This is a genomic window from Flagellimonas iocasae (assembly GCF_042682725.1).
GTDB lineage: Bacteria > Bacteroidota > Bacteroidia > Flavobacteriales > Flavobacteriaceae > Flagellimonas > Flagellimonas iocasae.
Window position 1 is genome coordinate 1,383,157 of sequence record NZ_JBHUHU010000003.1, and the last position, 93,965, is coordinate 1,477,121.

General features: G+C 42.9%; 77 protein-coding genes and 1 tRNA gene (1 of these 78 running past the window's edge). 50 read left to right on the plus strand and 28 right to left on the minus strand.

Annotated features, from left to right (window positions below):
- The 3 genes from fahA to hppD form a co-directional block, all read right to left on the minus strand.
- Window positions 1–604, minus strand: the start of a protein-coding gene (gene fahA, locus ACFSJE_RS13375; protein WP_379831470.1) for a fumarylacetoacetase. The gene continues 617 nt to the left of window position 1, outside the view; the window shows 604 of its 1,221 coding nt (coding positions 1–604); its start codon is at window positions 602–604; its stop codon lies off the left edge, out of view.
- Between the two features lie 238 nt (window positions 605–842).
- Complete coding sequence (locus tag ACFSJE_RS13380; RefSeq protein ID WP_379831471.1) at window positions 843–2,000, minus strand: homogentisate 1,2-dioxygenase; 1,158 nt, start codon at window positions 1,998–2,000, stop codon at window positions 843–845.
- A 78-nt stretch (window positions 2,001–2,078) separates the two neighbouring features.
- Window positions 2,079–3,212, minus strand: a complete 1,134-nt coding sequence (hppD, locus tag ACFSJE_RS13385) for a 4-hydroxyphenylpyruvate dioxygenase (protein ID WP_379831472.1) — start codon at window positions 3,210–3,212, stop codon at window positions 2,079–2,081.
- A gap of 178 nt (window positions 3,213–3,390) precedes the next feature.
- Here hppD and ACFSJE_RS13390 point away from each other — a divergent pair, with 178 nt between their 5' ends.
- Complete coding sequence (locus ACFSJE_RS13390; protein WP_379831473.1) at window positions 3,391–3,840, plus strand: MarR family winged helix-turn-helix transcriptional regulator; 450 nt, start codon at window positions 3,391–3,393, stop codon at window positions 3,838–3,840.
- A gap of 55 nt (window positions 3,841–3,895) precedes the next feature.
- Here ACFSJE_RS13390 and ACFSJE_RS13395 read toward each other — a convergent pair whose 3' ends face one another.
- Entirely contained in the window at window positions 3,896–5,575 is a 1,680-nt protein-coding gene (locus ACFSJE_RS13395; protein ID WP_379831474.1) for a sulfatase family protein, read from the minus strand.
- A 177-nt stretch (window positions 5,576–5,752) separates the two neighbouring features.
- Window positions 5,753–6,499, minus strand: coding sequence for a sulfite exporter TauE/SafE family protein (locus tag ACFSJE_RS13400; protein ID WP_379831475.1), 747 nt, complete (start codon window positions 6,497–6,499; stop codon window positions 5,753–5,755).
- Between the two features lie 206 nt (window positions 6,500–6,705).
- On the opposite strand from ACFSJE_RS13400, the gene ACFSJE_RS13405 reads away from it, so the two are divergent.
- Window positions 6,706–7,269: a hypothetical protein gene (locus ACFSJE_RS13405; RefSeq protein WP_379831476.1), complete on the plus strand. Its 564-nt coding sequence runs from the start codon at window positions 6,706–6,708 to the stop codon at window positions 7,267–7,269.
- A gap of 28 nt (window positions 7,270–7,297) precedes the next feature.
- Here ACFSJE_RS13405 and ACFSJE_RS13410 read toward each other — a convergent pair whose 3' ends face one another.
- The 6 genes from ACFSJE_RS13410 to ACFSJE_RS13435 form a co-directional block, all read right to left on the minus strand.
- Complete coding sequence (locus tag ACFSJE_RS13410) at window positions 7,298–7,963, minus strand: hypothetical protein (RefSeq protein WP_379831477.1); 666 nt, start codon at window positions 7,961–7,963, stop codon at window positions 7,298–7,300.
- Window positions 7,964–8,082: 119 nt separating this feature from the next.
- On the minus strand, window positions 8,083–8,676 hold the full coding sequence (locus ACFSJE_RS13415) for an SET domain-containing protein (RefSeq protein WP_379831478.1): 594 nt from the start codon (window positions 8,674–8,676) through the stop codon (window positions 8,083–8,085).
- A 136-nt stretch (window positions 8,677–8,812) separates the two neighbouring features.
- Window positions 8,813–9,259, minus strand: coding sequence for a DinB family protein (locus ACFSJE_RS13420; protein WP_379831479.1), 447 nt, complete (start codon window positions 9,257–9,259; stop codon window positions 8,813–8,815).
- Window positions 9,260–9,275: 16 nt separating this feature from the next.
- Window positions 9,276–9,557 carry a thioredoxin family protein gene (locus ACFSJE_RS13425; RefSeq protein ID WP_379831480.1) on the minus strand — a complete coding sequence of 94 codons (282 nt, stop codon included), beginning with the start codon at window positions 9,555–9,557 and terminating at the stop codon, window positions 9,276–9,278.
- Window positions 9,558–9,582: 25 nt separating this feature from the next.
- A complete protein-coding gene (gene polA, locus ACFSJE_RS13430; protein ID WP_379831481.1) occupies window positions 9,583–12,417 on the minus strand; it encodes a DNA polymerase I in 2,835 nt (944 codons plus the stop codon).
- Between the two features lie 140 nt (window positions 12,418–12,557).
- A complete protein-coding gene (locus ACFSJE_RS13435) occupies window positions 12,558–13,556 on the minus strand; it encodes an isoaspartyl peptidase/L-asparaginase family protein (protein WP_379831482.1) in 999 nt (332 codons plus the stop codon).
- Window positions 13,557–13,597: 41 nt separating this feature from the next.
- Between ACFSJE_RS13435 and ACFSJE_RS13440 the strand changes: the two genes are divergently transcribed.
- The 3 genes from ACFSJE_RS13440 (at window position 13,598) to ACFSJE_RS13450 (ending at window position 15,989) form a co-directional block, all read left to right on the plus strand.
- The gene (locus tag ACFSJE_RS13440) at window positions 13,598–14,317 is read left to right on the plus strand and encodes a copper homeostasis protein CutC (protein ID WP_379831483.1); all 720 of its coding nucleotides are present in this window, start codon (window positions 13,598–13,600) and stop codon (window positions 14,315–14,317) included.
- A gap of 55 nt (window positions 14,318–14,372) precedes the next feature.
- Window positions 14,373–15,605 carry a metallophosphoesterase gene (locus ACFSJE_RS13445; RefSeq protein ID WP_379831484.1) on the plus strand — a complete coding sequence of 411 codons (1,233 nt, stop codon included), beginning with the start codon at window positions 14,373–14,375 and terminating at the stop codon, window positions 15,603–15,605.
- Window positions 15,606–15,692: 87 nt separating this feature from the next.
- Window positions 15,693–15,989, plus strand: a complete 297-nt coding sequence (locus ACFSJE_RS13450; protein ID WP_036382448.1) for a thioredoxin family protein — start codon at window positions 15,693–15,695, stop codon at window positions 15,987–15,989.
- Window positions 15,990–16,013: 24 nt separating this feature from the next.
- Here the strand turns inward: ACFSJE_RS13450 and ACFSJE_RS13455 are convergent, their stop codons facing one another.
- The gene (locus ACFSJE_RS13455) at window positions 16,014–19,355 is read right to left on the minus strand and encodes a glycosyltransferase family 117 protein (RefSeq protein WP_379831485.1); all 3,342 of its coding nucleotides are present in this window, start codon (window positions 19,353–19,355) and stop codon (window positions 16,014–16,016) included.
- 168 nt (window positions 19,356–19,523) lie between these two features.
- Here ACFSJE_RS13455 and ACFSJE_RS13460 point away from each other — a divergent pair.
- Window positions 19,524–19,595, plus strand: a tRNA-Gln gene (locus ACFSJE_RS13460).
- Window positions 19,596–19,662: 67 nt separating this feature from the next.
- Here the strand turns inward: ACFSJE_RS13460 and ACFSJE_RS13465 are convergent.
- The 8 genes from ACFSJE_RS13465 to ACFSJE_RS13500 form a co-directional block, all read right to left on the minus strand.
- Window positions 19,663–20,502, minus strand: a complete 840-nt coding sequence (locus ACFSJE_RS13465) for an SDR family oxidoreductase (protein ID WP_379831486.1) — start codon at window positions 20,500–20,502, stop codon at window positions 19,663–19,665.
- 54 nt (window positions 20,503–20,556) lie between these two features.
- Window positions 20,557–20,964 (minus strand): Rrf2 family transcriptional regulator, encoded by a 408-nt coding sequence (locus tag ACFSJE_RS13470; RefSeq protein WP_379831487.1) that lies wholly within the window; start codon window positions 20,962–20,964, stop codon window positions 20,557–20,559.
- Between the two features lie 123 nt (window positions 20,965–21,087).
- A complete protein-coding gene (locus tag ACFSJE_RS13475; protein WP_379831488.1) occupies window positions 21,088–21,942 on the minus strand; it encodes an HAEPLYID family protein in 855 nt (284 codons plus the stop codon).
- A 78-nt stretch (window positions 21,943–22,020) separates the two neighbouring features.
- The gene (locus tag ACFSJE_RS13480) at window positions 22,021–22,356 is read right to left on the minus strand and encodes a hypothetical protein (RefSeq protein WP_379831489.1); all 336 of its coding nucleotides are present in this window, start codon (window positions 22,354–22,356) and stop codon (window positions 22,021–22,023) included.
- A 156-nt stretch (window positions 22,357–22,512) separates the two neighbouring features.
- The gene (locus ACFSJE_RS13485) at window positions 22,513–22,890 is read right to left on the minus strand and encodes a nuclear transport factor 2 family protein (RefSeq protein WP_379831490.1); all 378 of its coding nucleotides are present in this window, start codon (window positions 22,888–22,890) and stop codon (window positions 22,513–22,515) included.
- Between the two features lie 73 nt (window positions 22,891–22,963).
- On the minus strand, window positions 22,964–23,677 hold the full coding sequence (locus ACFSJE_RS13490) for a D-alanyl-lipoteichoic acid biosynthesis protein DltD (RefSeq protein WP_379831491.1): 714 nt from the start codon (window positions 23,675–23,677) through the stop codon (window positions 22,964–22,966).
- Window positions 23,678–23,774: 97 nt separating this feature from the next.
- Window positions 23,775–25,328 (minus strand): TlpA family protein disulfide reductase, encoded by a 1,554-nt coding sequence (locus ACFSJE_RS13495; RefSeq protein ID WP_379831492.1) that lies wholly within the window; start codon window positions 25,326–25,328, stop codon window positions 23,775–23,777.
- Window positions 25,329–25,477: 149 nt separating this feature from the next.
- Window positions 25,478–28,897 carry a PA14 domain-containing protein gene (locus tag ACFSJE_RS13500; RefSeq protein WP_379831493.1) on the minus strand — a complete coding sequence of 1,140 codons (3,420 nt, stop codon included), beginning with the start codon at window positions 28,895–28,897 and terminating at the stop codon, window positions 25,478–25,480.
- A gap of 325 nt (window positions 28,898–29,222) precedes the next feature.
- Between ACFSJE_RS13500 and rimP the strand changes: the two genes are divergently transcribed.
- Genes rimP through infB form a run of 3 tightly spaced genes read left to right on the plus strand, consistent with a single transcriptional unit; the run spans window position 29,223 to window position 33,681 of the window.
- A complete protein-coding gene (rimP, locus tag ACFSJE_RS13505; RefSeq protein WP_379831494.1) occupies window positions 29,223–29,684 on the plus strand; it encodes a ribosome assembly cofactor RimP in 462 nt (153 codons plus the stop codon).
- 13 nt (window positions 29,685–29,697) lie between these two features.
- Window positions 29,698–30,930, plus strand: a complete 1,233-nt coding sequence (gene nusA, locus ACFSJE_RS13510; protein ID WP_379831495.1) for a transcription termination factor NusA — start codon at window positions 29,698–29,700, stop codon at window positions 30,928–30,930.
- A 42-nt stretch (window positions 30,931–30,972) separates the two neighbouring features.
- A complete protein-coding gene (infB, locus tag ACFSJE_RS13515) occupies window positions 30,973–33,681 on the plus strand; it encodes a translation initiation factor IF-2 (protein WP_379831496.1) in 2,709 nt (902 codons plus the stop codon).
- A gap of 57 nt (window positions 33,682–33,738) precedes the next feature.
- Here the strand turns inward: infB and ACFSJE_RS13520 are convergent, their stop codons facing one another.
- The gene (locus ACFSJE_RS13520; protein ID WP_379831497.1) at window positions 33,739–34,110 is read right to left on the minus strand and encodes an SPOR domain-containing protein; all 372 of its coding nucleotides are present in this window, start codon (window positions 34,108–34,110) and stop codon (window positions 33,739–33,741) included.
- 233 nt (window positions 34,111–34,343) lie between these two features.
- Here ACFSJE_RS13520 and ACFSJE_RS13525 point away from each other — a divergent pair, with 233 nt between their 5' ends.
- The 9 genes from ACFSJE_RS13525 (at window position 34,344) to ACFSJE_RS13565 (ending at window position 46,990) form a co-directional block, all read left to right on the plus strand.
- On the plus strand, window positions 34,344–35,720 hold the full coding sequence (locus ACFSJE_RS13525) for a c-type cytochrome (RefSeq protein ID WP_379831498.1): 1,377 nt from the start codon (window positions 34,344–34,346) through the stop codon (window positions 35,718–35,720).
- Window positions 35,721–35,752: 32 nt separating this feature from the next.
- Window positions 35,753–38,881 (plus strand): TAT-variant-translocated molybdopterin oxidoreductase, encoded by a 3,129-nt coding sequence (locus tag ACFSJE_RS13530; RefSeq protein WP_379831499.1) that lies wholly within the window; start codon window positions 35,753–35,755, stop codon window positions 38,879–38,881.
- A 31-nt stretch (window positions 38,882–38,912) separates the two neighbouring features.
- A complete protein-coding gene (gene nrfD, locus ACFSJE_RS13535) occupies window positions 38,913–40,634 on the plus strand; it encodes an NrfD/PsrC family molybdoenzyme membrane anchor subunit (RefSeq protein WP_379831500.1) in 1,722 nt (573 codons plus the stop codon).
- Window positions 40,635–40,636: 2 nt separating this feature from the next.
- Window positions 40,637–41,164, plus strand: a complete 528-nt coding sequence (locus ACFSJE_RS13540) for a DUF3341 domain-containing protein (protein WP_379831501.1) — start codon at window positions 40,637–40,639, stop codon at window positions 41,162–41,164.
- A gap of 4 nt (window positions 41,165–41,168) precedes the next feature.
- Entirely contained in the window at window positions 41,169–41,738 is a 570-nt protein-coding gene (locus ACFSJE_RS13545) for a c-type cytochrome (protein WP_379831502.1), read from the plus strand.
- A 17-nt stretch (window positions 41,739–41,755) separates the two neighbouring features.
- Window positions 41,756–43,114, plus strand: coding sequence for a quinol:cytochrome C oxidoreductase (locus tag ACFSJE_RS13550; protein WP_379831503.1), 1,359 nt, complete (start codon window positions 41,756–41,758; stop codon window positions 43,112–43,114).
- Between the two features lie 28 nt (window positions 43,115–43,142).
- A complete protein-coding gene (locus ACFSJE_RS13555; protein WP_379831504.1) occupies window positions 43,143–44,183 on the plus strand; it encodes a cytochrome c oxidase subunit II in 1,041 nt (346 codons plus the stop codon).
- A 43-nt stretch (window positions 44,184–44,226) separates the two neighbouring features.
- Complete coding sequence (locus tag ACFSJE_RS13560; protein ID WP_379831505.1) at window positions 44,227–46,041, plus strand: cytochrome c oxidase subunit I; 1,815 nt, start codon at window positions 44,227–44,229, stop codon at window positions 46,039–46,041.
- 124 nt (window positions 46,042–46,165) lie between these two features.
- The gene (locus ACFSJE_RS13565) at window positions 46,166–46,990 is read left to right on the plus strand and encodes a GIN domain-containing protein (RefSeq protein WP_379831506.1); all 825 of its coding nucleotides are present in this window, start codon (window positions 46,166–46,168) and stop codon (window positions 46,988–46,990) included.
- Between the two features lie 2 nt (window positions 46,991–46,992).
- Here ACFSJE_RS13565 and ACFSJE_RS13570 read toward each other — a convergent pair whose 3' ends face one another.
- A complete protein-coding gene (locus ACFSJE_RS13570; RefSeq protein WP_379831507.1) occupies window positions 46,993–49,257 on the minus strand; it encodes an acyl-CoA dehydrogenase family protein in 2,265 nt (754 codons plus the stop codon).
- A 110-nt stretch (window positions 49,258–49,367) separates the two neighbouring features.
- Between ACFSJE_RS13570 and ruvB the strand changes: the two genes are divergently transcribed.
- The 10 genes from ruvB to ACFSJE_RS13620 all read left to right on the plus strand — a co-directional run bounded on the left by ruvB (window position 49,368) and on the right by ACFSJE_RS13620 (window position 65,771).
- Complete coding sequence (ruvB, locus tag ACFSJE_RS13575; RefSeq protein ID WP_379831508.1) at window positions 49,368–50,390, plus strand: Holliday junction branch migration DNA helicase RuvB; 1,023 nt, start codon at window positions 49,368–49,370, stop codon at window positions 50,388–50,390.
- 97 nt (window positions 50,391–50,487) lie between these two features.
- A complete protein-coding gene (locus ACFSJE_RS13580) occupies window positions 50,488–51,078 on the plus strand; it encodes a c-type cytochrome (RefSeq protein WP_379831509.1) in 591 nt (196 codons plus the stop codon).
- Between the two features lie 138 nt (window positions 51,079–51,216).
- The gene (gene queG / locus ACFSJE_RS13585) at window positions 51,217–52,137 is read left to right on the plus strand and encodes a tRNA epoxyqueuosine(34) reductase QueG (protein ID WP_379831510.1); all 921 of its coding nucleotides are present in this window, start codon (window positions 51,217–51,219) and stop codon (window positions 52,135–52,137) included.
- Window positions 52,138–52,270: 133 nt separating this feature from the next.
- Window positions 52,271–53,944, plus strand: a complete 1,674-nt coding sequence (locus ACFSJE_RS13590) for an MFS transporter (protein WP_379831511.1) — start codon at window positions 52,271–52,273, stop codon at window positions 53,942–53,944.
- Window positions 53,945–54,071: 127 nt separating this feature from the next.
- A complete protein-coding gene (locus ACFSJE_RS13595) occupies window positions 54,072–56,369 on the plus strand; it encodes an NADP-dependent malic enzyme (RefSeq protein WP_379831512.1) in 2,298 nt (765 codons plus the stop codon).
- A 33-nt stretch (window positions 56,370–56,402) separates the two neighbouring features.
- Window positions 56,403–56,984, plus strand: a complete 582-nt coding sequence (gene ruvA, locus ACFSJE_RS13600; protein ID WP_379831513.1) for a Holliday junction branch migration protein RuvA — start codon at window positions 56,403–56,405, stop codon at window positions 56,982–56,984.
- Window positions 56,985–56,989: 5 nt separating this feature from the next.
- Window positions 56,990–64,129: a T9SS outer membrane translocon Sov/SprA gene (gene sov, locus ACFSJE_RS13605; RefSeq protein WP_379831514.1), complete on the plus strand. Its 7,140-nt coding sequence runs from the start codon at window positions 56,990–56,992 to the stop codon at window positions 64,127–64,129.
- 104 nt (window positions 64,130–64,233) lie between these two features.
- The gene (gene gcvH / locus ACFSJE_RS13610; RefSeq protein WP_379831515.1) at window positions 64,234–64,614 is read left to right on the plus strand and encodes a glycine cleavage system protein GcvH; all 381 of its coding nucleotides are present in this window, start codon (window positions 64,234–64,236) and stop codon (window positions 64,612–64,614) included.
- Window positions 64,607–65,014, plus strand: coding sequence for a VanZ family protein (locus ACFSJE_RS13615; protein ID WP_379831516.1), 408 nt, complete (start codon window positions 64,607–64,609; stop codon window positions 65,012–65,014). The genes gcvH and ACFSJE_RS13615 overlap by 8 nt, the downstream gene beginning before the upstream one ends.
- A gap of 52 nt (window positions 65,015–65,066) precedes the next feature.
- Complete coding sequence (locus tag ACFSJE_RS13620; RefSeq protein ID WP_379831517.1) at window positions 65,067–65,771, plus strand: energy transducer TonB; 705 nt, start codon at window positions 65,067–65,069, stop codon at window positions 65,769–65,771.
- Between the two features lie 75 nt (window positions 65,772–65,846).
- Here the strand turns inward: ACFSJE_RS13620 and ACFSJE_RS13625 are convergent, their stop codons facing one another.
- On the minus strand, window positions 65,847–66,740 hold the full coding sequence (locus ACFSJE_RS13625; protein ID WP_379831518.1) for an MBL fold metallo-hydrolase: 894 nt from the start codon (window positions 66,738–66,740) through the stop codon (window positions 65,847–65,849).
- 123 nt (window positions 66,741–66,863) lie between these two features.
- Between ACFSJE_RS13625 and cyoE the strand changes: the two genes are divergently transcribed.
- From cyoE to tsaB, 17 genes are all read left to right on the plus strand, one after another.
- A complete protein-coding gene (cyoE, locus tag ACFSJE_RS13630) occupies window positions 66,864–67,766 on the plus strand; it encodes a heme o synthase (protein ID WP_379831519.1) in 903 nt (300 codons plus the stop codon).
- A gap of 1 nt (window position 67,767) precedes the next feature.
- Window positions 67,768–68,349 carry a cytochrome c oxidase subunit 3 gene (locus ACFSJE_RS13635; RefSeq protein WP_379831520.1) on the plus strand — a complete coding sequence of 194 codons (582 nt, stop codon included), beginning with the start codon at window positions 67,768–67,770 and terminating at the stop codon, window positions 68,347–68,349.
- Between the two features lie 92 nt (window positions 68,350–68,441).
- Window positions 68,442–69,416 carry a cytochrome c oxidase subunit 3 gene (locus tag ACFSJE_RS13640; protein WP_379831521.1) on the plus strand — a complete coding sequence of 325 codons (975 nt, stop codon included), beginning with the start codon at window positions 68,442–68,444 and terminating at the stop codon, window positions 69,414–69,416.
- A gap of 15 nt (window positions 69,417–69,431) precedes the next feature.
- Window positions 69,432–69,815 carry a cytochrome C oxidase subunit IV family protein gene (locus tag ACFSJE_RS13645; RefSeq protein ID WP_379831522.1) on the plus strand — a complete coding sequence of 128 codons (384 nt, stop codon included), beginning with the start codon at window positions 69,432–69,434 and terminating at the stop codon, window positions 69,813–69,815.
- 69 nt (window positions 69,816–69,884) lie between these two features.
- Window positions 69,885–70,517, plus strand: coding sequence for a hypothetical protein (locus tag ACFSJE_RS13650; protein ID WP_379831523.1), 633 nt, complete (start codon window positions 69,885–69,887; stop codon window positions 70,515–70,517).
- Window positions 70,498–71,241: an SCO family protein gene (locus ACFSJE_RS13655; RefSeq protein ID WP_379831524.1), complete on the plus strand. Its 744-nt coding sequence runs from the start codon at window positions 70,498–70,500 to the stop codon at window positions 71,239–71,241. The genes ACFSJE_RS13650 and ACFSJE_RS13655 overlap by 20 nt, the downstream gene beginning before the upstream one ends.
- Entirely contained in the window at window positions 71,241–71,768 is a 528-nt protein-coding gene (locus ACFSJE_RS13660; protein ID WP_379831525.1) for a DUF420 domain-containing protein, read from the plus strand. The genes ACFSJE_RS13655 and ACFSJE_RS13660 overlap by 1 nt, the downstream gene beginning before the upstream one ends.
- 11 nt (window positions 71,769–71,779) lie before the next feature.
- The gene (locus tag ACFSJE_RS13665) at window positions 71,780–71,992 is read left to right on the plus strand and encodes a hypothetical protein (RefSeq protein WP_379831526.1); all 213 of its coding nucleotides are present in this window, start codon (window positions 71,780–71,782) and stop codon (window positions 71,990–71,992) included.
- A gap of 102 nt (window positions 71,993–72,094) precedes the next feature.
- The gene (locus ACFSJE_RS13670; RefSeq protein WP_379831527.1) at window positions 72,095–73,339 is read left to right on the plus strand and encodes an ABC transporter permease; all 1,245 of its coding nucleotides are present in this window, start codon (window positions 72,095–72,097) and stop codon (window positions 73,337–73,339) included.
- A 14-nt stretch (window positions 73,340–73,353) separates the two neighbouring features.
- The gene (locus ACFSJE_RS13675; protein WP_379831528.1) at window positions 73,354–74,610 is read left to right on the plus strand and encodes an ABC transporter permease; all 1,257 of its coding nucleotides are present in this window, start codon (window positions 73,354–73,356) and stop codon (window positions 74,608–74,610) included.
- 28 nt (window positions 74,611–74,638) lie between these two features.
- Window positions 74,639–75,751, plus strand: coding sequence for an efflux RND transporter periplasmic adaptor subunit (locus ACFSJE_RS13680; RefSeq protein ID WP_379831529.1), 1,113 nt, complete (start codon window positions 74,639–74,641; stop codon window positions 75,749–75,751).
- 98 nt (window positions 75,752–75,849) lie between these two features.
- Window positions 75,850–76,551: an ABC transporter ATP-binding protein gene (locus tag ACFSJE_RS13685; RefSeq protein ID WP_379831530.1), complete on the plus strand. Its 702-nt coding sequence runs from the start codon at window positions 75,850–75,852 to the stop codon at window positions 76,549–76,551.
- On the plus strand, window positions 76,544–77,776 hold the full coding sequence (locus ACFSJE_RS13690) for an ABC transporter permease (RefSeq protein ID WP_379831531.1): 1,233 nt from the start codon (window positions 76,544–76,546) through the stop codon (window positions 77,774–77,776). The genes ACFSJE_RS13685 and ACFSJE_RS13690 overlap by 8 nt, the downstream gene beginning before the upstream one ends.
- A gap of 1 nt (window position 77,777) precedes the next feature.
- The gene (locus ACFSJE_RS13695; RefSeq protein ID WP_379831532.1) at window positions 77,778–79,040 is read left to right on the plus strand and encodes an ABC transporter permease; all 1,263 of its coding nucleotides are present in this window, start codon (window positions 77,778–77,780) and stop codon (window positions 79,038–79,040) included.
- A gap of 35 nt (window positions 79,041–79,075) precedes the next feature.
- Entirely contained in the window at window positions 79,076–80,197 is a 1,122-nt protein-coding gene (locus tag ACFSJE_RS13700) for an efflux RND transporter periplasmic adaptor subunit (protein WP_379831533.1), read from the plus strand.
- Window positions 80,198–80,247: 50 nt separating this feature from the next.
- Complete coding sequence (locus ACFSJE_RS13705; RefSeq protein WP_379831534.1) at window positions 80,248–81,594, plus strand: TolC family protein; 1,347 nt, start codon at window positions 80,248–80,250, stop codon at window positions 81,592–81,594.
- A gap of 16 nt (window positions 81,595–81,610) precedes the next feature.
- Window positions 81,611–82,288, plus strand: coding sequence for a tRNA (adenosine(37)-N6)-threonylcarbamoyltransferase complex dimerization subunit type 1 TsaB (tsaB, locus tag ACFSJE_RS13710; protein ID WP_379831535.1), 678 nt, complete (start codon window positions 81,611–81,613; stop codon window positions 82,286–82,288).
- Here tsaB and ACFSJE_RS13715 read toward each other — a convergent pair.
- From ACFSJE_RS13715 to ACFSJE_RS13730, 4 genes are all read right to left on the minus strand, one after another.
- On the minus strand, window positions 82,285–83,112 hold the full coding sequence (locus tag ACFSJE_RS13715) for a mechanosensitive ion channel family protein (protein WP_379831536.1): 828 nt from the start codon (window positions 83,110–83,112) through the stop codon (window positions 82,285–82,287). The two genes, tsaB and ACFSJE_RS13715, sit on opposite strands and share 4 nt — an antisense overlap.
- 80 nt (window positions 83,113–83,192) lie before the next feature.
- A complete protein-coding gene (locus ACFSJE_RS13720) occupies window positions 83,193–85,307 on the minus strand; it encodes a thioredoxin domain-containing protein (protein ID WP_379831537.1) in 2,115 nt (704 codons plus the stop codon).
- Between the two features lie 63 nt (window positions 85,308–85,370).
- Window positions 85,371–85,571: a dodecin family protein gene (locus tag ACFSJE_RS13725; RefSeq protein WP_379831538.1), complete on the minus strand. Its 201-nt coding sequence runs from the start codon at window positions 85,569–85,571 to the stop codon at window positions 85,371–85,373.
- Window positions 85,572–85,641: 70 nt separating this feature from the next.
- Window positions 85,642–86,538: a NifU family protein gene (locus tag ACFSJE_RS13730; protein ID WP_379831573.1), complete on the minus strand. Its 897-nt coding sequence runs from the start codon at window positions 86,536–86,538 to the stop codon at window positions 85,642–85,644.
- Window positions 86,539–86,666: 128 nt separating this feature from the next.
- Here ACFSJE_RS13730 and ACFSJE_RS13735 point away from each other — a divergent pair, with 128 nt between their 5' ends.
- A complete protein-coding gene (locus ACFSJE_RS13735; protein WP_379831539.1) occupies window positions 86,667–87,662 on the plus strand; it encodes a PorP/SprF family type IX secretion system membrane protein in 996 nt (331 codons plus the stop codon).
- A gap of 98 nt (window positions 87,663–87,760) precedes the next feature.
- On the opposite strand, the gene ACFSJE_RS13740 is transcribed toward ACFSJE_RS13735, so the two are convergent.
- Complete coding sequence (locus ACFSJE_RS13740; RefSeq protein ID WP_379831540.1) at window positions 87,761–88,939, minus strand: VWA domain-containing protein; 1,179 nt, start codon at window positions 88,937–88,939, stop codon at window positions 87,761–87,763.
- 209 nt (window positions 88,940–89,148) lie between these two features.
- On the opposite strand from ACFSJE_RS13740, the gene ACFSJE_RS13745 reads away from it, so the two are divergent.
- From ACFSJE_RS13745 to fabD, 4 genes are all read left to right on the plus strand, one after another.
- The gene (locus tag ACFSJE_RS13745) at window positions 89,149–91,365 is read left to right on the plus strand and encodes a tetratricopeptide repeat-containing sensor histidine kinase (protein ID WP_379831541.1); all 2,217 of its coding nucleotides are present in this window, start codon (window positions 89,149–89,151) and stop codon (window positions 91,363–91,365) included.
- Window positions 91,365–92,096 carry a LytR/AlgR family response regulator transcription factor gene (locus ACFSJE_RS13750; RefSeq protein ID WP_379831542.1) on the plus strand — a complete coding sequence of 244 codons (732 nt, stop codon included), beginning with the start codon at window positions 91,365–91,367 and terminating at the stop codon, window positions 92,094–92,096. The genes ACFSJE_RS13745 and ACFSJE_RS13750 overlap by 1 nt, the downstream gene beginning before the upstream one ends.
- A gap of 88 nt (window positions 92,097–92,184) precedes the next feature.
- A complete protein-coding gene (locus ACFSJE_RS13755; protein ID WP_379831543.1) occupies window positions 92,185–92,700 on the plus strand; it encodes a gamma carbonic anhydrase family protein in 516 nt (171 codons plus the stop codon).
- 49 nt (window positions 92,701–92,749) lie between these two features.
- Complete coding sequence (fabD, locus tag ACFSJE_RS13760) at window positions 92,750–93,634, plus strand: ACP S-malonyltransferase (RefSeq protein WP_379831544.1); 885 nt, start codon at window positions 92,750–92,752, stop codon at window positions 93,632–93,634.
- Window positions 93,635–93,965: the final 331 nt, after the last annotated feature.

A 93,965-nucleotide genomic window follows, 5' to 3' on the forward strand; every position in this document is an offset into this window, starting at 1 on the left:
TAGTATCCTTTCCGCAGATAAAACCTATTTCAAGTTCAAAATCCAAACGCTTGGTAGGACCAAAAATGGGAGAATCAGCACCCTTCGGCATGGTTTGACCTTCGGGTCGGTGAATGGGTTGTCCGCTCACGATGATGGAACTTGCCCTGCCATGATACCCGACGGGAATATGCTTCCAGTTGGGCAAAAGAGCATTTTCGGGGTCGCGGAACATTTTCCCAACATTGGTGGCATGCTCCAAGCTGGAATAAAAATCGGTATAATCGCCAATGGAGACCGGCATGTGCATTTGGGCTTCACTCTGCTTTACAAGAAGTTCGGGTTTGCCTGCCAAGACGGAATTGTCATCCTTTAACCAAAACTGAATCTTTTTGCGAACCCGTGAGGTGATTTCCTTGCCCAACGAAATAAAATCGTTCAAGGTGTCTTTCTCCAATAAGGCGGTGTTGAAATCAAACACATCCAATTCGGCCACAGCTGCCAAATCGAGGATATGTTCTCCCACTGCAACGCCCACTCTGGGACTTCTGTCTTTGGTGGAAAAAATCCCAAAGGGAATATTGTGAATCGAAAAATCTGAGTTTTCGGGGATATCTATGATCATCTACTTGCTAATATGACATTCCCTTGAAAAAGGGAATCTATCTGTACTTTTATATTGTATAATACTTCGACTCCGCTCAGCATACGCTTGAAATCCTTTACCTTTAGTCATTTCGAAATGAGCAAAGCGATTGAGAAATCTAAGATCGAGATTTCTCACTTTGATTTCGACTGCGCCTGTCTGCCGACAGAGGCAGGCTCAATCTGACAGTTCGAAATGACATTTAAATCCATAAATTCTACTCCAACCACGATTTGTAATACTTGCCATCATCAATTTTGAGGGCGTTTTCGGTGACCTTTAATGGCTTGAAGGTGTCAATCATCACGGCCAATTCCTCGGTCTCTTTTTTGCCGATACTGCCCTCGTAGGTGCCTGGATGCGGTCCATGGGGAATTCCCGCGGGATGTAATGAAATATACCCGGGTCCAATTCCTGTTCGACTCATAAAATCCCCATCCACGTAGTACAGCACTTCATCCGAATCTATGTTGGAATGGTTATAGGGTGCTGGAATCGCTTTCGGATGATAATCGTAGAGTCGGGGGCAGAATGAACATACCACAAATGCACCTGTCTCAAAAGTTTGGTGTACTGGTGGCGGTTGATGAACACGTCCGGTAATCGGTTCAAAATTATGGATGGAGAATCCGTAAGGGAAATTGTAACCATCCCAACCAATTACATCAAAAGGATGCGTAGCATAAACCAATTGGTGTAACATGCCCTGCTTTTTGATTTTCATCAAAAATTCCCCCTTTTCATCAAAAGTTTGAAGGTCCTGCGGCAATTTGTAATCCCGTTCGCAGAAAGGGGAGTGCTCCAAAAGCTGTCCAAACCAATTGCGATAGCGTTTTGGGGTATAAATCGGATGAAAAGATTCGGCATACAAAATCCGGTTGTCCTCCGTATCAAATTCAATTTGATAAATCATTCCACGCGGAATGATAAGATAATCCCCATATTCAAATGGAATATTACCCAGAAAGGTTTTTAAGGTTCCTGAGCCTTTGTGGATAAAAAGCATTTCATCCGCATCGGCATTTTTATAGAAATAATTGGTGAGGGATTTTCTGGGAGCAGCCAATCCTACATGAACGTCATTGTTCACCAAAAGGGGCTCGCGTGCTTCCAAAAAATCATCCTTTGGAGCCACATCAAAACCGATGAACTTTCGACTGGTGATGTTCTTTTCCACCGCAATTTTTGGGCTCACATCCAAAGCCTTCCCTATTTCCTTGACCTGCGTGGGCCGATGGACATGATAGGAAAGCGAAGACATCCCATCAAATCCGATGGTTCCGAAAAGTTGCTCGTAGTAGAGCCCGCCGTTCGGTTTTTCGAATTGGGTATGCCGTTTTTGCGGAATTTTCCCGAGTTTATGATAGATAGGCATCTTTTTAAATTTTAAGTTATCAGTTTTAAATTTTAAATGAATAAAACTTAAAACTCCACCTTTAACACTTACAATTGATTAATGCAATGTGCCTCGAAGCTCTTGCTCGCGCTCAATGGCTTCGAACAGTGCCTTAAAGTTACCTTTTCCAAATGATTGTGCACCCTTTCGTTGAATGATTTCGAAGAACATGGTAGGTCTGGGTTCCACAGGTTTAGTGAAAATTTGTAACAAATAGCCTTCATCATCGCGGTCTACGAGAATGCCAAGTTCTTTAAGGGGAGCAATATCCTCGTCAATTTCCCCAACGCGGTCCGAAACGGCATCATAATAGGTTTCGGGAACGCGTAAAAATTCAATTCCTCGACTTCTTAAATCACGAACGGTTTTGATGATGTCATCTGTGGCTACTGCGATGTGTTGAACGCCTTCTCCTTCATAAAAATCGAGGTATTCTTCGACTTGGGATTTTTTCTTGCCTTCGGCCGGTTCATTTATAGGGAATTTAATGCGTCCGTTGCCGTTGCTCATCACTTTGCTCATCAAAGCCGTGTATTCCGTTGAAATATCATTGTCGTCAAAGGACAAGATATTTTTGAAGCCCAATACGTCCTCATAAAAATTTACCCAGTGGTTCATTTTATTCCAACCCACATTACCCACCATGTGGTCGACATACCGCAGTCCGGTAGAAGAGGGGTTGAATTCTGGAGTTTCCCATTTTATAAAGCCTGGAAGGAATACGCCTTCATAGTTTTTACGTTCCACAAAGATATGGACGGTCTCACCGTAGGTGTAGATGCCAGAACGGACAATTTTTCCGTGGGCATCCTCCTCTGTTTTGGGTTTCATATAGGATTTGGCTCCTCTTTCAATAGCAGCGTTATAGGCGTAAGTGGCATCATCTACCCAAAGGGCCACCACTTTTACACCATCCCCATGCTTATCGATATGTTCCCCTATCTCAGTACCGCTTTTAAGGGGTGAGGTAAGCACCAATCGAATCTTATCCTGCACCACCACATAGCTTTCACGGTCTTTTAAACCCGTCTGCAATCCGGCGTAGGCCAGTGACTGAAATCCAAATGCGGTCTTGTAAAAGTGGGCCGCTTGTTTGGAATTACCGACGTACAATTCAATATAGTCCGTGCCATTGATAGGCATGAAGTCTTCCGTTTTGCTGGATGATTTTGGCATTAGTGCAGTGTCCATTTCAGTATATTTTTATGTGTTGTTCGAAATAATTGTTGTTTATGCAACAAAAATAGTTTTTTTTGGATCACGACCATGATTTTTGCACCTAATTTTGGGTTAAAATTGACATAGTTGATTGGTATGCAACCGAATGTCTTCCAAAATGAATCGCTATTTTTGCGGGAACCATTTGCACATGCTCAACCACATAGATGAAATACAGGGGATAGGACTGCACCTTGATTTGGTGCTCCGCAAAATCCAAAATGCCTATCTGCGGGCCTTTGAAGAATTGAACGTGGAAATGACCATTGAGCAGTGGGTTATTCTACATCGCATTTATGAGTTGGGGGACGAGGCCAGCCAGCGGGATATTGTTCAGAGCAATTTTCGTAACCGGGCCACCACTTCACGGGTAATCGGTGGATTGGAACGTAAGGGCTGGGTGAGTAAGACCCGTTTTGAAGGTGACCAAAAACGGTTTAAACTGGAATTGACCCAACAAGGTCAGGATGTAATTGATTTGGTGATGCCCAAGGCGCTTCAGTTGAGAAAACTGGCTGTTAAAAACCTTCAACCTTCGGAGTTCGCTACCTTCTTGTCCGTCTTGGACCAGGTGGGAGAAAATTATACCCTAGAAGACTGATTTTGTGTTCTGGAAAATATCCAAAAGCTAGCTTATCATATAATTGGGATACTTTTCAGGGTTTAAAGTTGATGGTATCACTTCGCTCATAACCAATGCGATGGGCAACGATTTCAATTTCTTGTCCAGAGAAGAGCTGAATTGGTTCCTTATATATTTTCCATGGTCCTTCCGAAGTGAACCGATATCCCATTGATGCTCCTTTTGTGCTGCATGATATACTTAACACCCCATTTGTAAACTCTGTTTCAGGGGCGGCAGTCAAAGGTTGTTCTTGATTGGGCCAAAAACTTTCAATGAGTTCTTTCTCTGGTCGTAATCCGGTATCCCCAATTTTTTCGGTCCATTCCTTGCACGCCTGTCTCATTTTTTTCAATTGCTCTTGGTATGCTGGATTTTTGGCTAGATTGTTTAGCTCGTGGGGATCATTCTCCAAGTCGTAGAGTTCTTCCTCCGGTTTTGGATAAGCGAACCACAAGGCTTGTTCGGGGGTCAATTGATTTTGGTCTTTCAATCGAAGCAACTCCTGCATAATGGGCATCTGTTTCCGATAGGCTACGTCTGAATAAACTGGTTTGTCCAATTCATAATTCTTTATGTACTTGAATCTCTTGTCCCTAACGGAACGCATATGATCGGTAAGCTCATCGAAACGGTCCGCGGCACCAAAGGCATATTCAGGTTCTTCGGTTCGCATAAACGGACCCAAAAACGCCTTTCCCTCCATATAATTTGGAGGTTCAATTCCTGCCAATGAAAGTACGGTAGGGGCCAAATCGATAAAACTAATGATTCGGTCATCCCTAAGGCCGTAGAATTCCCCATTTGGAAAGCGGATGATCATGGGGACTTTTAATCCACTATCGTACAACAACCTTTTTTGTCTGGGCAATGGACCTCCATGGTCGGTATACCACACTACAATGGTACTGTCCATGAGGCCATCCGATTTTAACTCCTCAAGAATTTGACCTGTTTTGTGGTCCATTTCCAAAATGTTGGAGTACATACGCCTTATGTCTTTTTTGCCAATTTCTGTATCCGGAAGATAAGGGGGCACGTCGACCTCCAGATCTTCATCGACCCAAAGTGAATCTTTTGCTTTTGACCAAATTCTGGATTCATGGGTGACCTCAATATTAAAAACAGAAAAGAATGGCGTGTTGCCTGGTCTATTTCTCCAATGTGCGTTATCGCTGCTTTCATCCCAAGCAGTCATTGTTTTTCTGAACTGATAATCTTCTTTTTTGTTATTGGTGCAATAGTATCCGGCATTACGAAGGTATTCTGTGAACATTTTCACTTCTGCGGGTGGAACGGCCTCATAATTTATATTTTCGACCGGTTTGTATACGTAATTCTTGATTACTTCATCAGAAACAGTGTCGCTGAACCAAGGCCCTGTCCGCATATGGCTGGCCCCAATGCTGTTGGCGTACATACCTGTAATGATGGATGCGCGAGCAGGAGAACACACAGGATGGGCGGTGAAAAAGTTATCGTAGCAAACTCCTTCAGCGGCCAATTCGCTTAGAGCAGGGGTAACAATGGTGCTATCACCAAAAGCAGGAATGTATGGACTCAGGTCTTCGGCGACAATCCATACGATATTGGGTTTAAAATCTAAATGGGGATTAATACGTTTTTGGGGCTTATTTTGACTTGCTTGTTTTTCGGAATTTTTACAACCCAGAAATAAGGCAATAAGTGCAAAACAGTATAAAATTCTTTTCATGGGTATAATTTAATGAGCTTTTTTCTGCAAATGATAATCCTTAAACCTGTATAAAGAAGGAGGGTTTAAAACTACAAATGATACCGAAGCGCCCTTCTTGCCAGTATCAAAGCAAGAGAATATGATGGATTCGCTTAACACTTTAGGGTGAATGAAGATGAAATACTATTCATAGCACTAACTAATTTTATCCCAATGCTTTATGGTAAGTTGAATGATAGTGGCCAGTCCAATCAGTAGCACAAAAAGCAGACTCAATTTTCGGAATCGCTCTTGTGGAATATAGTTCAGAATCCTTTTGCCCAAATAGGTGCCTATCAGTCCAATCGCAAACAGAAAGGGAAGATAGGTTAGTTCCTGCTTTCCGATATACCCATTTTCATAGTAGACGAAGGTTCGAGAGAAATCAATCAAAAAATCGATAAAGGCCGAAGTGGCGATAAAGGCATTCTTCTCCAGATTGAAGGCGGCCATCGTCAAACCCCGAATAGCGCCACCTGTGCCCAACAATCCCGCTGAAAAACCCGAAAGCGTACCTCCAATAATGGCATTCTTTTTATTGGGAAGGACCACAACTTCACTTTTGATCAAGAAAAACAGACTGAAAATCACCAAGAACACCCCTAAAACGATGGTCAGCAGAAGCCCGTCCACAATTTTTGATAAAAATCCGCCAATGATCACAAACAGAACCGAAGGTGCTCCAATGTACAGCAGCAATTTTTTGTCCAACCCCTTTTTAAACAGAAATATCTTGCTCACGTTGCTGGACAAGTGAAAAATGGCTGTCATACCGAGTACGGAGTAAAAATCAAAATAAAAATTGCCGATAGGCACAAAAAAAACCGAAGACCCAAAACCGCCAATGGTACCAATGATTTCTGCCAACAGGGCCAGCAGCAAAAAGATATAGTTGATTTTCATAAACGCATTAAGAAAAGGAAAAGGTACTGTTTTTACCGGATTCTCTATTCATGTGGGAATGTCGAATCTTTATTTGTGACATTTTAACCTAAAATTACCATAAAACGGATATCTATGATAAAATAGCATAGAAACTGGTGAATTTTATAGAAGCACAGGTAGGAAATCAGCCCCAATTTTGCAGTGTATAATTAAATATACGTGTTATGGAAAAAAAGAAAATATATCCGAATATGTGGCAAACCGTTCCTTTTTCATTTGATCTTCTGAATCAGATTGAAAATAAGGAAAAAGCTGTCCAAGAATTGATTTTGAAAAACGAAGCAGCAACCGAGCTCAATGTCTCAGACATGGTGCTGAGCATCACCAAGTTTTCTGCGTTCGATGTTGAGGGCAATGAACATATTGTTGCCAATTTCCCTGGGCAAACCGCGGTTACCCTGAAAGGGATTTCATCCGGCCAGTTTTTGCGCTCCAAAGATGTGGTTTCCCTTCCTGAAGGAAAATACAGCACCCTTCGCTTTTATTTAGCGAAACAAGGGAACCAATTTAAATATTGGGATGGTGTGCAAGAGTCGGCCGACCACTTTGGCAGTCTTGACTTTACCATTGAAAATGGACTTCAGATTGAAGGAAATGAGGCGCCAGAGGTAAAATTGTGGTTTGATTTTGTTCCTTACCAGTGGAGCAGCCACTTTAAACCCTTTTTGGACCTATTTAAAGGAAATAAGAACCCAAGACCCCGATTGGCGAACAGTTTCGGGAATTAATATAGCTATGAAAAGAAAGGAAAGGCACCTATTTAGGTGCCTTTTTTTTATTGGTTTTGGGCCTAAGTTTTACGTTCCAATAGGTAATGTATAGGGTTCCCAATAGGGTGGGTGCAATCCATACCACTACTGACCCAATATTGATGGCTGTGACCAAAAAAGCGGTTACGGAAGCAATCAGAGCTCCTACCATTCGACCCAAATGGCTGGTAAGCCAAGCATTTTTATTTTGTGAAAATGTTTTGAATGTCTTGAAATCTCCCAATGTTAGGAACAATCCAAATCCGCCAAAAAAGGCATATAGTATAGCATTTGGGAGCTCTTTAAAAAATCCTTGTGCCCCAATGGAAATCATGATAATCGAAGCGGCCAGCATTAAACCCGAAATGGACTTATCCAATAAGGTGGCTTTTGTCTTGTATCTGCTATTAAAGGTAAGTGCTCGGTTTCCGGCCAATACCAAATAAGTGGTGAAAAGTCCAATAAGCAGTAAAAACTGATTTTTGTGGTTGGGCATTTGTGATATCACCAAGGCAATGGATGAACTGGTTAGCATGGAATAGGTGAAAATCCTGCCCATTTTTTTGTGCAGTTCGCTTCCTTTTTTGACGCTGATGCTCCCAATACCCGAGAGTAAACCTACCCCACCAAAGAAGGCATGGATATAGATCAAAATCTTAATGGTTGGTTCCATTTTTGATTGGTTGTGGTTCTAAACCAAAACTAGTATTTCAACCTGAGATTGATATGTACAAATAGCCGAACCGTTATTTTATTGCGATGGACTGTTCAAAAGAGCTCTGATTTGCAAGTTTATACATTGTTTTCGTCGTAAAAATTGGAGAGAATGGATTCCAATTCCTCTTTTCCTGCAATAATGCCCTCAACCCTATTCCATAACCATTCTGTGAGCAAAGGTCGTAGCGGTTGCTGCAATTTGGTAATGTTTCCAAAGACCTTTTCAATTTTTTTGTCCCAAACCTTATAATATTTCTGGAGGTCATCTGGATATACAATTTTTCTTCGGGTGCCCTCATCAGCTGCCCTAAAGGGCAGCGGAATATTGAGGTAACCGTAATCATCCGTCAACTGTTCCCCTGGCTGGATGTCACGAATGGCAATTTCAAAATCGTAGGCAGTGGTAAGGCAATTGGAGTTGAAACTGTGGTTCACATACCGGCCATTGTCCCAACAAAGGATGTAATTTCCCTTATTGTTCCGAAAGGTGTAGGTGTCCAAAATGTTTTGGTAGGTGGGGTCCATTTGTTGCAGTTCCAAAGGGGTGAACTCACGGTCCAACTGGTCCAGTACCCAGGTAATGGTGCCTGCGGGAATAAACTTGGTAGCGACTACACCGTAGCCAATTTCATTGCTGATAAAACGTAATTCTGTATCGGGATGAATCATTCTATACCTATTGAATTTTTAATTGAAGGTATAAAATAGTTCAATCCGTTGATGGAAATTTTAGAGGTACACAATAGTGCTGATGCAACGATTAAAGTTGTTGTATATCAGTTAGTTGAAATAAGGAATATCTGAATTAGCTATCAAGCAATCTTCTGTGGTAGTTCACTTGCCCAAGATGATAATTGAGATGGGTAACCAAATGAATCAAAGTGTATCCCATTTCCGTGGGTTTGTCCCAAATTTGGATGGGGAAATCATCAGCCAATTGTTCCTCAGTTAAATTGGTAAGTCCCTTCTCAACGGTTAAAATAGTCTCTTCAAGTTGGTTTATGAGTGTTTGCCTGGGAATGTTTGTCGCAGAAAACTCCAAATCCCGTTGTCTCACATAGTCGGTCTTTGCCAGTCCAACACCAATAAAGGCGTTGAGGTTCCCTATGATATGCAAGCATAAATTACCAGCTGAATTGGTAATGGATTTCTCGGTTCGCCAAAGATTTTCTTCCGAAGTATACAGTTGCACTTCATTTTTCAGCTTTTCCAAATCTCTTTTAAAGAGTGATTGTAATGCGGTAATGGTCATTGTACATATCTTTAAGTTATAATTGACTCAGTCGCTTAAGTTTTTCTAAAATTTCATAAACTGAAAAACTTCGGGCAAAGCGGTACATTTCCTTATCGCCTTGCTTTATTATGACTACCGGAAGGGTGAAAACCATGGATTGTCCTGTAAATTCCACTTCCTCCTCCACATACACCACCCGAATGTTGACTTTTGAAAAATTTTCCTGAACAGCCTCAAGTAACTTTGGTTTGAGCACCTTGCAGACCCCGCAGGTTTTACTGGTAAAAAACAGGAGTTCAATGTCTTGTGTTTCCATTTTTGGAAGTATGCCGTGAATATTACTAATGCGCCTCCAACCAATTTTCGCCAATACCCACTTCCACATCCAAGGGGACGGAAAGTTTGTAGGCGTTTTCCATTTCAGATTTAATGAGTTTTTTCATTTCCTCCAACTCGGGTTTGTAGCAATCGAACACCAATTCATCATGTACCTGCAAGAGCATCTTGGTCTTGTATTTTCCTTCGGAAAGCTTTTTGTGGATGTTGATCATCGCAATCTTGATGATGTCCGCAGCACTTCCCTGGATGGGGGCGTTCACGGCGTTTCGCTCTGCAGCTCCACGCACCACCTGGTTCCCTGCATTGATATCCTTTAAATAGCGACGACGTCCCAAAATGGTCTGTACATAGCCATGGTCTCGGGCAAAATCGATTTGCTCACTGATGTAATTCCGCAGTTTGGGATAGGTTTTGTAATAGGTGTCGATAAGGTCCTTTGCCTCGGTACGACTCAAATCTGTTTGGTTGCTCAATCCAAAGGCTGATACCCCATAAATAATCCCAAAATTCACCGTTTTGGCATTGCTACGTTGTTCACGTGTCACCTCCTCAATCGGTACATTGAATACCTTGGAGGCTGTGGAAGCGTGAATGTCCTCCCCATGTTTAAAAGCGGAAATCATGGTATCTTCCTCACTCAAAGCCGCAATAATGCGCAATTCTATCTGGGAGTAATCCGCAGCGAGCAACACGTAGTTTTCATCCCGAGGAATAAAGGCCTTTCGCACTTGCCGACCGCGCTCGGTTCGGATGGGAATGTTCTGAAGGTTGGGATTGTTACTGCTCAATCGGCCAGTGGCGGCTACGGTTTGCATGTAATCCGTATGCACCCGACCGCTGTGTTTTTGTACCTCGTTCGGCAAGGCATCCACATAAGTGCTCTTCAATTTGGAAAGTCCGCGGTAATCCAACACATTTTGAATGATCTCGTGGTCCTTGGCCAAATAAGAAAGCACGTCTTCTGCCGTAGAATATTGACCTGTTTTTGTTTTTTTTGGCTTGTCCACCAATTTCAATTTTTCAAAAAGGATATCGCCCAATTGTTTGGGTGAGGCAATGTTGAATTCTTCCCCAGCCTGCTCGTAAATTTTTTGTTCCAAGTCTTTGATGTCCTTATCCAGAGCGGTGGAGAGGTCCTTTAGGAAATCCTCATCCAAATTGATGCCCTCCCGTTCCATATCGGCGAGTACCCGGAGTAGGGGAACCTCAATTTCCTCAAACAGTTTGTCGGTATGGGTTTCTTTGAGTTCCGGAGCAAAATGCTGCGCCAACTGAAAGGTGACATCAGCATCCTCCACGGCATATTCCGTTTGTTTTTCTACAGGAACCTGCCGCATGTTCAATTGGTTCTTTCCTTTTTTGCCGATAAGTTCCGTAATGGAAACCGGGGTGTAATTGAGGTAGATTTCCGAAAGCACGTCCATATTGTGGCGCATATCGGGATTGATGAGGTAATGGGCCAGCATGGTGTCAAATAGCTTGCCTTTGACCTCTACGCCGTAATTGGCCATCACTTTGATGTCATACTTGAGATTTTGCCCAATTTTTTCGATGTTTTCCGCCTCAAAGAAGGGGCGTAGCTTTTCAATAAGGGGCATGGCATCGTTTTTTGTTTCGGGGAAGGGCACGTAAAATCCCTTTCCTGCTTCCCAACTGAACGCAATACCGACCAATTCGGCTTCCAATGGGTTGATGGAGGTGGTCTCCGTATCAAAACAAACTGAGGTCTGCTTCATCAAATTTTCCAAAAAGAGCTCCATGGCAAAGCCAGCTTGCACTGTTTGATAAAAATGCTGGACATCGGCAATCGTTTTTCGGCCACTCATATCTTTTATCGTCGCGGCAGCTTCGGTAGGGTCGCCCCCAAAAAGGGTAAACTGCCCACTTCCGGCAACTTTGGCCTCTTGCTTGGCGGTTTCAGTACTCGTCACTGGGGTGCTGGGTTCCGCTTCACCGGAAAACAACTTAATGAACTGTTCCTTCAACCTTCGAAATTCGAGTTCCTCAAAGATTTCTTGGACTTTCTCGGCATCGGGTGGGCACATTTCATAGTCTTCGGCATGGAATTGTACATCACAGTCAATTTTGATCTCGGCCAATTGACGTGAAAGTCGACCCAACTCGGCATTTTCTTCCACTTTTTCCTTCATTTTGCCTTTCAGCTTGTCCGTATTGCTCAGCAATCCTTCCAATGAACCAAAATCCTCCAGAAACTTTTTAGCGGTTTTATCTCCTACACCAGGTAAACCGGGAATATTATCACTAGCATCGCCCATCATTCCCAGATAGTCTATGACCTGCTCTGGACGTTCCACTCCAAAGCGTTTTTGCACTTCGGGAATGCCCCAAATCTCGATACCGTTGCCCAATCGAGCGGGACGGTACATGAAAATATTTTCTGAAACCAATTGCCCGAAATCCTTGTCAGGGGTCACCATGAACACTTTGTAGTTTTCTTTTTCGGCCTGTTTGGCCAAGGTACCGATAAGGTCATCGGCCTCATAACCGGCCAGCTCCACTACGGGAATTTTCATGGCTTTGAGAATATCTTGAATATACGGAACGGCAATGCGGATGGCATCTGGTGTTTCATCCCGATTGGCTTTATAGTCTTCAAAAAGTTCAGTACGCTCCACACTACCCCCTTTGTCAAATGCTACGGCTAAATGGTCGGGCTGTTCCCGCTTGATGACATCAAAAAGGGAATTCATGAACCCCATGATGGCGGAAGTGTCCATTCCTTTGGAATTGATTCGTGGATTCTTGATGAGGGCATAGTACCCGCGGAAAATCAAAGCGTAAGCATCAAGGAGAAAAAGGCGTTTTTGTTCAGACATGTTGTTCAGTTAGCAATTAACAATTATCAATTAACAGTTTTCAATGGGCAGGATTTAAAAGTACGAATTGCAGGGCAAAAAGAATCAAGTTCAGGTTCAAGAATCAAGAGTCAAGGGTCAAGACATTCTTGTTCTTGGTTCTAACTGTAAAAACTTTTCACTTGTCGGTTTTCATGGCCTTTTTCGCTGTATTCGCGGTAGGTAAATCCGGGATGTACACAGTACCCGCCGGTTTCCCCATTCTTATTGATGGCCAAAAAACCGATTTGGAAATCTTCCCGACCTTCATTTTTCTTCATGATGCGTTTTACGCCTTCTTCACAGGCTTCTTGTGGACTTTTTCCTTGTCGCATTAATTCCACAATCAGAAAACTTCCCACGGTACGGATGACCTCTTCGCCCACCCCGGTGGCGGTTGCTCCACCCACTTCATTATCCACATACAACCCCGCTCCAATAATTGGGGAGTCCCCAACACGACCCACGACTTTGTAGGCCATACCACTGGTAGTGCAAGCTCCAGAAATATCGCCATTGGCATCTATGGCCAACATTCCGATGGTATCGTGGTTTTCTATATTGATGGTAGTCTCGTACTTTGAGGTTTTCAACCACTCTTGGTATTGTTTTCGAGTGCTCTCCGTTAAGAGGTCTTCTTTTTCAAAACCTTGTTCGTACGCAAATTTTTCAGCTCCCTTACCAGCCAAAATAATGTGTGGGGTTTCTTCCATCACCTTGCGTGCTACGGAAACGGGATGCACAATATTTTGAAGGTAGACCACGGAACCGCAATTGCCATCTTTGTCCATGATGCAGGCATCCAAGGTGACATTTCCGTCACGGTCTGGCCGACCGCCCTTGCCTACGGTTTCGTTGGTTTCGTCCGCTTCTTCCACCATAACGCCTTGTTCCACGGCATCCAATGCATTACCCCCTTTACTCAATACTTCCCATGCCTTGCTGGTGGCATTATGGAAATTCCAGGTACAGACCACAATGGGTTTAATGGTTTCTGAAGAAGTTGGGGCCAACGTATTTTCTTCTGTTTTGTTTTCTGTCTTGCAAGAGGCTAGGGCAGAGGCTGATACAATTCCAACGGTGGTTAGGCTGGAATTTTTAAGGAATTTGCGTCGCTTCATGGAAAGGGATGTTTACTTTTAAGGGTGATAAATATAGCAATATGCTTGTAGAAGTTTGTGCCAATTCCTTGGAATCGGCATTGAATGCCCAAAGTGCGGGTGCAGACCGGATAGAACTTTGTTCCGAGTTGGGAGTAGGGGGCATAACACCTTCCATGGGGTTGATACAATTGGTGAAAGAGCGATTGAATATTCCAGTTCATGTGCTTATTCGTCCACGTAGTGGACATTTTCATTATTCCATTTCAGAGTTTGAAGTGATGAAGGCCGATATTTTGGCGTGTAAACAGATGGGGGTAGATGGGATAGTTTCAGGAATGTTGCACAATGATTTTTCTGTGGATGTGGAAGGAACCCGTGAGTTGGTAGAATTGTCAAAGCCGATGCATTTTACGTTTCATCGCGCTTTTGATTGGGTGGAGGACCCAATTACAAGTTTTGAAGTGCTTGAAACACTGGGTGTAGCAACTATTTTAACTTCGGGAGGAAATCCATCAGCGGCGGATGCCATTGAAAGACTGAAAAAATGGCAAGAGCAGACTTCCATAACGCTAATGGCTGGGGGCGGTATCAATCTCGATAATGCCAGGATCTTTAAAGAAGCTGGACTCAAGGCGCTGCATTTATCGGGAACTACCTTTGGAAATCCGGTTGACATCAAGGGGAAAATCAGCATGAATTCTACCAAACATTTGGTGGAACATCAGGTGGGAATCACCAATACGTTGTTGGTTCAAAGTGTGGTGCAGGCCGTTAAATAAATCCAAAAACCCTACTTTTTAGAAGATTAGCGATAATTTTGCAAAAAGAAATTGCATGTCTCGTCTTATCATTTTAGGAATCTTGTATTCGGTTTTGGCCATCTATGGGTTCCAAGCTTTTAGAACCTTATTCCGAAGTCCATGGATGCATTGGGCCTATGGTATCCTCTTTTTAGGCGCACTTGTTTTTCTGGTTGTCAAAGTAATGACCTTGCAGGCCAATGATGGTTTTAGGGGGACTGTGGCCGTTGCTGGTGGAATTTTCGCAGCATTTTTTATGTTGGCTTTAGTATTGGGTTTCTTTCTGTTATTGGAAGATTTGATTCGCCTTTTGGGGTTTGGCTATAACAAGATAGCTACCTGGTCCAGCGAAGAAGCTACACACTTTCCTTCTCGTAGAAAATTCATCAGTGCATTGGCACTTGGATTGGCTAGTTTGCCATTTGGGGCCATGTTGTATGGCATGTACCGTGGTAAATACAATTATCAGGTGCTGAAGTATGAGTTGGAGTTTGATGACCTACCCGATGCTTTTCACAACTATCAGATTACCCAGATTTCCGATGTACACAGTGGAAGCTTTGACGACTATAATAAGGTATCGTACGGGGTTGACCTGATCAACGAACAACAAAGTGATGTAATTTTCTTTACTGGGGATTTGGTCAATAACAAATCGGATGAGATGCACCCTTGGAAAGATGTTTTTTCCCGTTTGGAGGCCAAAGACGGAAAATTTTCAATCTTGGGTAACCACGATTATGGAGATTATGCTTCATGGCCAACTGAAGAGGCTAAGGCCCAGAACTTGGAAGACCTGAAGAACCTTCAACGCGATATGGGCTTCGACCTCATGTTGAACACCAATCGCTATTTGGAAAAAGATGGTCAAAAAATAGCTTTGCTTGGGGTAGAGAACTGGGGACGTGGCGGATTTAAAAAGGCGGGAGACCTCGGAAAAGCCAAGGAAGGGATACATAAAGACGACTTTAAAATTTTGTTGAGCCATGACCCTTCACATTGGGAAGATGTGGTGCTGCAGGATGATTACCATTTTCACCTGACTTTGAGTGGACATACCCATGGAATGCAGTTTGGCGTAGAGATTCCCGGATGGGTAAAATGGAGCCCGGCCAAATGGCGCTACAAATACTGGGCTGGAATTTATAAGGAATTAGATCAGTTCATCAATGTGAACCGTGGGTTTGGATTTATCGGTTACCCGGGTCGTTTTGGAATCTGGCCCGAAATCTCCGTGATTACATTAAAGAAGAAAGGTTTAACGTGAATTTAACGAGACTCAATATCGTAAAGCGTTGGCTTGATGTAAAACTTTAACAATTTTTCTTACTTTTGGCTGTAAACCAGAGAATACATGTCTAAGTTTGGTGAACTTATAGATTTAAAAGTCCCTGTTTTGTTGGACTTTTATGCAGAGTGGAACGAACAGTCCACCTCAATGCACCCTGTTTTGCGTGACGTTGCTGCGGCTCTCGGCGATAAGGGAAAAGTGATAAAAATAGATGTGGATAAGAACAAAGAGCTTTCCCAAGCACTTCGTATTAAAGGATTGCCCACACTAATGATTTATAAGAAAGGTGAAATGGTCTGGCGACAGAGCGGCGAACAAGACGCCAATACGCTGATCGGCATCTTAAACGAATATATTTAAAGCGAGGTTTTCACCTCGCTTTTTTTATGGCTCTGTTTCTATTTGGGCATTGTCCTGAGCAGCTTCGGTCGTGTCCAAAGGAATGGAGTCTTCCAAATCTGGATTAGGTTCTGGAATATCATCCAAACCGTCCTCCTCTTCTCCAACAAATTGTGAGAATTTATCAATATACTCATTGAAAATCAAGGTCTCGGATTCTGCCAAGTCCCTGTCTTTGTTTTCTATGAGGATGTCAATATTTCTGCGGTAGGCTTGCATGTCGGCTAAGATATCGTCTATCTTTTCATATTGTTCATCCAATGGGGCACTGGAATAATACTCCAAATGCTCTTGGTAGACTTTCTTAAGTTTTTCATACAAAGCATGGGCCTTTTCGGTTTCTCCCACTTTGTAATAGCCATCTACAAAAGGTTCCACGAAAGCGTAGAATCCGTAGTAGTCCACAGGCATATTGGTCATGGCAATATCAATGACATCCTTGGCCTTGTCAATCTTGTTTTCATTGATCAATTGCTCCATCAATCGTGCTAGATTGCTACGGAACGAAAGACCTTGCGAGCGGGTCTGGGGATCGTGGTAAATGTCCTCACTTCCAGAATTGCCCCAATCCCATCCTTTTACGATGTCGTACATCAAATCAGTGTCAATACGACCCATTTCAAAGGAATTTCGGTTCTCTGTGCGGATAGGGACCAATTTATAGGCCAATCCATCCAGTTGGAGATAATCCTTCATCCAAATGTATTCGGCGCTGTCAAAACTTCCTCCGGAAAAATAGATGGGACGTTTCCAATCATTATTGGCAATCATGTCCAACATTAAAATCCTGTTCTTCGGCAAAACGCTCTTGGGAAGATCTATGTCGATATAATCCACAATCAAAGCGGAATCTTTTTCCTTTACCAATCCGCTTTCCAGTACATTCTTTTTATTGACAGGAATACGGATTTTGTTGGTGGGATAATAAATGATGTCCAAGGTACTTTGTGGATATTCACTGATATCGGCTCCTTGATTTTCCAAGATATGCCCAAACTTGGTCTGAGGTTTATCGCTCCCTACCCAATTGACAAAATCTTGAATGGTCCAACGACTATCAGTAATACCTCCTCTGTAGTAAATGGCGTCCCGAGTACCATAACGGTATTTGTCATGGGTGAGTTGGGAAGGGATGGCATCACTTTCGTAAGCCTTTCGCTTCATTTGGTCTATGTACCAATCCGTGGCGAACAGACTGGTGTTAATGATTCGGATATCGGTGCGGTATTGCTCAATTTCCTGCGCATACCATAAGGGGAAGGTGTCATTGTCCCCAATGGTGAACAAAATGGCGCCAACGTCTTCCTGACACGAATCCAAGTAAGCTTTTGCTGTGGATGGTGCCGTGTACCGGTTAGAACGATCATGGTCGTCCCAGTTTTGAAAGCCCATCAGAAAAGGAACGGCCAAGAGGCAGATTACCGAAATCACCGGAGCTGCAATTTTTGAGGCAACAATTTTTCGGAATTCATCGAAAAGTCCATAGACCCCAATTCCTATCCAAATACAGAAAACGTAGAACGATCCCACCAGCGAATAATCCCTTTCCCTCGGTTGAAAGATGTAGGGGTTGGTGTAAAACTGAATCGCGAGTCCGGTAAACAGAAAAAATACCAACAGTACCCAAAAGTGCTTGGGGTTTTTGGAAATCTGAAAGACTATCCCAATGATTCCCAAAAGCAATGGCAGGAAGAAATAGGTGTTCCGGCCTTTATTGTTCTCCCAATCGCTGGGAAGATTTTTTTGGCTGCCCAATCTAAGGCTATCCATAAAACCAATTCCGCTGAGCCAATGTCCGTTTTCATCGTACCTTCCTTGAACATCGTTTTGACGGCCAACAAAGTTCCACATGAAGTATCGCATGTACATATACCCAAATTGAAATTCAAACAGGTACTTTACATTTTGCCAAAGTGTTGGTGGCTCCACTTCAATATATTCATCAAATTTTCGAAGAAAATTTATGTATTGGTCCGTGTCCACCTCGCCTTGGGAATAGGCGGTTTTAAACTGTGCAACGGCTTCCCGAAGCTCATTGTTGGAGATGTATTCGGACTTTATCCGAAAATCAAGAGCTCCAAAATAGCGCATGTAATTCTCGGAATGTTGTTCGCTCCACATTCTGGGTAGCAACCCTACGTGCTTTGCATTGGCTCCCGGTACCGCATTTTCGTAGTGGTTCACAATGACATATTTGCCCAAAGCCAAGTCTTTTTCATATTTAGGGCTATCATCCTTGTCCTCACCGGCAGGGGCAAAGGTGTTTGAGTAGTAAGCACCGTATACCGGACTTTCCACTCCAGGATATTGCTCACGATTGTAATAGGCCAAAAGAGCCCGCGCATCAGCAGGGTTGTTTTCATTTACGACGGTTTTCGCATTGGCTCGGATAGGGAGCATCAACCATGAAGAGAAACCGAGAAAAACGAACATCATACAAAGTACAATGGTGTTTCCTGAATAGTAATTGTTTTTTCGGGTGTACCGAAGTCCAAAATAAAAGGCCGCAATAAAGAGTAGGCCCATGATGATGGTTCCCGAGTTGAAGGGCAACCCAATTTCATTGATGAAAAATACCTCAGCCCAACCAAAAAGTTCCAGTACGTAGGTAAGAGAAAATTTATAGACCAACATTAAAATGGCCACTACAATGATGTTGGCCAAAAGGAAATTCTTTACTGATGTTTCCTTGTATTTTTTGAAATAGTACAGCAATCCGATGGATGGGATGGCCAAAAAGCCCATAAACTGAATTCCGAAGGTGAGTCCTACCAAAAAGCAGATCAATAATAGCCAACGGTGTCCCCTGGGGTCGTCCAGATTGTCCGTCCATTTTAAGCCCAGCCAGAGCAATAGGGCCATGATTAAACTGGCCATGGCATACACTTCGGTCTCCACAGCATTGAACCAAAAACTATCCGAAAAAGTGAAGGCCAGTGCACCGACCATACCACTTCCAAAAATAGCGATGGCCTTGCTATTAGTGATAGGTTTGTCTTTGGCAATCATTTTTTGAACCAAATTGGTGATGGTCCAAAACGTGAACAGAACGGCAAAAGCACTGGAGACCACGGAAACGGCATTGACCATGAGCGCTATTTTGGATGGGTCGCCAAAGGCGAACATGGCAAAAAAGGCGCCGATCATTTGTAAAAGAGGGGCTCCTGGTGGGTGTCCAACCTGCAACTTTGCCGAGGTGGAAATGTATTCTCCCGCATCCCAAAAACTTCCTGTGGGTTCAACGGTTATGGCATAAACAATAAAGGCTATGGCGAAGGAAATCCACCCTAGGATGGTATCCCATTTTTTGAAGTCTTTTGCAAACATAGAGATGGTGGTTAACCAAGTTGTGGCGAATTTAGTAAATATAAGAGAGAAGGTTACCCCTTTTTGAAAAAGCTTTAACAGTATGGGATATAAAATTAGCGTGTAATCTTGCTAAAATATTTGTTGAAACCAAAGTTTGTTATAAATTTGCACGCTCAAATGTGGTACTGGCCTATGGTGTAATTGGTAACACAGCTGATTTTGGTTCAGTCGTTCAAGGTTCGAGTCCTTGTAGGCCAACAGAAAACCCCTTAGATCATTGATCTAAGGGGTTTGTTTTTTATTTAATGACTTACTTTTTCTTCGGTTACCCCAAGGCTCCTTTTACCGATTCGGAAAGTGTGGTGGTGGAGCGACCAATCAGCTTTGATAGGGTTTTGCCTTCATCGTACAAGTCACCTCTGGATGCACTTACATCCCAGCTGGCAATTCCTTCTGCAAAAACATCGGGTAAGCCAAGCCCTTTCAAAATTTTGGAATATTGCTCCTCCGGTAGATTTTGATAAGGAATGGTTTTACCAGTTTGTTTTGATATTTCTTCGGCCAATGTCTCCAACGTATAAGATTCATCTCCTGAAAGCTCATAAACCTTGTTTTCATGACCCTCTTTGGTCAAAACAACAGCTGCAGCTTCGGCATAGTCGTTTCTGGCGGCAGAAGAGATTTTGCCATTTCCGGCACTACCCACAAAAGCTCCTGCACCCACTGCGCCGGGGATTGAACCTGTGTAGTTTTCTGTGTACCAGCCATTGCGTAGAATGGTATAGGTGATGCCTGAGTCTTTCAATAATTTTTCTGTAGCAAGATGCTCCCCAGCTAAGTTTAGGGTTGAAGTATCCGCTTTCAGCAAGCTGGTGTAAACAATACGTTGTACGCCGGCTTCTTTGGCGGCATTGATGACGTTTTCATGCTGAGTGGCCCGTTTTCCAATTTCATTTCCTGAAATCAATAAAAGGGTGTCGATGCCTTTTAAGGCTTCGGCTAAACCTTCCCGTTTTTCATAATCGAACGCTCTAGCTTCAAAGCCTTCCACTTTTTGGGGTGAGCGAACCAGGGCCACTACGTTGCTTGCAGCTGCTCTTTTTGATAGTTGCTCCAAAACCAAATTTCCCAATTGTCCGGTTGCACCGGTAATTCCTATTTTCATGATGGTATAAATTAAATTGTAATAAAAATTGTTACATAATTGAATAAAAAAATATTAGTGAAACTCCGCTACAAAACCTTCCAATGTTTTTCCTTTTAGTTCATCAACTACAGACTGGTCAATTTTGGTGAACAAGCCATCCAGTTTTAGATTGATGTCCTTACCAATAGGGCATTTTGGGTTTGTTTTGTTTCGTTTGCCAAGCACATCTGAATTTTTAACGGCCAGATAAATCATATCCAACGTAATATCCCTACTGCTTTTGGCGAGGGTTGTACCCCCGGTTTTTCCTTTTCGGCTGATTACAAGTCCAGCTTCATTCAATACGCTGAGTTCCTTTCGAACAACAACGGGGTTAATGTTAATGCTTCCAGCAATCCATTCCGAGCTCAACCACTCATCCTTGCTATCCGCAAGAAGGGTTAAGATGTGAAGCGCTGTTGCAAAACGTGTGTTGTTCATAATCAGGGCAAAACTACGACACGTATTATAATGTAACAAAAAATGTTACATTAAAATGTTGTTAAATTATTTTTGATTAGGGTAGGGCGGGAACCGCATTCCCGCCCATTAATTTTGCAATTGTTATTTGTGCTTGGGTTCCCAAATAAGTCGAATAAAGGAACTTAAACGCTGGTTTTCCCTGCTCACAGGAATTCCACCCACAATACCGATCATGAGGTTGTCCACAATTCCCAATCGCATCTGCGGACGAACAGTCATGTCAAAGTCTCCGCTATCGAAAGTTTTGTTGAACTCAATCCCGATGAAATTCCGAGTTCCCGTGATCATGTAATGGAAACTTGTATTGATATCATACGTAGTATGAAATTTATGGGTGCTGAAATTCTGTTCAATCATTGGTCCTGTATAAATCAGGGAATGAAAGTTGTTTCCCCAGCGTTTGGCCACGACCAAGAATGGATTGTATACATTTCCTCGTATGAATGGATCACCAAAATTCCTGAAATCGGACAATTCAAATTCATTTATGTATCCAACGGCCATGGAAGTGGCCATGGGTTCACTCACAAAAAAGGACCATTGCGCAGCAACTTTTATGCTATTCAATTGGTTGGAGGGAATGGAATCCCGTTCCGTTCCATTGACGGGTGAGTAGAATGTGAACGGCAGCTCCACTTCAAGTCCCAATCGGTCCGCTGGGGCCCATTCGTACTCAATCAAGGCTTCATAGGAATCAAAGCGGAGGTTGTCCGTGAGCCCCAGACCCAAGTTCCATTCTCGTTCGCCTTTTCTGGCTCCAAGATCTCGAATCAAATCGATATAAAGGGGTTCGGCATGCAAAACCTTGGCGGGTTCTTTGTAGTCTTCCACCTGTTGAATGTAAAGGCTGTCTTTTTGTGATTTTGTGATTTGGGCATAGGTATATGTTGATGATGCCAATAGCAAGATTGGCATCGCTAATTTTTTGATATTCATTTTGATTTGTTTTTAAAACATTAATAAGCTCCCCTATGTTCAAAAGGTCATAGGAGTCGGTAGTACGGAAAAAACAAATCAAATTTTGGGAGGGGGACTGTCTATTTCTCCAAAACCGCTAGTTAAACAGGCACCATGATCTGGAAAATGTCTTGAATTTTGCAGTGCCAGAAGATGAGGAGCTTTGTAGTTGGTGTAAAATAGGACCAACAAATTGACTTTTACATTGTTCTTTTTGTTGTGGTCTTCACTGTCGGGGTCATCGTATTCCTCAAACGCATTCTCGAAGCCCAAGATTTTTTCAACTACAATTTCAATGATGCTTTCCTGGTCGTTGAACGATAGGTCCTCGGGAATGTAATCAGGGTTGGGGTCCACAGAATCCACACTGATGTTCAGCAGGAATAGCCCCATAAGGCCCCAAAAGTATTTGGTGAAGTTGCTATTTCTTATTTTGCCAATCACGGTTCAAAACTAAGGCTCTTTTCAGGTTTTTCCTATGCTGTTAACGTTTTACATTCTTCCAAGCGGGATTTACACTAAAGTGAGCATGTGGTATGAAACTGATTTTCACTTTTTCTGAACAACATAAGAAGTAATCGCTTTGACTTTGGAACCTTTGGCACTGGTAAACTCATAGAAATCAGAAAATCCGAAGACTGTCCCATCGGTCATTTTCATCTCGCCGTTGATGGCCGCCTCCTTTCCATGGGTGATAATGCCATGTATTGTAAGTTCAGTGGCTTTGTTTTCTCTCATTTTTTCCAACTCGGCTTTAAATTCCTTCTTGCCCATAATGGGTTTGTCTCCAACCAGGGTCCAAATAACGGCATCATCCATGTATTCCATGGCTTTCTCCAATTCATAGGAAGCAAAAAGGATGGTCAGGTTTTTCACGAATTCCCTTTTAGGGGAGTTTCCACAATCTGGTTTGATGTTGAGTTTCATATGATGAAAGCTTTATAGTTTAACCAAGCTGGCCCAATTGGAAGTATAACTCTTGAATTTTTTGTAATCATTGCTATTCTATTTCTCGTTCAATTATGGGTAAAATCGCATCTCGCCACTTGCTGTATCCAAGTCCAGTTAGGTGTATTCCATCAAATGAATACTCTGTTTTTAGCATTTCATTCTCAGAAAGTGACCGATTCAGGTCGACAAATTCAATGTTATGGTCAGCACACATTTTTTTTATGGCTTCATTTGTCTGCTTAACTTTTTTATTAAACTCAGCATAGTCCTGGTAGGTATCAGAAACATGAAGAATTGAAAAAATTACTGGCTTCACTTCATTTTGCTTCAGAACAGCTGCTATTTTTTCCAGATTGGACACAATGGTGTCGATGGGTCCTCCAGCATTTAAATCATTTACTCCCCCCATAACGAAACACAACTGTGGAGACGTGTTTATTACGTGTGGTAGTCTTTCCAACATTCCTTTTGTTATATCGCTTCCAACTCCCCTGTTGATCACATCGGACCTGTTTAGCAACTCATTCCAGTCCACGCGATAGGTAATTGAATTCCCCAGCATTACAATAGTACCCTTCTTTTTGTAATAGGGGTAAAGAGACATTTCTTGTTTATATCTCCAATTATTGGAATAGGGTATATCTTTAACTTCCTCAGTCTTGAACTTTCTTAAAATCCTAGAAGGATAATTTTCTTTGATAGAGATTAGAATCAACCCGATCAAAAGGATAATATTAAGTACTACTAATCTTTTCTTTGTCATGGGTCAGTGGTTGATTGCGATGATGGCTTATGGTTTTGAATTCCTCAATCGCAGAATTAAAGTTACATGATTGGAAATTATGATCATGTTTCAGTCATTATAAATCGGAGATTAATTTTTGCAGTTGTTCTTTGGCTCCTTTTCCGGGTCTGTTCGCATATCCATTTACCAACTCTCCATTGGGATTATAAATAAGATAATGTGGGATGGTTTTAATGTGCAAATCTTCAATCACTTTTGAGACATTACTGTTTTCAATAAAATAATTCTGATTTTCAGGGATTTGATAGGTTTGCACCGCTTTTTTCCAATTCACTTTGGTGTCGTTCAATGCCAAATAAATAAAAGCGATATTTTCTGTATCCAATTCTTTTCTAAGTTGATTTGAAGCCGGCATGGTCCGTAAACACGGAGCGCACCAACTGGCCCAAAAATCAACATAGAGCCATTTTCCTTGGTTGCGTTTAAGGACACTTGCAAAGGTGGTGGTGTCGTTTTGTATATTGGTTAAAATAAGCTGGTCTGATGTGTCAAAATCCAATTTATATTCTTCTACTACCTCATTCAGTTTGGCTCTATTGGTGGTGGATTCTTGTAACTTTTTAAAGTACAATTCTTTGTCTTTCACTTTAAAATTATCCCCAATTCCCTGGTATGAGTTGAATAAAAGATAGTTTTTGGCAGTTTGGTTAAAACGTTTGTCTTGAATTATGGAATCAAAACGAATTCTAAAATCAATATAGGCGCTTCCTGAAGAAGTATTGGTTTCATTGATCAGTTCCAGATCATATTGAGAAATATTGTTGAGGTATTCCCTGAAGAATGAAAATTTCAGTAGAGAGTCCGTTTGGGACAAATCGAACACAATAGGGGGCTCAATGGTTTCATTGTTCTGTAAAGATTGATGTTGTGCCAGCCACGCCTTAATATTCTTTAATTTTTTATGACTTTCCATCAATATGTCCAATGCATCTTTTCTATAGCTATAGTTAACCTCCGAGATTGAGTTGGTTGAATGCAAAGAATCCAAAAGCGCCATTTCTCTTTCATAATCTTTTTGGGCTTGGTCATAATAGTCCAATGATTTTTGCGGATATTCTGAAATATTTGCATTGAGGAACATGTTGCCAAAAACCAAGTAATGGCTAGAGTATTTGTTTTGAAAAAGCTTTTGGTGCCTGAAGTTATTATAGTTGATTTCAATGTCGTTGACATTCCTGTTCGTGATGTTTGCTTTTGGGACATTATCCTTAAAATTAAAAACCACCGTGTCCCCATTTTTGACCAAAAATGTCTGTTTTATGGCTGTGAAAAAGTTATTGGTTGATAGTTCAAGGTTTTCTGAATAACATTCTATGGTAATGGTGTCGCTGACATTTGGTTTTGGAATCCAAGTTTGGACATTGTTCATGTAGTCCAAATAGGTAAACCCATTGCTTTTTAAAGTAGCATATGGACCCGAGCTATCCACTGGCGTTTTTCCGAGACTATCCTGTTCCATGTAATGAACATATTTTGCAGGTGCATTGATTGAAATCAAAACAATCGTATTCGGCTTTGTGTTTATAGGCTCACTGCTCTCACTCTTTTCTTTGCACGAAGAAATGAGAACAACCAACAGACTCAAAGAGATGATTCGAATAAAATTCATTTGAATAGCAAACAATCAAAGGAAATCAAGATGGAACAACATTCCCTTCCTTTCAAATTTAACATAAAACAACATGAAAGAAGAAAGCCCCGCAAATTCAAATTGCAGGGCTTCTTATTGGTATAGGTTTGGTTGTTTATCTAAAGCGGTCAGTTTTTATTGACTCTATAGGTAATTCTTCGGTTGGTGATCACGGTTCCAATAGTGGTTGTTAAGGTGGCTTCACTGGAGGTTAAATCTCCACAGGTTGAACCTGAATAAGACACTTGTACCCGATAGATGTACCCGTTTTTATCGGTATCTGGCCCAATCACCGTGAGCGTCGCAGTTTGCGTGCCAGAGTATTCGCCTCCGTCTGCAATTGGTGAAAATGAGCTTCCGCCATTAGTACTCACTTCCCATTGATAGGTATCTGCGCCATTGGTGGTCACGGAGAAAGTGCCATTGTTGCCAATAATCACATTTTGGTCGGTTGGTTGTGCCGATATGGTAAACGGTGTTACGGTAATGGTCTGGTATACATCCAAAGAGTTTCCAGAAGCATCGGTTACTCGGTATGTACGTGTAATGATTTCAGGATTGCTGCCTCCATCACTAACATCACTTACAAAGGAGACGGTGGGACTTGGGTCACAATTGTCTGCCTCATCGGTAATGAGTGAAACATCAGCTGCCGGAATATCCGCAGTACAGTACACGGTTACTGGCGATGGCGCCGTAGCCGTTGGGTCGGTGTAGTCCACAGTTATGGTTGTGGTGGCCGCAAGGTTGGGATAAGAAGGGTCTCCGGGCATGCCCCCGTATTCTACCAAATATCCTTTAGGTTGATAATCTCCACTGGCCGCCCCGGTGTTGGAGAGGTCGTTCCATGATCCTGGTAGACCTACGCCTGGTGCGGTAATGTGTGCATAATCCTCATCACCACTGTTGTTGGGCTCTCCTCCGTTCCAGAATTCATAGCCAAAAGCTGTTCCTCCAGCATTTCCCTGCCAGAAAAAGGTTCCGGCTTCAGGACCCGTTACCCAGTACCAATCGCCTTCTGTTGCGGCATCACTGGCACCAATCCATCCAGCTCCGGGAGCCTGTGAACCCAAAAGGTCGGACTCATCTTGAATAGCAATGGTGGCCAAATACCCTTGCAGTCCATAAAAGGTTCGTAGGGCGGCGGCATCACGGGCACTGGTCCAAGTAATGCCCAGTGAGGGAACATATTCGTAATAGTGACCTGTTGAGGCCAAATAGTTTGCTTCATCGAGAACAATCGAAAAAGTTCGAGTGTCTCCAGAGGTAATCACCCCAGTCGTTTGAAAGACCACATCACTCACAGCTGCTTCAAATTCGACCAAAGTGGTAGGACCGGTCAAGGTCAATCTTCCTTCGGAAACGTCCCAGCTTGAAGTGATGTTGGAGTGGGTTCCCGTTAAAGTCAAAAGGTCCCCGGCATTGTTATAGTTTGAGGTAATCTGAATGTAAACTGCATCCAAAGTGGTGTCATCTGGGTCGGTAATGGAAACGCTTTCCACAATGTTAATGGTGCCGCCAGGGCAAAACTGTTGGTCACCGGTCGTCGTAATGGAAGGAGGTTGGTTTCCGTCATTGGTATCATCCCTAAAGTCAAGGTCACCACCAGAGGCAACGTCTCCATCAGAATCGGGTAACATGCGAGAGCCACCTGTGGTGTTCAGTGGGTTGTCAATATCACCTCCTGGGTCATCATAACCGGTTGTGGTGTCGATGCTATTGTCCAAACCGTCTCCATCGCTATCCGTTCCGGAAAGGGTGAGGGCTGCTTCGGTGGTGTCATTGGTACCGTCATTGTCGCTATCCGTATCCAGAAAATCGGGAGTGCCATCTCCGTCTGAGTCCACAGCTGAGATTCCTCCGGTTTCATAAGCATTATCCAGACCATCGTTGTCAGAATCGGTTCCAGATGGTGCGGTGTATCCCAACGAAGTTTGGGCTTCTACGTTGTCGGGAATACCATCCCCATCACTATCCAAATCTTGATAATTGGGAATGCCGTCCCCATCTGTATCCACGGTGGTGCAATCTATGCCCCCGCCATAACTGGCGCCGTACACTCTTGCACCCACTTGCCAAGCTATGATTTTAATGTATTGAAGACTACTTCCGCTCACGGTAAAAGTTACTTCGCGGATTGAGCCCGGAGTTGTACCATTGGCACCGGCCAACCAACCATCGCTGCCTCCGGCGGCAGAAGAGCGTTGTATTTGCATATCGGTGCTGGACACTGCGGGATCTGCCCCTAAAAATACACTCACTGAAGTGCCTACGGTTATCGGTTGGGCAAATTGCAATAGTATTTCGGATTGTCCTTCGTAGGTAGATGTGGAATTGTAGGCATATGTGGTTCCAGGGAATCCTTGTGCATTCGCTGGACTTCTGAAATAGGCAAGATTGGTCGCAGTCTGCACATAGTTTCCTCCAGTGCTTCCGCATTCATCCACATCCAAGATGCCGTCATTGTCATCGTCAACATCCACACTGTCCTCAATACCGTCTCCATCCAAATCCGCGATTGTAGCACCGCAATTGGAATAGAGCACTGAAAAAGGAATATTTTGTTTTGAAATGGAAGGGCCTTGATATTGAACCGTTAGGTTTTGACCTCCTCCATTTTCATAAAAGAGTACTGTAATATCGTGAAGACCAGCGGTTAAAGTAACTGAACCGGACCGCTCTTGGGTTCCATGGTTTCCGTCATTATTTACAATCTGACTCCCATCGATATAAAGTTTGGAACCATCATCGGAAGAGGTGTAAAAGGTGTATGATCCAGCCGCATCGATTTGGATGTATCCGGAATATCTGATACCGAAGCTATCGGTATCGCCAGGATCCTGTATGTTTTGAAGGGCGTTCACATCAAAACTAGTGTATGTCCCAGAGCCCAATGCTCCTGTAGTAGGGATATTATCTACTGTGTTTCCTGAGGGTACCCCATCATAGAATTCAAAATCTACCTCACCATTACATATTCCCGAAACTCCTGAAACCGTAACGTTATCGATAAAATATTGTTCCGCACCATCATTATTGTACATCTGAACCCTAATTTCTAGTGTGGTGTTTCCTGAAGTCGATAAATTAACGGTATAAGAAGAGTTCAAAGGATTTGAAGTTGATCCCGATACATTTACGAATTGTTGCCAAGACCCTCCATCAATGCGATACTCTCCCCTAAAATAATCCTGTCCATTATCCATTTCACTTGGCGTATTTGCCCAAGTATCCATATAAAAACTGATAAAGGAATATCCTGTGATATCAATGGAATTGACCTGCCATGTCCCTACACCTCCTAGGTTTCTGCCTCGCAGAGCATTGTTTCGAACAGACAAACTATTTCCCCGGTCAGTTGTCCAGTTGGAAGCAGAAGGTCCTGTTGCAGTACCACTTTGTGTATTATTGGCATAGGTGAAATTTTCACTCCAAAGCGTGGTCTGTGAGAAAGAAAAGAAACTTCCCCATAAAAAAAATACCAAAAGTGCCATATGGCCCTTGGAAATTTTGGGTTGTATTTCCTTCGTGAACAAAGTTGAGGTCATGTTCCGTGTTGATTTGTATACAAAGCTAGCCTGAGTATACTGTATAGAAAATATTTGTTGTGAAATGGGGGAATAGGGATGTTTAGCCTTTAATTCCCACGGTTTCCTACAAGTAGGAGTGCATAAATAATGGCTTAAAGACTAATTTATAGGATTTTGCATGAACACCTCTTGTCAGTTTTACGTTAAAATGGTGAGGCAAAATACGTTTTGTTGAACATGGGTTGCAGATACTGTATATATTATCGTATATTTGCACCACTGAACGGATATAAAAAGTATTCATGAGGGGACCTTGAGTCCCCTCTTTTATTACTGAATTCTTATGTTTAAGGAGAAAGTGAAGTCGCTGTTAGACAAGGCTTTGGAGGAGCATCCATCTTTGTTTCTGATAGATTTTACGGTTGGTGGTGATAACAACATCAGAGTGATTTTGGACGGTGATTCCGGGGTCAATCTTCAGGATTGTATGGACATCAGCCGTGCCATTGAGCACAATCTGGACCGGGAAGAAGAGGATTTTTCATTGGAAGTAACATCGGCAGGGGCCACTTCGCCATTGGTTTTACCGCGTCAGTACAACAAGAATATTGGAAGAAAATTAAAGGTCAGGACAGTGTCCGAAGAGTTGGAAGGGACTCTGGTCAAGACCTCGGAAAATAGTATTACCTTGGAGTGGAAGGCCCGTGAGCCCAAACCAGTGGGTAAAGGAAAAGTTAGCGTACAGAAAAAGCAGGAAATTGCATTTTCTGACATTCAGCAAGCAAAAGTGATATTAAAATTTTAATTGTAGATCAAAAATGGAAAACCTAGCGCTCATCGAATCCTTTTCGGAGTTTAAGGACGATAAGTTTATTGACAGGGTTACCCTTATGGCCATTTTGGAGGATGTGTTCCGAAATGCACTCAAGAAAAAATTTGGTTCTGATGATAACTTTGATATCATCATTAACCCAGATAAAGGGGATTTGGAGATTTGGAGGAACCGTGTGGTGGTTGAAGATGGTGAGGTAGAGGATCCGAACGAGGAAATTTCCCTTACCGAGGCTAGAAAAATCGAGCCCGATTTTGAAGTTGGGGAAGATGTTTCCGAAGAGGTAAAATTGATAGATTTGGGAAGAAGGGCGATTTTGGCACTACGTCAAAACCTTATTTCCAAGATTCATGAGCACGATAACACCACCATCTACAAGCAATTTAAGGACTTGGAAGGTGAGATTTATACCGCTGAGGTGCATCATATCCGCCACAAGGCCATCATTTTGTTGGATGATGAAGGAAATGAGATCATCCTTCCAAAAGAAAAGCAGATTCCATCTGACTTTTTCCGAAAGGGAGACAATGTTAGAGGGATTATTGAAAGCGTGGAATTGAAAGGAAACAAACCTACCATCATCATGTCCAGAACGTCACCTGTGTTCTTGGAGCAATTGTTCTTCCAAGAAATCCCAGAGGTGTTCGATGGTTTGATCACCATCAAAAAAGCCGTTCGTATCCCTGGAGAAAAAGCCAAAGTGGCTGTTGACTCTTATGATGATAGGATTGACCCAGTAGGAGCTTGTGTAGGTATGAAAGGTTCCCGTATCCACGGAATTGTCCGTGAATTGGGGAATGAAAACATTGATGTCATCAACTGGACCAACAATCCACAATTGATGGTGACACGGGCATTGAGCCCTGCAAGGGTATCATCCGTGAAACTGAACGACGAGAAAAAAACAGCTCAAGTATACCTAAAGCCAGAGGAAGTTTCCAAGGCTATTGGTAGAGGTGGGCATAACATTCGATTGGCCGGTCAATTGACTGGTTACGAAATAGATGTGTTCCGTGAAGGCGTTGAGGAAGATGTGGAATTGACCGAGTTTTCAGATGAAATAGAAAGCTGGGTTATCGATGAATTCAAGAAAATTGGATTGGATACCGCACGCAGCGTTTTGGAACAAGATGTAAGTGACTTGGTGAAGCGAACTGATTTGGAAGAGGAAACTGTTCAAGATGTCGTTCGCATCCTCAGGGAAGAATTTGAAGATTAAGCTATATATTAGCAGCGAATTTTAGGGCAAGTAAAACAATTTATGGCAGGAAACCCAACAATACGACTTAACAAAGTTCTCAGGGAATTGAACATTTCATTGGATCGGGCAGTGGACTATCTTACCTCCGAAGGGCATGATATAGAGGCACGGCCTACCACAAAGATCACGGATGAAGTGTATCAAGTCCTGTTGGATGAGTTTCAAACGGATAAGAGTAAAAAGGTAGCTTCCAAAGAAGTTGGCGAAGAAAAGCGCAAGGAGAAGGAAGCCATCAGAATCCAGATGGAACAGGAGCAGGAAGAACGCAGGTTGGCCAGGGAAAAAAAGAATGCCGAACAACAGGTAATTAAGGCCAAAGCTGAGCTTTCGGGTCCAAAAACGGTGGGTAAAATCGATTTGGACAAAAAGCCCGAAGCTCCCAAAGCAGAGGAACCGGAAGAGAAAGTAGAGGAGCCTAAGGCCAAAGAGGTGGAAACTCCAAAAGTGGAGGCTGAGCCCAAAAAGGCCGAGGAGCCCAAGAAGGAACCAAAGCAAGAGGCAAAACCTGAGGAAAAGGAAGCAACTCCAGAATCTGGCACCATCAAGACCCAATACCAAAAGTTGAGTGGTCCTAAGATTACGGGAGATAAAATTGACCTTTCCCAATTCAACAAGCCCAAGAAAAAGAAAGAAGAGCAACAAAAATCCAATGGAGCTTCTTCGGATAGCAATGCAGATAGGAAGAAACGCAGAAAGCGTATAGTAAAGAATGGTCCTCAATCTGGAAATGGACGCCCCAACAAAGGAGGCGGTGGAACCGGACCAGGAAGAAGAGGACAGCGAACTTCAGCTCCTAAGGTGGAGCCTACCGAGGAAGAAGTACAAAAGCAGGTGCGTGAGACCTTGGAGAAACTTCAAGGGAAATCCAGCAAAGGGAAAGGAGCCAAATATAGAAGAGAGAAGAGGGACCAGCACCGTCAACAAACGGAAAAAGACCTCGAACAACAGGAGCTTGAAAGCAAAATCCTAAAGGTTACCGAGTTTGTTACAGTCAACGAACTCGCGACCATGATGGATGTTTCCTCAACCCAGATTATTTCGGCCTGTATGTCGTTGGGAATCATGGTGACCATGAACCAGCGTTTGGATGCCGAAACACTTTCCATCGTTGCTGATGAATTTGGATACGAGGTTGAGTTTGTTACTGCTGAGATCGAGGAATCCATTGAAGAAATAGAAGATGCTCCGGAAGATTTGAAGCCAAGAGCGCCCATTGTTACCGTTATGGGTCACGTTGACCACGGTAAAACATCGCTATTGGATTACATCCGGGAAGAAAACGTAATTGCAGGTGAAAGCGGGGGTATTACCCAGCACATCGGCGCTTACGGAGTTTCACTGGAAGACGGACAAAAAATAACATTCTTGGATACACCGGGTCACGAGGCCTTTACGGCGATGCGTGCACGTGGTGCCCAAGTTACCGATATCGCTATTGTGGTGATTGCGGCGGATGATGACATCATGCCTCAGACCAAAGAAGCAATCAGTCACGCTCAAGCGGCAGGAGTGCCAATCGTGTTTGCCATCAACAAAGTGGATAAACCAACGGCAAATCCGGATAAAATTAAAGAAGGTCTTGCCCAAATGAACCTTTTGGTGGAAGATTGGGGTGGAAAAATCCAATCCCATGATATTTCGGCCAAAACAGGTCAGGGAGTAAAAGAGCTTTTGGAAAAGGTATTGTTGGAGGCTGAATTGCTCGAATTACAGGCAAATCCAGATAGATTGGCCTCGGGTACCGTAGTGGAAGCCTTCTTGGACAAAGGACGAGGGTATGTTTCCACCATATTGGTACAAAGCGGTACTTTAAAAATCGGAGATTACGTATTGGCCGGAACCTGCAGTGGTAAGGTCAAAGCTATGCATGATGAACGTGGAAAAACCATCAAGGCGGCTGGTCCTTCCACTCCAATTTCCATATTGGGATTGGATGGAGCCCCACAGGCGGGAGATAGATTCAATGTGTTGGAAGATGAGCGTGAAGCAAAACAGATTGCCGCAAAACGTTCGCAATTGCAGCGTGAGCAATCCGTACGTACACAACGACACATTACTCTGGATGAGATTGGCCGAAGAATTGCTTTGGGCGATTTCCAAGAGTTGAACATTATTCTTAAAGGTGACGTGGATGGTTCTGTGGAAGCATTGACGGATTCCTTCCAAAAATTGTCCACTGATGAGATTCAGGTGAACATCATTCACAAAGGTGTGGGTGCTATCACAGAATCTGATGTCTTGTTGGCCAGTGCCTCTGATGCGATCATCATCGGATTTAACGTTAGGCCAATGGGCAATGCCCGCACCGTGGCGGACAAGGAGGAAATCGATATTAGAATGTACTCCATTATTTACGATGCCATCAATGACTTGAAAGATGCGATGGAAGGTATGCTTTCTCCTGAAATAAAAGAGGAGATTACCGGTACCGCAGAAATCAGGGAGACCTTCAAGATTTCCAAAATTGGAACCATTGCAGGTTGTATGGTGACCAATGGCAAAGTCTTTAGAAACTCACAAATACGATTGATTCGGGATGGCGTTGTCATCTACACCGGAGAGCTCGCTTCCTTAAAACGATTTAAGGATGATGTGAAGGAAGTATCCAAAGGATATGACTGTGGTCTTCAGATAAAGAATTACAATGATATCAGGGAAGGGGATATTGTAGAAGCCTTCCAAGAAGTTGCAGTTAAGAAAAAGCTGTAATTGAAATAAAGAAGTATAGATTGAAACTAAAAAATCCCGCAAAAGCGGGATTTTTTATTATTGGGAATTGCCTTCAGGCTTCAGGAGCATGGCGTCGGGATATTTTTTCCGAACCTCCAAGTACTTCCGTTCTGCTTCCAATTTTGTTCGGAATCTACCCAATCTTACTCTATAGGTAGGGGATTCAAATTCAATTTTGGAATACCATCCTGGGAAATCAATATCCACTTGGTTCTTCAGGTTCTGTGCTTTTTGGTAATTGCCAAAACCGACCTGTATTTGGTAAAATTCCGCTTTGGAATTGACTTCGGTGTATAATTTTACCAGCTGATCTATTCGTGGGTCCTGTTGTATGGACACGGTGCCTTCCTGCGCTGAAAGTTGAAAGGTCAACCCTGTCAGGAATACAACAAATACGGCGGTTTTCATGAGATTCTGCTGTTTTTTAATCTTATTTTTCACAAATGTAATTCTTTAAGTTCTAAACCAGTGAATTGGGTTTTATTTAGAATGTTTATAAATTAGATGTTATCAATACCTTAACATTTCAAAAAATGAGTCTATGTCGTACTTTTGTCACCAATTTTGGTGGATGAAAAGCTATTGCTCTCAATATCAATAGAAATAATCATACCAAAGATTTCGACAGAAATTTCGATAATATGAAAAAGGTTTTATACCGCCATCTATTTTCTAAAGTTTTAGGTTTTTCTCTCCTACTTTTTTCCACTTCATTTTATGCTCAGGAGGCAGCTGCTGATGCTCCTGCGGAAGCTGCGACCGAACAGGCTGCTGCTGATGCTGGTGGAGGTGACCCTGCAAAAGGGAAACAGCTCTTCAATCAAAACTGTGCTGCTTGCCACGCCTTGGATCGTAAAATGACCGGACCTGCGTTGGCCAATGTGGAACAACGTTTATCAGAGGATGAGGGATTGGATCGTGAATGGATTCATGCTTGGGTGAAAAACAGTCCAGGGGTAATTGCTTCTGGTGATTCCTATGCAAATAAGATTTATGCAGAGTACAACCAGGCGGCCATGACGCCTTTTCCAACATTGTCTGATCAAGACATTGACGATATTTTGGCGTACACTGCGGCTCCGCCACCCGCTGCTGCCCAACCAACCACTGCTGCGGCTGCTGGGGATGCAACCGGTACTGCTTCGAGCGGTATTTCCAATGAAATGATTTTAGGTGCATTGGCATTGGTGTTCGGTCTGTTGGTCATCATGTTGATTTTGGTGAACAAGACCTTGCGTAGAATTGCCGAGGCCAATGGAGTTGTCTTGGAGAAAGAAAAGGCCGAAAAACGTTTGCCATTGTGGAAAGCTTTTGCCCAAAACCAGTTCTTGGTGTTGGTTGCTGTGATTTTCCTATTGTTATCTGGTGCGTATTTTGCTTACGGCTATTTAATGCAGGTTGGCGTTGATCAAGGATATGCTCCCGTTCAACCGATTCACTTCTCGCACAAGATTCACGCAGGAGATAACAGGATTGAATGTAAATATTGCCACTCTTCGGCACGAGTTTCAAAGACTTCAGGGATTCCTTCTTTGAATGTTTGTATGAACTGTCACAAGTCCATTTACGAATATGCTGGAAATCCAGAAGGACCATCAGCAGAAGATATTGCGGCTGGACATACCAACGAGTTCTATACCGGCGAAATCAAGAAATTGTACAAAGCCGTTGGATGGGACGAAGAAAACCAAAAATATACGGGCGAATCAAAACCTGTGGAATGGGTTAGGATTCACAACCTTCCCGATTTTGCCTATTTCAACCACTCACAGCACGTTTCCGTAGCAGGAATTGAATGTCAAACCTGTCACGGACCCATTGAGGAAATGGAAGTTGTTGAGCAGTTTGCTCCACTGACCATGGGATGGTGTGTAAATTGCCACCGTACCACCAATGTTAAGGTTGAGGGTAACGAATACTATACTGCTATTCACGAAGAACTGTCCAAAAAGTATGGGGTTGAGGAGTTGACCGCGGCCATGATGGGTGGAATTGAATGTGGTAAGTGTCACTATTAAGAATTAAAGGAAGATAATCTCAGATATATCGTATGGCATCAAACAAAAAATATTGGAAGAGCGAAGCGGAGTTAAATCCGAACGATTCCATTGTTGAGGCGCTAAGAAATAACGAATTTACAGAACAGATTCCAGTGGATGAGTTCTTGGGCGACAAGGAGAACTTGTCAGCCTCCAACACCAACAGAAGGGATTTCCTAAAGTTTGTTGGATTCAGTACAGCGGCAGCAACGATTGCAGCTTGTGAAGGTCCAGTGCATAAATCCATTCCTTATGTGGTTCAACCAGACCGCATTGTGCCCGGTGTTGCCAACTACTATGCAACTACCATTGCAGATGGATTTGATTTTGCGAGCATTTTGGTAAAGACCCGCGAAGGAAGACCCATCAAAATAGAAAACAATACCGATGCAAAAGTGAACGGTGGAGCCAATGCCCGTGTTCAAGCATCTGTATTGACATTGTATGATAGCAAAAGGGTTCAAGGGCCTTCGGCCAACGGTGAGCCTATTGAATGGAAAGTATTGGATGCGACGGTACGAGCCAAATTGGGAAGTTTAAAAGGTGGCAACAAGCAAGTTGTGCTTTTGACCCAGACCTTTGCCAGTCCATCAACCAATAAATTGATTGCCGAGTTCAAAGCGGAATATGGTGAGAATGTAAATCACGTGGTTTATGATGCCATTTCCGAAGATGCTGCCTTAAGTGCTTACAATGCTGCTTATGGTGAGCGTGCTTTGGCTGATTACGATTTTGAAAAAGCAGATTTGATTGTTTCCTTCGGAGCTGATTTCTTAGGAGATTGGCAAGGTGGTGGATACGATAGTGGCTATGCCAAAGGACGTGTTCCAAAACATGGAAAAATGTCCAAGCACATCCAATTGGAATCCAATATGTCTTTGACCGGGGCAAATGCTGACAAGCGTTACCCAATGACCCCAACCCAGCAAAAAATTGCTTTGGCCAAATTGTATGGCAAGTTGAACGGAAGCAATGTGGGTGGCGGAACTTCTGATGTTGATGAGGCTGTGGATTATGTTGCGGCCCAAATCAAGAAAGCGGGAAGCAAAGCGGTTGTGGTTTCTGGATTGAATGATGTTCATGCACAAACCGTGGTATTGGCCATCAACAAATTGTTGGCCAGTGAAGCATTTGATGCTGAAAGCCCAAAATATGTGCGTCAAGGTGATATTGCTAAAGTAACCAAGTTGGTTGCTGATATGAATGCAGGTCGCGTTGGAGCCTTGATCATGGCTGGTGTAAATCCAGTGTATACCCTTCCAAATTCAGAAGAGTTTGTGTCAGGACTTGAAAAAGTAGATCTTTCTGTTGCTTTTGCTTTCAATAATGATGAAACAGCACAAGCATCACAATATGTCGCTGCGGCATCCCACTACCTGGAGTCTTGGGGTGATGCAGAATTCAAAAAAGGACGATACAGTTTAATGCAGCCCGCCATTCGCGAGTTGTTTGATACCAAACAATTCCAGTCAGCACTATTGACATGGATGGGCAGTGAACAAACCTATTACGATTACATCAAAGAAACATGGAGTGCCGATATTCTTCAAGGAGGTTCTTGGAACCAAGCACTTCAGGATGGTGTGTTTAGGGCAGCTCCTCCTGCGCCTACTGCGGAACAACCTGCTGTTGCTTCCACAGAGACCAGTGAAGAAGAAGTTGAGCCAAGCATCGTTCCAATAGCTTCTGCTATCCGTTCTTTGGTGAACGCCACAAGTACCGGTACTGAAATGGTATTGTACTCCAAAGTGGGTATGGGGGATGGTCGTCAGGCCAACAACCCATGGTTGCAGGAATTCCCTGATCCTATTTCCAGGGTTTCTTGGGACAACTACGTTACTGTTTCCAAAGCGGATGCTGAGCAATGGGGCGTGGAAAACTTTACCGTTGCAAACGGTGGTGTGAATGGTAGTTACGTTAACTTGACCGTTGATGGAAAAGTATTGGAAAACGTTCCAGTAATCGTTCAGCCTGGACAGGCCGTTGGTACTGTTGGACTTTCTTTCGGATATGGAAAGAAAGCCGGAATGCAAGATGAAATGGCCACAGGGGTCAATGCATATACGTTGTACAAAGATTTCTCCGATGTTCAATCCGTAACCGTTGAAAAAGCGGGTGGAGAACACGAGTTCGCCTGTGTGCAACAACAAAAAACATTAATGGGTCGTGGAGATATCATCAAGGAAACTACCTTGGAAATCTTCAATACAAAAGACCATGCTGAGTGGAACCACATGCCACATGTTTCATTGAATCACAATGAAATTCCAGTGACATCTCCAGATGCTGACCTTTGGGACAGCTTTGATCGTTCCATTGGGCACCACTTCAATCTATCCATCGATTTGAATGCTTGTACCGGTTGCGGGGCTTGTGTGATTGCATGTCATGCCGAGAACAACGTTCCTGTGGTTGGAAAAGAGGAAATTCGTCGCTCACGTGATATGCACTGGTTGCGCATTGATAGGTATTATTCTTCCGAAGATACCTTTGAGGAGGATAATGAGAAGAAAGAAAGTATGGATGGTCTTTGGGGTGAAAAAGGCTCTTTGGGAGGCTTCCGTCAAATGGAAGACCCATCAGCCAATCCTCAGGTGGCTTTCCAACCTGTAATGTGTCAGCACTGTAACCATGCGCCTTGTGAAACTGTTTGTCCGGTTGCGGCAACATCACACAGTAGACAAGGTCAAAACCATATGGCTTACAACCGTTGTGTAGGTACAAGATATTGTGCCAACAACTGTCCTTATAAAGTACGTCGATTCAACTGGTTCTTGTACAGTAACAATGACGAGTTCAATTTCAACATGAACAACGATTTGGGTAAAATGGTATTGAACCCAGATGTGAACGTACGATCCAGAGGGGTAATGGAAAAATGCTCCATGTGTATCCAAATGACCCAAAAGACCATCTTGGATGCCAAGAGAGACGGAAGGGTCATCAAGGATGGTGAGTTCCAAACCGCTTGTTCAGCTGCATGTAGCAGTGGAGCCATGGTATTTGGAGACATCAACGATAAGGAAAGCAAGGTGGCCAAATTGAAGGAAGATGATAGAATGTACCACTTGTTGGAGCACGTAGGCACTAAACCCAATGTGTTCTATCATGTTAAGGTAAGAAACACTGACGAGGCTTAATCAATAATAAGAAGTAACTAGAAGATAAATTATGGCGTCGCATTACGAAGCACCTATTCGAAAGCCCTTAGTAGTCGGAGACAAAGGATACCACGATGTATCCGTTGATATTGCAGCTCCGGTAGAGGGAAAGGCCAACAAACAATGGTGGATTGTATTCTCCATTGCTTTGGTAGCATTCCTTTGGGGTTTAGGATGTATTATTTATACCATTTCCACAGGTATTGGGGTTTGGGGTCTTAACCGAACCGTAAACTGGGCCTGGGATATCACCAACTTCGTTTGGTGGGTAGGTATTGGTCACGCAGGTACCCTGATTTCGGCCGTATTGTTGCTCTTCAGACAAAAATGGAGAATGGCGATCAACCGTTCTGCTGAAGCGATGACCATCTTTTCCGTTATCCAGGCAGGTTTGTTCCCTGTTATCCACATGGGTCGTCCATGGTTGGGCTATTGGGTACTTCCCATCCCTAACCAATTTGGTTCGTTGTGGGTAAACTTTAACTCACCACTGCTTTGGGACGTATTTGCGATTTCAACCTACCTTTCTGTTTCGTTGGTATTCTGGTGGACAGGACTTTTGCCTGACTTCGCCATGATTCGCGACAGAGCGGTAAAACCATTCCAAAAGAAAATATACAGTCTGTTGAGCTTCGGTTGGACAGGTAGAGCCAAAGACTGGCAACGTTTTGAGGAAGTTTCCTTGGTATTGGCCGGTTTGGCGACACCTTTGGTACTTTCTGTACACACCATCGTATCCTTTGACTTTGCTACATCGGTGATTCCAGGATGGCACACGACCATCTTCCCACCGTACTTTGTTGCAGGTGCGATTTTCTCCGGATTTGCCATGGTGAACACGCTTTTGATCATCATGCGTAAAGTGTGTAATCTTGAAGCCTATATCACACTACAACATATTGAGTTGATGAACATCGTAATCATGATTACAGGTTCCATCGTAGGATGTGCCTATATCACGGAGTTGTTCATTGCTTGGTATTCCGGTGTGGAGTACGAACAATATGCCTTCTTGAACAGGGCTACAGGACCTTACTGGTGGGCGTATTGGTCCATGATGACCTGTAACGTGTTCTCACCTCAGTTCATGTGGTTCAAAAAATTGCGTACCAGCATTATGTTCTCGTTCTTCATCTCTATCGTCGTAAACATAGGAATGTGGTTTGAGCGTTTTGTGATCATCGTTACCTCATTGCACAGGGATTACTTGCCATCATCTTGGACCATGTTCTCCCCAACCTTTGTTGATATCGGAATCTTTATCGGAACCATAGGATTCTTCTTTGTGTTGTTCCTATTGTATTCAAGAACCTTCCCTGTAATCGCGCAGGCGGAAGTAAAATCCATCTTGAAGGCATCTGGTGAGAAATACAAAAAACTTCGCGAAGCAGGTAAACCGTTATATGAAATGCCTGCAAAAGGAGGAGCCCAAAAAGTGGATGAAGCTCCAAAAGTGGAAAAAATGGATGAAAAACAAGTGGCTTCACTGTTGGATTCCATCGGAACTTTTGATGCATCAAAAGAAACTCCGGACGATTTGAAAAAAGTTAAAGGTATCGGCCCACAAATGGAGCAGACCTTGAACCAGATAGGCATCTTTACATTCGCTCAGGTGAGTAAAATGACCGAAAAAGAATACGACTTGTTGGATTCCATCACCGGTTCCTTCCCTGGAAGGGCACAACGTGATGATTGGGCAGGTCAGGCAAAAAAATTAAACGATAAGAAATAGTTATGGCATCAAAAGTTATTCAGGCGCTTTACAATGATGACGATGTGTTGATGCATGCCGTAAAGAAAGTGAGGGCAGAGCACCATCATATTGAGGAAGTGTACACTCCATTCCCCGTTCACGGTCTAGACAAGGCCATGGGATTGGCGGATACCCGTATCGCTATCACCTCCTTTATGTATGGATGTTTGGGATTGACCGTTGCCATTGTTATGATGAACTACATCATGATTGAGGACTGGCCCCAAGACATTGGTGGTAAACCCAGCTTTAGTTATTTAGAAAACATGCCCGCCTTTGTGCCGATTATGTTTGAGTTAACGGTTTTCTTTGCAGCCCACTTAATGGTGATTACCTTTTACCTAAGAAGTAAAATGTGGCCCTTTAAACAGGCGGAGAACCCAGATGTACGTACAACCGATGACCACTTTTTAATGGAAATTGGGGTACACGATAATGAAAAGGAACTAACCGATTTGTTGTGGGAAACAGGTGCGGTGGAAATAAATGTTACAGAAAAGGAGTCTTAAAACTATGAAGCATTTAGGTAAAATAAGTGTTGTCTTGGTCTTGGTACTGTTAGTTGCGGCCTGCGCCGATAAAAACAGCCCCAATTACCAATATTTTCCAAACATGTACGAACCTGTAGGATATGAAGCCTACCAAGGTGTGGACAATGGGTTGTTCCCCGATGGTACAGAAGCCATGCTTCCGGTTGAAGGGACCATCTCCAGAGGATATATGCCCTACGAGTTTGAGAACACTCCAGAAGGTAAAGAATTGGCGCGATTGAACACAAGCCCATTGGATTCCTTGGAGGCCGAAGAAAACTTGGTGAAAGGAGCCGAATTGTATGCCATTTACTGTGCTATTTGCCATGGACCAAAAGGAGATGGACAAGGCAACTTGGTAAAACGTGAGAAAATATTAGGTGTTCCCAGCTATGATGATGTAGCTCGAAACATTACCGTGGGGACCACGTACCATACTATTTATTACGGATTGAATTCCATGGGATCTTACGCCTCTCAGTTCGCCAACGAAAAAGAGATGTGGCAGGTATCCGAATACGTAATGAAATTAAAGGAAGACCTAACAAAATAATTGGATAAGAGTTGATTATGTATACCTTTTCAAACAGACTAAAAATAGGATCTTTCATTGCCATGGGTCTTGGACTTATTTTATTGGCAATAGGTTTCGTATCCTCACCCTCAACCGTGGAAGAGGCTAAAGCTATTGTAGCAACCGCCCACGGAGATGGACATGGTGGAGGTCATGGAGAAGCTGCCGTTGAAGAACATGGTGGGTCTCAAGGCCACGGAGAAGCTACAGCGCATGGCGAAGAAGCTTCCCATGATGAAGGTCATGATGCCTCTCACGATGAGCATTTGTTGCACCAATTACAGAACAGACCTTGGTCTGCCCTGTATGTTGCCGCGTTCTTTTTCTTTATGATTTCATTGGGCGTACTTGCTTTTTACGCTATCCAACGCGCAGCGCAAGCAGGTTGGTCGCCATTGTTGTTTAGAGTGATGGAGGGGATTACCTCGTACATTGTTCCCGGAGGGATTATTGTATTTGTAATATTGTTGCTTTCCGTATTGCACATGAACCACATGTTTGTTTGGATGGATTCTGAAGTTGTGGCACATGACGAATTGCTACAAGGAAAATCAGGATACCTTAACCCAACCTTCTTTTTGATTCGTGCCGCAATCTTTTTGGGTGGTTGGATTTTCTACCGTGAATACTCTAGAAAATTGTCTTTGGCTCAAGATGAGTCTGATGATAACTCAAACTTTGTAAAGAATTTTAGATTTTCAGCCGGTTTCTTGGTATTCTACTTGGTTACCGAGTCCATGATGTCTTGGGATTGGATCATGAGTTTAGACCCTCACTGGTTCAGTACACTTTTTGGATGGTATGTATTTGCCAGTATGTTCGTTTCTGGTATCACTGTGATTGCCATGGTGAGCATATACCTAAAATCCAGAGGATATTTGGAAGTGGTGAACGATAGCCACATCCACGATTTGGCCAAATTCATGTTCGGTATCAGCATCTTCTGGACCTATTTGTGGTTCTCACAATTCATGTTGATTTGGTACGCTGATATCCCTGAAGAGGTTACCTATTATATTGCCCGTTTCCAAGACTATAAACTACCATTCTTTGGTATGTTGGTCATGAACTTTGTTTTCCCATTGTTGGTATTGATGAACAGCGATTACAAGAGGGTGAACTGGTTTGTGGTAATGGCCGGCATTGTGGTTTTGTTTGGCCACTATTTGGATATATTCAATATGGTGATGCCTGCTACCGTAGGAGACCAATGGTATATAGGATTACCTGAAATAGGTGGAATTTTGTTCTTTGGAGGACTCTTTGTTTACTGGGTGTTCAATACCCTGACCAAGGCTCCGTTGTTGCCAAAACGCAACCCATTTATTGAGGAAAGTAGACATTTTCATTATTAATACGATTTAAGTCTTAGATAGATACACGATGACTGCATTATTAACTTTGACTGTTTTAGTACTGGTGGCGATTGCAATTTGGCAAATGACCAAAATCTTTGAATTGTCCCAGCTAAGAACAGAACACGCTGAGATAGCAAATGACAATGACAATAAGAACAATGGCTATCTTATGTTTGCATTCCTGGTTTTCATCTATGGAATCACCATATTTAGTTTTGCAAAGTATTCAAAAGTTCTCTTGCCCGAAGCAGCATCAGCACACGGTGGGGAGTACGATCAATTGATGTGGGTATCCTTTGCCATCATTTTCTTTGTACAGTTCATTACACAAGCCTTGTTGCACTACTTTGCCTACAAGTACCGTGGTGAAAAAGGGAAAAAGGCACTTTTCTTTGCGGATAATGACCGTTTGGAATTTATCTGGACCATTATTCCCGTAATCGTATTGGCCGGTTTGATCCTTTGGGGATTGTACACGTGGTCCAACATTATGGATGTAAACGATGAAGATGACCCAATCGTAATCGAACTATATGCACAACAATTTAACTGGACGGCCCGCTATGCTGGTTCAGACAATGTTTTGGGTGATGCCAATGTGCGTTTGATTGATATTGATCGTGCCAACGTATTGGGATTGGATGAATCTGACCCTAACGGCGAGGATGATGTCATCGTTAAAGAATTGCACTTGCCAGTTGGTCGAAAAGTAAACTTTAAAATGCGTTCGCAGGATGTATTGCACTCTGCGTACATGCCACACTTTAGAGCACAGATGAACTGTGTTCCCGGTATGATCACGCAGTTTTCATTTACGCCTACCATCACCACGGAAGAAATGAGATTGAATCCTGATATTGTGGACAAAGTCAAAAGAACCAATGCCATTCGCGCTGAAAACGGAGCGGAGCCTTGGGAATTTGATTATGTGCTACTTTGTAACAAGATTTGTGGAAAATCCCACTACAACATGCAAATGAGGATTGTTGTGGAGACCGAAGAGGAATTCAACACTTGGATGGCAGAGCAAAAGACCTTTAAGGCAAGCATGGCACCCGCAGAATAATATTAGGCTAGGAAAAGAACCAAAATAAAATTTAAAAGAGATTATGTCAGCTACTGGACACGAACACGGACACGACGATCACGGGCATCATCATAAGGAGACTTTTGTAACAAAGTATATCTTTAGTCAGGATCATAAGATGATATCCAAGCAGTACCTTATTACGGGTCTTATTATGGGATTCATCGGTATTGCTATGTCATTGCTGTTTAGAATGCAATTGGCTTGGCCAGGGGAATCATTCCCAATTTTCGAAGCTGTGCTTGGAAAGTGGGCTCCTGATGGCGTTATGGATGCCGATATTTATTTGGCATTGGTAACCATCCACGGTACCATCATGGTCTTCTTTGTATTGACAGCCGGTTTAAGTGGTACCTTCAGTAACCTTTTGATTCCATTGCAGATTGGAGCTCGTGATATGGCATCTGGCTTTTTGAACATGGTATCGTACTGGTTGTTCTTCTTGTCCTCTGTCATTATGGTTACCTCTTTATTTGTAGAAGCAGGACCTGCCGCAGCTGGTTGGACCATCTATCCTCCATTGAGTGCTTTGCCAATGGCACAGTCTGGTTCTGGAGCTGGTATGACCCTTTGGTTGGTTTCTATGGCCATATTCATTGCTTCATCATTATTAGGTTCTTTGAATTATATCGTAACGGTGATTAACCTAAGAACAAAAGGAATGTCAATGACGCGTTTGCCATTGACCATCTGGGCTTTCTTTGTAACGGCTGTAATCGGTGTTATTTCATTCCCTGTACTACTTTCAGCAGCCTTATTGTTGATTATGGACAGAAGCTTTGGAACCTCTTTCTTCCTATCGGATATCTTTATCCAAGGTGAAGTATTGCACTATCAAGGTGGTTCACCCGTATTGTATGAGCACTTGTTCTGGTTCTTGGGCCACCCTGAAGTATATATTGTATTGTTGCCAGCGTTGGGTATTACTTCCGAAGTAATGTCAACCAATGCACGTAAGCCTATCTTTGGTTATCGGGCGATGGTGGCCTCCATTTTGGCCATTGCCTTCCTTTCAACCATTGTATGGGGTCACCACATGTTTATCTCTGGTATGAACCCATTCTTAGGCTCTGTATTTACTTTTACAACCCTTTTGATTGCGATTCCATCCGCGGTAAAAGCATTTAACTATATCACTACCTTATGGAAAGGTAATCTACAATTGAATCCTGGAATGTTGTTTTCGATAGGATTGGTTTCCACATTCATCTCGGGAGGTCTTACTGGTATTATTTTGGGTGACAGTACGTTGGATATCAACGTTCACGATACGTATTTCGTAGTAGCTCACTTCCACTTGGTAATGGGTATTTCTGCCTTGTACGGACTATTTGCAGGGGTGTACCACTGGTTCCCTAAAATGTTCCAAGGTAGAATGATGAACAAGAATCTGGGGTATGTCCACTTCTGGATTACCGCAGTGTGTGCCTACGGGGTATTCTTCCCAATGCACTTTGTTGGAATGGCTGGTGTACCAAGACGTTACTACCAAAACACCGCTTTCCCCATGTTTGATGAATTGACAAACGTTCAGGTGTTAATGACCGTATTTGCCATCATTGCTGGATTGGCGCAGTTGGTGTTTATCTACAACTTTATCTCTAGCATTTTCTATGGTAAAAGAGGTCCTGCCAACCCATGGAGCTCCAATACCTTGGAATGGACAGCACCACAAGAGCATATTCACGGGAACTGGCCAGGTGAAATTCCTCATGTATATCGTTGGGCTTACGATTATAGTAAGACTTATGAAAATGGAGAATATATCATTGCCGGTCAGGATTTTGTTCCGCAGAACGTTCCATTACAAGAAAACGAAGAAGAACTCAACCATTAATGAGTTTCTTTTAAAAATATACGGCCCATCCAAAAGGATGGGCTTTTTTTTGGTATATGATTGAATCACAATAGTTAGCGGTAATTGTAATATCTTTAGGCTACAATACCCCAAAAAAAGAACCGTGAAAAAAATACTTGTCGTACTACTGCTCATAGTTCCCATGATTATATCGGCACAGCGAAAGCCTAGGATAAAGGGAAGTCGAATTGTAACCGAAGTGAATGAGGAACTTCCACCCTTCAATGCTGTTGTCCTTAATGACAATTTGGATATTGTTTTGAAAAAATCCTTCGGGCCAGGCTATGAACTCGTTGCTGATGACAACCTTATTGACATCCTAAAATTTGAAGTACAGGATGGCACGTTGGTCATCAGTTCCTATTATGATGTCACTGCGAAGAAACAACTGGATATCACCGTGACCTATACCGAACTCAGGGCGATAACTGTAAAGGATGGAAGCATTCGGTCTGAAGATGTCATTCAAAGTGATGAGCTTTTTGTAGATGGATTCAACAACACCCGATTGGATATTAAGGCTAGTGCCTCGGTGATGGATATCAATTTAGAGAACACAAGCCATGGTGATTTTAATGTGGATGTCGATTCGTTGAACATCACCATTGGAAATAGGGCAGATGCTTACGTCTATGCTGTAAATGAAACCAGTTTGGTGGATTTGGAGAATGATGCCTCTCTGACTTTGGAGGGAACCTCGAGTACCATTCAAGCACGCTTGGTCGGTAATTCAAAATATAGAGGGGAAACTATGGAAGCTGGAATGGTTAAGGTGACCATGGAAGACGACCCATCTGCCAATGTCTACGCCCATAGTAATTTTGAGCTTAGTGCCAAAGGAAGGTCCAGAGTCTATCTGTACGGCACACCAAAAGTTACCATCTTGGAGTTTTTGGATACCGCACAGCTCATTAAAAAGGAGGAGTAACTTTATTTCACGATAGGAGCCGTCAAACAATGCGCCGGAATGCCAAACCCATCTACCAAAACCTCAACATGAGGTCGTAGTTCCGTGGATAATCGTTCCACACGTTGACGGATGGCCTTGGATTTGGTACTTCCAATATAGCCCTGTTCCAAATACCATCTCGCATCAGAATGAATTTCATCAAGGGCGTACAACGTCCCCAATTTTTCCAATAGACTTTTGTATTCCTCATCCTGAATCTTGGAACAAAAATCCGTAAATACCGAATACGCCAGTTCAACACTGTACGCCTTTCCCAACGCCAACAAATGGGTCTGTACCTTTAAAAAAGCTTGGTAGGATGGAATCCCTTTTTTGATATAGCTTCGGATACGCATGGCCAGCGTATACGTCAATCGACGGGTTCGGTAATTAAAGGCGTGTTTATGGAACTTTGGATTGTACAAATGTTCCGCGTCCACTTTATTCGAATACAGCGGATTGATGGCGGTCAATTTATCCGAAAGTTGACTTTGCAATAATTTAAGCACGGATGCAAACCCGGCACTATTAAACTCCGCCTTAAAATCGGATAGGACGCCTTTGGCAGCCAATTGCAACAGCACGGTATTGTCCCCTTCAAACGTTGTGAATATATCCACATCACCTTTAAGGTCAGCAATTCTATTCTCCAATAAATACCCTTTTCCGCCACACGCTTCACGGCATTCTTGGATGGTTTCGTTCGCGAACCACGTAATCACCGATTTTAAACCAGCCACTTGGGTTTCAATTTCCCGTTTGTCTGGTTGGGATTCATCGCTGTATCGTTGCATCATTTCTTCCAAAGTGATGTGGTAGACATAAGCACTGGCCACGGCAGGGGTCAACCGCAATTGGTGGGTAGGGTAGTCCATGATCAAATCCTCTTGAACCTTGACACTATCATTGAACTGTCTGCGATTTAACGCATACTTTACCGCAATGGTCAAGGCCATTTTGGCACCCCCAAGTGCCCCTCGTGCCACACAAATCCGTCCGCCGACCAATGTGCCCAACATGGTAAAGAAGCGTTTGCTGGGGTTTTTTATCGACGAAAAGTAAGTGCCATCAGGTTTGATTTCTCCATACTGGTTCAAGAGGTTTTCCCGCGGAACGGATACACTGTTGAACCAAATCTTACCATTATCCACGCCGTTAAGACCAAGCTTATAGCCATTGTCCTCAATAGTGATGCCTTCAAGCAATTCATGGTTTTCGTTTCGAAGCGGAACCAAAACGGCATGCACCCCTTCATTTTTTCCATTCACGATGAGTTGGGCAAAAACCGTCGCTATTTTGGAATGTAACGCGTTGCCGATGTATTCCTTGTTATCATTTTTTCCTGGAGTATCGATTACGATGGAATCCGTTGATGGATCGTAAGTAGCCGTGGTTTTGATACCACGGACGTTGGAGCCGTGACCGGTTTCCGTCATGGCGAAGCAGCCCAATAAATTGGTAGTTCCCGCATCGGAGAGGTATTGGTCATGGTGTTTTTTGGTGCCCAATTTTTGAATACTGCCTCCAAAAAGGCCAAACTGCACCCCGAACTTTACAGCGAGACTACCTTCAACAAACATTAAATGTTCAAAAATGGCCGCATAGGCGGGCATGTTTCCAGTCCCACCATATTCAGGTGGATACGCCATGGCGCCATAGCCTTTTTGGCCCAAAACCTGAACTTGCTGCAACACTTTTGCCCGAAAGTCTTCCTTATCTCTTTGAATATCCCATCTAAAGATGGGTTGGTCCAAGAAGCTCCGAAATTCATCAACCACTAAGGCATGGGGACCTTTTAAAAGGGTGTCCAACACATGGGCATCATACTGGTCCGAAGTTTTCTCATGAACCACTTCCACTTCAAATAAATGGTTGTAATGGTTGGGCTGAATCCCCAAATTAATTTCAATATGCTTTAAATGGTCATTAAATCCAAAACCATCAGCATGGGAATTTGCCAAACGTTGACTGAGCGAGGATAGGGGGTATGTATCACTTTCAATAAGTTTAACGCCAGAGTTGGTAATGGTTTGTTTCCACGTTTTGATCTCATCATCAGTGGGTGGATTTTCCCGATTTAGCCAAATCCGGAGCTGTTTTTTTTCATTGGGATCCAAGGATGCATCTTCATCAATGGTATTCTCAACAACGGAAATTTCAGAGGCGGACAACAGGTCATCCGACCAAATGACATAAAAAAAAGGGATGTACTGTAAAATCCCCAGCGAATAATCTGTGGTAACCATAAACTTTGGGTTGAGGCACGGCCTTCTATTTTCAGAATAACTAAGGTAAGGCTTAGATTTTTAAGATGTGCATTCAGGCTCATGTCGTTTTCAACTATATTTGTTAAGCGATGAATGAAAATTTAGACCCGACCGCAGAGAATTTTTCCCAAGAAGAGCTGGATATCGAAAGAGCGCTCAGGCCCATCACGTTTGATGATTTTACAGGTCAAGCACAGGTGTTGGAAAACTTGAAGGTTTTTGTGAAGGCAGCCAATTTGCGTGGAGAAGCCTTGGACCATACACTGTTTCATGGCCCTCCTGGATTGGGAAAGACCACTTTGGCCCATATTTTGGCCAATGAATTGGGGGTGGGAATCAAAGTCACTTCCGGTCCCGTTTTGGACAAACCAGGGGATTTGGCTGGACTGCTCACCAATCTTGACGAACGTGATGTTTTGTTCATTGATGAAATCCATCGATTAAGTCCCATTGTGGAAGAATACCTATATTCCGCGATGGAGGATTACAAAATTGATATTATGATTGAAACGGGTCCCAATGCCCGAACCGTTCAAATCAATCTAAGTCCATTCACATTGATAGGTGCCACTACACGCTCTGGCTTGCTCACGGCTCCTATGCGAGCACGATTTGGTATTCAAAGTCGATTGGAGTATTACAATACGGAATTACTGTCAACCATTGTGGAACGAAGTGCCGAAATCCTAAAAGTGCCCATCACCCAAGAGGCAGCTATAGAAATTGCTGGGCGGAGTAGAGGTACGCCAAGAATTTGCAACGCTTTGTTGCGAAGAGTCCGGGATTTTGCCCAAATTAAGGGTAATGGAAGTATTGATATGGATATTTCAAGATTTGGTCTAAAAGCCTTAAATGTGGATGCCCATGGGTTGGATGAAATGGACAATAAAATCCTAACCACCATAATTGATAAGTTCAAAGGTGGGCCCGTAGGAATCACTACACTAGCAACTGCAGTATCGGAAAGTGCGGAGACCATTGAGGAAGTATACGAGCCTTTTTTGATTCAGCAGGGATTTATTATGCGTACTCCACGAGGGCGTGAGGTTACGGAGCTTGCCTATAAACATTTGGGTAAGCTAAAAGATAATAATCAGAATAAATTATTCTAAAATTTAGCGTTCTACACAATAGGTCAAGCGAATTGTACAATTGTGAATTCCCGTGTTTTTCTTGTTTGTAACATTGCCGCGATTTAATCAAAAAACAATGAGAACACACAGAAACCTTGCAATTTTTTTGGGCTTAATCGGCCTATTGACCCTTCTTGATTCATGTCAACAGAAAAAGGAAAAACCCCTTGAGGAAGTAGCGGAAAACCAAATTCCTACAGAAGATTTGGTTACACATGGAAAATATATGGTGGACGTTTTGGGCTGCGCAGATTGCCATACTCCAAAGAAAATGACCGATAAAGGCCCGGTCTTTGACATGGAGAAATATTTAATGGGTTACGATTCCTCCCAAGAGATGCCCCCAGTTCCTGAAAATGTACCTATTGGACCTTGGGTGCTTTTTAAGGGAGATCTAACAGCGGCTGTGGGACCATGGGGAACCTCTTTTTCAGGCAACTTAACACCACATGGAACAGGAATTGGCAACTGGACATTGGAGCAATTTACAAAGGCTTTGCGTGAGGCCAAGTATAAAGGAATGGACAATACCCGACCATTAATGCCACCAATGCCTACCAACTATGCTAACCTAAAGGATGCGGATATTGAGGCGATTTTTGTCTATCTGAAGTCCATCAAACCTATTGAAAATGTGGTTCCGGGATACCAACCGCCAACATCATAACTGTAATTTTTCACATAATTCATCAATCAAGAAGCAAACGGGGCCAAGTGCTCCGTTTGTTGTTTTTGTACAATTTGTTTTCGCTGAACATAATCAATAATGGCACATCCCTATTTTAAAAAATAGGTATTTTTGGGCGTGTCTAAGATAACAAATACACAATTGATCAAGACCGAAGCCAAGCGCCTCGGTTTTTTGTCTTGTGGTATTTCCAAAGCACAATTTTTGGAGGAAGAGGCACCCCGATTGGAGAAATGGCTCAATGAGAATAGGCATGGGGAGATGCAATACATGGAGAACCATTTTGATAAACGCTTGGACCCGACCAAGTTGGTGGATGATGCCAAATCCGTAATTTCCTTGCTGCTGAACTATTTCCCTTCCGAAGAACAAAATCCGGAATCCTATAAGATTTCCAAATATGCCTACGGAATGGATTATCACTTTGTGATAAAGGACAAGCTCAAAAGTCTATTGCAGTTCATTCAGGAGGAAATAGGGGATGTGTATGGTAGGGCCTTTGTGGATTCTGCCCCAGTTTTGGACAAAGCATGGGCGGCCAAGAGTGGTCTCGGCTGGATAGGGAAGCACAGTAATCTCCTCACCCAACAAGTAGGTTCTTTTTACTTTATTGCGGAACTTATTGTGGATTTGGAACTGGAATATGACACACCTGTCATGGACCATTGCGGTACCTGCACAGCCTGCATTGATACCTGCCCCACGGGAGCTATTGTGGAGCCGTATGTAGTGGATGGCAGCAAATGCATTTCCTATTTTACCATTGAGTTGAAGAATGAGATACCATCAGAATTTCATGGAAAGTTGGATGAATGGATGTTTGGCTGCGATGTGTGCCAGGATGTGTGTCCTTGGAACCGATTTTCCAAACCGCATCAGGAACCTTTGTTCAATCCAAACCCAGAATTACTGTCCTTTACTAAAAAAGATTGGGAAGAAATCACGGAAGACGTCTTCAAAAAAGTATTTCAGAAATCAGCCGTAAAACGGACCAAACTCTCCGGTCTAAAGCGTAATATTGATTTTATCAAAGAATAAATGTGGCTTAGTTAAAGCTTTATCTAATAATTTCGAGTGTCGATGCGAAAAAATACTATCTTATTGCGGTATTTTTTGAAGAATTCGTACTTTTTCTAAGCTCAAATTAAAAACTAACTAAACTCACACAACGATGAAGATTACCAAACCAAGGTTAAACTTCTGGCAAATCTGGAACATGAATGTTGGGTTCTTCGGGATTCAATTCAGTTTTGGACTACAACAAACAGCCGTTAGCCCAATATTTTCATTTTTGGGTGCGGAACATAACGAGCTACCCTTATTGAATCTGGCCGGTCCGGTCACCGGATTGTTGATTCAGCCTATCATTGGGGCCATATCGGATAAAACCTGGTCACCCAAATGGGGCGGTCGCCGAAAACCCTTCTTTTTAATTGGAGCCATTCTCGCTAGTTTATGTTTGTTTGCTTTTCCCTATAGTCCAGAGTTATGGTTTGCCGTAGGATTGTTATGGATATTGGATGTGGGTAATAATACGGCCATGGAACCCTATAGGGCTTTTGTGGGTGATAAGCTTCCAGACAGCCAATTGACGTTTGGGTACCAGATGCAGAGTTTGTTTGTTGGAGCTGGGATTACTTTGGCCAATTTATCGCTGTTTGCCTTTCAGCACTGGTTTAGTACATCGGCCGAAACCGGAGGTCTTTTTGATACTACCGCTGAGACGGCTTCCGCCATACCAACTTGGGTGTATTATTCTTTCTTTTTAGGAGCTTTGGCCTCCATTGGAACCGTAATGTGGTCGGTATGGAAAACACCAGAGATTCCCCCATCGGCTGAAGAGTTGGAAGAAATAAAACAACATAATGAAGGTACGCCTGCGCCAATCATCCAGATATTGAGCGTACTCTTCGTTATTTTTTCTGTGCCCTTATTGCTTGGGTATTTGGTAGCCGAATTGTACCCCTATTTATGGTCCAACATCAATCTTTGGGTCATTGTTGTATTGGTGTTTGCCTTTTTGTGGTTGTACATGTTGTATCGAATCATCAAAAGAAATCCCGATAATAAATCCATAAAAAAGTTGGGGGACACGCTGAGCCCTTTACTTGAAGCCGCCGAAGCTATCGGCATCATGCCCAATTTTCTTTGGAAATTGGCGGCGGTTTACTTTTTTCAATGGTATGCCCTGTTTGTGTACTGGCAATTTATGCCCCCTATGTTGCGAAGCAGTTTGTACGGAATAACCAATGAGGACCATGAAAAATTTGAGTCGATAATGAGTTCGTTTCGTGGTGGAGCCCAAATTAGTGCGGAAGATATGTCCTTTGCGGAACATATTCAATCCTTGGCGGAACAAGCCCTCGGACATGCCGGGCTAATGAACGGCACCTACAATTTTGTGACCATGTTAGTAGCATTGGCCTTGGTGCCCATTGCCTCAAAGATTGGGTCCAAACTGGTCTATGTACTTTGTTTGTTCCTTACAGGTATAGCCATGTTGACCATGCCTTTTATTACAAATCAATGGATGCTATTGGCTCCGATGGTTTTATTCGGAATTGGTTGGGCCGCAATGATGGGGATTCCCTATGCCATGGTTTCCAAGGTCATTCCAGAAGAACGTAGAGGGGTGTATATGGGAATCGTAAATATGATGATTGTAATTCCCATGTTGATTCAGACCGTAAGTTTTGGTCCCATCATCAAGAATTTGATGAGCAACAGTGCCATCAATGCCATTTTGTTCGGAGGGGTATTCTTTGTTATTGCAGGGTTATTGGCCATGCGCCTCAATCTCCCAAAAGACAAACAGGATTCGGAACTTGATACCGAAATCCCATAATGAAAAACGGAAAGGGGTATTGACCTTAAATATTGTTTCAGGTTTAACTTTAATATCAAAATTGGTGTCTATGGTATTACCTTAAAACCATGGAATGCCATACCTTTACCCTTTCATTAGCCACTATATGAGTAAGGAAAAACAAAGAAGAGAGGCGTTACTTTATCACGCCAAACCGCAACCAGGAAAGATAAAGATAGTACCAACCAAACCGTATTCAACACAAAGAGACTTGGCATTGGCCTACTCTCCCGGGGTGGCAGAACCCTGTCTGGAGATTGAAAAGAACAAGGACGATGTCTACAAATACACGGCCAAAGGAAACATTGTGGCCGTTATTTCAAATGGTACAGCTGTTTTGGGTCTAGGTAATATTGGACCAGAAGCTTCAAAACCCGTAATGGAAGGAAAAAGTCTGCTCTTCAAGATTTTTGCAGATATTGATGGGATTGATATTGAATTGGACACCGAGGACGTGGAAAAATTCATTGAAACTGTCAAAACCATTGCACCTACGTTTGGGGGAATCAATTTGGAAGATATCAAAGCTCCGGAAGCATTTGAAATTGAACGCCGTCTAAAGGAAGAATTGGATATTCCCGTAATGCACGATGACCAGCACGGAACCGCCATTATTTCGGCAGCAGCTTTGCTGAACGCTTTGGAATTGACCGATCAAAAGATTGATGAGGTCAAAATAGTGGTAAGTGGAGCCGGAGCCGCCGCGGTTTCCTGTACAAAACTCTACAAGGCCTTTGGTGCCAAAGCGGAGAACATTGTAATGTTGGACAGTAAGGGTGTCATCCGCAGTGATCGGGAGAATTTGAGTGAGGAGAAAAAGGAGTTTGCAACGGATCGGAAAATAGATACGCTGGAAGAAGCCATGAAAGATGCCGATGTGTTCATCGGGCTTTCCATTGCTGATGTGGTAACCCCAGAAATGCTCAATTCCATGGCAGAGGATCCCATTGTATTCGCAATGGCCAATCCGAACCCAGAAATAGCCTATGATTTGGCCTTGGCCACCCGTAAGGATGTGATTATGGCCACCGGACGTTCCGACCATCCGAACCAAGTGAACAACGTACTTGGTTTTCCCTTCATTTTTAGGGGAGCATTGGATGTTAGGGCGACCAAAATCAATGAGGAAATGAAGATGGCCGCGGTGCGCGCGTTGGCCGATTTGACCCGGGAATCCGTTCCGGAACAGGTGAACATCGCTTATGATACCACGCGACTGACTTTTGGAAAAGAATACATCATCCCCAAACCATTTGACCCACGCTTGATTACTACCATTCCACCTGCTGTAGCCAAAGCGGCTATGGACAGTGGTGTGGCCAAATATCCAATTCAGGATTGGGACAAATACGAAGAAGAATTGTACCAGAGGTCTGGCAATGACAATAAGGTGGTCCGATTGATGCACAACAGAGCCAAGTTAAATCCAAAACGAATTGTTTTTGCTGAAGCTGAATTGTTGGATGTGCTCAAAGCGGCCCAAATTGCCCATGATGAAGGTATTGCCATACCCATCCTTTTGGGACACAAGGAAACCATTGAAAATTTGAAGCAGGAACTTGACTTTGATGCTGAGGTGCCGATTATTGATCCTAGGTCGGATGAGGCCAGCGCCATGCGGACAAAGTATGCTTTAAAATTGTGGGAGAATAGAAAGCGAAAAGGGGAGACCAAATACAGTGCGCGTGTCAACATGGGCAAGCGAAACTATTTTGGTGCCATGATGCTTCAAGAAGGTGATGCCGATGGAATGATTTCTGGATATTCAAGGTCGTATCCAAGGGTTTTAAAACCTGTTTTTGAAGTATTGGGCCGGGCAAAGGGTGTAAAGAATGCATCTACTGTAAACATCATGATTACGGAAAGAGGACCGCTCTTTTTGGCTGATACCTCAATCAATATTGATCCCAACGCAGAGGATTTGGCAGAAATAGCCAAAATGACCGCCAATGTGGCCAAAACTTTTGGTTTTGACCCGGTTATGGCCATGTTGTCCTATGCTAATTTTGGGTCGTCAAGTCACCCGCATGCCAGCAAAGTAAGGGAGGCCGTTCGTATTTTGCATGAAACCAATCCTGATTTGGTAGTGGACGGGGAGATTCAGACTGATTTTGCCCTAAGTCAGGAATTGTGCAACAACAATTTTCCGTTTTCTAAGATTTCGGGTAAAAAAGTCAATACATTGATTTTCCCAAATTTGGAATCCGCGAACATTACCTATAAATTGCTGAAAGGATTGAACAAGGCCGACTCCATTGGTCCAATCATGGTAGGTTTACCAAGGGCTGCACACATTATCCAATTGGGTGCCAGTGTAGATGAAATGGTGAATATGACCGCAGTGGCCGTAATTGATGCCCAAGAAAGGGAAAAGCGGAGAAAGGCCAGAATGGAGGAATCCTAATACCAATACAAAAAGTAACCTTAGGTTCGAGTAATGATCAACCATTTAAGAGGAAAATTAGTAGAAAAGAATCCCACCTATGTCATTGTGGAATGCAATGGGGTGGGATACTTTTTGAATATTTCCTTGCATACCTTTTCCTTGCTCAGGGATGAAGAAAATATTCATTTGTACACCCATCTTTTGGTCAAGGAAGACTCCCACACCCTTTTTGGTTTTGCAGAGCGATCAGAACGGGAAATCTTTCGATTATTGATATCCGTTTCAGGGGTTGGTTCCAGCACTGCAAGGACCATGTTATCCTCACTTTCGCCCACCGAAGTTAGGGATGCCATTGCCAATGAAAATGTACCTTCCATTCAGGCAATCAAGGGGATAGGGGCCAAGACGGCCCAACGTGTAATCTTGGATCTGAAAGACAAGATTTTGAAAGTCTACGATATGGGAGAAGTTTCCCTTCAATCAAACAATACAAGTAAAGAAGAAGCGTTATCTGCTTTAGAGGTTCTTGGTTTCACAAGAAGACAATCTGAAAAGGTGGTTGACAAAGTGCTTTCCCAAGACCCTTCACTTAGCGTTGAGAATACTATTAAACAGGCGCTGAAAAATTTGTAACTAGTTTGAAAAGAGGGGCAAAACCAATGCTTAAACCATCGAGTTTTAAGTACATTTTCTTGTTTACTTGTTTTTTGACCGTGACCACAATGATGGGTCAGGATACCAATGAGCGGGCACAAGATTCTGTACAGACGGGCGCATCGCTTGGACGCTTGATATTGGAGAACCCTGATACCATCATTGCCAAGTATACCTACGACCCCGAGACAAATCAATATATCTACACAGAGAGTGTTGGGGATTTTAATGTAAGTTACCCCCTCATCCTTACGCCAGAACAATATTATGATTTGGTGCAAAAGGAGGAGATGAAATCCTACTTCAAGCAGAAAATTGATGCCTTCACAGGTCGAAAAGAAGGAAGTGAGGAAGCCCGAAAAAATCTATTGCCCAATTTTTATGTGAACAGTAACTTTTTTGAATCCATTTTTGGTGGAAATACTATTGAAGTGATTCCCCAAGGTTCTGTTGCCATGGATTTGGGGGTGTTGTGGCAGAAAAATGATAACCCTGCCCTGTCACCAAGAAACCGGACCAATCTTTCTTTCGATTTTGACCAGCGTATCAGTTTAAGCTTGTTGGGTAAAGTGGGGGAACGACTTCAAGTGACCGCAAACTACGATACAGAAGCCACTTTTGATTTCCAAAACTTGGTCAAACTGGAATATACCCCAACAGAGGACGATATTCTCCGTAAAATTGAGATTGGTAACGTCAACATGCCTTTGAACAGCTCTTTGATTACAGGGGCTCAAAGTCTTTTTGGGGTAAAAACACAACTGCAATTCGGGAAGACGACCGTTACCGCGGTTTTTTCAGAGCAACGTTCCCAAAACAATACGGTTGTGGCCCAAGGAGGAGGAACGTTGAACGAATTTGCACTTACCGCTTTGGAGTATGATGAGGACAAACACTTTTTCTTGGCGCAATATTTTAGGGACCATTATGATGAAGCGTTACAAAACTATCCCTTTATCAGGAGTCAAATTCAAATTACCCGTTTAGAGGTTTGGGTGACCAACCGAAACCAACAGACCTTGAATGTTCGGAACGTGGTGGCCATCCAGGATTTGGGTGAAGCCTTATCAGAGAAAACTCGAATCGGAAGAAATAATGGAGACCCAGCGGGGTTTTTTAACCCTGCCGCAATTACTACAGGACTTCCCCAAAACGCTGCGAACGATTATAACCCCAATGAAATTGGCTCTGGCGCATTGACCCAATCCATACGTGATATTGCCACCGTAGAAGCTGGATTCAACATTCCAGGATATCAGGTGAACCAAGGTTTCGACTATGCCATCTTGGAAAACGCCCGAAAACTGGAACCGACCCGTGACTACCAATTTGATTCCCAATTGGGTTACATTTCCTTGAACCAACGATTGAGCAACGACGAAGTTTTAGGGGTTGCCTTTCAGTATACCTACAACGGACAAGTGTACCAAGTGGGTGAATTTGCCAACGGGGGTGTCGATGCCACGACGGTTTCAGGCGGTGTAAATCCCATCATTGAGAACAATACCCTCATCCTTAAATTATTGAAGAGTAACATCACCAATGTGGAAGACCCCATCTGGGATTTGATGATGAAAAACATCTACGCCACAGGAGCTTTTCAGTTGAGTGAGGAAGATTTTAAATTGAACATTCTCTATTCAGACCCCACACCGCGAAATTATATTACCCCGGTAGACCCCAATGCGGGATGGCCGGATGGATTGGAAGACCGCATTTTGATCAATGTGTTCAATCTGGACCGTCTTAATGTGTACAATGATATTCAGCCTGGCGGGGATGGATTTTTTGATTATGTGCCGGGAATTACCGTGGACCCAACATCGGGCCGAATCATCTTTACCAAGGTGGAACCTTTTGGGGAGTACTTGTTCAACCAATTGGGTGGCGGTGTTTATGATGTGGAGAACGACCAAGGTTATAACGCAAACCAGCAGCGATATGTGTTCCGTAACATGTATGCTAAAACCAAGGCTGCTTCGCTACAGGATGCTGAGAAGAACCGTTTTCAAATAAAAGGTCGTTATAAATCGCAGGGGAACAACGGAATTCCTATCGGAGCCTTTAATGTGCCGCGAGGTTCGGTTCGGGTAACGGCCGGAGGGCGACAGCTTCAAGAAGGAATTGACTATACGGTGAACTATCAGGCGGGGACCGTTCAGATTTTGGACCCAAGTTTGGCAGCTTCCAATACGCCCATCAATATTTCGGTGGAAAATAATGCGGTTTTCGGTCAACAGACTCGAAGGTTTACCGGAATCAATGTGGAGCATCAATTCAATAAAAACTTTGTGTTGGGTGGAACTCTCCTCAATTTGAATGAACGCCCACTGACCCAAAAATCGAACTACGGAATTGAGCCTGTCAACAATACTATTTTTGGTTTGAATGGAAACTTCAGTACGGAGCTTCCATTTTTGACCCGTTTGGCCAATAAATTACCGAATATTGATACCGATGTGCCTTCCAACCTATCACTTCGGGGAGAAGTGGCGGTTTTGAAGCCTAATTCTCCCAAAAATGCAGATTTCCAAGGGGAGACCACAACTTATTTGGATGATTTTGAAGGAGCTCAAGCCTTGATTGATATTCGATCATCATTGGGTTGGACCTTGGCAAGTCCACCAGTTGAATTCTTGCAGGACCGCACTGGTATCGATGTGGGGCATGAAAGGGCAAAAATGGCATGGTATACCATCGACCCTATTTTTTACACCAATCAGAGACCCTCCGGGATGTCCGATAGTGATATTTCATTGAATACGACCCGAAGGGTATTTATTGATGAGGTGTTTACCGAGACTGATATTGCCCAGGGGCAGACACAGGTGCAGAGTACCTTGGATATTGTGTACTATCCTAACCAAAAAGGACCCTACAACGCCAACCCTAGTTTTGAGACTGAAACTCCTGAAGCAAAATGGGCGGGGATTATGCGTCCGTTGAGCAGTACCAACTTTGAACAATCCAATGTGGAGTTTGTTCAATTTTGGGTATTGGACCCTTATGTTGACGGTCAGACAACTGATGCCAATGCAGGGGAACTGGTGCTGAATTTGGGGAACATTTCCGAAGATATTCTAAGGGATGGTCGCAAACAATACGAAAATGGATTGCCGGCAAGTACTAATAATGAAGTGCCAAGACCTACAATTTGGGGGCAGGTACCTTCCACTCAATCCTTGGTCTATGCTTTTGATGCCGACGAGACCAACCGAGTATTACAGGATGTTGGTTTGGATGGATTGGATGATGCCGCCGAGCAGGCCATTTATAATGGACCTTCGGAAGACCCTGCTTTGGATAACTATCGTTACTACCTGAACAGAGAGGGTAGTATTTTGGAGCGATACCTGGATTTCAACAACACACAGGGGAACTCGCCCGTAGCAGTGACCAACACAAACCGGGGGTCGACCACCTTGCCCGATGTGGAAGATATTGACCGTGATCTAACCATGAACACGGTGAACAGTTATTATGAATATCGCATTCAGATTAAGCCAAACACCACCATCAACGATCAATATGTAACGGATATCCGCGAGGGATTGACTCCATCACTTCCCAACGGTACCCAACTGAACCGAAGATGGATTCAGTATAAAATTCCATTGAGTGATTTTACGGATGCTGTGGGTGGAATAGCGGATTTTAGGTCCATTAGCTTTATGCGGATGTACCTCACCGGATTCTCGGATGATGTGGTGCTTCGTTTTGCCACCTTGGATTTGGTTCGTGGCGATTGGCGTACCTACGCAAGGTCATTACAGCCCGATGTGGACAATGATCCTTCGGATGATGGCACTGTGACCGATGTGAACACCGTCAATATTGAAGAGAACTTTGGCCGCCAACCTATACCTTATGTATTGCCTCCAGGAGTTGTTCGGGAGCAGTTGAACAATAACAACACCATTATCCGCCAAAATGAGCAGTCGTTGTCTTTTGTGGTGGAGAATTTGGAGTCGGAAGATTCACGAGGTGTTTTTAAAAATGTAAATATTGATGTGCGGCAGTATGAACGGATAAAAATGTTCATGCATGCCGAAAAAATATTGAATGGAGATTATGCAGACGATGATACGCCATTGGTTGGTTTCCTTAGAATTGGTACTGACTTTTCGGAAAACTTTTACCAGATAGAACTACCGCTTCAGTTTACACCTTTCAATGTTACCTCTGCGGACCAGATATGGCCAGATGTCAACCAAATTGATATCGCTTTGGATGATTTAAATAAAGTGAAATCAAGAGGTATTGCCGAACAGACCCTGAACCAAGTCAATTATTATGAAGTGGTGGATGGCGAAGTTATTCCCGTGGATGAATTTGCGCCAAGAGCCTTGGGACGGGTACGTATTGGGATTCGAGGTAATCCATCTTTGGGAAGTATTCGGGGGATGATGGTTGGTATCAAAAACATAGATGATTTGCCCGCCCGTGGTGAGGTTTGGTTCAATGAACTTCGTTTAGCCGGATTGGATAACAATGGGGGATGGGCTGCAATTGCTGCCATGGACGCCAACATGGCTGATTTTGCCAATGTATCGGCTACTGGAAGCAAGAGTACTTCTGGATTTGGTTCCATAGACCAGATGCCCAATGAACGTTCTAGGGAAGACGCCATTTCGTATGATGTAGTCACCAATGTGAACGTAGGCCAATTGTTTCCGAAGAAATGGAATCTTCAGTTACCGTTCAACTACGGAATTTCAGAAACCTTGATCACTCCAGAGTTCGACCCTGTGTACGATGACCTTAAATTGGAAGATCGTATTTCTGCAGCTGAAACTCCTGAAGATGCCGAGGCCATTCAAAAGCAGGCCGAAGATTATACCAAGCGTACCAGCATCAACCTAATCGGGGTTCGAAAAAATAGAGGGGAAGAGGCTGAGGCCAACTTCTTTGATGTAGAAAATTTCACCTTCAATTATTCCTATAATGAAACCAACCATAGGGATTTTGAAATTGCTGACCTTCGGGATCAAAATGTGAACACCGGTTTTGTGTACAACCACAACTTTAAACCTGCACCCGTGGCCCCTTTCGCCAAGAAAGATTCATTGTTTACAAGCAGATACTGGCAGTGGTTGAAGGATTTGAATTTTAATGCACTGCCCACAAGTCTGTCTGTGAATGCAAATTATCTCCGTTCCTTCAATCAACAACGGTTTAGGGATGTGTTGGAACCTGGGGTGGATGCTTTGCAATTACCACTTTTGCAGCAGCGTAATTATTTGTTCAATTGGCAGTACACCTTAAATTATAGCCTCAGTAAATCCTTGCGATTGAACCTGACGGGCTCCAATAATAATATTGTTCGGAATTATTTCAATATGGATGATGACCCTGATTCGGGGATTGACCAAACCTTGGATTTGTGGGATGGTTTCTTTGACGTTGGTGAGCCGAACCGGCATGCTCAACAAATGCAGTTGAACTACGAATTGCCGTTCAGTAAGTTTCCATTTTTGAATTTTATCAACGCGCAATATACCTACACCAGTAACTTTGATTGGCAACGGGGAGGTGATGCCTTGGCCGAGGTGGTGCAAGAGGCATTGAATGATCCAAATGCGCAAATCAATACCGTTCAGAATGCCAGTACCCATAACATTACGGCCAATTTGAGCATGCAACGTCTTTACGATTATTTGGGATTGAAGAAAAAAGATGGTAAAGTTCTGGCAAACCAAGCTCCGGTGCGCAGGGACAAAGCTGGGAATCCGGCTTCGGATGCCGATTCCAATGTGCCCAAAAAGACTAGCAAAGGTTTTAATACCTTGGTGGATATGCTGACCATGGTAAAAAGGGTCAATGTGAATTACAGCGAGAACCGAGGTAAGGTGTTGCCAGGTTACACCCAATCCATCGGATTTATCGGCACAACGCGTCCAACCTTGGGATTTGTATTCGGTAGTCAGGCTGATGTGCGTTTTGAGGCGGCTCGAAATGGGTGGTTGACGACATTTCCTGAGTTCAACTCGCAATACATGGAGAACTCAACCAAGCAATTGAACATCACTGCCACTGCACAACCCACTCAGGATATTACCATTGACTTGACGGCAGACCGCCAAATGACCAATAGCTATCAAGAAAACTTTAGGGTTAATGAAGTAGGTGGCGGACAGTTGGAATACGAAACCTTGCTGGGCAATATGTTCGGAAACTTCAGTATTTCCACCATTATGATCGGTACCATTTTCAGCAAGAGCGATGAATTCAATTCCGAAACTTTTGAAACCTTCAAGCAAAATAGGATAACTGTGGCCAACCGATTGGTTTCAGACCGAGGTGAAAATCCTGGTACTTTGGATGAGGATGGATTTCCAGAGCGCTACGGAAAAACGCAACAAGAAGTATTGCTTCCGGCTTTCTTTGCAGCCTACACCGGTCAAGATGTGAATCGGGTGAATTTGGATGCCTTTAGGCAAATCCCCATTCCAAACTGGAACATCAAGTACACCGGTTTGATGAAGAACAAATGGTTCCGAAAGAAATTCAAGCGTTTTTCATTGAGTCATGGCTATCGTGCCGCATATAGCATAAATTCCTTTCAGACCAACCTGGAGCGTCAGAATACGGCCTTCGACCAAGAAAATGGAGACCGTCTTCCAGAGAACATTATTAATAATGTGGTGTTGACGGACCAATTCAATCCATTGATGCGGGTCGATTTTGAGATGACCAACTCCTTCAGTTTCTTGGCTGAGGTGCGAACAGACAGAACCCTTTCATTGAGTTTTGATAACAACTTGCTTACAGAAATCAATGGAAAGGAGTATACGCTTGGATTGGGATATCGTTTCAAGGATGTAAAGTTTGTGACCAATATTGGGGGTGAAAAAACACGCTTAAAAGGAGACTTGAACCTTAAGGCGGATTTATCCCTACGGGATAATATCACCATCATCCGTAACTTGGATATCGACAACAACCAGATTACTTCAGGCCAAAAATTGATGTCCGTGAAATTCACGGCAGATTACGCGTTGAGCAAAAGTTTGAACGCACTTTTCTTCTACGATCATTCCTTCTCTAAATTTGCGGTCTCCACAGCATTTCCACAAACCACAATCAACACTGGTTTTACCCTTCGGTACAACTTCGGGAATTAATAAGAAGTGATTTGGTTTTTCTCCCAATTTAATTGGAAAGTTTGTTTGAAAACCAAACCGCAATCCGTTACATTTGTCCATCGACTAATTTCAAACTTTGACAAATGAACATACCATCTGAACTAAAGTACACCAAGGACCACGAATGGGTCAAAATAGACGGTGACATTGCAACCGTAGGAATCACAGATTTTGCCCAAGGAGAGTTGGGTGATATTGTTTATGTGGAAGTGGAAACCTTGGATGAGACCTTGGACAGGGAAGAGGTTTTTGGAACTGTGGAAGCGGTGAAGACCGTTTCTGACCTTTTTTTGCCACTCAGTGGAGAAATTATCGAGTTCAACGAAAGCTTGGAGGATGAACCAGAGAAAGTAAATACCGATCCTTATGGAGAAGGTTGGATGATCAAGATAAAATTCAGTGATGCTTCAGAGGTGGATGATTTAATGAGCGACGCAGATTACAAAGCATTGATAGGTGCGTAAACGGTATCTCTATACCTTATTATTTATAAGCTGGGTGATGTTCATAACAACACTCAGCTTATTTTCTTTGTCCGATTTGGACTTGGATACCGGTACTTTGAACATACCCTTTGCGGACAAAATCACCCATTTCGTGTTTTATACGGTCTTTGCATTTTTAGGATGCATGTTTGTTCGGGAACGTACCCAGGGCCATTGGACATTGAGAAAAACAACAAAATATATTTTGCTGGCGGCCATTGGCTATGGCATACTTATTGAGGCTTTACAATACACACTTACGGTGGATCGAATGGCCGAATTTGGCGATGTTTTGGCAAATTCATTAGGGGCATTTGTAGGAATTGGCCTAGTTAGATGGCTTTTTTCTAAGGGAAGGCCGTTAAAATGGAAATTTTAATTGCTTATTTAACTAATTAATAATTAAATTAGCGAACACTAAATTCAAAAAGATGGAACCAAAGAAGAATCCAAAAGCTGATGTAGGAAGAAACAGTTCGCTCTATTTTGTGGTAGGGCTTGCTGCTGTTTTGGCATTGGTGTATGGAGCCATGGAATGGAAAAAATATGATAAGGCGAATGATTACGACATTGCCTTGAACGTTGAGGATCAATTGGACGAGGAAGTTCCAATGACTGAACAAATTAAAACACCACCACCACCACCACCGCCAGCTGCGCCTGAGGTAATTGAGGTTGTTGAAGATGAAGAGGAGGTTGAAGAAACTGTAATCGAATCTACCGAGACCAGCCAAGAAGAAGAGGTTGTTGAAATCGAAGAGGTAGTGGTAGAAGAAGTTGAAGAAGATATCTCAGTTCCATTTGCTGTTATTGAAGACGTGCCTGTTTTCCCTGGCTGCGAAGGAGCCAGCGATAAAAAAGCTTGTTTTCAAGAAATGATGCAGAAGCATATTCGTAAAAACTTCCAATATCCTGAAATCGCTCAAGAAATGGGGGTTCAAGGTAGGGTGAACGTGATTTTCGTTATCCAAAAGGACGGAAGTATCGGAAACATTAGAATGCGTGGACCAGATAAGAACTTGGAAGCTGAGGCATTACGTATTATTCAAAAATTGCCTAAAATGACTCCAGGAAAGCAGAGAGGTAGAGCTGTAAAAGTACCTTTCAGTATTCCAATTACATTTAAGCTTCAGTAAAATATAAATTGTTCCTGTTGAGGCGGGAATGGAAAAAGCCCTGATGGAAATGTCAGGGCTTTTTTTGTTACTCCACTATGGTTTTGAGGTCAGACTATTATAAACCGTTTCCCGCATGCGCTCTGGATTTATATAGCCCGTTCCGTAATCCGCATCATATTTGGAGGTAAGGGATGAATTACTTTTAACCTCTTCCAAGGATTTTCCAGCCGTCACTTCTTTTTGAATGGTCTCCTTGATGTCTTCCAAGACTTTTACATAAGTTTCCAGTTCAACTTTGTTGGATGGTCTCCCGTGTCCGGGGATTATTTTGGTGTCCCCATCAATAACCATCAAGGCTTTTTTGTGCGCCGCAATGTAACCATCAATGCTTCCACCACTGTTTAAATCGATATAAGGATAGCGTCCGGCAAAATAGGTGTCGCCCATGTGCAACACATTTTCATTTACAAAATAGATCATGGTGTCGCCATCCGTATGGGCGTTGTGCATATGAAAGGCCATTACAGTTTCGTCACCATCATGGAAAGTAAGGTCTTCCGAAAAAGTGATTTCCGGTAAGGTATTTTCATATTCTTCTTGGGTGATTTCATTCGCTTTTAGCTTCTCTTCACCGCTCAATTTAAGACGCTTCCGAACATTGTCTTGCGCCACCAAAACGGTTTCATTGGTATTAAAATTGACATTTCCACCTGTATGATCACCATGCATGTGGGTGTTCACCAAATAAGTGATGGGTTTGCTGGTCAATGTGGAGATGGCCGCTTTTATTTTCTCACTGATCGGGGCAAATTGGTCATCGACCATAAAAACCTGGTTTTGGCCAAGGTAAATTCCAATATTTCCCCCATTTCCGGTCAACATAAAGGTTTTTCTGGAAAGGGTATCAATAGTGATGGTGACTTCTTCATTTTGGGCATGTGCCGTTAAAACTGGCCATAAGAGCAGAAAACTTAGGATGTAGCGCATAATTTTTAACTGTTGTGGTTGATGTAATTAAGGTATGGATATTTCAAAAATAACACAAAGACCATCAATAGGTTGGAAAAGAAATTAAGTGACATTATCTTTGCCAGCCAATTATGTTTGTGGATGAAATCTGCTGTAGGTTCCGTTAAAAATACTTCCCTTTCCTTATTATTTTCCGATTTCAAGGAGATTACAAAGGCCAAGTTGGCTGTAAGCGTGGTTTTTTCATCCATTGCCGGATACTTTTTGGGTGCCTATCAGATTAGTGTGGTTTCTTTATTGCTCCTTACATTTGGTGGGTATTGTATGGTGGGAGCCTCCAATGCGTTCAATCAGGTTATCGAAAAGGACTTAGATGCCTTGATGAATCGCACCAAAAATCGACCTATACCTTCAGGACGAATGTCAGTAAGAACTGCGCTGACCGTCGCCATAGTATTAACCGTTCTTGGAGTGGTGTCCCTGTTTGCATTGAGTCCAAAGACAGCCATGTTCGGGGCCATTTCCATATTTCTATATACCAGTGTGTATACGCCATTAAAGACGAAGACGCCCTTATCGGTTTTCGTTGGGGCATTTCCGGGTGCTATACCTTTTATGTTGGGTTGGGTGGCCGCAACAGATGATTTTGGCATTGAACCGGGAACCCTTTTTATGATTCAGTTCTTTTGGCAATTTCCCCATTTTTGGGCTTTAGGTTGGATGTTGGACGAAGATTACAAAAGAGCCGGATTTAAAATGTTGCCTACAGGAAAGAAAGACAAGGGCACGGCCATGCAAATCATATTGTATACCATTTGGATGATTGTTATCTCGGTAATCCCCGTTTTTGGTATCACCGGAAGGTTGATTTTGTCTATACCGGCGGCAATAATCGTGTTGCTGGCAGGTCTGGTAATGCTCTTTTTTGCCTTAAAACTATATGAGAAACGGGAAAATGTCACCGCAAGACGATTGATGTTGGCCAGTGTCACCTATATATCATTGATTCAAGTAATTTACGTAGTAGATAAGTTTATTTCATAAAATGGATTTAACCCAGGGAACAGCAGAGGAGAAAAATAGAAGGGCAAAAAAAATGATGCTATGGTTTGGCATTGTTAGCCTTATCATGGGATTTGCAGGTTGGACCAGCGCCTATATAGTTAGTAGCAAACGGGATGACTGGATCAGTGATTTGGAGCTGCCTCAAGCCTTTTTTATAAGTACGGCCATTATAATTTTGAGCAGCATCACCTATTTCGTGGCCAAAAAATATGTGGGAAGGAACGATCAGAAAATGGGAACCATCTTTTTACTGGTGACCTTTGTTTTGGGCATAACTTTTATCGTATTCCAGTTCAATGGATTTTCTCAGATGTTGGAAAACGGCTACTATTTTACGGGCCCTACCAGCAACATTAAAATGTCCTATGTTTTTTTGATAGCCGCGGTGCACATTGCCCACGTGGTAGCTGGTTTAATATCACTGTTGGTGGTGCTTGTCCAGCAAGTACGCGGAAAATATATGCCGGGCGATATGCTGGGTATGGAATTGGGTGCCACCTTCTGGCATTTTTTGGATTTTCTTTGGGTGTATTTAATACTATTTATGTATTTCGTGAAATAAATCTTTGTTCAACAAGTTTTCATTCAAGTTTATCTTTTTGAATACGTCAAAAGGTGTAAATTTGTGAAAGTTTTACTAAAACGACCTTTTATATGGATGCAACGGTGACTACCGGTACAGAAGACAGCGTTTGGGGAGGTGGAAATAGACCCCTCGGCGCAAGCTATGGTAAATTGATGATGTGGTTTTTTATTGTCTCGGATGCCTTGACCTTTTCTGGGTTTTTGGTGTCTTACGGCTTTTCCAGGTTCAAGTTTATAGAGACTTGGCCCATCGCCGATGAGGTTTTTACCCACGTCCCTTTTTTCCATGGGAATTTCCCCATGTACTACGTGGCCTTTATGACCTTTATTTTGATTATGTCCTCCGTGACTATGGTGCTCGCTGTGGATGCTGGGCATAAAATGAAGCAGAATGGAGTAATTCTCTATATGTTTCTAACCATTATTGGTGGTGCCATTTTCGTTGGTTCACAGGCATGGGAATGGGCCACTTTTATTAGAGGGGACCATGGAGCTATTGAAACCAAAGGAGGTCGTATCCTTCAGTTTGTAAATGCCGAGACAGGTGAAAGAGCTTCTTTGGCAGATTTCGCCAAAACGCTTCCCGAAGAGCGTGTAAAACATTTAAAAAGTCAGGGAATCTGGTTCGAGGAAGAAGGGTACAAAACTTCATTTTCCTTGAATGAAGTGGTGGAAGGCTTCAAAGCTACACCAAACATCCTGATCCGTACAGAAACCATCAATGAAGAAGGTAAAAAAACCGTATTGAACAGGGAAGAATCATTGGCCAAAATTTTGGATGCCAAACAAGTGGTGGAAGGGGCCAACCTTGTCCATAACGAGTATGGTAGCCGACTTTTTGCTGATTTCTTTTTCTTTATTACTGGATTCCATGGATTCCACGTATTCTCTGGTGTGGTCATTAACATCATTATCTTTTTCAATGTTATTCTGGGTACTTATGAACGCAGGGGGCATTATGAAATGGTAGAAAAGGTTGGTCTGTACTGGCACTTTGTGGATTTGGTATGGGTATTCGTATTTACATTCTTTTATTTGGTTTAAAACATTGATTATATAATGGCACACGATCATAAACTTGAGATTTTTAGAGGACTGCTAAAATTTAAGTCAAACGTCCAAAAAATATGGGGCGTATTGATTTTCCTTACCATTGTTACCGCAATTGAAGTAGCCTTGGGTATTACAAAACCACGTTTTTTAACGCATCATTACTTTATTGGAATGAAGCTTTTAAACTGGATTTTTATTGCCCTTACTTTAGTAAAGGCCTACTACATCACATGGGACTTCATGCACATGCGTGATGAAAAAAGCTCTTTAAGGAGAGCCGTAGTTTGGACACCGATTTTCCTGATTTGTTATTTGCTGTTCATTCTCCTGTTTGAGGCAGACTACATCTACAATGTTTATAAAGAAGGGTTTTTGGCCTGGAATTTCTAAACAGGATTTAAGATAGTAAAAGACGGTTTTCCAACCGTCTTTTTTTATTTTTGCAAGGTTTATTGCGCTATGAAAAAGACCTTTGTTTTAGTGATTCTTTTTGTCTTTCCATTAGTGGCCTATTTGTTTTTTGCATCAGGGGTCAACAACTTTGGAAAACTGCCCACACTGACCGAGAATGTCCCGGATATTTCACAGATAGACCCTTCCGTGACTTTGGATGGAAAAATAACGATCTTGGGATTTTTGGGTCGCGATGTGGAAGGGAAGAAGGGAAATGCCTTCAACCTGAATCAAAAAATCTATAAGCGCTTCAGCGAGTTTCACGATTTTCAAATGCTGATGGTCGTGCCGGAATCAAGCAAAGATCAGGTAGAATCGCTTCGAGAAGAACTCAATGAACTATCCAATGCAGAAAAATGGAACTTCGCTTTTGGTACTGATGCAGAAATACGGTCATTTTTTAATGAATTGAAGACCGATCTTACCTTGGATTCAGATTTATATACACCTTTTGTGTTCATTGTCGACAAGGACCGAAACCTCAGAGGGCGAACAGACGATGAGGATGAAGGAATCAAATATGGCTTCAACACCACATCCGTGGCAGAACTGAATAATAAAATGGAGGACGATGTCAAAATAATTTTGGCCGAGTATCGCCTCGCTTTAAAAAAGAACAATGCCGACAGGAGCAAATAAAAAGAAAAAGTACACCTACGTTTGGGTATCAGCCATCATTTTGATTTTTGGCATTTTCGCTGTTTATGAAATTACCAAAAGGGTGAAAAGTGGCACCATTGTGGAGAATGACCGAATGAGTGTTGGTGCTGGTCAAAACAAAGTGGGCTTTGTGGTAAATAATGGTCAAAAACGAAAGGTGCCGGAGTTTGCATTTTTGAATCAAGACAGTACCCTGGTTACCAACAAAGATTACTTAGGAAAGGTATATGTGGTGGAATTTTTCTTCACGACCTGCCCAACCATTTGCCCCATTATGACCCAAAATCTGGTTGAAATTCAAAATACATTCAAGGACAAAGAAGATTTTGGCGTGGCTTCCTTTACCATCAATCCAAGATATGATACCCCATCGGTGCTCAAAAAGTATGCGGACAAGTATGGAATCACAAATAAAAATTGGCATTTAATGACCGGAGATCAAGAGAAAATATACAGTTTGGCCCAAGAGGGATTTTATATTTTGGCCAATGAAGATGAGGATGCACCAGGTGGGTTTGAACACTCCGGAATGTTCGCACTGATCGATAAAAATGGGTATATTCGTTCGCGGGAGGATGAGTTCGGAAACCCCTTGATCTACTATCGAGGTACCATAACCGAAAAGGAAGGTGTAAATGCTGATGGCGAAGCGCAGCAGATTACCATATTAAAAGAAGACATTAAAAAATTGCTTGCAGAATAATGGGAGAAGTTTCTACGAAAGAGAAGAAATTTAACAAGTGGATCACGGTCATATCCGTGGCAATCCCTTTAGTTGTGGCATTGTTGTTTGCCTACAAAATACCCAATTCGGAACCCTTAACTTTTTTGCCGCCCATTTATGCCACCATCAACGGAATGACGGCGGTTTTGCTTGTAGCGGCTGTTATTGCCATTAAGAATGGAAAAAGGGCAATACACGAAAAGTTAATGACCACCTGTATTTTTCTATCAGCCCTTTTTTTGGTCATGTACGTGGTCTATCATATGACTTCCGAAACTACGATCTATGGAGGTGATGGTAATTTAAAGTATCTCTACTATTTTATTCTAATGACCCATATCGTCCTGTCCATTTCTGTGATACCACTCGTGTTGATTACCTATTCCAAGGTGTATCTGGAAGATTTTGAAAGCCATCGGTTGTGGGCCAAATATACCTTTCCCATTTGGCTTTATGTGGCAGTGACCGGCGTCATTGTTTACGTTATGATTTCTCCCTACTATTAACGGTTTATTTTATGAGAGCTAAAATTTTCTTGATTGTACTGTTGCTCTTGGTTTTTCCATCAACTATGGAGGCCCAATGTGCCATGTGCCGTGCAGTCGTTGAAAGTGAGGCCGATGGAAGTACTGCCGAAGGTATCAATAATGGCATTGTGTATCTAATGGCCATCCCCTACGTTTTGGTAGCGGGTTTATTCTATTTTATTTATCGTAGGATGAGGGGTTGAACATTTTAGGAAAAATTTCTTTCCCAAAAGTGTAACAATCGCCAGTTGATGAAGTCCTATACATGTACGCAAGCGTACTTCATCAATCAAAAGCACTGACCTATGTTCGATATAGAACGGTGGCAAGAAATATTTGACACCATCCGAAAGAACAAGCTTCGCACTTTCTTGACCGGGCTATCCGTTGCATCCGGTATCTTCATACTTGTGATTTTGCTAGGCTTCGGACAAGGTATGCGAAATGGTATCGAGAATGAGTTCAAACAAGATGCTTCCACTAGTGTTTGGGTATGGCCAGGAGTTACCTCCAAAGAATATAAGGGATTAAATCCAGGTCGACGCATTCAACTCGTCAATGAAAACTTTGAAAAAGCCAGTACCATGTTCAATGACGATATTGAATATGAGTCTGCCCGAATATTTGTTGGTGGGGTCAGTGTGAATTATGGAAAGGAAGCATTGATCTATGGCGTTCAGGGGGTTGGGTCCGATTTTCAGTTTATAGACAATGCCTCCATGGCAGAAGGCCGATTCATTAATTATCAAGATGAGGTTTCCACGGGAAAAGTGGCCATTATCGGAAATAAAATCAAGAAAGATGTTTTTAATGAGGTGGATTCTCCCATTGGGGAGTTCATTGATATCTCAGGAATTCCTTTCAAAATTGTTGGGGTGTTTGATGAAATGGAAGATCGTGAAGAAGAACGTATCTACATTCCCATTACCACGGCCCAGCGTGTTTTCAATGGAGGTAATAGGGTGAGCAATATGTCTTATACGCTTCCACCCGTTGAAAATTTTGATGAGGCTGTTGCGCAATCCATCACTTTTAAAAATAACCTTAGACAATACATTCAACAAGCCCATACAATTGCCCCAGATGATACTGGCGCGGTTGATGTTTGGAGTGCATTGGAAGAAGCCAAACGCTACTATGGCCTCACCAATAACATTAAGCTGTTCTTCTGGTTTGTGGGCATTTGCACCATCATTGCCGGAGTGGTGGGTGTGAGCAACATCATGCTCATTGTGGTTAAAGAACGCACCCGTGAGATTGGCATTCGAAAAGCATTGGGGGCCAAACCATGGTCAATTATCGCTATGATTTTGCACGAATCCATTTTTGTAACGGCTATTTCAGGATTTACGGGACTCATTTTCAGTATGGCCTTGCTGGAACTTGTGGGCCCGCATATTGAAGTGGATTATGTGATGAACCCCTCGGTAAACTTCAATGTGGCCTTTTCCACGGTGCTCGTGCTCATTTTCGCGGGAACACTAGCTGGATTTGTCCCAGCTTGGAGAGCAGCTCGGGTTCAAGTGATTGAATCATTGCGGGATGAATAATAAACGTTTGCACCATGTTTAACAGAGACAGATGGCGAGAAATTTTGGAAGTGCTCACCAACAACGTGTGGCGTACCATATTCACCGCTTTTGGCGTGTGTTGGGGTATTTTTATCCTGATTGTACTATTGGCGGCTGGCAAAGGTTTGGAAAATGGCATCAAGCAGGATTTTGGCGATATCGCCACCAATACCATGTTCATGTGGACCCGAGCCACAACAAAACCATATGAAGGGCTGCCCAAAGGAAGAAGTTTTGAATTCAAAATCAGCGACGTTCAGGCCATTCAAGATAATGTACCGAACATGCGATTCATCTCACCCAGAAACCAATTAGGAGGATTTCGGGGATCTAACAATGTGGTTCGTGGAATCAGGACAGGGGCCTACAATGTGTATGGAGATTACCCAGAGATTATCAACCAAGACCCCATGACGGTTACTTCCGGTCGTTTTTTGAACTTCAATGACATCCGGGAGAAAAGAAAGGTGGCCATTATTGGGCAAGGAGTCAAAAATGACCTATATGATCAGGATGAAGAGGTATTGGGAACCTATATCAAGATTCAAGGAGTCAATTTTATGGTCATTGGCACCTATAAAAAGAACAATAGCGGCGGAGGTGAAGAAGGGCAGAAGGAAATTTTTGTGCCGTTCACTTCATTTTCACAAGCCTTCAATAGGGGTGAGAATGTGGGTTGGATGGCCATTACGGCCAATGATGGAAGTTCCATATCCCAGTTAAAGGACAAGATTGTGCAAGTCATGAAAGAAAGGCACAAGGTGCACCCAGAGGATAATCGCGCCATAGGCTATTTTGATCTTTACGAACAATACAACCGGGTGGAAAGCCTCTTTGGGGCATTAAAAGGTGTCGCCTACATCGTGGGAATCATGGTACTGCTCTCGGGAATCATAGGGGTCAGTAACATTATGCTCATCGTTGTGAAGGAGCGCACAAAGGAAATAGGCATACGAAGGGCTCTTGGAGAACAACCTTGGTCCATTAAAAAGCAAATCCTTATGGAATCCATTTTCCTGACCATTATTTCGGGGATGGTTGGAATCATTTTTGGGTCCTTGGTCATTTACGGAATCAACTCGCTATTGGACAGTGTGGGACCTGTGGATATGTTTATGAACCCCAGTGTAAGTGTAGGGGTTGTGAGTGGAGCATTGCTCATATTGATGGTCTCCGGACTTTTGGCTGGATTTATCCCAGCACAGAGTGCCATTAGGGTACGACCCATTGAAGCATTGCGAACAGAATAAGAAATCAATCAAAATTAGTTAGACAAACATGAAAAAATCGGTAACCATTATCATCCTGTTGCTCATCGTCATTGTATTCGGTGGCTCCATGTACTATTTGTACTCAAAAAATGCTGAGGACCCTGTGGTGTATCAAACCGAGAAACCGTCCACACAGACCATCGTTAAAAAGGCTGTGGCCACGGGAAGCATTCTTCCTTTGGAAGAGGTTTTGATCAAACCCAATATTTCGGGTGTGATAGAGGAAATCTATGTAGAAGGTGGTGACTATGTAAAATCGGGCGACCTTTTGGCGAAAATAAAGGTGGTCCCCAATTTATCCGCTTTGAACGATGCCAAAAATGCCATTGATGAGGCCAAAATTAATCTGGATGATCAAAAACGAAATTATGAGCGTCAGTTGACACTTTTCAATAAGGGTGTTATTTCCAAAACTGATTTGGAGCGAGCCCAAGTGACCTATGATCAAGCAAAACAGTCATACGGTGCGGCCAATAAGCGTTATGATATTGTCCAAACCGGAACCACCAGTGGTCTCAGTAATGCGGCCAATACCATGATCAGGGCCACCGTGAGCGGTATGGTACTTGAAGTACCAGTTGAGGTGGGGAACCAGGTCATTGAAGCCAATAACTTCAATGAAGGGACCACCATTGCTGCCATTGCCGATGTGGACAAAATGATTTTTGAAGGCAAAGTAGACGAATCCGAAGTTGGAAAAATAAAAGAAGATTTGTCTTTGGAAATTACCGTCGGGGCTATTGAGAACAAAGTTTTTGATGCAGTCTTGGATTACATCGCACCCAAAGGAAAAGAGGAGAACGGTGCCATTCAGTTTGAGATAAAGGGTAGCCTTAAAAAACTGGACACCACGTTCATCAGGGCAGGTCTAAGTGCAAATGCCTCCATTATTCTGGCACGGGCCGATAGTGTTTTGGCTGTAAAAGAAGCTTTGATTCAATTTGATGATGACACCAAGGATCCGTATGTTGAGGTTGAGACATCTGCGCAAAAATTCGAGCGGAGGGATGTTGAACTAGGCGTCAGTGATGGTATTTATGTTGAGGTGAAATCTGGCGTCAACCCAGATGACAACGTAAAAATCTGGAACGCCATTGAGGGGGAACTCTCGAACAATTAATCATTTAACAAAATATTTAAACACAATCTTGTAACATTTCAGCAACTTGTATGTCTTACATGCAGAAGTTAAATGCTGGATAGCTAACATTACCAACCATGATAGAAATCAAAGATCTTCACAAATCCTATAGAATGGGGAGTAATTCCCTTCATGTTTTAAAAGGGATAAACTTCACAGTAGACGATGGAGAGCTTGTGGCCATAATGGGGTCTTCGGGATCGGGAAAATCAACCTTACTGAACATATTGGGAATGTTGGACGGAGCGGACTCCGGAGACTATACCTTGGATGGTGTTCCGATCAAAGATCTAAGCGAGACCAAAGCGGCCCAATACCGAAACAAATTCTTGGGCTTTATCTTTCAATCCTTTAACCTTATCAATTACAAGAGTGCCTTGGAAAACGTGGCACTTCCTTTATACTACCAAAAAGTTCCCCGCAAAGAACGTCAAGAGAAAGCCATGCAATACTTGGAAAGAGTAGGGCTTAAACCTTGGGCCAACCACCTTCCCAGCGAACTATCTGGGGGTCAAAAGCAAAGGGTGGCCATTGCAAGGGCCATGGCAGCTGAACCCAAAGTACTATTGGCCGATGAGCCTACTGGAGCTTTGGACAGTAAAACATCATATGAGGTCATGGATCTCATCCAGAAAATCAATGATGAAGGCAATACCATTTTAGTGGTGACCCACGAAGAGGACATTGCACACATGTGCAAACGAATCGTGCACCTAAAGGATGGGGTCATTGTAGAGGACAAGAAAATTGAACAAGTAAGGGCGGAACAATATGTTTGATCGGGATATTTGGCAGGAAATTTTCCACAGCATCAAAAACAACAAGCTACGTACCTTTTTAACAGGGTTTTCAGTAGCATGGGCCATATTTATATTGGTGTTGTTGCTGGGGTCGGTAAATGGCATGAAGAATGGTTTTACCGGACAATTTGCTGATGATGCCAATAATTCCATTATTGTACGTACGGGATTGACCTCCAAAGCATATGCAGGTTTTGAAGCCGATCGTAGAATTCAATTGCGGAATGATGACGTTGCCTATATAAGCAAAAGCTTTCCAAAGGATGTGGAGTATATTACGCCCATCATGAATAGGGGAGCGACCACCCGTTTCAAATCCGAAACGGGCAGTTACAGTATCCGTGCTGTAAATCCAGAACATCTTTTTATCGATAAGACCAAAATCACCGAAGGGAGATACCTGAATGACAACGACTTGTACAAAAGTGCCAAGGTAGCTGTCCTTGGTAGAAAAATCGTGGAGGATCTTTATAAAAAGGATTCAGCGCTGGGAAGTTTTGTGGAAATAAATGGATTGCCCTATAAAGTAGTTGGCATTTTTGAGGAGGAGGGTCGAGACGACAATGCAGAAAGAATCATCTACGCTCCAATTACAACGATGCAGCGTATTTATGGTCAAACCGATGAAATCAATCAGATTTCATTGACCTACAATCCCAATTTTGACCTGACCCAAGCCTTGAACTTTTCGGATAGGTTGGAGGCACTTCTTAAAAGAAGACATAAAGTAGACCCAGATGACCAAGCGGCAGTCCGGGTGTTCAATTATGCCCAGATTTTTTCCGATATCTCCAATTTTACCACTGGCCTTAGCACGATGAGTATCATTGTCGGCGCATTGATTTTGTTGGCAGGAGTGGTGGCCATTGGTAATATCATGGTGTTCATTATCAAGGAACGAACCAAGGAGATAGGGGTACGGAAGGCTTTGGGAGCGGAACCGTGGCAAATCATAAAATTGGTATTGCTGGAATCCATTTTCACCACCGTTTTGGCTGGTTTTTTTGGAATGCTGTTCGCCTCCCTGATCTTGGCGATCATTGGGCCAAACATTGATACTCCGGCATTTGCAAATCCATCGGTTAGTATTTCAACAGTAGTAACGGCAACCATTATTTTGGTGGTGGCCGGGGTTTTGGCAGGGTTGATACCCTCTATAAAAGCAGCAAACGTAAAACCAATAGTAGCATTAAGCGATAAATAGCATGTGGTTATTCGATAGAGACTTATGGAGTGAAGTGTTCAATACCTTGGGCAAGAATATCTTTAGGACAATCTTGACCATGCTGGGCGTGGTCATAGCCATGATTATATTGATTATGTTATTGGGAAGTTCCAATGGCATGTCCAACATGTTTCAAAATGTATTCGCAGGTACGGCATCTAATAGTCTGTTTGTTTGGGCCCAAAGTACTTCGGAACCCTACAAAGGCTTTGAACGTGGACGACGAATCCAATTTCATTTGGAGGACGCGGAAATCATCAAAGAACAGATTCCTGAAATTGATGTATTGGCACCTCGCATAGAATTGGGCTCACACCAGGGGATTACAACGGTCTACAGGAACGGCCGAACCAGTGGTTCTTCGGTATATGGCGATTACCCGGTGATTGATGAGGTCACCAAAAAGAAATTGGTGGAAGGAAGATTTTTGAATCAGACCGACATTACTTCATCCAAAAAAGTATGTGTCATTGGTGAAGAAACCTACGAACTTCTTTTTGATAAAGGTGAAACCGCCATTGGTGAAGATGTTCGTATCAACGGTGTGTTTTTTACCGTCGTGGGAATTTATAAACCCAACGACAACGTGAATATTGATGGCGAAAACGCTGTCTTTATTCCCTTTTCAACATTTCAAAAGGCATTTGGTTCTGGAGACCGATTGGGTTGGATGGCAATTGCCGTAAAGGAAGATACCAAAGTGCCGGTAGTGGAGCAGAAGATTAAAAAACTGTTGAAGACCAAATACGATATCCATCCAGATGATGATAGGGCCATTGGTAGTTTTGATATGTCCGAAATCTTCAACAACGTAACCACTTTTACCTCCGTGCTCAAAGGTGTTTCAGGATTTATCGGATTCTTCACCCTGATAGCAGGGGTCATAGCCATTAGTAACATTCTCTTGATTACCGTAAAAGAGCGCACCAAGGAAATTGGAGTGCGAAGGGCCTTGGGGGCAACACCAAAAATTGTGAGACGACAAATTATTTTGGAGTCGATTGTGATGACAGTTCTTGCTGGACTCATCGGTTTTTCGATTGCTATCGGAATTTTAGCCTTGATCAATGGGTTTTTAGGTGAAGGTGGTCAAGATGGCATACCGCTATTGAATCCGATGGTCAGTATCCCCCAGTTTTTAAAGTCTTTTATTTCAATGGTTGGACTGAGTGTTTTAATCGGACTGATTCCAGCCAACCGGGCGGTACGAATTCGACCCATAGAAGCATTACGAGAAGAATAACTAGATATAAATAAACAACAATCAAAATTTAAATAATGAACAAGTACGTAAAATATGGTCTTATAGCAATTGGAGTCTTTGTGCTTTTGGCCGCTGTGGTATACTTTTTAAAGAAAAACAGTACTCCACTGAAACTTTACGAAACCGAGACCGTTGCCAAAAAGGACATTACCAATAAGGTGGTGGTAACGGGAAAGGTAATCCCAGAGGAAGAAATTGAGATCAAACCTCAAATTTCGGGAATCATTGAGAAAATATATTTGGAAGAAGGTGCCGATGTCAGTGCAGGGGACCTAATTGCTGTAATCAAGGTGGTGCCCAATGAGCAGTCCTTGAACCAAGCTTCAGGCCGTGTGCGAAATGCAGAGTTGGCGCTGAACAATTCAAAAATTGAATATGATAGAAATAAGGCCTTGTTCGATAAAGGTGTTATTTCAAGCCAGGATTTCAACACCTTAAAGCTCACTTATGACCAAGCGGTGCAGGAATTGCAAAATGCCCGGGCCGATTACCAAATCATCCGTAAGGGTTCCGCAGGAGGTTCATCCAGTGCAAACACCAATATCCGTGCAACTGTGAGTGGAACCATTTTGGAAATCCCAGTTGAAGAGGGAGATCAGGTCATTCAAAGTAACAACTTTAACGACGGTACTACCATTGCCACCATTGCCGATATGAACAAAATGATTTTTGAAGGCGAAGTTGACGAGGCGGAAGTTGGTAAACTTAAAATTGGTATGCCTTTGGTCATCAGCATGGGTGCTTTGGACAAGGTGACATTTCCAGCTAAGCTGAAATTCATCGCCCCAAAAGGAGTAGAGGAAGAAGGAGCTGTACAGTTCAAGATTGAAGGAGACCTCGAGGTAAATGATAGCACCAATGTTAGGGCAGGGTATAGTGCCAACGCATCCATTGTGCTTGAGGAGAAAAAAGATGTGGTTTCTATTAAAGAGGCGCTACTGCAGTTTGATAAGGACAGCGAAGACCCCTATGTTGAAGTTCAGACCGGTGAAAATGAGTTTGAACGCCGAGATGTTGAGTTGGGAATCAGTGATGGTATCGATGTTGAGATTCTTTCCGGATTGGATGAAGAGGATAAGATCAAGGTGTGGAACAGACTCGAAAAGAAAACTGAAGAAGGTCCAAATCGAGGGTAAGTAGACCCTAGGAGCTGAAAATCAAAAAACGACAATAAATCAAAAAACGAATGAAACGTATCATAACGACTTTTCTATTGCTGTTCACAATTGTGGTATCACATGCGCAAATGCGCCGGTGGACACTGCAAGAATGTGTGGAATATGCAGTGGAGAACAATTTAACCATAGAACAATACGAACTGGATTTAGAGAACGCCAAGATTGACAAATCAGATGCCTTGGGGAACCTATTGCCTAACTTAAATGGAAACACCAGTATATCGAGCAATACAGGTTTCTCTATTAATCCAACAAACAACTTGCCTACAAACCAAACGGCTTTAAACGTAAACATGGGACTTAGTTCCAACGTAACCCTGTTTGATGGTTTACGGAACATATACCAGATAAATAAGGCAAAATTGAATGCCATTGCCAATCAATATCGCTTGGACAATCTTAAGGATGACATTCGCTTGAGTGTGGCCAATGCCTACCTTCAGGTGCTTTCCAACAAAGAGCAGTTAAAGACTTTTAGGGCGCAATATGCAGTTACCGAACAAGATTTAAAACGTACCAAGGAATTGGTTGAATCTGGTGTTTTGCCAAGGGGAGACCTATTAGAAATTGAGGCTACCGCTGCCACACAACAACAACAGATTGTCAATGGCGAGGGAATGGTATTGATATCGCGCGTGAACTTGGCGCAGTTGCTCCAAATCACGGACTACGAAAATTTTGATATCGCCGAAGAAGAGTTTTTGATTCCACCATCTGATATTTTGGACAACTCCGCAAAAGTGATTTTTGATAAGGCCTTGACCTTTAGAAATGATATCAAGTTCTCAGAATCCAATGTGGATATGGCCGAAGAAGACCTGAAAATTGCGAAGGGTGCTTATTATCCAACCCTTTCCGCCTTTTTTCAATATGGGACACGGTATTCAGATGTAACCCAAATCCCCGGAGCCAATGGGCCTTATACACCCAATTTCACGGACCAGCTTTGGATATTTGATGGTATCTCCTACGGAGCACAATTGAATGTGCCCATTTTTAACGGTTGGAGCACCAAGAACAACGTAAAGCGCTCCCAAATCAGTTTGGAGCGGGCCAAATTACAGTTGGAACAAAACAAGTTGGACCTTGAGACCAATATTCAGCAAGCCTATGTGGATGTGAGCACTTTTGAAAAGGCCTACGAAGCGGCCGAAAAAACGTTGGAGGCACGCACACTGGCTTATGAATATGCAAAAGAGCGATATGAAGTTGGCCTAATGAATGCCTTTGATTTTAGCCAAGCGCAGTCAAGAGTGGACAATGCCCAGGCTGATGTAATCCGTACCAAGTACGATTATATCTTCCGTTTGAAAATATTGGAGTTCTACTTTGGCATTCCCATTTCCTTAGATTAGTATCTTTGTGGCCGCTATGGCCATACTACTAAACTTAGAAACAGCAACGACCAATTGTTCGGTCAGCATTTCCAACGGAAATGAGGTAATTTTCCTAAAGGAAAACAATGCGGTGAACTATTCCCATTCCGAGCAATTACACGTATTCATCAAAGAAGTCTTGCAAGAGGCTTCTTTGTCATTTTCAGACCTCAATGCCGTAGCCATCAGCAAAGGGCCGGGTTCGTATACCGGTCTTCGAATTGGGGTTTCTGCGGCAAAGGGATTGTGTTTTTCGTTGGATTTGCCTTTGATTTCGGTCCCAACGTTGGAGAGTATGGCCCATCAGGTTAAAGTGAATCCAGGCGATTTGGTCATTCCAGTTTTGGATGCACGCCGAATGGAGGTCTATTCAGCCGTATTCAATCATCAGTTTGAAGAAATACGAGAAACCCGCGCTGAAATAATCGATGAGAATTCCTTTGCTGATTATGTTTCTGAACGCACCGTTCATGTGGTGGGTAGTGGAGCCGAAAAGTGTAAGGAGATGTTGGGGCATCCCAATTTTCAGTTTGATTCAGGTATAGTACCTTCAGCAAAAGAAATGGCCCCTATTGCCTTTGAAAAGTACAAGAAGGGCCAATTTGAAGATGTGGCGTATTTTGAGCCTTACTATTTAAAGGATTTTGTGATTCAATCCAAAAAGAAAGCCTAACCTTTAAGAGCTTGATGCATAACCCGTTGTGGGAATGGAATCTCAATTCCTGCAGCATCAAAGCGTAGTTTTGTTTGTTCAATCACGTAAAAGTGTGCTGGCCAAAACACTTCATTAGCCGCCCAAAAACGTAAGGTCAGATTCACAGAACTATCGGCCAAAGCGCCAACGTACACTTCTGGAGCTGGCTCTTCGAGAATGTTTTCATTTTCCGCACATATTTGCAAAAGAATATCTTTAGCCTCCTTAATGTTGGAGCCGTATCCAATTCCAATATCGATTTTATCCCTACGGTTGTTCTCCATGTTGTAGTTGATGATGTTCCCATTGGACAATTGTCCATTTGGAATGATGGCAACTTGATTACCAAAGGTGTTAATCTTGGTGTTGAAGATGGAAATTTCCTTAACCGCTCCGTCTACACCCTGAGCCGAAATCCAATCCCCAACCTTAAACGGCTTGAAAATCAGGATGAGAACCCCTCCGGCAAAATTGGCCAAAGAGCCTTGTAAAGCGAGACCAACGGCCAAACCGGCAGCACCTACTATAGCAACCAACGAAGAAGTCTGTACACCCAATTGGGTGATTACCAAAACGAAGAGTAGGGCTTTTAACGCGATACTAAAAAAGCTTTGTAAAAAGGATTCCAAGGTTTCGTCATAGTCCTTTTTCTCGAAAAACCTTCGGATGAGCTTGTTGATAAATCGAATGATCCACAAACCAACAATAAACGTTAGTATGGCCATAATAAGATTGGGTAAAACACCAATGGCCCATTCCATCCCTTGATTAATATACTCTTCGTAATTTTTAATTTTCTCCATAACTATAATTTGTTTCGCGATAACTTAATTGAAAATCTTTTAAAATTCAAGGTCGACCCATTTAAACAAATGTTAACCTTTTATCGGAAGGATTGGATTTGTTGTAGAACTTCAGCTGAGGTGGTCACGGGTAATTTGCAGGTTCCCTCAATACAGACATAAGCCAAGGTTTGTCCATCCACATGTCTATTTTCCAACAGTTCCAGGTTTCCTTCCGCTTTGGAACCCACCAAAATACTGTTGGGCAAATAATTACCGGCTACCTGCTTGCCCAGCTTTTTATAATTGTCACCAACAAGAGCTATTTCGTAGAAATTTTGGTTCTCATAAAGCACCACATGCAACCAGTTTGAAAATCCTTGGGCACTTGTGTCAAAATCCTTTTGGACATTAAGCACCATTTGTTTGGCAATGTCACCATAACCTTCCTCTGGATATAGCTTATGGAATTTGAGCAAATTCTTCGCCATAATGGAATTGGAGGCTGAAATAACATTGTCGTTGGTTTCAATGCTTCTGCGTATCAAGGAATGATCTTCGTCCGAAGTAAAAAAGAACATACCTGACTCCTTGTCCATAAAATGGATTTTGGTGTAATCCAGCAGTTTTTTGGAATGATTGAGCCATTTCTCATCAAAAGTCACTTCGTAAAGGTCCAAATACGCTTCAATTACCGAAGCATAATCCTCCAAAAACCCATTGATACTACTTTTTCCTTCCTTATGGTTTCTAAAGAGCGAATGGTCGTCCTTCATCATTTCGGTTTCAATGAATTTTGCATTTTTCAGGGCCATTTCTAAATAGGCATCATTACCCAAATAGCGGTAAGCATCAACCAATCCTTTTAGCATCAATCCATTCCAGGAGGTCAAGATTTTATCATCCAATCTTGGTTTATCCCGTTTTGCACGTTCGGTTTTTAGAACGCCAAGGGCATTTTCCATCTTGTTTTTTAGCTCCGAGACAGAAATATTGAATTTTTCCGCAATTTCTGCATCGGATTTGTCCTTGATCAGTACGTAGTTGCCTTCTTCCCACAATCCATAGGAATTGATGTTGTAATAGGCTTCGAAAATGGAATAATCCCCACCCAAAAGCTGTGTCAATTCTTCTTTCGTCCAGACATAATAGGCGCCTTCCTCCAATTCGCCTTCCTCATTCAGGCTATCGGCATCCAATGAGGAATAAAAGCCTCCGTTTTCATCCCAAAGTTCTTCTTGTACAAAACCAATGGTCTCATCTACTACCTCTTTGTACATTTCATTTTTGGTGACAGCGTAGGCTTTGGCATACAAACTGGCCAGTTGACCATTGTCGTACAACATTTTTTCAAAGTGGGGCACATGCCAAGTGGAATCGACCGCATATCTGGAAAATCCGCCACCCACATGATCGTAAACGCCACCATAAGCCATTCTTCGGAGCGTGGTGTTCACCTGCTCCATGAGTTCGGGTTTATTGTTTGCTGTGGCATAATGTAGCAAGAAATCCCAATTGTTGGGCATCATGAATTTTGGGGCACGCTTGTATCCCCCTAAAAACGAGTCGAAATATTGCGACCAGTTGGTAACGGCTGCATCCAATTGATCTAGGCTGTACAAATCGGAATTTTCGGCATTCTCCACCAAATTGATGGCATGGATTCCATTGGCAAGGTCTGCAGCGTATTGGGTGACCCTAGCCTTGTCATTTTTATAGAGTTCCGTCAATTGTTGAAGCGATTTTACCCAATTGTCTTTCGGTACATAGGTTGCTCCCCAAAAGGGTCTTCCATCGGGCAATGCCACAATGTTAAGGGGCCAACCTCCATTTCCAGACATCATTTGGATGGCATCCATATAGATTTGGTCCACATCGGGTCGCTCTTCACGATCAATTTTAATGCTGATAAAGTTCTCGTTCATGAGTTGGGCCACTTCCTCATCCTCAAAGCATTCCTTTTCCATGACGTGACACCAATGGCAAGCCGCATATCCAATACTGATAAGAAGCGGTTTGTCCTCTTTCTGTGCACGTTCCAAAACTTCAGGACTCCATGCTTCCCAATTTACAGGATTGTGGGCATGTTGTAAAAGGTAAGGACTGGTTTCGTTGATTAAGGCGTTGGTATGTTTGTGGGTCACTTTGTCAGATTTTTGGTTACAACCAAAGAAGAAAAAGGGTAAAACCAATAAAATGGTGCTTCTTTTCAGCATAGTTTTCTTTTTGAACATAAAAAAAGCGCCCAATGAGGGCGCTATTTTGGCAATGCCCTTGGGTTATTGAACCTCAAAGGTGATTTTAACGTTGACTCGATAATTATCGATTTTTCCGTCCTTAACTGTGGCACTCTGCTCGTTGATATAGACGGAACGAATATTCTTTACCGATTTTGAAGCTTGGTCCAATGCATTTTTTGCTGCATCTTCCCAGCTTTTATCGGAATTTGCCAATACTTCAATTACTTTTAAAACTGCCATGGATAGTGATTTTTAAATTTATTCAATTTAACAAAAATTGACCACAATAGTGGTAAGAAAGCCTTAAAAATCAGCCGTTGAGCGCAATAACTTCCCGGATTTTATCCCCCATCATGTTCTTTAACATTGTCTCAATTCCATTTTTGAGGGTAAAGGTGGAAGATGGGCAACCACTACAGGCTCCTTGAAGGATAACACTCACGGTTTTGCTCTCCTCTTCATAGGATTGAAACATAATGTTGCCGCCATCACTGGCCACGGCTGGCTTCACATATTCCTCCAAAATGTCGATGATTTGCTGTGAAGTGTCATCATACTGCATTTGTGCCGCATCTTGACTTTTGGTTTCGTTTGTTTTTTGAATGCTCTCTGCAGAAACAGCTTCTTTGCCATCTCCTAAGAAATCACGAATAAACTCTCGAAGTTGCATGGTAATATCATCCCATTCAGCAACCTCATATTTTAAGATGGACACGTAGTTTTCATCAAAAAACACCTCTTTCACAAATGGAAATTGAAAAAGTGCACTTGCCAAAGGAGCATCTTTGGCCTCATCTATGTTTTTAAATTCAAACGTGGTGGGTACGATGCGTTTGTTGCAGACAAATTTCATCGCAGCCGGGTTGGGCGTGACTTCGGCATAAACCGTGACAGGCTCCTTTTTCTGGGTCAAATCTTCATGAACCACAGGCTCTCCGGCATTGAGGTATTCCACCAATTGTTGGGCCACTTCATCCTTTACATCATTCCATTCCACAATATCATAGCGTTCCAACGCGATAAAGTTTCCAGAAATGTAGACCGTTTTAATGAACGGGAGGTAAAAAAGTTGTTGGGCCAAAGGAGAATCCTTGGCCTCATCTATGTTTTTGTATTCGTAATTGCCCTTAACCAAGAAATGGTTAGCTTCCAATTTTATGATTTTTGGATTGTTGGTGGCAACTATGGTGATATTGTATTCTTTCATGGCGAATCTTTCCTGCAAAAATACCAATAGTTAGGTTGCGTTGCAAAATAATATAATAATGTAGGTCATCAACCGTTATGTTTATGTTTAACAGTACTTAAACCACAATTTTAGCCCAAAACCGTCACATGAGACGTTACCTAACCTCAATCATCATCAGCCTGTTTTTTGGGCTAGCAGCCAAGGCTCAGGAAGGTATTCCTGTTTATTTTGATTATCTGGCGGACAACTATTATTTGGTATACCCTTCCATGGCAGGAATTGCCGAAGGCACCAAAATACGTCTTACGGCCAGAAAACAGTGGTTTAACGTGGATGAAGCTCCCAGCTTGCAGACGTTCAACATCAATTCCAGAGTGGGTTCACGCAGCGGTGTTGGTGGTATTATCTTCAATGACGCCAATGGGTATCACTCGCAAACCGGTTTCAAGGCCACGTATGCCCACCATTTGCAAATGGCAGGTGATTTTAGGACTCTGAACCAATTATCCTTTGGATTGAGCGCTGGGGTGATATTGAGCAGTTTGGATGAAACCGAGTTTCGATCGGTGATTCCCGATCCCGCGGTAACAGGAGTAAAAAATACTACCAGTTATTTTAATGTCGATTTAGGAGCATCCTACAATCTATTTGAATTTTATGCCCATGCCGCCATCTTAAATCTTTTGGGAAGCGGGCGTGATCTGTATACAGCGGCCGAGTTTGACAATTTAAGAAGGTATTTGCTTTCCGTGGGATATGTTTTTGGAAAAAGTACACGTATTGAGCCTTCCATCTTGTTTCAAATGACAGACTTTACCAAGGAAAAGACCATCGATTTAAACGCCAAAGTATATAAAGATGTGAGTTTTGGAACCGTTTGGGCCGGATTATCCTACAGAAGAAGTTTTGATGGAGCCCAGTTTCAGACCAATGGTGGTTTTGGAGAACAGCGGTTGCAGTTATTTACGCCTATCATCGGGGTGAATGTGAACCGATTCTTGTTTTCCTATAATTATTCCTATCAATCTGGGGATATCCGTTTTGACAATGGTGGTTTCCATCAGATTACGTTGGGATATGATTTTGGGCAGAGCGACGATGGCAAACGGTACGATTGCTATTGCCCAGCGGCCAACAATTAAATCAAACTTATTTAGGTTGGATGTCAGTTCGAGCGGAGTCGAGAACTTTTAAGACATCTCGACTGCGCTCGATGTGACACCCGTTCACATAATGAATATTACTTATCCCAGGTATAGTTTTTCTTGGAAGCCTGTGCTTTGATGGCACTCAATAAGGCATTTTCCAATTCCCCTGTTTCTTCTTTTTGATTTTTAGCAATGTAGGCTTCGCGCTTGGCATTCAGTTCTTGGATTTCTTTTTGAATTTTTTCACGCTCCGCTTTTTTGGCATCCACATAAGTCTTGATTTCATTTTCTGATTTTCCTTGAAGCTCTTGCGGAAGTTCTTCTTCCTTCAATTCTGATAAGATTTCCTCGTCATCTTCAATGGCATCCACCAAATCCCATTGCGAATTTTTATACATTCTTGAACTCTTGCTCACAGAACGCTTTACAGCAACAGCCGCCTCCATCGCAACAGCATTGTTGTCCTGTTCGCTTTGCATGGCCTTTTTTTGTCGGCCCAAGCTACCGTAGGAAATATAGGTGTTGTTCAATTGCGAGTTCAAGCGGATGATGACATCATCATACGGCGTGGCAATGTGCACTACCTGTCTGTTATGGTCAATGGCCATATAATCGCCCCCGGTGATGGTAGCACCATTTTTCCACATGGTTGAAATTCCCTGCTCATAATTGCCACAGAAAATGGTATTGACAACAACATCCTTTTCCTTCGCGTTGTAGGCTGCATCCTTATAGTTCAGCTTTCCTTGGGTGAACGGTTCGTTGCCTGCGATAAAGATCATTTTAAGGTCGTCGGCGTTTTTGCCCCAATCCAACTGCTTCAACGAAGTTTGGATTACCTCGCCACAATATTCTTCACCACCATTAGTAGTAAGGGAGAACAGTTTTTCCGAAATCTCATCCAAATCATCACTAAAACCAATAACCTGTCTAATGTAACCTTCGTTGGAAGAAAGGTTGTCGTTTCCATATTCATATAGTGCAATTTGAAGCGAAGGTCTGCTGCTTCTATCATTACCGCATTTGGCATGGGTAAATTCATTTACAATATCCCACAATTGGGCCTTCGCTTGATTGATGAGCCCGTCCATACTATTGCTAGTGTCCAACAACAAGGCAATCTTTACATATTGCTTTGCGGGCTTATCAACAATTGATTTTGCGATCAAGGTGGTGCTCATAGGTTCTGTGGCCTTTAGATTACAACCGTAGGATGTTCCCGCCACTGCTACAAAAAGTACTGTTCCAAATAGATGTTTCAAATATTTCATGGTTCAATTTTTTAGAATGATGCCCTAAAAGTAGAAGCAACATTTTTCAATAAAAATCCAGAATGAGGGAACGACCCATTGGAATGAGCAACTGGTACCATTGATTTTGTAAAGCGGTAAAAAAGGGATGTTTTTCCCTATTTTTTGAAGTGACACCATTTTTTAATACGCTTGGGATGAACTAAGTTTACCTGAGTATTTCGTCGTAAATGATTAAAAAAGGATACATACTGCTACTGGTTCTTCTTCTATCGGCAATGGGGCACGCCCAAGTGGGCAATGCCCGTACCGAAATGGATATAGAAGGTTCGGTGAAGGGAAGGGAGAATTTTTCGCCCATTTCCGGTGTCCAGGTTTCCACCGATCAGGGAAGATATACCACTACGGATGCCCTTGGAGAGTTTAGCATTAAAGCGGCCATTGGGGATATGCTCATTTTTGAGAGTCCCGAATTTGAAACGGTGCGGCATCGTATCCGCTCCAATGAGGATGTGGATGTTTTGGTTGAGGGATATGCACCTTCAAAATCCAGTAAAACGGAGAAAAGGTCTTCGTCCGTGGCCCGCGGAAGTATCATGAACCACCAACGATTTCTGGATTCAGCCAATTTCTACAAAAGGACTAATCTGGAAAAGAGCATCGATTTTATAGCGCGTTCCATGGAACTTTTGGGGGCATCAGGCAACAAAGATGAGCTCTCCGAATCGTTGAGCACCCTGGGCGAAATCTACATGCACCACAAACAATACGATTTGGCCATCGCCAATTTCAAAGATGCCCTGGCGGCAAGGCCGTTGAACAAAACAAAACTGCTGCTGGGCAAGGCATATGTACAGAATGGGGAGTTTGAAAATGCTGAAAAGACCTTGTCACCTTTAGTGGATTTAAAAAATATGATCCCGTATCAGCGGGTGGAACTTTATGAAGCATTGGGAGATGCATACAATGGCATGTCCAACCCAAAAAGGGCAACGGAATTTTATCGGGAAGGGCTTCAGGTGGCTGAAAAAAACCAGATATCACCCAAAGTCATCGATTTAAACTCAAAAATTGCCGATGTCTACGCCAGTGAGAATAGAGTGGTGGAGGCTGAGGGATTTTATCAGAACAGTTTGAGTCTTTCAAAAAAAGTGGCTCCCGAGCGATTGATTGAAGAAAGTGAGCGCGTAGCGGATTTCTACAATCAGAAAAGCCGTTATGACGATGAGATTCAACTACGTAAAAAAAGTCTGAATGAGCTGCGTCAATTGCCACAGTCCAAAGTAAGTTCCGAAAGTCGCGGGGTTTCTGGCGCAGATACCATCACTGCCCAGCGCATCAACTACAAAATAGCCAGTGCTTACGTCGCACAGGACAAATTGGATGAAGCCATACCCTATTTGGAAAAAAGTATTGTTGAGGCCGATCAGGACAATGATTTGGTGGTGCAAAAGGATGCCACACGGAAATTATCGGAAGTTTACAAATACAAAGGTGATTTTTCAAAGGCGTTGGAATCGTATCAGGATTATGTTGCCGTGGTCGATAGCCTTTATATTCGAAAAGAGCAGGAGATTTCCCGGGCAGCCCGATTCAACAGGGAAATAGCCAATACGCAAAACCGAATTTCCAGCTTGGAGCAAGAGCGCGAACTCAACCAGAGCAAATACAGCTTGGCAGTTACGGAGCAGCAATTGTTCGAAGAGACCAGCAAGCGCCAAAAATGGATTATCTATTCATTAGCTTTCGGAATTTTGCTCACAGCCTTGACGGCATTCCTGTACTACCGAAGCAACAAGCAACAAAAACTGGCCAACAATTTGTTGGCGTTGAAGTCGCTTCGCACCCAAATGAACCCTCATTTTATTTTCAACGCCCTCAATTCGGTGAATAACTACATTGCCAAGAGTGATGAGCGCAGTGCCAACCGATTTTTAAGTGAATTTTCGGTATTGATGCGGAGCGTGTTGGAAAATTCCGAAGAAGACTTTATTCCATTGTCCAAGGAATTGGAACTATTGGAGCTGTACGTGAAATTGGAACATTCCCGTTTTTCGGACAAGTTTGATTATAGCATCGAGGTGGACCCGCAAGTGGATGTGGACGCCTTTCAAATTCCACCAATGCTGCTGCAACCTTATATTGAAAATGCCATTTGGCACGGATTGCGGTACAAAGAAGAAAAGGGATTTTTAAAAATCAATCTAAAGCAGTTGACCAATGATTTGTTGGAAATAACGATCATGGACAATGGCATCGGGCGGAAAAAATCGGCCGAACTAAAGACCAGCAATCAGAAGAAACAAAAATCAAAGGGAATGGGGAACATCAAAAAACGTATCCAAATCCTGAACGATATGTACAAAAACAAAGTGGATGTGTCCATATCAAACCTAAGCGAAGACCAAACAGGAACCAAAGTGACCTTGAAGTTAAAGAAAGACTGATGGAATTAAAGGCAATCATAGTGGAGGATGAGGCCAATAGCCGCGAAATCCTTCGGAATTATGTCAACAAATACTGTACCGGTGTACAACTATTGGGTGAGGCGGCCCATATTGAGGAGGGGATAGCCCTGATTCAAAAACACCAACCCGATTTGGTATTTTTGGATGTGGAAATGCCGTTTGGCAATGCCTTTGATCTCTTGGATAAGATTCCCGACCGCACTTTTGAGGCCATTTTTGTAACGGCCTACAACCAATACGCCATGGATGCGCTTAACCATCATGCCGCGTATTACTTGATGAAACCCATTAATATTGATGAATTGATTAAGGCGGTGGATTATGTAAAGACCATCAAGGAAAAGGAAAATGCCTTGGAGGGCCAAGTGCTGAAAGCCACACCCATTAAGGCCGAAGGAAAGATTACCCTGCCGCAGCAAGATGGGTTTCAAGTGTTGGAAGTAGGGGATATCTTCTTCTGCAAAGCCGATGACAACTACACTGAAATCTATTTGGAACATAAGAAAATCGTGGTGAGCAAGACCTTGAAATATTTTGAGGATGCCCTGCAAGGATATGCCTTTGCCCGAATCCACAAATCCTATTTGGTGAATGTGGCAGAGGTGGTCAAATATAAAAAAGGCAAGGGAGGGAGCGTGATACTTTCAAACGGGAAGGAGCTTTCCGTTTCTGCCTCCAAAAAGGCCGAACTATTGTCGTATTTTCAGTAGGTCATCAAACAGGTTCCTGAGCGGAGTCGAAGGAACGATTTAGAATGGCTTAAAGCAGAATAAATGAATTGATTCGAATAATAAAAATATGATACTGAAATCCGTAAGGGGCAAATCCCCAGAAATAGGAAAAGATTGCTTTATTGCCGAAAATGCAACCATTGTTGGCGAGGTAACCATGGGCGACCAATGTAGTGTTTGGTTTAATGCGGTGATTCGTGGCGACGTCCATTTTATTAAAATGGGCAACAAGGTAAATGTGCAGGATGGGGCGGTAATCCACTGCACCTATCAGAAATCACCCACTACCATTGGGAACAATGTTTCTATTGGGCATAATGCCATTGTGCATGGTTGTACCCTAAAAGACAATGTGCTTGTGGGCATGGGGAGTATTATTATGGATGATTGTGTGGTGGAAAGTAATTCCATCATTGCCGCGGGTGCAGTAGTGACCAAAGGAACCTACGTGGAAGCCGGGAGTATTTATGCGGGAATGCCGGCGAAAAAAATCAAGGATATCAGTCCAGAGTTGAGTTCAGGGGAGATAGACCGAATCGCCAATAACTATGTGACCTACTCCAGTTGGTTCAAAGAGGACTGAAGAACCAAATAATCCCTATTTTTGTGCCACTCAAAAAAACTCGACTACTATGAACGCATATATTTTTCCAGGACAAGGAGCACAATTTGTGGGTATGGGATTGGATCTCTATGAGAATCACTCCCAGGCACAAGAACTGTTTGAGCAAGCCAATGAGATTTTGGGCTTTTCCATCACCGATATCATGTTCGAAGGAACTCCGGAGGACTTGAAACAGACCAAAGTGACCCAACCCGCTATTTTTTTGCATTCCGTAATACTTAGTAAGGTATTGGGCGATAGTTTTAAGCCCGATATGGTGGCAGGACACTCCTTGGGTGAATTTTCCGCCTTGGTAGCCAATGGCACCCTTAACTTTGAGGATGGATTAAAACTGGTGTCTCAACGCGCACTTGCCATGCAAAAAGCTTGCGAAATAAAACCCAGTACCATGGCCGCCGTTTTGGGATTGGAAGACGCCCTAGTGGAAAAAATCTGTGGTGAAGTGGAAGGCATTGTTGTTCCCGCCAATTACAATTGTCCAGGTCAATTGGTGATTTCTGGGGAAGTGGATGCAGTAAACATTGCCTGCGAAAAATTAAAAGAGGCTGGAGCAAAAAGAGCGTTGTTGTTGCCCGTGGGAGGTGCGTTTCACTCCCCGTTGATGGAACCTGCACGGGAAGAATTGGCTGCCGCCATTGAGGCCACCGATTTCAGTGTCCCCAGCTGTCCGATCTATCAAAATGTGACCACAACAGCCGTGTCCAATGCCGATGACATCAAAAAAAATCTCATCCTTCAATTGACGGCACCCGTTAAATGGACCCAGAGCGTACAACAAATGGTGAAGGATGGCGCCAAAACCTTTGTTGAAGTAGGCCCAGGTAAGGTCTTGCAAGGGTTGGTTAAAAAGATAAATCCAGAGTCCGAAACCAGTTCAGCCATCGTCTCCTAAAGTCACGAGCCGTTTATCCGATTAAACAAAGATTTGAACCGATTGCTTATTGGGGTTAATAGGCTTTTTTGTAATATTGATTTTCCCAAATCACCGACCTAAACATGGCATTTAAGAACTAAACTGAAACGCATTTTTATAGGTGATGGTAACCTCCCAGCAAAAAACTTCAAAACAGTCCTTTACAAATTTCGGTAAGGGAATAATCTTGGTCTTGACACTTTTGGTATTTGGAGTAGGCTTAGGATATGGGCAGGATTTCATAAGCATCAGCGACGTGACCCAGGTCGAGGGCGATGCTGGCACCAGCAACTTCGTCTTCACGGTTAGC

Excerpts from the sequence above, each read along its gene's own strand:
- ACFSJE_RS13380 (WP_379831471.1), bottom strand. The coding sequence starts at position 2,000 with ATGCCTATCTATCATAAACTCGGGAAAATTCCGCAAAAACGGCATACC.
- hppD (WP_379831472.1), bottom strand. The coding sequence starts at position 3,212 with ATGGACACTGCACTAATGCCAAAATCATCCAGCAAAACGGAAGACTTC.
- ACFSJE_RS13390 (WP_379831473.1), top strand. The coding sequence starts at position 3,391 with ATGCTCAACCACATAGATGAAATACAGGGGATAGGACTGCACCTTGAT.
- ACFSJE_RS13395 (WP_379831474.1), bottom strand. The coding sequence starts at position 5,575 with ATGAAAAGAATTTTATACTGTTTTGCACTTATTGCCTTATTTCTGGGT.
- ACFSJE_RS13400 (WP_379831475.1), bottom strand. The coding sequence starts at position 6,499 with ATGAAAATCAACTATATCTTTTTGCTGCTGGCCCTGTTGGCAGAAATC.
- ACFSJE_RS13405 (WP_379831476.1), top strand. The coding sequence starts at position 6,706 with ATGGAAAAAAAGAAAATATATCCGAATATGTGGCAAACCGTTCCTTTT.
- ACFSJE_RS13410 (WP_379831477.1), bottom strand. The coding sequence starts at position 7,963 with ATGGAACCAACCATTAAGATTTTGATCTATATCCATGCCTTCTTTGGT.
- ACFSJE_RS13415 (WP_379831478.1), bottom strand. The coding sequence starts at position 8,676 with ATGATTCATCCCGATACAGAATTACGTTTTATCAGCAATGAAATTGGC.
- ACFSJE_RS13420 (WP_379831479.1), bottom strand. The coding sequence starts at position 9,259 with ATGACCATTACCGCATTACAATCACTCTTTAAAAGAGATTTGGAAAAG.
- ACFSJE_RS13425 (WP_379831480.1), bottom strand. The coding sequence starts at position 9,557 with ATGGAAACACAAGACATTGAACTCCTGTTTTTTACCAGTAAAACCTGC.
- polA (WP_379831481.1), bottom strand. The coding sequence starts at position 12,417 with ATGTCTGAACAAAAACGCCTTTTTCTCCTTGATGCTTACGCTTTGATT.
- ACFSJE_RS13435 (WP_379831482.1), bottom strand. The coding sequence starts at position 13,556 with ATGAAGCGACGCAAATTCCTTAAAAATTCCAGCCTAACCACCGTTGGA.
- ACFSJE_RS13440 (WP_379831483.1), top strand. The coding sequence starts at position 13,598 with ATGCTTGTAGAAGTTTGTGCCAATTCCTTGGAATCGGCATTGAATGCC.
- ACFSJE_RS13445 (WP_379831484.1), top strand. The coding sequence starts at position 14,373 with ATGTCTCGTCTTATCATTTTAGGAATCTTGTATTCGGTTTTGGCCATC.
- ACFSJE_RS13450 (WP_036382448.1), top strand. The coding sequence starts at position 15,693 with ATGTCTAAGTTTGGTGAACTTATAGATTTAAAAGTCCCTGTTTTGTTG.
- ACFSJE_RS13455 (WP_379831485.1), bottom strand. The coding sequence starts at position 19,355 with ATGTTTGCAAAAGACTTCAAAAAATGGGATACCATCCTAGGGTGGATT.
- ACFSJE_RS13465 (WP_379831486.1), bottom strand. The coding sequence starts at position 20,502 with ATGAAAATAGGAATTACCGGTGCAACCGGACAATTGGGAAATTTGGTT.
- ACFSJE_RS13470 (WP_379831487.1), bottom strand. The coding sequence starts at position 20,964 with ATGAACAACACACGTTTTGCAACAGCGCTTCACATCTTAACCCTTCTT.
- ACFSJE_RS13475 (WP_379831488.1), bottom strand. The coding sequence starts at position 21,942 with ATGAATATCAAAAAATTAGCGATGCCAATCTTGCTATTGGCATCATCA.
- ACFSJE_RS13480 (WP_379831489.1), bottom strand. The coding sequence starts at position 22,356 with ATGGGGCTATTCCTGCTGAACATCAGTGTGGATTCTGTGGACCCCAAC.
- ACFSJE_RS13485 (WP_379831490.1), bottom strand. The coding sequence starts at position 22,890 with ATGAAACTCAACATCAAACCAGATTGTGGAAACTCCCCTAAAAGGGAA.
- ACFSJE_RS13490 (WP_379831491.1), bottom strand. The coding sequence starts at position 23,677 with ATGACAAAGAAAAGATTAGTAGTACTTAATATTATCCTTTTGATCGGG.
- ACFSJE_RS13495 (WP_379831492.1), bottom strand. The coding sequence starts at position 25,328 with ATGAATTTTATTCGAATCATCTCTTTGAGTCTGTTGGTTGTTCTCATT.
- ACFSJE_RS13500 (WP_379831493.1), bottom strand. The coding sequence starts at position 28,897 with ATGACCTCAACTTTGTTCACGAAGGAAATACAACCCAAAATTTCCAAG.
- rimP (WP_379831494.1), top strand. The coding sequence starts at position 29,223 with ATGTTTAAGGAGAAAGTGAAGTCGCTGTTAGACAAGGCTTTGGAGGAG.
- nusA (WP_379831495.1), top strand. The coding sequence starts at position 29,698 with ATGGAAAACCTAGCGCTCATCGAATCCTTTTCGGAGTTTAAGGACGAT.
- infB (WP_379831496.1), top strand. The coding sequence starts at position 30,973 with ATGGCAGGAAACCCAACAATACGACTTAACAAAGTTCTCAGGGAATTG.
- ACFSJE_RS13520 (WP_379831497.1), bottom strand. The coding sequence starts at position 34,110 with ATGAAAACCGCCGTATTTGTTGTATTCCTGACAGGGTTGACCTTTCAA.
- ACFSJE_RS13525 (WP_379831498.1), top strand. The coding sequence starts at position 34,344 with ATGAAAAAGGTTTTATACCGCCATCTATTTTCTAAAGTTTTAGGTTTT.
- ACFSJE_RS13530 (WP_379831499.1), top strand. The coding sequence starts at position 35,753 with ATGGCATCAAACAAAAAATATTGGAAGAGCGAAGCGGAGTTAAATCCG.
- nrfD (WP_379831500.1), top strand. The coding sequence starts at position 38,913 with ATGGCGTCGCATTACGAAGCACCTATTCGAAAGCCCTTAGTAGTCGGA.
- ACFSJE_RS13540 (WP_379831501.1), top strand. The coding sequence starts at position 40,637 with ATGGCATCAAAAGTTATTCAGGCGCTTTACAATGATGACGATGTGTTG.
- ACFSJE_RS13545 (WP_379831502.1), top strand. The coding sequence starts at position 41,169 with ATGAAGCATTTAGGTAAAATAAGTGTTGTCTTGGTCTTGGTACTGTTA.
- ACFSJE_RS13550 (WP_379831503.1), top strand. The coding sequence starts at position 41,756 with ATGTATACCTTTTCAAACAGACTAAAAATAGGATCTTTCATTGCCATG.
- ACFSJE_RS13555 (WP_379831504.1), top strand. The coding sequence starts at position 43,143 with ATGACTGCATTATTAACTTTGACTGTTTTAGTACTGGTGGCGATTGCA.
- ACFSJE_RS13560 (WP_379831505.1), top strand. The coding sequence starts at position 44,227 with ATGTCAGCTACTGGACACGAACACGGACACGACGATCACGGGCATCAT.
- ACFSJE_RS13570 (WP_379831507.1), bottom strand. The coding sequence starts at position 49,257 with ATGGTTACCACAGATTATTCGCTGGGGATTTTACAGTACATCCCTTTT.
- ruvB (WP_379831508.1), top strand. The coding sequence starts at position 49,368 with ATGAATGAAAATTTAGACCCGACCGCAGAGAATTTTTCCCAAGAAGAG.
- ACFSJE_RS13580 (WP_379831509.1), top strand. The coding sequence starts at position 50,488 with ATGAGAACACACAGAAACCTTGCAATTTTTTTGGGCTTAATCGGCCTA.
- ACFSJE_RS13590 (WP_379831511.1), top strand. The coding sequence starts at position 52,271 with ATGAAGATTACCAAACCAAGGTTAAACTTCTGGCAAATCTGGAACATG.
- ACFSJE_RS13595 (WP_379831512.1), top strand. The coding sequence starts at position 54,072 with ATGAGTAAGGAAAAACAAAGAAGAGAGGCGTTACTTTATCACGCCAAA.
- ruvA (WP_379831513.1), top strand. The coding sequence starts at position 56,403 with ATGATCAACCATTTAAGAGGAAAATTAGTAGAAAAGAATCCCACCTAT.
- gcvH (WP_379831515.1), top strand. The coding sequence starts at position 64,234 with ATGAACATACCATCTGAACTAAAGTACACCAAGGACCACGAATGGGTC.
- ACFSJE_RS13620 (WP_379831517.1), top strand. The coding sequence starts at position 65,067 with ATGGAACCAAAGAAGAATCCAAAAGCTGATGTAGGAAGAAACAGTTCG.
- ACFSJE_RS13625 (WP_379831518.1), bottom strand. The coding sequence starts at position 66,740 with ATGCGCTACATCCTAAGTTTTCTGCTCTTATGGCCAGTTTTAACGGCA.
- cyoE (WP_379831519.1), top strand. The coding sequence starts at position 66,864 with ATGAAATCTGCTGTAGGTTCCGTTAAAAATACTTCCCTTTCCTTATTA.
- ACFSJE_RS13635 (WP_379831520.1), top strand. The coding sequence starts at position 67,768 with ATGGATTTAACCCAGGGAACAGCAGAGGAGAAAAATAGAAGGGCAAAA.
- ACFSJE_RS13640 (WP_379831521.1), top strand. The coding sequence starts at position 68,442 with ATGGATGCAACGGTGACTACCGGTACAGAAGACAGCGTTTGGGGAGGT.
- ACFSJE_RS13645 (WP_379831522.1), top strand. The coding sequence starts at position 69,432 with ATGGCACACGATCATAAACTTGAGATTTTTAGAGGACTGCTAAAATTT.
- ACFSJE_RS13650 (WP_379831523.1), top strand. The coding sequence starts at position 69,885 with ATGAAAAAGACCTTTGTTTTAGTGATTCTTTTTGTCTTTCCATTAGTG.
- ACFSJE_RS13655 (WP_379831524.1), top strand. The coding sequence starts at position 70,498 with ATGCCGACAGGAGCAAATAAAAAGAAAAAGTACACCTACGTTTGGGTA.
- ACFSJE_RS13660 (WP_379831525.1), top strand. The coding sequence starts at position 71,241 with ATGGGAGAAGTTTCTACGAAAGAGAAGAAATTTAACAAGTGGATCACG.
- ACFSJE_RS13665 (WP_379831526.1), top strand. The coding sequence starts at position 71,780 with ATGAGAGCTAAAATTTTCTTGATTGTACTGTTGCTCTTGGTTTTTCCA.
- ACFSJE_RS13670 (WP_379831527.1), top strand. The coding sequence starts at position 72,095 with ATGTTCGATATAGAACGGTGGCAAGAAATATTTGACACCATCCGAAAG.
- ACFSJE_RS13675 (WP_379831528.1), top strand. The coding sequence starts at position 73,354 with ATGTTTAACAGAGACAGATGGCGAGAAATTTTGGAAGTGCTCACCAAC.
- ACFSJE_RS13680 (WP_379831529.1), top strand. The coding sequence starts at position 74,639 with ATGAAAAAATCGGTAACCATTATCATCCTGTTGCTCATCGTCATTGTA.
- ACFSJE_RS13685 (WP_379831530.1), top strand. The coding sequence starts at position 75,850 with ATGATAGAAATCAAAGATCTTCACAAATCCTATAGAATGGGGAGTAAT.
- ACFSJE_RS13690 (WP_379831531.1), top strand. The coding sequence starts at position 76,544 with ATGTTTGATCGGGATATTTGGCAGGAAATTTTCCACAGCATCAAAAAC.
- ACFSJE_RS13695 (WP_379831532.1), top strand. The coding sequence starts at position 77,778 with ATGTGGTTATTCGATAGAGACTTATGGAGTGAAGTGTTCAATACCTTG.
- ACFSJE_RS13700 (WP_379831533.1), top strand. The coding sequence starts at position 79,076 with ATGAACAAGTACGTAAAATATGGTCTTATAGCAATTGGAGTCTTTGTG.
- ACFSJE_RS13705 (WP_379831534.1), top strand. The coding sequence starts at position 80,248 with ATGAAACGTATCATAACGACTTTTCTATTGCTGTTCACAATTGTGGTA.
- tsaB (WP_379831535.1), top strand. The coding sequence starts at position 81,611 with ATGGCCATACTACTAAACTTAGAAACAGCAACGACCAATTGTTCGGTC.
- ACFSJE_RS13715 (WP_379831536.1), bottom strand. The coding sequence starts at position 83,112 with ATGGAGAAAATTAAAAATTACGAAGAGTATATTAATCAAGGGATGGAA.
- ACFSJE_RS13720 (WP_379831537.1), bottom strand. The coding sequence starts at position 85,307 with ATGCTGAAAAGAAGCACCATTTTATTGGTTTTACCCTTTTTCTTCTTT.
- ACFSJE_RS13725 (WP_379831538.1), bottom strand. The coding sequence starts at position 85,571 with ATGGCAGTTTTAAAAGTAATTGAAGTATTGGCAAATTCCGATAAAAGC.
- ACFSJE_RS13730 (WP_379831573.1), bottom strand. The coding sequence starts at position 86,538 with ATGAAAGAATACAATATCACCATAGTTGCCACCAACAATCCAAAAATC.
- ACFSJE_RS13735 (WP_379831539.1), top strand. The coding sequence starts at position 86,667 with ATGAGACGTTACCTAACCTCAATCATCATCAGCCTGTTTTTTGGGCTA.
- ACFSJE_RS13740 (WP_379831540.1), bottom strand. The coding sequence starts at position 88,939 with ATGAAATATTTGAAACATCTATTTGGAACAGTACTTTTTGTAGCAGTG.
- ACFSJE_RS13745 (WP_379831541.1), top strand. The coding sequence starts at position 89,149 with ATGATTAAAAAAGGATACATACTGCTACTGGTTCTTCTTCTATCGGCA.
- ACFSJE_RS13750 (WP_379831542.1), top strand. The coding sequence starts at position 91,365 with ATGGAATTAAAGGCAATCATAGTGGAGGATGAGGCCAATAGCCGCGAA.
- ACFSJE_RS13755 (WP_379831543.1), top strand. The coding sequence starts at position 92,185 with ATGATACTGAAATCCGTAAGGGGCAAATCCCCAGAAATAGGAAAAGAT.
- fabD (WP_379831544.1), top strand. The coding sequence starts at position 92,750 with ATGAACGCATATATTTTTCCAGGACAAGGAGCACAATTTGTGGGTATG.